We start from the raw sequence: 115109 nt of genomic DNA, 5'->3' as shown, positions 1-115109 counted from the left end.
CCCCTGCCGGTGGCAGAGGTACAGGAGCACCGCGGAGGACTGCGCCAGGTTCATGGACGGCTGCACCTCCGACGTGGGGATGACGAGCAGGTCCTGGCAGTGGGTGAGGTCCTCGTCGGACAGCCCGCGCTGCTCTCCACCGAACAGGAGCGCCACCCGCCCCCGCGTGCTCTCCTCCGCCAGCCGGCGCGCCGCGTCCTCCGGCGTCAGCGGCGTGCGCTTCTCCACCTGGGTGCGCGACGTGGTGCCCACGACATACACACAGTCCTCCAGGGCCGCCTGGAGGTCCGGCGCGACGCGCATGCCGGCGAGGATGTGGCCCCCCTTCACGGCCATCTTCTGCGCGGCGCTGAAGTCCTGGACCACCGGCTCCGAGAGGACGAGACGTTCAAAACCGAAGTTCGCCATGACCCGGCAGACAGCCCCCAGGTTGTCGGGTGAACGGGTCTGATGAAGGACGACGGTCAGCTCCGCACCTGGACGCATGCACCCGAGTTTAGCTGGTGGTGCGTCCGCGTGATCGGTATATTCCCGCCGATGCGTCGCTGGGTCCCTGGCCTGCTCCTGTCGCTGTCACTGCTCACCACCGCGTGTGACGGCACGGGTGCGCCCGTGCGCTCCTCGCTCACGGCGCGGCAGGCGCTCAGCAGCACGCCGGAGGTGGTGGAGTTCGAGGCCCCGTCCGTCCGCCTGGAGCTCTTCCGGGACATCGCGCGCCAGTCGGAGCTACAGGCCGGCCAGTCCGCGCAGGGCGTGGCGCTCTTCCCCATCATCCAGGGCAACGAGTTCGTCGCGGCGCCGGGCTTCGACGCGCGCGCGGACCTGCTCCAGCCGCCGGACGCGGGCAGCGGCCTGCAGTTCGTCTTCGACGCGCGGACGGGCGACCGTTGGCCGGAGGACCGGCGGGAGAGCCTGCAGGGCCTGTCGGAGCGCGAGGCCGCGGAGCTGGTGGCGCGCACGCTGCTGGCGCTGTGGGACATCCAGCCGGAGGGCGCGGTGCGGGTGGACCGGGCCGCGGGCGCGCCGTACGCGGTCGCCTACGTGGACGGTATCCTGCGGATCAACCCGGCGTTCCTCTATCTGGCCACGGCCTACGGTCCTGCTTCCATGGCGGCGGGCCTCCAGTAGAGTCGCGCGCCTCATGAGCTGGCCCCGCTCCCGCCGCCTTCCGGCGGTCAGTGGCCGGGGCCGCGAGGCGCCTCCGACGTGAACACCTCCGCCCTCCACGCGCAACTCACCCACACCCTTCGTCAGACGGACCTGCCGTCGCTCGGCACGCCCTACAAGGGCAAGGTTCGCGACACGTACCGCAAGGGCGACACGCTCATCCTGGTGACGAGCGACCGCCTCTCCGCGTTCGACCACGTGCTCACCACCATCCCCTTCAAGGGCGAGGTGCTGAACCGCCTGGCGGCCTTCTGGTTCGACCGCACGAAGCACATCGTCCCCAACCACGTGCTGGACGTGCCGGACCCGAACGTCACCGTGGCCCGCGCCTGCCAGCCCTTCTCCGTGGAGGTGGTGGTGCGCGGCTACCTCACGGGCAGCCTGTGGCGCGACTACGAGAAGGGCACGCACACCGCCTACGGCGTCCCCTTCGCCGAAGGGCTGCGCAAGGACAGCGCGTTCGAGACCCCCATCCTCACGCCGTCCACCAAGGCCGAGTACGGCCAGCACGACGAGCCCATCTCCGAGGCGGAGCTCCTGTCGCGAGGGCTGGCCACGCCGCGCGACTGGGCCCGCATCACGGAGGCCGCCCGGGGCCTGTTCCTCGAGGGCCAGAAGTGGGCGCGCACGCGCGGCCTCATCCTGGTGGATACGAAGTACGAGTTCGGGAAGGTCGGCGACGAGCTCTACGTCATCGACGAGATGCACACCCCGGACTCCAGCCGCTACTGGGTGGCGGACGAGTACGCGTCACGCTTCGCCAAGGGCGAGGACCAGAAGATGTTGGACAAGGAGAACATCCGCCAGTGGCTCATCCGCGAGCGGAACTTCTCCGGCCACGGCGCGGTGCCCGCCATCCCGGACGACGTGCGCGTGGACCTGGCCACCAAGTACGTGGCCGCCTACGAGCGCATCACCGGCACGTCCCTCGCGCTGACGCCCGGGGACGTGCACTCCCGCATCGAGGGGCACCTGCGGGCGAAGGGCTACCTCTAGCCCCCTCGCCCCTGGGGCCGCGCTAGCTGGCGCGGCCGAAGACGCGCTGGAACACCGCGTCCATCTGGCGCGTGTGGTAGCCCGGGGAGAAGCAGTCGGAGACCTCCTCGGGCGTCATCATCTTGAGCAGGTCCGCGTCGTTGAGCAGGGCCTGCCGGAAGTCCACGCCCTCCTCGAACATCTTCATCGCGTTGCGCTGGACGACGACGTACGCGGCCTGCCGGTCCATGCCCTTGCGCGCGAGCTCCAGGAGCAGGCGCTGCGAGTTCACCACGCCGCCCAGCAGGTCCAGGTTCTTCCGCATCTGCTCCGGGTAGACGCGCATGTTCTCCACCAGGCCCGCGAAGCGGTGGAGCATGAAGTCCAGCAGGATGGTGGCGTCCGGCCCGATCACGCGCTCCACGGACGAGTGCGAGATGTCCCGCTCGTGCCACAGCGCCACGTCCTCCATGGCGCTCACCGCGTAGCCGCGAAGCAGGCGCGCGAGGCCCGTGAGGTTCTCCGACAGGATGGGGTTGCGCTTGTGCGGCATGGCGCTGCTGCCCTTCTGTCCCGGCGTGAAGGGCTCCTCCGCCTCGCGCACCTCCGTGCGCTGGAGGTGGCGGATCTCCACGGCGAACTTCTCCAGGCTCGCGCCCACCAGGGCGATGGCGGTGAAGAACTCCGCGTGCCGGTCGCGCTGCACCACCTGGCTGGAGGCGGGCGCGGGCTGGAGGCCCAGCTTCTGGCAGACGTGCTCCTCCACCGACGGCGGCAGGTGCGCGAACGTGCCCACCGCGCCGGAGATCTTGCCCACGGCGATGGTGTCGCGCGCGTGCAGCAGGCGCGCGCGGCCCCGGCGCAGCTCGTCGTACCAGATGGCCAGCTTGTGCCCGAAGGTGATGGGCTCCGCGTGGATGCCGTGGCTGCGGCCCATCTGCAGCGTGTGCTTGTGCTCGAAGGCGCGCTTCTCCACCGCGGCCATCACGCGGTCCAGGCCCTTGAGCAGCAGGTCCAGGGCGTCGCGCAGGGTGAGCCCCAGCGACGTGTCCAGCACGTCCGACGACGTCATGCCCAGGTGCAGCCAGCGGGCGCTGGGCCCCACGCGCTCCTCCACGAAGGTGAGGAAGGCGATGACGTCGTGCTTGGTGGTGCGTTCGATCTCCTCGATGCGCGCGGCGTCCGCCTCGGTGAAGTCACCGGCGCGGGCGAGGCAGTCCTCCAGCGCGTCCTTGGGGGCGAGGCCTTGCGCGACCATGCCCTCCAGCGCGGCGAGCTCCACGTCGCGCCAGCGGCGGTAGCGGGCGACGTCGGACCAGAGGGCGGCCATTTCGGGACGGCTGTAGCGTGGAATCACTCGTAGACCTTCACGGCAAAGTCCCGGCGCGCCGCGAACCGGAGCACTTCCAGCGCGACGTCACAGGACGGACCTGACTTCTTCGCGGCGGTGAGGTTGAACGAGAGGTCCAGGCCTTCGGGCCGCGCCACCGCCAGCGCGCCGGGGTCGACCTTCTCGAGGAGGATCCTGTTCGCCAGCCGCCCTGCCTGCTGACCGAGCGCCACCGGGGCCGGCGTGAGGGCCAGCGTCGCCCCCTCCTTCACCTGGCTGGCCGTGAGCGCCACCAGCGGCACCTTGCGGGAGGTGCTGAAGGCGATGAGCGCCTGGACGACGGAGGCGTTGCCCACGGTCTTGTCCGCAACCATCAAGAGGCCGTCGACCTTCCCCGCCGCGCCCTCCAGCACCTCGCCCACCCGCTCCTGCGCCTCCACGGCCAGCGGGACGATGGTGAGCCCCTGGGCCGAGCCAGCGGAGCGGGCCTGCGCCACCGCGCCCGCCGAGGAGCGCGGGTCGTGCAGGATGCCCACCCGCTTCGCGCCCGGAGCCACGGCCTTGAGCGCGGCCAGCTCCGGCCCGAAGTCGCTGGTGAGCGCGATGCCGGTGACGTTGGACGCCTCCAGGCCGTACTTCTCGTGGTACGGCACCATGGCGAAGAGCACGGGAATGCCCTCGCCCAGCGAGCGGCGCGCGGCGTTGGCCGCCAGCGGGCCCAGCGCGAGCACCAGCGCGGGCTTCTGCGCCGCCAGCGACTTGAAGACGCGCGCGGCCTCCGTGGGGCTCTCCTCCAGGGTCAGCTCGGTGACGTCCGCGCGGACCTCGGACATGAAGCCGGCGAGGAAGGAGGCGTACGGCGCCAGGCTCGAGGACTTCACGGCCACGACGCGCGGCCGGGCAGGACTGCGCTGCGAGGCCTGCGCGAGGGCGACAGCGGGCAGGAGGAGCGTGAGGAGCGCGAGCCTCCGGAGGGTCGTCATTGCGGCACGTTCTGGCAGCAGCGGAAGCCCACGTTCGCGAACTTCGACGTGGGGCCGCTCCGGCGGCGCGCGGAGCACCGGCCAGTGTCGCCGGGGGTGTCGAAGGCGCCACCCTTGATGAGCCGCTCGTCGGTATTGGAGAAGTTGGAGGCGGTCCACTCGGCGGCGTTGCCGGACAGGTCCGCCACGCCGTAGGCGGAGCGGCAGGACGGGAAGGCCCCGGCGGGCGCCAGGGTGGGCGCGGCGGCCGCGCCCGTCGCGCCGGTGTTGCAGGCCGCCTGGGCCTGCTCTTCACCGGAGGAGAAGCGCGCGTTGCCGGGGCCCTTGCAGGCCTTCTCCCACTCCTCCTCCGAGCACAGCCGCTTGCCGAGGTCGTCGCAGGCGGTCTTCGCCGCGAGCCACGTCACGTTGACGCGAGGCTTCTTGCCGGCCTGGTTGGGGAACTCGAACTCGTCGATGCAGAACGAGTCCACCATGACGCTGTCCATGGGCACCTCATCGGCGGCGCCGGCCCCCTCCAGCTCCTCCGGGGACGTGCCCTTCTTGAAGCTGCCGCCGCTCACCGGCCGCATGCCGTCCGGACAGCGGATCGTGTCGAGGAGCCCGCCCGTCGCGGCGGACGGCGCGGGCGTCACGGGGGCGGGGCCGTTCTTCGCGGCCTGGGCCTGGCGCAGGCGCAGGTAGAGGTAGCCCCCCCCCGCGCCCAGCACGACGCCGGCCACCGCGAGGATGACCATCCACACCATCGAGCTGGGGCCGGAGCGGGCCGGCTTCGCCTGCGTGGCGCGAGTCGTGGGGAGCGTGTGCAGGCCGGAGGTCTCGGGCGGCAGACGGCGCACTCCGGAGCGGACCCCCGACACGTCGGGAGGGGGCTCGCCCCTGCGGGAGCGTCCGCCCGTGGACGTGGAGCTCTCACCGTGAGCGCTGGAGGCGCGGCCCGCGCCCTGAGCCGCCGAGGCCCGTGAGGCCCGAGGACCGGACGGCTCCGCCCCGCGAGAGCCCCCGGACGGCGCCGCGCCCGAGGCCCGCGAGCCGCGGCCACCGCGGCTGGTGGAACGAGACGCCGAAGACTCGTCGTCGTCGGAGCCCCGGCTGGCGGCCTCCGCGTTGCGATGGCTGGGGCGGCTGTCGGAGGCCTCACCGCCACGACCGGAGCGCCCTTCGCTCACCGAGGCTTCACCGCGACCGTTGGAGCGAGCATCGCCCGAGGACGCCTCGCCGCGCCCCGAGCGCCCCTCGCCGGAAGCGGCTTCACCGCGCCCGTTGGAGCGGAGGTCGCCCGAGGACGCCTCACCGCGACTGGAGCGCGCATCGCCGGACGCGGCCTCGCCACGGCCATTGGAGCGGAGGTCGCCAGACGCGGTCTCGCCACGGCCATTGGAGCGGAGGTCGCCAGACGAGGTCTCGCCGCGACCGCTGGAGCGGACCTCCGCATCCGCGCCGCCGCGGCCCTGGGACCGCGCCTCGGACGCGCCGTCCGCGGAGCGGGCGCCACGGGGCTCCGCCGGGAACGAAGGCTCCTCCGCCTTCGCGAAGATGCGCATCACCGGCTCGGCGGCCCTGGCCGGGGCGGCGCGCGGCTCATCCGGCGCGCGCGAGGCCGCGCGGACCTCCTGCTGCGTCGCCGCGTCGGCCCCCTGCCCCGGGAGCCGCGGCGTCGAGGCCGCTTCCGCGCCCTTGCGGCTTGGCGACGCCACCGCGCGCATCTCCTGCTGCGTCGCCGCGTCGGACACGGAGCGCGCCTCCGGCCCCGTGATGTAGTCCAGCGCCTTCGCGTTCGACCCCAGGATGGCCGCCAGCGTCGCCGCGTCCAGCGGCTGCGTCGCATCCGGAGGCGGCTCGTCCTCCACCGCGGGGACGGGCGCGGCCGGCGTGGGCGCGCTCGCCACCGGCAACATGCCCGTGGGCACCGGCGGCAGCGGCTTGCTCGCGGCGCGCGCGGCCACCGCCGCCTGCGACAGCGCGCCCGCCGCGGGCACCGCGCGCTGCCTCGACGCCGCGGCCGGGTGCCGCTGCACCAGCGCCGCGAACTCCGCGTGCAGCTCACCGCCCGACTTCGGACGGGCCAGCGGGTTCACGTTGAGCGCGCGCCGGTAGAGGGACTCGAACGCGGGCGGCAGGTCCGGATGCCGCACCGACACCTCGGGCACCCCGCCGTCCTCCGGCAGGAGGCCCGTCACCAGCTCTCCCATCAGCACGCCCAGCGAGTACACATCCATGCGCGTGTCCAGCTCCGCGCCATTCACGTACTCGGGGGCGATGTACGCCGCCGCCCGGTGCCCCTTCTGCGCCTGCGCGAAGGGCAGGTGCGGCACCGCGAGCCCCAGCCCATAGTCCGACACCTTCAGCATGTCCGGCAGGACGAAGACGTTCTCCGGCTTCAGGTTCGAGTGCGGCCCGAAGCGGTGCGCCCCGTCCAGCGCCGCCGCCATCTGCGCCAGCAGCGGCTCCACTTCCTTCAGCGAGAACAGCTGCCCCTTCGCCGCGCGCTGCTCCATCATCCGGCGCAGGGTGATGCCCTCCAGCAGCTGCATCGTGAAGAAGGGCCGGTCCCCGTCCACGCCCTCCTCGTACACGCGCACCAGGTTGGGCTGGTTGAGCTTCTTGCCCACCCGCATGGACAGCGCGAACTGCGTGCGCTCCTCGGGCTGCTGCACCAGCCGGGGCTGGATGACCTTCAGCGCCACCTCCACGTCGATGGCCTGGTCCTGCGCGCGGAAGACGAAGCCCAGCGGCCCGGCCCCCACCACCTCCTGGATGGCGTAGCGGTCCGCGACGACGTCGCCGGGCTTGTACGGCGCGCCCTCCGTGCCCTTGCGGCGCGCAGCCCCCGCCGCCTGACGCGCGGCCGCGTCGAACTTCTGGCCACACGTGGCGCAGGTTTCACTCGTATCGGGGACATGGCTGCCGCAGCGGTAGCAGAGCAAAGCAGTGAAACTCCAGAACGGGGCCGCGGGGGGCGACCTCCCCGGCGGACGACCGGGGCCCCCATTCTGCCCGCTCCCAGGCCATTGAGGAACGACGTTGCGCGCCGGGCCCTAGCGGCCCGTGGACCCGAAACCTCCGTCACCCCGGGAAGTCGCCTCCAGCACCTCCACCTCCCACAGCGCCGTGGCCGTCACCGGGGCCACCACCAGCTGGGCCACCCGGTCCCCCCGACGCAGGGTGAAGGGGGTGTTGGACAGGTTGATGAGAATCACCTGCACCTCCCCCCGGTAGTCCGCGTCCACCGTCCCGGGGGAGTTGAGGCACGTCACCCCATGTCGCAGCGCCAGCCCCGAGCGCGGCCGCACCTGGCCCTCGAAGCCCGGCGGGAGCGCGAAGGCCAGCCCCGTGGGCACCGCCATCCGCTCCAGGGGTTGGAGCACCCGCTCGCCGTCGATGTCCGCCCGCAGGTCCAGCCCGGCGGCCAGCTCCGTTTCGTGGCGAGGCAGGGGCAGCGGGTCCGGATGCGAGCGCACCCGGCGCACGGGGACAGTCAGCCTGGCGTCCATGCCTCCCGCCGTAGCACGCACCCGGGTCCCCCTCTACTTCCTGGCGCCGACCTCCAGGGTCGTCACAGCTCGGTCGCGCCGTCCGCCATGCGCAGGGCGGTGCGGAACCCGAACGGGTCCACGGGCCGCGCGGCCAGCTCCAGCTGGTAGTGCAGGTGCGGTCCGGTGGACCGGCCGGTGCTGCCCGACAGCGCGATGGCCTGGCCCTTCTCCACCCGCGTGCCCGCCTTCACCAGCAGCTCGGAGTTGTGGCAGTACGCCGTCGTCACCCCCCGCCCGTGGTCCAGCACCAGCACGCGGCCGTTGACGGAGTCCTCGCTCGCGCGGCGCACCACGCCCGCGGCCACGGCCGTCACCGTCGTGCCCGAGCGCACCGCCAGGTCCACCCCCGTGTGCATCCGGCGCGTGCGCAGCGTGGGGTGGACGCGGTAGCCGAAGGGGCTCGTCACCGGAGCGCGCTCCGACACGGGCCACCCGAGCCTCAGCGCCGTGGACAGCGCCAGCGCCTGCGCCGCGCCCACGGAGGAGCCCTCGAAGCCCGGGGGCAGCTGCTTCGCGAGGCGCTCCAGGTCGAGCGCCCCCCCCTCCGCGCCCACCCGCTCCAGCGCGAAGCGCGCGGGCACCCGCCCGGCGAACACCGCCGTCACCCGCGCCTCCTCCGAAGGGAAGTCCGCCGCGAGCGCGTCCAGGAGCCGCCGCGTCGCCGCCGGCCCTTGCGCCGGGTCCACCAACGTCTCCGGGGCGATGCCCACCTCTCGGGCCAGCGCGAGCGCGGGCTCGCGGGCCTTCGGGTCCAGGGCCCTCAGCGCGGAGTGCGTCCCCCACGCCAGCGCCTCCACGCCGGTGGGCACGCGCGTGGCCAGCGCGGCGGGCAGCGCATCCGGCACGGGCACCGCCGTGCCGCTCACCCCGTCGTAGTACGCGAGCAGCGGCCGGGCGCTGGTGCGCGTGTGGAAGGCCCAGACCCCCGCGCGCCGCAGGAGCGCGCCCGCGGGCGTGTGGTGGTACGCGCACCACACGCACAGGAGCGCGAAGGTGAAGTCCAGGAGCCCGCGGGCGCGTCGAGCGAACATGCGTCGGGGCCTCAGCGAAGGAAGGACAGCACCGGGGCCGCGTCCCACGCCGCCGCCAGTCCCAGGGGCGCCACCACGAGGCACCCCACGAGCCCGCGAGTCCAGGCCCGCCGGGAGCCCACCGCTTCACACGCCGCGTCCGCGTGCTGGAGGTTGCGCAGCACCGCGCGCCACCCGAGCGACACGGCCACACCGCCCAGCGCCGCCACCGCCAGGCCCCGGGCCGCCCAGTCCGCGGCGACGTCGCCGAACAGCGGCCGCCACGACAGGTACACCGTCCCCTGGACGAGCCGCGCCACCGTGCACGCCCCCGCGAGCACCACGCCCGCGGTGGCCAGGGGCCGCACCCACCGCATGGGCGTGGGCCGCCGCAGACAGCGCCGCAGCAGCGCCTTCCACGACGAGGACGAGGACGAGGACGAGGACGAGGAAGCCGTCACGGGACGCCAGGGCTCCACGGGCCGGGCCGCGTCGGTCTCGCGATAGCCCAGCGCGGGCAGCGCCAGGAGCAGGTCCGCCGCCAGCTCCCAGCACAGGGCCAGGGCCCGCGCCAGCCGGGTGCGCGTCTCCAGCGACACCCAGTCCACCAGGGACGCGAGCGAGGGGAACTGGCCCACCCACGCATCGAACGCGGAGTCCAGCCGGTCCACCGCCGTGAGCAGCCGGTCATCCAGCGTATCGGCCGCCGCGTGCACGCCCACCGCGACCAGCGCGAGCAGCCCCAGCGGCATGAACGCCCAGCGGAACGCCCCCAGGAACCGGGAGACATCCGTGAGGAAGCTGCTCGAGGGCTCCGAGGAGCTGGATGGGTGGACCGGCATGGAGCCTCCGGGGCGGTCCCCCATCAACGCGGGAGCCCCTCTCCGGGTTTTAAGCCGCCAGCCCCCGGGGACGAAAACGACGACGCCCCGCCCCTGCGCGCCCGGAGGCGGAGGAGACGGGGCGTCTTTTTCCGGAAGCGGCCTTCCTCACGGAGGGCCGCTAGGCGGGGGCCGGGCTCAGGCCTTCGCGTCCGGCGTGGCCGCCGCCGGAGTGGCGACCGCGGGAGGCGCGCCCTGCGCGGTGGCGCGCTCGGCCATGGCCTCCTTGCGCGACAGGCGGATCTTGCCCGTCTTGTCGATGCTGACGACCTTCACCAGCACCTCGTCGCCCTCGCTCAGCACGTCCGACACGCTCTTCACGCGCTTGTCGGACAGCTCGGAGATGTGGATGAGGCCGTCGGTGCCCGGGAACAGCTCCACGAAGGCGCCGAACTCGGCGATCTTCCGCACCGTGCCCGTGTAGATCTTCCCGATCTCCGCCTCGCGCGTGAGCGCCTGGATCATCGCGATGGCCGCCTTCACCGCCTCGCTGTTCGCGCTGGCGATGTCCACGCGGCCGGAGTCCTCGATGTTGATGGCGGCACCCGTGCGGGCGATGATGTCCTTGATCACCTTGCCGCCCGGCCCGATGACGTTCTTGATGAACTCCGGGCGGATCTGGATGGTGGTGATGCGCGGCGCGAACTGGCTGATCTCCTTGCGCGGCGCGCTCAGCGTCTTCGCCATCTCCGCCAGGATGTGCTCGCGGCCCTGACGCGCCTGCTCCAGCGCGCGGCTCATGATCTCCGTGGTGAGGCCGGTGATCTTGATGTCCATCTGGATGGACGTGATGCCCTTGGACGTGCCGCAGACCTTGAAGTCCATGTCGCCCAGGTGGTCCTCGTCACCGAGGATGTCGGACAGGATGGCGATCTTGTCGCCCTCCTTCACCAGGCCCATGGCGATGCCCGCCACCGGCGCCTTGATGGGCACGCCCGCGTCCATCAGCGCCAGCGTGCCACCGCACACGGACGCCATGGAGGACGAGCCGTTCGACTCCAGGATCTCGGACACCAGGCGCACCGTGTACGGGAACGAGTCGCTGCCCGGAATCATGTTGCGCAGCGCGCGCTCCGCCAGGGCGCCGTGGCCCACCTCGCGACGGCCGGGGCCGCGCAGGGGCTTGGTCTCGTTCACGCTGAACGGCGGGAAGTTGTAGTGCAGCATGAAGCGCTTGAAGGCCTGGCCGCTGAGCAGCTCCAGCCGCTGCTCGTCCTCGCTGGTGCCCAGCGTGACGACCACGAGCGCCTGCGTCTCGCCGCGGGTGAACACCGCGCTGCCGTGCGTGCGGGGCAGCACGCCCACCTCGTTGGTGATGGGGCGCACCACGTTGTGCGGACGGTCACCGATGCGGCCGCCGTTCACCGTGATCTCACGCATGTGCTCGTACTTCAGGTCCTCGATGACCTGCTTGGCGTGCTTCTCCACCTGCGGGGTGAAGGCCTCGCCCAGCTTCTCCTTCAGCGCCGCGACGGCCGCCTTCTTCGCCTTGGAGAGCGCCTCGTAGCGGGCCGCCTTCTCCTTGATGGCGTAGCCGGCCTTCACGCCCTCCAGCGCCAGCTCGCGGACCTGGTTGCGCAGGCCCTCGTCGATGGTGGCGAGCTTCTCGTAGGCGCGGACCTGCTTCTTCAGCTCCGTGCGCAGCTGGTCCTGGAGGTCCAGCGCGGGCTGGGCCTGCTGACGGCCGAACTCCAGCGCCGCCACCATGTCCGCCTCGCTGACCTCCTCCGCGCCGCCCTCCACCATCACGATGGCCTCGCGGCTCACCGCCATGACGAGGTCCAGGTCGCTCTGCTCGCGCTGCTTCGCGGTGGGGTTGGCCACGAACTGGCCGCCCACGCGGCCCACGCGGATGCCCGCGATGGGGCCGTTGAACGGGATGTCCGACACCCACAGCGCCGCAGAGGCGCCGGTGATGCCGTGGATGTCACCCTCGTTCTCCGGGTCCGCGGAGATGACGGACGCGATGACCTGCGTCTCGTAGGCGTAGCCTTCCGGGAACAGCGGGCGGCAGGAGCGGTCCACCAGACGGGAGGCCAGCGTCTCCTTCTCCGTCAGGCGGCCCTCGCGCTTGAAGTAGCTGCCCGGGATGCGGCCCGCCGAGTACAGCTTCTCCTGGTACTCCACCGTGAGGGGCAGGAAGTCGACGTCCTTCTTCTCCCGCGCGCTCACCGCGGTCACGAGCAGCATGGTGTCGCCGTAGCGGACCACCACCGCGCCGTCGGCCTGCTTGGCCAGGCGGCCCGTCTCGATGCTCAGCTCGTTCTCACCAATCTTGACGCTCTTCTTCAACATGTCGTGTGGCCTTCCGTGCCTGCTTCGCGTGCGAGGACCCTCGCCGGCCGCGACCTGCCCACGTGCGTGGGGCCTCAAGTCGCCCGGAAGGGGCCCTCTGGGAATGAGCGGTCGCCAGGGCCTGAAGCAGGCACATGCCAGACGAACGCTGTCTGTCCTGCGGAAACGGGCTCCGTTGCGGAGCGCCGAAGGGATGGACCGGACCTCTTGATCCCTGATCACACCCGCCCACCCATGACCTCAGGTCGGCCGGTCTGAACGGAAACCAAAAGAGCCCGCCTCCACCACTCCCTCGCCCGACTCCTTCGCCTGCGTCCGCGCTTCTGTTGAACCAACTGCCGCGTGAAACCATGCTGCCCAAATGCGCGGGGCGCTGGTGATGTGCCAGCGCCCCGGGTGCTGCTCGAGGACTACTTGCGGATGCCGAGGCCCTCGATGAGCTTCTTGTAGCGGGCCACGTCCTTGGACTTGAGGTAGTCCAGCATGCGGCGGCGCTGACCGACCAGCTTCAGCAGACCGCGGCGGGAGTGGTGGTCCTTCTTGTGGGTCTTGAAGTGCTCGGTGAGCATGTTGATGCGCTCGGACAGCAGCGCCACCTGCACCTCGGGCGAGCCGGTGTCGGACTCGTGGGTGCGGAACTTCGTGACCAGCTCGCTCTTGCGCTCCTGATGCAACGACATGGGCTTCTTCCTGAATCCCGCTCCGGGGTGACTGCTCGTGCCGCCTGGGTCCGCGGAGGGGTACAGACCCGGCCACAGATGGTCCTTCTAACGAGCGGGCCGCTTATAAGCTTCACCCCCTGGGGGGTCAACCTTCGCCGCCCGTCCGTCCGCCCCGCGGGGGGCGGGACAGTGCGAAGACGTACAACCGGCAGCCCCCGGCCATTCCGCCCCCGCCCGGGGAGAGCTCCCGGGCCGAGGCTTCATCCATGGCCAGGTGCAGGTACGGGCCCCCCGCCTCGCCGCCGTCGCCCGCCAGGAGCTTCTGGGTGCGCGGGTACAGCCGCAGGAGCGCCTCCACCACGTCGCCGACGTCCGCCGTCGCGGGCACGCCCAGGGACAGCTCGCGCCGCCCGTCGAAGGCGCCGCGAAGGCCCGGGGCCACGCTCACGGAGATGTCATGGGTCCGGGAGGCCACTCAGGCGAACACCCGCAGGTAGCGAAGCCGCCCGCCCACCACCTCCGCCATGGCGAGCAGCGCGTCATCCGGGCCCAGCACCCGCACCCGGCCCGGCACGGGGGCGACCTCCACGGGGACGCCGTGCGACACCCGCCGCGCCTCCTCCGCGTTCACCCGCACCGCGGGCAGGTCCGTCAGCGCCTCCGCCAGCGACACCAGCCGCGCGGCCACGGCCTCGCGGGACAGCGTGGCCAGCTCCCCCAGGGGCAGCGCGCGCGCCAGGGTGAAGGGGCCGCTCATCGTGCGCCGCAGCGCCTCCAGGTGCGCCCCGCAGCCCAGCGCGCGGCCCAGGTCGTACGCCAGCGTGCGCACGTAGAAGCCCTTGGTGCAGCGCACGGACAGGGTCAGCCGGTCCGCGGAGAAGTCGCGCAGCACCAGCTCGTGCACGGTGACGGTGCGGCTCGCCCGCTCCACCTCTTCCCCGGCGCGCGCCAGCTCGTACAGCCGCTTCCCGGCCACCTTCACCGCCGAGTACATGGGCGGCACCTGCTCGAAGGTGCCCCGGAACCGGGCGAGCACCGCCTCCAACAGCGGGGCCGTGAGCGGGGGCACCGGGGCCTGCGCCGTGGGCCTGCCCTGGGCGTCCTGGGTGTCCGTCTCCACGCCCAGCCGCACCACGGCGTCATACGCCTTGTCGCCCTCGGTGATGACGCCGGCGACCTTGGTGGCCTCGCCCAGGCACACCGGCAGCACGCCGGTGGCCATGGGGTCCAGCGTGCCCGTGTGGCCCGCCTTCTTCACCTTCAGCAGGCCGCGCACCTGGCGGACCACGTCGAAGGACGTGGGGCCCAGGGGCTTGTCGATGACGAGAACGCCGTCCATGAAGCGGGGCCTACCAGCCTTCCTTGCCGCGCACCTCGCGCAGGAGCCGGTCGATCTTATCGCCCTCGCCCACGGACGCGTCGAAGGCGAAGAAGATTTCCGGCGACACGCGCAGGTTGACCGCGGACGTCACCTCGCGGCGCACGAAGCCCTTGGCCGCGTCCAGGCCCTTCTGCGTCTCCGCCTTCTCCTGGTCCGTGCCCAGCATCGAATAGAAGACCTTCGCCACCCGCAGGTCCGGCGACACCTTCACGCCGGTGATGGTGATGAAGCCGATGCGCGGGTCGCGCAATTCCCCCCGCGTCAGCAGGGCGCCGATGGCCGCCTGGATCTCCTGCCCCACGCGCTCGGGTCGTGCATGCGTCGTCATTTCTTCTCCCAATCTCGCGGGTTGCGCAGCGCCCGGGCCTTGGCCCGGGCGTCTTCCAACGTCAGCGTTCCACCCTCACCCGTGGGGCGGGGAGCCCCGGGCCCGGGGCCCGCGCCCTCGTGCCGCTGCTCCCACGCGCCCAGCCCCTCCGCCTCCGCCAGAGAGCGGTCGCTGCGCAGGAAGCGCGCGATGGCCGCCTCCGTGTGCGCGTGCGCGTCCTCGGGGGACAGGTGGGCGTCCTCGTCCGCCGGCTCGGGGACCCGCACGGGCGCGCGGAAGGTGCCCCCGGGGACCTTGTCCGGATAGAGCTGGTCCCCGAAGGTGAGGACCTCCGTCTCCCGGGCCATCAGCGGCGCGACGTACATCTCCTCCACGAAGTGGATGATCTTCTCCAGCTGCTCATCCACGTGCCGGCGGTCGTTGCCCACCACGGCCAGGGCCACCGACGCCTTCTGCCAGAGGTCCTGGTCGTCCACCTCCGCGACGGCCACGTTGAAGCGGGCCTTCACCCGGTCCGTCACCCGGCGGAGCACCTGCCGCTTGGACTTCAGCGAGGCGCTCTCCGGAATCTGGAGGGTGAGGCGTGCGACTCCCACGAACATAGAGGTCCCCCAGGCCGACGGCCGCCCGGGCGCAGCACCTGCGCCCAGGCTCCGTCGCGTCGTCCTTCACCCGGGAAAGGTGGGGCCTTCCCCGGGGTCCGTCGAGTACGCCCCTCGGGGTTACGAGAGGCTCTGCCGGGTCTCCTCGATCTCGTAGGCCTCGATGATGTCGCCGGCCTTGAGGTCGTTGAAGTTCTCGATGCCGATACCGCACTCGAAGCCCTGGGCGACTTCCTTCACGTCGTCCTTGAAGCGGCGCAGCGACGCCATCTTCCCGGAGAAGAGCTGCTTGTTCTCGCGCATGAGGCGCACGAACGAGCCGCGCTTCATCACGCCGTCCAGGACGGCCGCGCCGGCGATGGTGCCCAGCTTCGGCACGTTGAAGGTGTTGCGCACCTCCGCACGGCCCAGCTTGCGCTCGGTGCGGATGGGCTCCAGGAGGCCCTCCATCTCCGTGCGAACCCCGTCGATGAGCTCGTAGATGATGGAGTAGCTCTGCAGCGTCACCTGCTGCGCCTTGGCCGCGGCCTCCGCGCCCGACTCCGGCTTCACGTTGAAGCCCAGCACGACGCCCTTGGAGGCGGCCGCGCGCATGACGTCGGTCTCCGTGATGGCGCCCACGCCCGCGTCGATGATGACCACCCGCACCTTGTGCGTGGTGAGCTTGTCCACCGCCTGGCGCACGGCCTCCGCGGAGCCCTGCACGTCCGCCTTGATGATGACGCGCAGCTCCTTGGGCCCGCCGCCCGCCTTCGTCTTGGCGAAGAGCTGGTCCAGGGACTCGCGGCTGACCTTGCTGAGCTCCGTCTGCCGCTCCTTCATGGCGCGGTGGTCGGCGATCTGCTTGGCCGCCTTCTCGTCGGAGACGACGTTGATGGCGTCACCCGCGGTGGGCACGCCGGAGAGGCCCACGACCTCCGCGCAGTAGCCCGGCTTCACTTCCTTCACCTGCTCGCCGCGGCTGTTGTTCATGGCGCGGACGCGGCCGTAGTGCGTGCCGGTGACGATGGCGTCGCCCAGCTTGAGCGTGCCCTCCTGCACCAGCACCGTGGCCACGGGGCCGCGGCCACGCTCCAGCTTCGCCTCCACGATGGCGCCCACGGACGGGCGCGCCGGGTTGGCGGTCAGCTCGAGGACCTCCGCCTGCAGGGCCAGGTTCTCCAGGAGGAGATCCAGGTTCATCTTCGTCTTCGCGGAGACGGGCACCATGATGGTGTCGCCGCCCCACTCTTCCGGCACCAGCTCGTGGCCCGCGAGGTCCTTCTTCACGCGGTCGGGGTTGGCGCCCGGGACGTCCATCTTGTTGATGGCGACGACGATGGGCACCTCCGCCTGCTTGGCGTGCTTGATGGCCTCCACGGTCTGGGGCATCACGCCGTCGTCCGCGGCCACCACCAGCACCACGATGTCCGTCACGTTGGCGCCACGGGCGCGCATGGACGTGAAGGCCTCGTGGCCCGGGGTGTCCAGGAACGTGACGTCGCCGCGCGCGGTGGACACGCTGTACGCGCCGATGTGCTGGGTGATGCCGCCCGCCTCGCCCGAGGCCACGCTGGCCTGGCGGATGGCGTCCAGGAGGCTCGTCTTGCCGTGGTCGACGTGGCCCATGATGGTGACCACCGGCGGACGGGGACGCTCGTCCTCGGCCTTCGCCGTGACCTCCGGCAGGTAGTCCTCCACCTCGAAGCCGACGCGCTCGACCTTCCAGTGGTAGTCGCTGGCGAGCAGCTCCGCGGTGTCGGCGTCCAGGATCTGGTTCGCCGTGGCCATCTTCTGCATGCCCATCAGCTTCTTGATGAGCTCCGCGGTGCGGATGCCCATGCGCTGGCCCAGGTCGGAGACGCTGATGCCCTCCTGGAGCTTGATGACCTTCTTCTCCTCGGCCATCTGGGTGATCTGCGTCTTGGCGCCCTTCTTCGTGGGCTTGCGCTTCTTGCCGCGGACGGGGATCTGGATGCGGCCCCAGACCATGTCCGACAGCTCCTGCTTGGACACGCTGGTGGTCTCAGGGCCCGTGCGCTTGCGCTGGCCGCGCTCCTTGTTCTTGGAGACGTCCACGAGCTCGCGGCCGCGGCCCAGGTGGTCCTGGACGACCTTGTACTCGCGCTTCTCCGTGGGGATGCCGGCGCGGCCCGGGGCCATGGGGTACTGCTTGGCCTGGGTCGTGGTGGGCGTGACGCGGCGGACCTGGATGAGCGGCCGGGAGATCACCACGGCCTGGGTGGCCGTGGGGCGCGCCTGGGCGCCCTGCGTGGGCGCGACCTGGGCGTGCGGCACGCCGCCGACCATGATGGTCGGGCCGGTGGGCTGCACCGGAGCGCCACCCGCGGCGCCAGCCGAGGGAGGCGTGGACGGACGCACCGGCCCCGCCTGCCCGGGGCGCGCCTGGACGGGCGCTCCCGGACGGTTCTGGAGGGGCCCCGAGCCCGGACGGCCCTGCATGGGCGCGCCAGGACGGCTGCCCGGCCCCGTGGGCCCACCTGGACGACCGCCCGGAGCACCCGGACCGCCCGGACGGCTGCCCGGCGGCCCACCCGGACGCCCGCCCGTGGCGCCCGGGCGCTGCACGTAGCCGGGGCCTCGGGAGATGACCGTCGCGGACGTCGACGTGGAGGAAGGCGTCCGTGCGGTGGGCGGGACCGGCGAGCGCTGAGGGGGGTTGGGCAAGCGGGGACTCTCCTGCGTAGGACTGCGCGGTGTCGCCGTGGCCGGGGTCGGCTCGGCGGCCCGGGGCGTCTCCGCCACCGCCGCGGAAGGCGGGGTGGACGGCGGTGTCACGGGCGGGGTGGCGGATGCGTCAACAGACGGGCTGGCCGGAGCCTCGGGCGCCGGGACCGACTCCGGCGCGGCGGCGATGGCGGCGACGGTCGCCTCGGGCGACGTGGCCGTCACGGCCGGGGGCTCCGGGGCGTGGGCCACGGGCGCGGCCTCCACGGAGGCGGGCGGCAGCTCCTGGTCGGCGGGCGCCTGCGGCGGCTCCGGCGCCATGGAGGCGGCCTGCGGCTCCGACATGGGCTCCGGCTGCTCGTAGGCCGGCTCGGCGGCCTGCGCGTGGGCGTCGTGGCTCTCCGGGGCGGACGTGCCCGCGGGGACGCCGACCTTGCGGCGCACCACGAAGCCCTTGGCGGCGACGGGCGCGGCGGCCTGCTTCGGCTTGCGCTTGTCCAGGATCTTCTGGACCGCGGCCGTGGCCTGGTCATCGTCCAGGGAGGACGAGTGGCTCTTGACGTCGTAACCCAGCCCAGCGAGCTCGGTCACGACCTCCTTGTTGTCGAGCTCAATCCCGTGGCTCTTGAGCTCCTTGGCGATTTCGTGAACGCGCTTCTTCGACATACCTTGATTGGCCTTCTGCTCCGCCGACGACGAGGCCGAGCACCCTAGTCCAAAGCCGAAATTGTGTGCGAGTGGTGCTTAACAACCACCTCCCCCCGCAACCTCTCCACCCTCCCGCCCTCACTCCCATGCCTGCCCGAGCACCGACGGGTCGACCTGCCCCGCCTTGCCTCGGAAGGCCCTGCCCAGCGCCTTACGCTTGAGCGCTGCCGTCAGACAACCGGCACCGCACAGGTACGCCCCCCGCCCCGGCAGCCTCCGCCGCCTGTCCGCCACCACGCCGCCCTGGGGACCTACCACGAACCGGGTGAGTTCCGCCTGTGCCTTGCGCGAACCGCACCCGACGCAGGTCCTGACCGGACCTGACGCCGTGATTTCCATGGGATGTGTCCCCGGCCGTTTGGTTGCGCGGCGCATCCACCCTCCCCCCTGACTTTACGGTGCCTTGGCCGCTTCCGCGCCCTCCGAGCCGCCGGCCGACGCCAGCGCGCCCCGTTCTGCGTTCAACTCCGCGCGCAGCTTGGCCTCCTCCACCAGGTAGTTCTCCGCCGCGCTCTTCAGCTGGCGGGCCTTCTTGATGCCCACGCCCGGCACGTCGCCCAGGCGGGTGAGGTCCTTCTCGTTCGCGATGTCCTCCACCGTGCGGTAGCCGGCGAGGATGAGCTGCTCGATGGTCTTCTCGCCGACGCCGCGCACGCGCGCCATGCGCTCCGGCTGGGACAGCTCGTCCGGGTGGCGGCGGGCCTCGGCCAGCCGGGCCTGCTCGCGCTCGTAGTCCATGCGCGACAGCTCCTGCTGGTCCTCCACCATGCGCTTCCGGGCCTCCTCCTGCATGGAGGGGATGCGCGTGGGGTCGATGCCGGGGATCTGCGCCAGCACCTCCGGGTTCGCGTCCGCCACGTCGCGCGCCTGACGGAAGCCGTGCGCGTAGAGCGTCTCCACCAGCATCTCGTTGACGCCCGGCAGGGCGCCCAGCGAGCGGCTGGCGAACTCGCGCATCTCCCGCACGCGGCTCTCGCTGTTGATGTCCAGCTTCCAGCCGGTCAGCTGCGCCGCCAGGCGCACGTTCTGCCCGCGCCGGCCGATGGCCAGCGACAGCTGGTCGTCCGGGACGATGAGCTCCATGGCGTGGTTGGCCTCGTCGATGATGACGCGGCTGACCTCCGCGGGGGCCAGGGCCGAGCACACGAAGCGCGCCGGGTCCTCGTCGTAGGGGACGATGTCGATCTTCTCCCCGCGCAGCTCCTGCACCACCGCCTGCACGCGGCTGCCCTTCATGCCCACGCACGCGCCCACCGGATCCACGTCCGAGTCGCGGCTGGACACGGCGATCTTCGCGCGGCCGCCCGGCTCGCGCGCCGCCGCCTCGATGACGACGATGCCCTCGGCGATCTCCGGCACCTCCATCTCGAAGAGCTTGGTGAGCAGGTTCACGGACGCGCGCGACAGGACGATCTGCGGGCCCTTGGACTCGCGCAGCACGTCCAGCACGTAGGCCTGGACGCGGTCGCCCGGGCGGTAGGTCTCTCGCGGGACCTGCTCGCGCACGGGGAGCACGGCCTCCGCGCGGCCCAGGTCCACCACGATGTTGCCGCGCTCGAACCGGCGGGCGATGCCGGTGACGATCTCGTTCTTGCGGTCCTTGTACTCGTTGAAGACGTTCTCGCGCTCGGCGTCGCGGGTGCGCTGCAGGATGACCTGCTTGGCCGTCTGCGCGGCGATGCGGCCGAAGCCGCGGCGGAAGGTCTTCAGCCGGAGGATGTCCCCGTACTGGTCGTCCTGGGCCTTGGCCTCGGCGGCGTCCTCGTCCCGGTAGAAGATCTGGAAGACGAGCTCGTCGCCGGGCTCCACCTCCATGCCCTTCTTGTGGGCCTCGTCCATGGTGATCTGGTTCACGGCCTGGACGGGGTCGGTGATCTCCGCGACCACGGTGATGGCCTGGAAGAGCTCCACGACGCCCTTCTCTGGGTCGTACTTGGCCTCCAGGTTGCGGTCCTGGCCAAAGTGCTTCTTGGCCGCGGTGTTCATCGCGTCCTCGAGGGTGGCAATGAGCACGGCCCGTTCGATGCCCTTGTCCTTGGCGACCTGATCCAGGACGAGGTTGAGGTTGACGGCCGGGTTGGCGGGCGTGGGCATGGCTTTGTCTTCTCCGGAAATGGGTCCACGGGCGGCCCTGGCGCGAACAGGGTCCCCTGTATGTCGGCTTCTAGAACTCGAACTCCAGGTGGGCCTTGGCGATGTCCTTGAAGGGGATGACGAACAGGCCGCCCCCCTCCACGTCCACGGAGATGGCGTCGGCCGCCACTTCGGTGAGCGTGCCGCTGAAGTTCTTCCGCGGAGGGTCGCCCAGCGGGCCGAAGGTCTTCACCTTGACCTTCTGCCCCTTCACCCGCTCGAAGTGCGCCGGCTTCTTCAAGGGCCGGTTCACCCCGGGGCTGGACACCTCCAGGTTGTACTCCTGGGGGATGAAGTCCTCCACGTCGAGCACCGGATCCACGGCGCGCGACACCTGGGAGCACTCGTCCAGACCCACCCGGCCACCGGGCTTGTCGATGAACAGCCGCAACACCCAGCCCTCACGCTCACGGACGTACTCCAGGTCCACGAGTTCCAGGCCTTCGTTCGCCACGATGGGGTCCAGCAGCGCGGCCGCCTTCTCCTCCACCGTCTGTTTGATGTTCTTCGACTCCATGGCCAGGAAGCAGGTCTCCAAAAACACAAAAAGCGGGCACGGCGGCCCACTTTTCGATGTGATGCGTCGAAAAATGTCGGGGCGTCCGTAACACACGCCCCCTCGGGGTGTAAAGGAAGGACACACCCCTGAGCGCCGGGTCAAACGCCCCCCGGGACTGAAGGATTCCCAGGGGTTCCGAGTGACGCCGGTGGCGTTATAACGCCCCCATGCACCTCATCGCCGCCGCACAGATGGTGTCCACCGCGGACAAGGCCCACAACCTGGACGTGGCGACGCGCCTCGTGCGCCAGGCCGCCTCCCTGGGCGCCCACCTGGTGGGCCTCCCGGAGAACTTCTCCTGGATGGGCCCGGAGCCCGAGCGCCCCTCCGCCGCGGAGGGCCTGGACGGCCCCACCCTGAGCCGGATGGCGGAGCTGGCCCGGGGGACGAAGACGACGCTGCTGGCCGGCTCCATCCTGGAGGAGGGAGCGCCCGGCGGGCGGCTCTACAACACCAGCGTCCTGTTCGGCCCGGACGGCGCCCGCCTGGCCGTCTACCGGAAGATGCACCTGTTCGACGTGGACGTGGGGGACGGGGCGACCTACCAGGAGTCCGCCGCGGTGGCGCCGGGGACGGAGGTGGTGGCGGCGGACACGGCGGTGGGCCGGCTGGGCATGAGCGTCTGCTACGACCTGCGCTTCCCGGAGCTGTACCGGCGGCTGTCCAGGGACGGGGCGACGCTGCTCGCGGTCCCGGCGGCCTTCACGATGATGACGGGCAAGGACCACTGGGAGGTGCTCCTGCGCGCCCGGGCCATCGAGAACCAGGCCTACGTGCTGGCGCCGGCCCAGGGCGGGCGGCACTCCGCGGAGCGGCTGACCTACGGCCACGCGATGGTGGTGGACCCCTGGGGGCTGGTGACGGCGCGGGCCTCCGAGGGCGAGGGCCTGGCGGTGGCGCCGGTGGATCCCGAGCTCCAGGCACGCATCCGGCGGAATTTGCCGTGCCTGGCGCACAGGCGGCTGGACTGAGCGAGCGCGCGTGAAGAAGCGCGGGGTGGGGGGCCCTTCCCTCGCGGCTTTTCCGGTTAGAGTGGTCCGCAGGAAGACCCCTCTGGTGAATGGACGACGCTGGCCTCCCCTGTTTTTCGCGGTCGCACTCATGGCCCTTCCTCCCGGCTGCACCGCCGATGAGAAGCCCCGTGGGCCCGCCGAGGCGCCCCTGCCTCCGCCCGTCCCGCGCGCGCACCTGCGGGGGCTGACGGGGGACGTGCAGATCAAGCGCGCGGTGGCGGACGAGTGGAGCCCCGCGCGCGACGAGCTGCCCCTCTACGAGAACGACAAGGTCCGCACCGAGGCCGGGGCCAGCGCCCAGGTGGTGTTCGCCAACGGCAGCACGCTGCACCTGGGGGGCGATTCCCTGGTGGGCATCGCGGAAAGCAAGCTTCGAACGGACGTCACCGTCCTCAGGGGACGGGTGGACGCCACCTTGGAGAAACCGGCCACCCAGTCGCTGTCCGTCACCACTCCATCCGCCACGGTTCGGGCGGGCAGGAAGATTGAATTCCAATGAAGGCCGCCCTCTGGCTCAGCGCGTGGATGGGGCTGTCCGTGGTGCCCTCGACCGTCCCGACCGTGGCGGGGCGCGACGCCCCGGACAGCGCGGCGCTCCCCGGCGGCGCCCCGGCGGCCCCGCGCAAGGCGCCCGGCACGGAGTCGCAGACGGCGCTCAAGGCGCTGGAGATGTCGCGCGCGGCGGTGAAGGCCGCGCCGGATGACGCGCGCCGCCGCGAGGCCGAATCCCGCCTGAAGGACGCGGAGGCGCACTTCCAGGCCGCCCGGTACGCGGAGGCGCTGCACAAGGCGGACGAGGCGTGGGCGCTGCTCAACCCGCCCCAGCCGTCCAACTTCACGGTGGAGGTGGGCCACGACGGCGGCACCACCACCGTCACCCACCGCCAGGGGCCTCCCGTCACCGTGGAGGCGCAGCACGCCACCCGCGTGCTGGCCAGGGGCGAGTCCGTGCGCGTGCAGCAGGGCACCGTGCTGCCGGAGCCGCCCGGCGCGCCGCAGCTGGCGCAGCCCGCGGACAAGGCCCGCCTCACGCTGAAGCCCGCGCCCGGCGGGCTGCTGGGGCCGGTGACGCTGTCCTGGTCCTCCGTGGCGGGCGCCACGCGCTACGAGGTGGAGGTCGTCACGGAGGGCGTGGAGGGGGGCGCGGCGCCGGCGCCGGTGCGCTCGGTGGTGGCCGCGCGGCAATGGACGTTGCCGACGCTGCCGGCGGGCCGTTATCGCTGGACGGTGACGGCGGTGAGTCCGGAGCAGGGGCGGTCCCTGCCTTCGCAGACCCGGCGCTTCGAGCTGGCCGCGGAATCACTCGAACTCAACGTCAAGGTGAAGGACGGGTGGCAGAAGTAGCCGCCTCCCGGCGCGAGGAGCCACCACCGTGCGACTGTTCAAGGTCATCCTCCTGCTGATGCTGGTGGTCAGCATCATCCCCACGGTGATGGTGGGCTGGGTGTCGGTGTCCCATACGCGCGAGCTGCTCATCCGCGACGCGCAGGAGCTGGCGCAGGAGCGCGTGAAGCAGCTGCGCCTCAAGGCGGAGAGCTTCCTGGAGGACCCCACCGAGCGGGTGGTGGGGCTGTCCAGCGTGCCGGGCGGCTTCTTCACCCTGCCGCGCGACACGCAGCGGCTGCACATCGCGGCGGTGCTCAACCAGCGCCCGGAGGTGCTGGCGCTCACCGTGTTCGGCGCGGACCGGCAGCGGCTTCCGGGGCTCCAGGCCTTCGCGGTGCACGACATGACGCCCAGCGCGGTGGCGGAGCACGAGGAGCGCGCGCGGGCCCTGCTGGACGAGGGGCTCACCGGGGTGCGCTACTCGGACGTGGTGGCGTCCCACGGCGGAGGCGGTGGGCCGGTGGTGACGCTGGCCTTCCCGGTGGGCGACCCGGTGCAGGGCTACATGGCCGCGGACCTCACGCTCGCGGGCCTGCGGCAGATGGTGGCCCAGGAGCGCGTGGGCAGCACGGGCTTCGCGTACCTGGCGGACCGGCACGGCCGGCTGATTGCCGGCGGCGGAGACCTGGGCGCGGTGGGCGACGACGTGTCCAGGCGGCTGCCCCTGGCGCACCTGCTCAAGCAGCGCCAGGGCACGCCCGACACGGAGCTCTTCCACGTGGGCAACTTCGGCGAGGGGCGCGACGCGGTGGTGTCCGCGTACTCGGTGCTGCCGGAGGCGGGCTGGGCCATCGTCTCCGAGCAGCCGGTGGAGCACGCGTACCGCCAGGTGGAGACCATGGAGCGGCGCATCCTCCTGGGCCTGGGCGGCGCCATCCTGGTGGCGCTGGTGCTGGCGGCCATCTTCTCCCGCAACCTCACGCAGCCCCTGAAGACGTTCATCGCGACGTCGCTGGAGTTGGCGCGCGGCAAGTTCGGCGTGGAGGTGCACCTCAAGCAGAAGAACGAGCTGGGGGAGCTGGCCCAGACGTTCAACTACATGAGCAAGCAGCTCATGGCGTACGACATGGAGACGCGCGGCCTCTACGAGAGCCTGGAGAAGGGCTACCTGGAGACCATCGTCGCGCTGGCCAACTCCATCGACTCCAAGGACGCGTACACGCGCGGCCACAGCCAGCGGGTGGGCGACGTGGCGGTGGAGATTGGCCGGGAGCTGAAGCTCACCGAGCGCGAGCTGCGGCAGCTCCAGTATGGCGGCATCCTCCACGACATCGGGAAGATTGGCATCGCGGAGAACATCCTCTGCAAGCAGTCCCGGCTCACCGACCAGGAGATGGCGACGATGCGCGAGCACCCCGCCATTGGCGACGCCATCATCGGCCCCGTCAGCTTCCTGGGCCCGGTGCGCGCGTGCGTGCGCCACCACCACGAGCGCTGGGACGGCACGGGCTACCCGGACAGGCTCAAGGGCGAGGCCATCCCGCTGCTCGCGCGCATCGTGGCGTGCGCGGACACCTTCGATGCGTGCACCTCCACGCGCCCGTACCAGAAGGCCATGCCGCTGGAGAAGGCGATGGAGATCCTGGACAACCTGAGCGGCGCGCAGCTGGACCCCAAGGTGGTGCAGGCCCTGCGCGCGGTGCTGGCCCAGCGGGGCGTGCGGCTGGAAGGCCACCGGCTGCCCGTCAAGCTGGCTTCCTGAAGCCCCGCTTCCCGGCCCTCCCGCTTTCGCGGCGCGTCCCCCACCCCGCCGGAAGGATGGTAGGGAGGGGGCTGCTGTCCCCAAGCCTTGGAAGGTGGACCGGTGAGCAATTTCTGGGATCGCATCAAGCCCGCGCCCAAGCCCGTCAGCGCGACGGATGCGAAGCTGTCCGCGGACGGCGAAGCGCTGACGCTGACGTGGGACGACGGCGTGACGACGACCGCCACCGCGCAGGTGCTGCGCCAGCAGTGCCCGTGCGCCGCGTGCGTGGACGAGTGGACGGCGAAGCGCACGCTGGACCCCTCGCAGGTGCCCGCGGACCTGCGCGTGCTGCAGGTGCAGCCGGTGGGCAACTACGCGCTCGCGTTCGTCTTCAGCGACCAGCACAGCACGGGCATCTACCCGTGGAAGCACCTGCGCGAGATCACCCAGTCGCAGGGGTGAGCGTCCCCACCGCGTCCTTCCGGAGGTCCCTGTGACGTCGCGCTATCGGCTGCTGCAACCGCTGGCCACGGGTGGCATGGCGGAGTTGTTCCTGGGGGTGTCCAAGGGCGCGGAGGGCTTCGAGCGCACCGTGGCCATCAAGCGCGTGCTGCCGCACCTGGCGCGCGAGCCGGACATCTCCCGGATGTTCGTCGCCGAGGCGCGGCTGGCCATGCTGCTGCAACACCAGAACATCGTCACCGTGCACGACGTGGGGGAGAGCCCGGAGGGGCTCTTCCTGGTGATGGAGCTGGTGGACGGCTGGGACCTGGGCGCGCTGATGCGCGCGGTGACGCGTCAGGGGCTGCGGATTCCGCCGCACCTGGCGGTGTTCATCGTGTGCCAGGCCCAGGCGGGTTTGCAGCACGCGTACCGCCGCCAGCACGACGGCCACCCGGTGGTGACGGCGCACCGGGACGTGTCCCCGTCCAACCTGCTGGTGTCGCGCGAGGGCGAGGTGAAGGTCACGGACTTCGGCATCGCGCGGCTCTCCGGCCTGTCGCGCACGGAGCCCGGCGCCTTCAAGGGCAAGGTGCCCTACGCCGCGCCGGAGGTGATTCGCGGCGAGCCGGCCACGGCGCTGAGCGACCAGTTCTCGCTGGGCATCATCCTGGCCGAGCTGCTCGCGGGGCAGCACCCGTTCGGGGCGGCGGAGGAGGCGGAGCCGATGGCGGTGGCGTACTCCATCCTCAACCGCGCGCCCGCGTCGCTGCCGGACGTGCCGGCGTCGCTGGCCACGCTGGTGCTGCGCATGCTGTCGCGGGACCCGGCCGGCCGCTTCCCGGAGCCGGAGGACGTGTCGGAGGCGCTCGCGCGGTGGCTCGCGCAGACGGGAGAGCCCGCGTCGTCGCATGCGCTGGCGACCTTCCTGCGCGGCATCCGGCTGCCGCTGTCCGTGGGCGAGGTGGCCCGGACTGCGCTCGCGGAGGCCCCGGCTTCGACGTCCGCGTCGTTCGTGATGTCCGTCGCGCCGCGCGAGGGGAGGGACGCGGGGCGGCTTCCGTCGGCGTCCGGCGCCGCCTCGGCCACGGTGTCCTATGGCGCTGGAGCCCTCGCGGCTGCGGGGCCGGTGGCGTCCGCGCGTGGCGAGGCCGCTTCGTGGAAGCCCCCTCCGGCGGCCGTCCCCGTGGGGGCGGAGGAAGAGGAGCCGTGGAGCCCTCCGACGGGAGGCGTCTCGTTGTCCGCCTCCGGCGCCGTGGTCCACACCTGCGCCCTGTGCGGCTCGGCGCTGGAGTCCCCGGACTCGCCCTGTGAGGCCTGCACGCGCGGGCCCTCCGCGACCGCGACCGGGGCGAGCGCGGCCCCGGCGATGACCTCCGCGGCTTCGGAACCGTGGGCGGCGGCACGCGACGCTGGCGCTCCCCATGGCCCCCGCCCTGGCGCCGAGCCCCTGGCCTCCCGAGGCACGGGCCCCGCGTCTCCGCCGCCCCAGGCGGGCGCGATGGCGAGGTCCTCGCCCGCGCCCTCCGCGTCCCGGCCGCCGTCGACTGCGGCGGCGTCCGCGCCCGCGCGGGCCCGGCCGAACGCGCCCGCCCCCGCCACGGCGGAGGCCTCCGCTCCCGCGCTCGCCACGCAGTCCCTTGCGGACGTGGACGAAGCGGAGCGGGTGAACCGGCCCAGCATCCGTCAGGCGGCCCAGGGAGACCTGGAGCTGGAGGAGCGCGCGCCCAAGGCCGCGAGCACGCCGCATTGGGAGTTCGAGCCGGCGACGACGCCCCGCCCCCGCAGGCGCTGGGGACTGGCGGTGGCGCTGTTCGGCATCGCGGCGGTGCTCGCGGCGGGCGTGCTGTTCCTGTGGCCCCGCTATGGGACCCAGGTGATGCATGCGCTCGGGGCTCCGACGGAGGTCCTGTCCATCCGCAGCGAGCCCTCTGGCGCCACCGTCCTGGTGGACGGCGTGGAGATCGGTGTGACGCCCATGGCGATCGACAACACCTACCCCCCGCGCTCCGTCTCCGTGCAGCTGAAGCTCAAGGGCTACCGCCCCTGGGCGGGCTCGTTCATGGGCGGCCGGAAGGCGGACGTGGACGCGGAGCTCAAGCGCTGACGCGCCGCCCGCCTCTCACGGGCGGCCCGTCCTACTTCACCAGGCGCAGGTGGCCCCGGCGCGGCGGCTGCGGCTCGTCCGGAGGCCCGCCCTCGGGCGGCGGCGCGGCCGCCACCTCCGGACGCGACTCCGGCTCGTCGGTGTGCTCGGACTGCACCTCGCGGAGGAAGGCGCGGGGCCTCTCTGCGGCGGCGGGCACCGGCGTGGGCTGCGGCGGGCGCGCGACGGAGGCCGACGCCACCGGGGGCTGCTGGAGCAGCTCCGGCGGCATCTCCTCCGGGTACATCCAGAACTCCTTCGTCACGTGGCTGGCGATGGCGAACAGCGCCGACCAGGGCACCGCCACCGTGAAGCGCGCACCGGAGAAGCTCAGCGTGGAGCGCACGCCCCACTCGCCCACCGTGAGGTCGGGCGGGTCGAAGCGGTAGGAGAGGTTGAGGCGCAGGTGTGCTTCGCCTCGGAGGCTGGCGGGGACGAGCACGCCGGGGCGGCGCGCGTCCAGGTGGATCATCACCATCCCCTGGTCGAGCGCGGCCAGCAGCCGCTCCTTCTTGTCGGAAACCTTCTTGTCCATTCCAGCGTGTCCGGCGGGGGAGTTGCGGGAGCGCCCTCAACGACGGCGCACTTCCCGGTCCATCTCCCGCTTCGTCTCCCGTTCCTTGATGTCGTGGCGGCGGTCTTCGTGCGTCTTGCCGCGGCACAGGCCCAGCTCCACCTTGGCCCGCCCCTTCCTGAAGTACAGCACGAGCGGGATGATGGAGTAACCGCGCTCGCGCACCTTCGCCGTCCACCGGTCGATCTCCGACCGGTGCATGAGCAGCTTCCGGCCCCGGGTGGGCAGGTGGTCGAAGACGCTGGCCGCCTTGTAGGAGCCGATGTGAGCGTTGAGCAGGAACAGCTCCGTGCCCTTCTGGAGCGCGTAGGCGTCCGACAGGTTGGCCGTACCTTCACGCAACGACTTCACCTCACTCCCCGTGAGCTCCAGCCCGGCTTCTATCTTCTCATCCACCGTGTAGTCGAAGCGCGCACGCCGGTTCTCGGCAATGAGCTTCACCCCCGGCTCCGCACCCACTCCCTTCGACTTTCCAGCGGCCATAACGTGTCCCGAGTCTCCTAACCGGCCAGGGGCATGTTGTCGATGAGCCGCGTGGTGCCCGAGAAGGCCGCCACCAGCATGCGCGCCGTCTGTCCGGGTGCCACCGTCTCCAGGGGTGAGAGCGTCGCGGCGTCCCGAACCTCCACGTAGTCCTCCCGGAGGCCCGCCGCCTGCAATTCACGGCGGGCGGCCTCCACGAGCGCCCGCGTGTCCCGGGTGCCGGACGCGAGCAGGGCCTGGGCCGCCCGGAGGCCCCTCGACAGGGAGAGCGCCCGCTGGCGTTCATCCGCGGACAGATAGGCGTTGCGGCTGCTCATGGCCAGCCCGTCCGCCTCCCGGAGGGTGGGCATGCCCACGATGTCCGCCCCCAGGTGCAGGTCTCGGTTGAGCGCCCGGATGACCTGGAGCTGCTGGTAGTCCTTCTCCCCGAACAGCGCCACGGCCGGCCGGAACAGCGCCAGGAGCTGGGTGACGATGGTGGCGACGCCCCGGAAGTGGCCGGGACGCCGCTCGCCGCACAGCCCCTGGCTGACCTCCGTGACGTCCACGTAGGTCTGATAGCCCGGGGGGTACATCGCCGCGGGCTCGGGCGCGAACACGGCCGTGACGCCCGCGCTCGCGCACTTGCCCAGGTCCCCCTCGAGGTCGCGCGGGTAGCGCGCGAGGTCCTCGCGGGGGCCGAACTGCGTGGGGTTCACGAAGATGGAGGCCGCCACCACGTCCGCGCGCCGGCCGCCCTCCCTCATGAGCGAGACGTGGCCCTCATGAAGGAAGCCCATGGTGGGCACGAGCGCCAGGGACCGTCCCTCCTTCTGGAGGGACGCGACCCAGGCCTTCACTTCCGCAACGGTGCGCAGGACGTGGGGAGCCATGGCTAGACGGGGGCCCCGTAGATGCCGCCGACCTTCTCCGCGGGCTCGCCGGCGCCTTCCGCGTCGGAGACCACCGGCGTGGGCGTCACCAGCCGGATGCCCTTGGTGGCCTTGAAGCTGTGCTCCTCATCCGGGAACGCGCCCGAGCGCACCTCGGAGAAGTACGTGCTCGCGGCGTCGGTGATGTTCCCGTGCAGGTTGGCGAAGCGCTTGACGAACTTCGGCTTGAAGTCCGGGTTCATGCCCAGGAGGTCGTAGCAGACCAGCACCTGGCCATCGCAGTGCTTGCCCGCGCCGATGCCGATGGTGGGGATCTTCAGGCTCTGGGTGATGGTGCGCGCCAGCTCCAGCGGCACCCCCTCCAGGACCAGCGCGTAGGCGCCGGCGGCCTCCAGCGCGAGCGCGTCATCCAGCATGCGGCGCGCGGCGTCCTCGTCGCGGCCCTGCACGACGTAGCCGCCCATCTTGTGCACCGACTGCGGGGTGAGGCCCAGGTGGCCCATGACGGGGATGCTGGCGCGGACGATGGCGCGCACGGTGTCGGCGAACTCGGCGCCGCCCTCCAGCTTCACGCTGCCCACGTTGCCTTCGGCGACGAGCCGCCCGGCGTTGCGCACGGCCTCCTGCGGCGACACCTGGTAGCTCAGGAACGGCAGGTCGCCCACCACGTGCGCCCGCTTCGCGCCGCGGCTCACCGCCGCGCAGTGATAGACCATCTGCTCCATGGTGACGGGCAGCGTGGACTCCTGCCCCTGGATGACCATGCCCAGCGAGTCACCGACCAGGAGCACGTCCGCGCCTCCCTCGTCGAGGATGCGCGCGAACGTCGCGTCGTACGCGGTGACCATGCAGATCTTCTGACCGGACTGCTTCAGGCGCTTCAGCGTGTGGATGGTGACCTTGTCCTTCACGGTTCACCTCCTGGGTGTGAGACGGGTGGGACAGCCTCGTGGAGCGTCAGGCCCCTCGCCGTCCCCAGGGGGATCGCCGGGGGCCGGGGCTCCACGGGGATGCACTCTAACGCCCTCGGGGCCGCGTGGGGGCGCAACCCGCGCCAGGCAGCCAACCGGGCGGCGGCCGTCAGCCCCGGCGGGACTTGGGGGTGTAGTGCTGGACGCCGGACTTCGCGCTCGCGATGGCGTTCATCAGGTCCTCGCGATCCGCCTCGTTGTGGACGAAGTCGATGTCCGACGTGTTCACCACCAGCAGCGGCGTATCCGTGTAATGCGCGAAGAAGTCGTTGTACGCGTGCGCGAGCGACTCCAGGTAGCCCGCGTCGAACTTGCGCTCGAACTCGCGGCCGCGCTTCTTGATGCGATGCAGCAGCACGTCCAGCTGGGCCTGGAGGTAGATGACCAGGTCGGGCTGCGGGACGCGGGGCCCCAGGGCCTCGAAGACGCGGTCGTAGAGGGCCAGCTCGTCCGAGGCCAGCGTGAGGTTGGCGAAGATGCGGTCCTTCGCGAACAGGTAGTCGCTCACGGTGACGGAGCGGAACAGGTCCTGCTGGAAGAGCTCCTGCTGCTGGCGGAAGCGCGACAGCAGGAAGAACACCTGCGTCTGGAACGCGAACTTCTGCCGGTCCGCGTAGAAGCTGGAGAGGAAGGGGTTCTCCTCCACGACCTCCAGGATGCGGCGGCTGCCCAGTCGCTCCGTGAGGAGGTGGGTGAGGCTCGTCTTGCCCACGCCGATGGGGCCTTCGACGACGATGTAGCGGTGGTCCATCGGCCCGAGGCCTCCGCCCCCGGAATCCACGCATGAGACACATGCGCGCGCGGGGGGCGGATAACACAACCATGCCCCCGTGCATCCGGCAATTTTCGCCGGGCCCACCCCACCCTTGCGCCCCAAGGGGTCATCCCCTACGGTGCCCGCGGACACGGACAGCGGGAGCGGCGGGCCACAGATGCGCGGCAGGCAGCGGGTGAAGACGGTGGTGGACCTGGTGGAGGCCCCGGAAGCGGCGCCCGCCGCCCGTCCGGCCACGGCCCCTCCCGCACCTCCGGTGGACGTGGATCCACTCTATGGCGTGGCCCTGCTGAAGACGGCCTTCGAGCTGAAGCGCCGGCCGGAGGGCTCCGTGGACGAGGTCCTCCGCGGCGTGCTCGCGCGCATGCGCATCGACGAGGACGCGTTCCGCTCGTTCCTCGCCCGGCAGGGCGGGCTCCTGGCCGCGCTGGGCCAGAAGCGCTGAGCCTCCCCTACTCCTCCGCGGCGTCCGCTTCCGGCGCGTCCGGGGGCGGCGGCGCCAGGGCGGTGACGGGGCCCAGGGCGCGCTCGATGGCGGCGAACTCCTCCGGGGAGAGCGTCTCCGCGCGGCGGCCCGGGTCGATGCCCGCCGTCTGGAGCGCGGCGAGCAGCACCTCCGGCGGCGCCAGGCCCTTGTCGGACTTGAGCGAGTTGATCAGCGTCTTGCGGCGCTGCGCGAAGCCGGCCTTCACCAGCCGGGTGAAGCGGGCCTCGTCCACCAGCGGCGCGCGGGGCGTCTTCCGCCGCGTGAGGCGCAGCACGGCGGAGTCCACCTTCGGGGGCGGGTGGAAGCGCCACGCCTCCAGGGTGAGCACGTGCTCCACGTCGAAGTGCAGGCCGAGCAGCACCGTGAGCAGCCCGTAGTCGCGGTTGCCGGGCTCCGCGGCGAGGCGCACGACCACCTCCTTCTGGAGGGTGAAGACGGCGCGCGAGACGTGGGCGCGCTGCGCGAGCACCTGGAAGAGGATGGGGCTGGTGAGGTGGTACGGCAGGTTGCCCACGAGCGCGATGTCGTCCGCGCCGGCCACCTGGGCGAAGTCCACCGTGGCGGCGTTGCCGGGCACCACGCGCACGCCGGGGATGGCCTCCTTCTCCAGCACGGCCACCATGTCGCGGTCGCGCTCCACGGCGGTGACGCGCGCGCCGGTGGCGGCGAGGAAGCGCGTGAGGTGGCCCAGGCCGGGGCCCAGCTCCACCACGGGTTCGCCCTCGCGCGGGGCGAGCGCGTCCGCGATGGCCTGGAGCGCGTCCGGGTCTCCGAGGAAGTTCTGTCCCCAGCTGTGCTTGGCGCGCAGGCCGTGGCGCTTGAGGATGTCGCGCGGAGAATCCACTGTCAGGTCCCTACTCCATGCGCCAGGCGGGGTCGGCCGCGAGGCGGAAGTCACCGCGCAAGCCGCGGCGCCACGCTTCATACCCCGCGACGGCGATCATCGCGCCATTGTCCGTGCACAGCCGCACCGGCGGCAGGAACATGCGCAGGCCCCGCTCCTCCGCGCGCTGCTTGCACAGCGCCCGCAGCCGCGAGTTCGCCGCCACGCCGCCGCACAGGACGAGCTGGTGGTGGCCCAGCCTCCGGGCCGCGGCGACGAGCTTCTTCGACAGCACGTCCGCCACCGCCTCCTGGAACGACGCGCACAGGTCGTGGAGCGCCTGGCCCTCCGGCACGCCGTGCTTCTGGACGTGGTGCAGCACCGACGTCTTCAGGCCGGAGAACGACACGTCGAAGTTGTCGCCCGGGAGCGCGCGCGGGAAGCGGATGGCCTCCGGGTCGCCCTGCTGCGCCAGCTGATCAATGGGCTGCCCGCCCGGGTACGGCAGGCCGAGGATGCGCGCCGTCTTGTCGTAGGCCTCGCCCGCGGCGTCGTCGCGCGTGCGGCCCACGAGGCGGTAGTTCCCGTAGTCGCGCACCTCGTAGAGGCTGGTGTGGCCACCGGAGACGACGAGCCCCAGGAACGGCGGCGCGGGCGCGTCCTCCAGCAGGCGGATGGCGAGCAGGTGCCCTTCGAGGTGGTTGGCGCCCACGAAGGGCTTGCCGGTGGCGAGGCTCAGCCCCTTGGCCACCTGGAGCCCCACGAGCAGCGCGCCGATGAGGCCCGGGCCGGACGTGACGGCGAGCAGGTCGATGTCGTCCAGCGTCCTGCTCGCGCGCGTGAGGGCCTCGTGGATGACGGGCATCACCTGGACGATGTGGTTGCGGCTGGCCAGCTCCGGCACGACGCCGCCCCAGCGGCGGTGGATGTCCACCTGCGTGGAGACGACGTCCGACAGGACGCGCCGCCCGTCCTCCACGACGGCGGCGGCGGTTTCATCGCACGAGGTTTCAAGTCCCAGGACGAGCACGACGACTCCGACGACGAGGGCGGGCAGGAGGCGGGCAGGCCGCCTCCCTGCTCATTTCATCCCATTGAGCAGGGCACGCACCTCGTCCGCCGAGCTTCCCGTCGGTTCGAGGAACAGATACCGCTTGTAGGCATCGGCTGCTCGGGTTTGATCACCGGAGAACTGGAGCGAGCTGCCCAGCCAGAACCAGGCCTTCGCGTTCTTGGGCTCCGCCTTGACGACGTCCTGGAGCAGCCTGGCCGCTTCGCGGTAGCCGGCCTCGCTGGTGCTGCTGTTGTTGGCCAGCGAGATGGCCAGGCCCGTCTTCGCCTCGACGGAGTCACCGTCGAGCGCCAGCGCCTTGCGGTACGCGACCAGGGCCGACTTGAAGCTCTTGCGGGCCATCGCCGCGCGGCCGTCCTTGATGTAGTCCGCGTAGGTGGCGGCCTTCTGCACCACGGGAGGGGTCGCCTCCGGCGTGGGCGCCACCGCGATGCCCGCGTCGGGGACGGCGGCGGGCTCGGGCGTGGCCGTCTCCACCGGCGCCGCGCCCGCGTCCTCCGGGGCGGTGACGGTCTTCGTCGGCGGGACGCCCGCGTCGGCCTGCGCGTCCGCGGTCTTCGCGGGCGGGGGCGTGACCTCCGGCGGCTTCGACGCCTCCGGGGGCTTCGTGGGCTGCGTCACCTTGGGGTCGGTGGGCGGAGGCGTCTCGGTGGCGCCCGAGCCCTTGGAGAGGACCACCGCGGCCACGGCCGCGACGAGCAGCAGGCCGCCCGCGACGAAGAGGCCCGTGCGCCTGGGCTTCATCGCGGCGATGAGCTCCGCGTCATCCGCGTCGTGCGCGGGGCTGGCGCTCGCGGCCTTCGCGGGGGCCGTGCTGGCGGGAGCGGCCGCGCTGTTCGTGGACGCGGGGCCCGCCGGGGCCGTCTCTGAGCCCGCGCTCGCGCTGCTCGTGCCGGAGACGGCGGTCGCGGTGGGAGCCTCGGGGCTCGGGCTGGCGGCGGCAGCGGACGGATCCACAGGGGCGGGGGCCTCGGGCTCCGTGAAGTAGGCCTCGGACGCGGGCACCTCCTGCGTGGCGGCGGGGTCCACCGGCGCCAGGGGGTCCGGCTGCGCGGCGGAGGGGGCCGTCGCGGGGAACTCGACGTTGAGCGCCACCGGGGCCACCTGCGGCGGCACGATGCCGTGGCCCGGATACGGCGGCAGCGCGAGCTGCGGCGGCGCGGCCTCCTCCACCGGCAGCTCCTCCTGGAGGTGCTCCGTGCCGCTGACCAGCGTCACCTCGGACGAAGGCGGGGCCGGCGTGGGAGGCGGCACGGGCGCGAGCGGGCTGGGCGCGATGGCCGCGCCCCCGAAGATGGGCGGACGCGAGGACAGCGGCTCCGCGGACGCCTGCGCGGGCGCGGCGGCGAAGGGGCTGGGCGCGGCCGGAGCGCGAGACGCGGACGCCCACGGCGACCCCGGGCCCCAGGTGCTGGAGGCGCTCAGGCCCTCCGTGTCCACGCGGCTCCAGTCGAGCAGCAGGCTGCGCCGCGCATGCTCCACCGCGCGGTGCGCCGGCGGCGGCTCCACGAGGAACGACGACCCCTCCTGCGACAGCGGGGGCACCACGGACTCCGGCTCCTGCCCGAACGGAGGCGGCGCCCCGTCACCCGGGCGGACGCGCGGCGGGAAGATGATCACCTGCGCGGGCCGCGAGGAGACCGGCGCGGGCGCCACCTCCGCCACGGGCGTGACCTCCTCCGGGGGCTCGGGCTGCGCGGGCGCGGGCTCCTCGGCGTGCGGGGCTTCCGCCGCGGGCGCCGCTTCCACCGGAGGCGGCTCCACCGGGGCCTGCGCGGACGCGGGCTCCTGCGCGGGCGCGACGTCCACGGGGATGGGCGGCGCGGCGTTCAGCCACTGCTCGATGCCCGGCTTGCGGCTCTGCACGGGCTCCGGCGGCGCGTTGCCCAGCTCGCGGATCAGCCCTTCGAAGTACAGCTTGCTGATGATGCCCAGCGCGGCCAGGTCCTCGAAGTCCGAGTCCTCCACCACGCGCGACAGCGCGCGCTTGCCGTCGAACAGGCGCAAGAGGCCGTTCACCTCGTCGGGGATCTCCGACAGGCGGTCCGCCAGCTGGTGGTAGTCGATCTCGAAGACCGTCTCCAGGGGCGGGAGCTGCTCCAGCATCCGGCCCCACTCGTCCAGCCGGCGCATGCCCTCCATGAGGAGGCCCTGCGTGGAGACCTCGATGCGCTCGGGGCGGTCCAACGTGGTGAACTGCACGTCGAACTGGCCTTCGAACGTGTTGAGCAGGCGGTAGAAGGCGTTCTCGCCCTTGAGCCGGCCCAGCTCCGCGTCGATGACGCGGCCTTCCTTGAAGTAGACGACGCCGGTGCGCTCGCCCTGGATGGAGATGACGCCCGTCTTGCGGCCGATCTCAAAGGTCTGGACCAGGTCCACGACGCCCATGTCGGCGAGGCTTCCCGCGAAGCCGCCCTTGGTCGTCTCGCGCTTCTCGATGCGTTCCTTCTCGGCCTTCTGAAGGATCATCTTCACGCGGGTGACGATCTCTTTGATGTAGATGGGCTTCGTCAGGTAGTCGTCGCCCCCGAGCTCCAGGCCGCGCACCTTGAACTCGACCGACTTCTGGTTCGTCAGGAAGACGAAGGGGATGAACTTGAAGCGCTCGTCGGACTTGAGCGCCTTGCAGAGCTCGAAGCCGTCCATCTCCGGCATCTTGGTGTCCGCGAGCACGAGGTCCGGCGGGCTGATCTGGACCTTCTCCAGCGCATCCTTGCCGTGGATCGCCGTCGTGACGGAGAAGCCGGCCTTCTTCAGGCTGACCTCCATCACGCGCAGACTCTTCGCGTCACCATCGACGAGGAGCAGGTGCTGCTTGGCCACGTGGCATGCCTTTCAAGACGGGCGGGGCGGCGGATCCGACGGACGCGCCCCGTGGGGGGCAAGCATCGGGTCCGGTTTCCAGGTGTGTCAATGGGCGGGACTGTCCGGAAAACCGGCCGGTCCCCTCCCCGGGGAACAGGCAGGTCAGCGGAAGAGACCCTTCTTGGGCGGGTTCTTCTTGCGCATGTCGATGAGCCGCAGCTCCTGGTTCGCCTCCAGGTGCTTGGGGTTCGCGCGGACGGCTTCCCGGAAGTGCCGCTCGGCGCGGTCCATGTCCCCCTCCACGCGCGCGATGACGCCCAGCTGGTAGTGGGCGCGATCACAGTTCGGGTCGGTGCGCACCGCATCCGCCATCCACTGTTTGGCGCGGGGCATGTCGGCCTTGCGGTTGGGGTCCATGTAGACGGCCCAGGCGCGCGCCGCCAGGTACAGCGGCTTGGGGTCCAGGGCGTGGGCGCGCTCGTAGTGCTCGCTGGCGGCGACGAAGTCGCGCTTGCGGAAGAACACCTCGCCCATGCGGAAGAGGTCGTCCGCGTTGGTGTCCGCGCGGGCCGCGCCGGGGCTGCCGGGCCGGGCACCCGCGGGCGCTGGAGGCTTGGGGGCGGCCTGCGCGCCCTGCTGGGCCTGCTGGTAGTTCTTGCGGCGGGTGTCGTCGTGGAGGACTTCGTAGGCCTCGCGGATGGATTCGAAGACGGCGGTGATCTTCGGCGCCAGGTGAGGCAGGGACGGCGGCAGCCGGTCCGGGTGGAACACCTTGGCGAGGCTCAGGAAGGCGGCCTTCACCTGGTCTCGCGTGGCGTCCTGCGGGACACCCAGGGTGACGAAGTGGTCCTTCCGGGTCTGGATGTCGGCGTAGCGCTGCTCGATCTGCTGCGCGAGCCGGCCCTCGTCGGGCCTGGGGGGCTCCGAGGGCGCGGCGACGCTGGCGGCTGGCGGCGCGACGGATTCGGACGCGGCCGGGGTGCTCGCGGCGGGGGGAACGGGGCGGGCGCCGAGCGTGCCCATGTTCTCCATGGCGCGGCGCAGGAGGCGCTGGCGCCGGAGCTTGGAGGCTTCGTCGGGGTTGGAGGGGTCTTCGGCCGCCACGTCGTCCTCGTCAAAATCCCAGTCGTCCAGATCACCGGACAGCTCATCCCCAGTCTGGCCAGAAGCCCCCGCGTTGTCACCGGGGAAGGCGGAGGCAGGGGGAGAAGGCAGCGGCTCGAATGTCGCCTCGACGATGGCCTCGACGAGGAATTCATTGGCGTCGCCCGCCGAGCGGACATCCGAGCGGATGAGCGCCTCCAGGTGGGCGTCCACCTGCTGGAGGGCGGCCTCGAAGGAGGCGGTGAGGTTCTGGGCGGGGTCGTTGGACTCGTCGAAGGAGACGATGCGCCACAGGTCGTCCTCGCTGGCGCGGGCGGGGCGCACGGGCGGGCTGGAGGATGCGGGGAACTTGGGGGGCTGGACGGCCCAGAGGTCCGGCTGGGGAGGCGCCTCGGCGGGGACGACGGGGGCGGCGGGCTCGGAGGCGCGGGTGTCGGGGAGGGGTGCGGCGGCGGGCACGATGTCGCCCCAGCTCTCCGGCTCGACCTCGAGGAGGGGGAGGTCGGGTTCCGGGGGGGGCGCGACGGGGAAGCGCGAGGGCTCCTCGGTGAGCCAGGGGTCCATGGGCGTGGAGGCCGAGCGGCGCAGGGCCTCGGCCATGTCCTGGAGCAGGGCGTCCTGGGCGCGCTTGCGGGCCTCCGTGAGGGCGGCGGTGTTGTCGGTGGCGGGAAGTTCCAGCGCGTCGCGGGGGGACGCGGGGATGGAGTCCGCCCAGTTCGCTGGGGCGGCGGGTTCCGGGTCCGCGGTGAGGATGATGTCCTCGACCGCGAGCGTGAGGGGTTCGGGTTCCGCGGGCGCGGCGGCGACGGGGACGAGGACCGGGGGCGGCGTGGAGGGCGCGGCCGGGCGGGGGCGCCGGGGGAGTGAGGGGGGGTGGACGGGTTTGCCCTGGTCAGACAGGCGTTGGGCCTCGGCGGCCCGGGCCTCTTCGGCGAGGCGTTCGACTTCGGCGGCGCGGGCCGCTTCGGCGAGGCGGTCGGCTTCGGCCTGGCGCGCCTCTTCGGCAAGGCGCGCCTCTTCGGCAAGGCGCTGTGCTTCGGCTTGGGCGCGAGCGCGAGATTCCTCGGCGAGCCGGGCGGCTTCGACGCGCGCGGCCTCTTCCGCGAGGCGCGCCTCTTCGGCCCGGAGGGCTTCTTCTTCGGCACGGAGTCGAGCTTCTTCGGCGAGACGTGCCGCTTCGGCTACCCGCGCCTCCTCTTCGGCACGAAGACGGGCCTCCTCGGCGAGTCGGGCTTCCTCTTCAGCGCGAAGCCGGGCCTCCTCGGCGAGTCGGGCCTCTTCCGCCAGACGCGCTTCTTCCTCCGCGCGAAGACGCGCCTCTTCGGCCAAGCGAGCCTCTTCGGCGAGACGCGCCTCTTCCTCTGCGCGAAGACGCGCCTCTTCGGCCAAGCGAGCCTCTTCGGCGAGACGCGCCTCTTCCTCCGCGCGCAGGCGCGCTTCTTCGGCCAGGCGCGCTTCCTCGGCGAGACGCGCCTCTTCCTCCGCGCGCAGGCGCGCTTCTTCGGCCAGGCGCGCTTCCTCGGCGAGACGCGCCTCCTCGATCGCACGGAGACGAGCTTCCTCCGCGATGCGCGCCTCTTCCGCCAGACGGGCCTCTTCGGCAGCGCGCAGCCGCTCTTCTTCCGCCAGTCGCGCCTCTTCCTCGGCACGAAGACGGGCCTCCTCGGCGAGACGCGCCTCCTCCGCAAGAAGCCGCGCCTCTTCGGCCAAGCGAGCCTCTTCGGCGAGACGCGCCTCTTCCGCCAACCGTGCCGCTTCGGCTACTCGCGCCTCCTCTTCGGCACGAAGACGGGCTTCCTCCGCGAGGCGTGCCTCCTCTGCAAGCCGAGCCTCTTCTTCCGCACGAAGTCGAGCCTCTTCCGCGAGACGTGCCTCTTCCTCCGCACGAAGTCGAGCCTCTTCGGCCAGTCGAGCCTCTTCGGCCAGACGTGCTTCTTCCTCAGCACGAAGCCGAGCTTCCTCAGCCAGGCGGGCCTCTTCAACGAGACGTGCTTCTTCCTCAGCACGAAGCCGAGCCTCTTCGGCCAGACGTGCTTCTTCAGCGAGGCGTGCTTCCTCTTCCGCTAGCCGAGCCTCCTCTTCCGCACGAAGCCGAGCCTCTTCGGCCAAGCGTGCTTCTTCCGCCAGTCGCGCCTCCTCTTCGGCACGAAGACGGGCTTCCTCGGCGAGACGCGCCTCCTCTACCGCGCGAAGCCGAGCTTCTTCCGCGAGTCGGGCCTCTTCAGCGAGCCGCGCTTCCTCCTCCGCGCGAAGCCGCGCTTCTTCCGCGAGTCGGGCCTCTTCAGCGAGTCGAGCCTCTTCCTCCGCCCGCAGTCGAGCCTCTTCAGCGAGCCGCGCTTCTTCTTCCGCACGGAGGCGGGCTTCCTCGGCCAGTCGAGCCTCTTCCGCCAGGCGCGCCTCTTCCTCCGCCCGCAGTCGAGCCTCTTCGGCCAGTCGAGCCTCTTCCGCGAGACGTGTCTCTTCGGCCAGTCGAGCCTCTTCCGCGAGACGAGCTTCCTCCTCCGCACGCTGCCGAGCTTCCTCAGCGAGGCGGGCCTCCTCCGCGAGACGTGCTTCTTCCGCCGCACGCTGCCGCGCCTCTTCCGCGAGTCGAGCCTCCTCGGCGAGTCGGGCCTCCTCAACGAGCCGTGCTTCTTCTTCCGCACGCTGCCGCGCCTCTTCGGCCAGTCGCGCCTCTTCCTCGGCACGAAGACGGGCCTCCTCGGCGAGACGCGCCTCCTCCGCGAGACGTGCTTCCTCGGCCAGGCGAGCCTCTTCTTCCTCACGAAGGCGAGCCTCTTCCGCAAGGCGGGCCTCCTCGGCGAGCCGCGCTTCCTCTTCAGCGCGAAGGCGAGCCTCTTCCGCAAGGCGGGCCTCCTCGGCGAGCCGCGCTTCCTCCTCTGCGCGAAGGCGAGCCTCTTCGGCCAGCCGCGCCTCTTCCGCTAGACGCTCGGCTTCAATGCGCGCCAGTTCGGCGAGACGAGCCTCTTCCGCAAGCCGAGCCTCTTCCGCCAAACGCTCCGCCTCAATGCGAGCCAACTCCGCCAGTCGAGCCTCTTCAGCCAGACGCTCGGCTTCGATTCGAGCAGCTTCCTCGGCAAGGCGGGCCTCTTCAGCGAGACGCGCTTCCTCCTCTGCTCGAAGGCGAGCCTCTTCCTCCGCACGAAGCCGTGCCTCTTCGGCCAGACGCGCCTCTTCTTCTGCACGAAGGCGGGCCTCTTCAGCGAGGCGAGCCTCCTCAATCGCGCGGAGACGAGCCTCTTCCGCGAGACGAGCCTCCTCCGCAAGGCGAGCTTCCTCGATCGCCCAGAGACGAGCCTCCTCCGCGAGACGGGCCTCCTCCGCAAGGCGAGCTTCCTCGATCGCCCGGAGACGAGCCTCTTCCGCGAGACGGGCCTCCTCCGCAAGGCGAGCTTCCTCCTCGGCACGAAGACGGGCCTCCTCGGCCAGCCGCGCCTCTTCCGCGAGTCGCGCTTCCTCCTCCGCGCGCAGCCGCGCCTCTTCCGCGAGACGGGCCTCCTCCGCAAGGCGAGCTTCCTCCTCGGCACGAAGACGGGCCTCCTCGGCCAGCCGCGCCTCTTCCGCGAGTCGCTCCGCTTCAAGCCGCGCAAGCTCCGCCAGCCGCGCCTCTTCCGCGAGTCGCTCCGCTTCAAGCCGCGCAAGCTCCGCCAGTCGAGCCTCTTCCGCGAGTCGCTCGGCCTCGATGCGCGCCAGCTCCGCCAGTCGCGCCTCTTCGGCGATCCGCTCCGCCTCCAGCCGCGCCTCTTCCTCTGCCCGAAGCCGCGCCTCCTCCGCCAGCCGCTCGGCCTCGATGCGCGCCTCCTCCGCCAGCCGCGCCTCCTCCGCCAGTCGAGCCTCTTCGGCGATCCGCTCCGCCTCCAGCCGCGCCAGCTCCGCCAGCCGCGCCTCTTCCGCGCGCCGTTCCGCCTCCTCGCGCCGGCGCGCCTCCTCGATGGCCCAGGCCTCCTCCTCCGCCTGCCGCAGCTCCTCCTCGCGCCGCAGCCGCTCGCGCTCCTCCCACTCCTCCACCGACAGGGCCTCGATGCGGCCCTCGCGCTCCAGTACTCGCAGCAGCGCCTGCTGCGCCCCCGTCAGCGACTCCGGCTGGCGGAACGCCCCCAGCGTCTCCAACAGGCCCCGCTCCGACGCATCCGTCAGCCACGGCTCACACGCCGCCACGTCCGGACAGCGGTACACCCTCGCGGACACGGGCTCGCTCGGCGCTGGCTCCAGCGCCGCGCGCACCACGCGCACGCCCGCGATGGGCGCGAAATCCCCCGCCGCCTCCACCGCCTCCGCCTCGAAGTCCGCGCGCTCCGCCAGCTCGCTCAGCCGGCGCACCTGCGCCAGCACCTGCTGCTCGTGCACCACCGCCGGCCGCAGCCCGCCGTCCTCCAGCAGCTCCTCGTCCGGCGCCGCCGCCCCGCCCCGCGCCCAGAGCGCGTCCAGGGCGTCCACGTTCAACAACCCGCTCTGGAGCAGCGCCTGCGCGGGCGTCTGGTACCCGAACCCCAGCTTCGCGCCCACGAGGTCGCCCTCGCGCAGCCACAGCGCGGACTCGCGTCCGCCGGCGTGCAGCGTCAGCCGGCCGGTGGCTCGGGACTTGTGGGCGACGTACAGCGCTTCGGCGACCTGCGAGGCGGACATTCGGCCACGGAGTGTAGCCCGTCCCGCTCGCCCCTCAATTCGACGGCGGCGCCTGCCTGCCCGCTGTCCCCAACTGCACCTGACGCAGCGCCTCGTAGGCGCCAATCCCCACCGATGTCGAAAGATTCAAGCTCCGGCGCTCCGGCAGCATCGGGATGGTCACCGGCGTCCCCGTCCCCCCCTCCATCACCTCCGACAGCAGCCCCGTCACCTCCGAGCCGAACACCAGGTGGTCCCCCGGCTCGAACCGCGCCGCGTACAGCGACGTCTCCGCCCGGGCGGAGAACAGCCACCGCCGGGCCTGGGGGTGCTCCGCCACGTAGGCGCCATAGGTCGGGTACAGCTTCAGGAACACCTTGTCCCAGTAGTCCAGCCCGGCCCGCTTCAGGTGCCGGTCGTCGATGGAGAACCCCAAGGGCTCCACCAGGATGAGCCGGCACCCCGTCACCGCGCACAGCCGGGCCACGTTGCCGGTGTTGGGCGGAATCTGGGGCGACACGAGGACCAGGTGCAGGGGGGACGCCAGCGGCTCAAGCATGGGATAGAACACCGGACATGCACTGGAGGGTGACCAACGAAACGCGGCAGCGGCTGCTCGCGGACCGCGCCGAACGCGCCGAGTCCTTCGTCCAGCGCTTCCAGGGGCTCATGGGCCGCGCCTCGCTGCCCATGGGGGGTGGGATGCACATCGACCCCTGCAACTCCATCCACACCTTCTTCATGCGCATCCCCATCGACGTCGCCTTCCTGGACGCGGAAGGGCGCATCGTCAAGCAACTGTCCGCCATGCCGCCCTGGCGCGCCTCGGCCATCTACTTCAAGGCCCGCTCCGTCCTGGAGCTGCCCGCCGGCGTCCTCCTGGCCAGCGGCACCCAGGAGGGCGACCGCCTGGTCTTCACCCCCGAGGAAGCCCCGGCCGCCTAGGAGGCCCGGAGGCGGGGGCCCGTCCCCCGACCCGCACCCGGAGGGTGGACCGCTGGGACAGGCGCGAGCTTTTTGACCCCTTTTGGAGCGCTTTGTTAACGTCGCGCCCCGATTTTCACGCCTCTCCCCGGAAGAGTCCCTTCGCATGCGCATCGAGGTCGCCGGCAGCACCCACGTCGGGATGAAGCGGAACCACAACGAGGACAACTACCTCGTGCTCACCGAGGAGAACCTCGTGTGCGTGGCGGACGGCATGGGCGGCCACTCGTCCGGGGAGATCGCCAGCCGCATCGCCGTGGACGAGCTGGGTGAGTTCTTCCGCCTCACGTCCAAGGACCAGGACGCCACCTGGCCCTTCAAGATGGACAAGCAGCGCAACTACGACGAGAACCGCCTGGCCACCGGCATCAAGCTGGCGAACGCGCGCATCTTCGAGCGCGCCACGGCGGACTCCAAGTACAAGGGCATGGGCACCACCATCGTGTCCGTGCACTTCGCGGAGAACGCGGCCTACGTGGGCCACGTGGGCGACAGCCGCGTGTACTTCTTCCGCGGCGGCATCCTCCAGCAGGTGACCGAGGACCACTCGCTGCTCAACGACTACCTCAAGGCGAAGAAGCTCACGCAGGAGGAGATCGAGAACTTCCCCCACAAGAACGTCATCGTCCGCGCGCTGGGCATGAAGGAGCAGGTCCAGGTGGACGTCTCGCGCGTGGATCCGCTGGAGAACGACGTCTTCCTGCTGTGCTCGGACGGCCTGAGCGGCATGATCACCGACGCGCAGATGCAGGACATCCTGTCGCGCACGCCAGAGCTGGAGAAGGCGTGCGGCCAGCTCATCGACCTGGCCAACGCGGCGGGCGGCAACGACAACGTCACCTGCGTGCTCGCGCGCTACCACGCCGCCTGAGGCGCCCGTCCCCTCCGGACGCGTAAGGGCCCGTGCTCCCCTGGGGAGCGCGGGCCTTCGTCTTGAGGAGGCCCCCGCGTCGGTCGCGACGCGCGGCTCGGCCCCGCGTGGAGGTGGACCCGGTCAGCCCCGAGCCCCGGGTGGGCTCAGCGTCCGCCCAGCGGCGCGGGCACCCGGTGCGAGCCCCACGCGAGCACCTCGGTGAGCGCTTCACCGGGGGACACCCGCGTCTCCTCGAACACGGCGCAGCGCTCCAGCTTCGCGCCCTGCCCCACCGTCGCGCCCGGGCCCACCGACACGCCCGGGCCCACGGTGGCGCCCGCGTCCACGACGCTCCCCGCGCCCACGTACGCGGGGCCTCGCACGGTCCCCGCGACGCGGGCCTCCGGGTGCACCCAGGCGCCGTCCGCCCCGGCCCTCAGCCCGTGGAGCGGCGAGGCCGTCCCCAGCGCCTGGAGCGGCACGCGCCCTTCGAGCGCGTCCCGCACCGTGGCCAGGTAGCGCGACGGCATGCCCAGGTCGGACCAGTACGCGTCCACCGCGTGGCCCCGCACCTGGAGCCCCGCCTGCATCACCCGCACGTAGACCTCGCGGTTGATGTCCTCGGGGCCCTCGGCCGTCATGAAGTCGAACACGCTGGGCGACATCACGTGCACGCCCGTGAAGTGCCACGGCGTCAGCCCCGCACCGCCCGGCCCGTGGCCCGCGATGCGGCGCACCTGCCCGCCCGCGTCCGCCTCCACCGCCGCGTATGTCTCCCCTTCCGGCATGGGCAGGAGCACCATCGTCGCCACCGCGCCGGAGGCCCGGTGCGCCGCGACCACCGGCCTCAAGTCCACCGGGAAGAGGATGTCCCCGTTGAACACGAGGAAGTCCTCGCCGGAGAGGAAGTCGCGCAGGCCGCGGATGCCGCCGCCCGTGCCCTGGATGACGGGCTCGTGCACCACGCGCAGCGGCAGCCCCGCGCGCTCGCACTCCGCGCGAGCCACCGCCGCCATCGTGTCCGGCAGGTGGTGCGTGTTGATGCCCAGCTCCGTCACCCCCGCGGCCTTCAGCACCGCCAGGTGGTAGCGCAGCAGCGGCTGCCCGAGGAACGGCATGGCCGGCTTGGGCCAGCGCTCCGTGAGCGGGCGCAGGCGCGTGCCCAGGCCCGCGCAGAGGACCATCGCCTTCATGGGCTCAGGCCGCCAGCTCGGGCACGTACTTCGCCACCAGCGCCTGCAGCGGCGCCAGCTCCGGCCGGCGCGCGAACGCGGCCTTCACGTAGCGCAGCGACGCGGGGATGGACACCAGGAAGCCCGGGTTGCCCTTCACGCGGTGGATGTACTCGAAGCGGCCCGCGTCCTTCAGCTTGCGCTGGATGGTGAGCAGGTCGAAGAACGCCTTGAACTCCTTCGCGTCGATCTTCTCCCCGCTCTCCTTCTCGAACGTGGCGATGTAGCGGTCCAGCATCGCGTCCACGAAGTCGCGGTCCAGCTCCACGTAGCTGTCGCGCAGGAGCGCCACCAGGTCGTACTGGCGCGGGCCCTGGAGCGCGTCCTGGAAGTCGATGACCACCAGCTCGCCCTCCTTCACCATGATGTTGCGGCTCTGGTAGTCGCGGTGCGTGAAGCCTCGCGGCGCGGCGGCGAGCTGCTTCGCGATGCTCCGGAACGTGGCGTCCAGCTCCGCGCGCTCCGCGTCCGTGGGCGTCCTGCCGCTCCAGGCCTCCAGGCCCCACTCGCGGAAGTGGTGCAGCTCCCAGTCGTACAGGTCCTCGTCGAAGGCGCGCGTGAAGGCCAGGCACTCCGGGTCGCGCTGCTTCTCCGCCTGCACGCGCAGCTTCGCCAGGAGGTCCACCGCGCGCGTGTAGAGCGCCTGGTTGTGGCGGCCGCCCTCCAGCGCGGACTCGAAGGTGATGTCGCTCAGGTCCTCCAGCACCATGATGCCGGCGGGCTCGTCGTAGCGGAGGATGCGCGGCACCCGCACGCCCAGCTTCTCCAGGTAGCGGTGCACGTTGATGAAGGGCAGCTCCTTCGGGGGCTCGCCCTTGGTGGCCTCCTCGCTCTTCTTCGTCGCGTCCGGCGGCATCACCATCAGCACCCAGCTCTCCGGGGGCGTGCCCACGCGGTAGTAGGAGCGGTTGCTCGCGTCGCCCTTCAGCTTCTGGATGGGGGCATCGGGGACGGGACGGCCAATGGCCTGTCCCACCTGGTCGCGAAGGGCGGCCTCAAGTTCCATGGGGGGCGGGTGCTCCAGCGGGGGGAGGGAGACGACGCCCGCGAGTATCGGAGGCACGGCGCGGCGGGTCAAAGCCCGCGTGGCCCCCACGCCCCCCCGGGCGCCTGCCCTGTCGCCTACGCGACGAGGCGCCTTCATGCCCCCACGTCCCCGGCGGACGTCCCCTGGAGAGGCCCGGGAAACGCCCCGCCGCTCGCGGCATCCTGCGTCAGGAAGGGCCCTGCCTCCGGGCATGTTCCCCCTGACAGGGCGGAGCACATATAAGGCCCCGACCCCTCCTTTTTTCGGGAAGCCACGCACGATGGACATCCAACAGAACATCCTCACCGCCATCGGTCACACGCCGCTGGTGAAGCTCAACAAGCTCGTCGGTCCGAACGACGCCACCGTGCTCGTGAAGTGCGAGTTCATGAACCCCGGCGCGTCCATCAAGGACCGCATGGCGCTCTACATCATCGAAAAGGCCGAGCGGGAGGGGAAGCTCAAGCCCGGCGGCACCATCGTGGAGAACACGTCCGGAAACACCGGCATGGGCGTGGCGCTGGCCGCGGCGGTGAAGGGCTACAAGTGCATCTTCACCATGCCGGACAAGATGTCCCTGGAGAAGATCAACCGCCTGAAGGCCATGGGCGCCCAGGTCGTCGTCACGCCGACGAACGTCCCGGCGGAGGACCCGCGCAGCTACTACGAGACGTCCAAGCGCCTGGCCAAGGAGACGCCCGGCGCGTTCATGCTGAACCAGTACCACAACCCGGACAACATCGAGGCGCACTACCACACGACGGGGCCGGAGATCTTCCAGCAGACCGAGGGGAAGATTGACTACTTCGTGTCCGGCCTGGGCACCGGCGGCACCATGAGCGGCGCCGGCAAGTTCCTCAAGGAGAAGATCCCCGGCCTGAAGAACATCGGCGTGGATCCGGAGGGCTCCGTCTACGAGGGCTACTTCAAGACGGGCAAGCTCCCCGAGCCGCACGTCTACAAGGTCGAGGGCATTGGCGAGGACATGCTGTGCGGCGCCATGGACTTCAAGGTCGTGGACGACGTGCGCCAGGTCGATGACCGCATGTGCTTCAACGCCGCCCGCCGCCTCGCGCGCGAGGAGGGCATCTTCGCGGGCGGCTCGTCCGGCGCCGCCGTGCACGTGGCGGTGCAGCTGGCGAAGGAGGTCGGCAAGGGGAAGACCATCGTGGTCGTCCTCCCGGACTCCGGCAGCAGCTACATCAGCAAGTTCCACTCCGACGAGTGGATGCGCGACAACGGCTTCATGCAGGAGAAGGGCGCGGGCACCGTGCGCGACATCATCGGCGCGAAGCCCCGCGACCTGAAGACGGCGAAGCGCGGTGACCGCGTGGACCACGTGGTGGAGACCCTGCGCAGCCACGGCATCAGCCAGATGCCGGTGGTGTCCGACGACGGCCGCGCCGTGGGCATGGTGCACGAGTACGACCTGCTCAACGCCCTGGTGGCCAACAAGGTGAAGTTCCAGGACGCCATCGACCCCATCGTCGCCCCGCTCCAGGGCGCCGTGTCCGCCGACGCCAGCATCGACCGGCTGCGTGAGATCTTCGCGCGCGACAACGTGGCCGTGGTGAAGGACGGCGAGACGGTGGTCGCCATCGTCACGAAGATCGACCTCATCGACCACCTGCACCGCACCGCCGCCTGAGCCCGGCGGGCGGAGGCCTGAAGCACCGCGGGCCCGGAAGGAGGAGGACTTCCTCCCTTCGGGCCCGTCGTGTTCCTGGAGCGGGGAGGCGGGGCCTTCAGAGTCCCGGCGGGTCCTGCTTCGTCAGGTCCAGGGCCACCATGTGGTAGCCCGGGCCCACGTGCATGAAGCCGAAGCGCTCCGCGCGGTTCTTGATGGCGTCCAGCTGCGAGTAGCCCAGGAGCAGCTTGAAGCCCTGCCTCCGGGCCTCGTCGCGGATCGCGGCGACGATGGCGTCGACGGCCTGGCCGCGGTCCTCCTTGGTCAGCCCGGGCGCGGCGATGATGCCTTCAATCAACGCCACCGAGCTGTCCGTGCGGTACAGGAAGCCCGCCGCCTTGCCCGGCACCACGTACCCGTACTCCGGCAGGGCCTCCGGGGTCATCGTCTCATCCCACGGCTTGCGCCACAGGTTGAGCAGGTCGTGGTGGAGCTTGGGGTCGAAGCGGACGGGCTTCATGGACTAGGAGAGGAAGGTGGACATCTTCTGGGCCGCGAGCTCCGTCGCGTTGTTCATGCCCAGGTTGGTGAGCGGGTTGCTCTTGGTGGCCTTGAACAGGTCGCCGACGATGTCGGTGACCTTGCTCTTGCCCTTCGCCAGGTTCAGCGCGCCGGACAGCAGGCTGTTGCCGCCCGCGCCGTCCATCAGGCCGGAGTTGGCGAAGGTCCCCAGCGCGTTCTTGAGCACGCCGCCGCCCGGGATGAGGTCGGTGGCCGCGCCCAGCAGCGACTGGAGCGGGTTCTTGCCCTGCATCAAGCCGCTGGCGAAGCCCATCGCCGCGCCGAGCAGCGGGTTCACCGCCGACACGAACGGCTTGACGATGTCCATCACCTTGCCGAGAGCCTTGCCGATGCCACCCATGGTCTGATCCTTTTCGTGGAGGGCCGCGCGGGCCCTCGAAGTGAGACTGACAGTGGGATTCTCGGAGGGGCTCCGGAGAAGTTTCCGGTTCCTGGATTATCCGAGTCTCCCGTGAAAAACCCCTGGGATTCCAGGGTCTTGGGAGAACGGCTCAGCCCCGGATGGGGCCCTTCTTGGCCTCCGCCGGATCCACGGCGGTTCCCTCCTTGGGGGCCACTGTCTGGCCGGGCTTGCTGGCGGAGCCCAGCGCGGCGCTGTAGCGCTGCTCGTGGCTCTTGTCGCTGCTGAAGCCGTCGCGCTGCTGGGCGGGGCTGATGGCGATCTCCCCGTCGATGATCTTCTGCAGGTGGGTGCCGATCTCCTCCACCGTGGCGATCTTCGGGTCGCGCGCCTTCAGCTCCTCGTCGGGGATGATCTCCAGTTGGGGCGGCTTGTCCGGGTGGATGGCGTAGTCGAGGATCTTCTCCACGTACTGCGCGACGGGGATCTTGAACAGCTCCGCCTGCTGCTTCACGTCCTCATCCGCCAGCAGCTCCGCGCGCACCACTTCCACGGGGCGCTTCAGCCGGCTGGGGGCCGGAGGAGGAACGACCTCATTGGTGTTGGACATGGGCTTCTCCTTTGGGCGTATTGGTAACCCAGGTCAGCCCTGGAACTCAAAGTGTGGGTCCCCCGAACGGAAAAAGGCACGTGCCATGGCCGCCACGATCCTCGAAGCCCGCGCTGGGGGACGGGACGGTCCTCTCCAGCGTGCTGCTCGGCGGCAGGCGCGAGGTCTGGACGCCGGGGCTCACCGTGGGGAGCGCGCCCGACAACACCGTCGTCGTGGACCGGCCCGGCGTGGCGCCCCATCACGCGCGGGTGACCGTGGGCGGCGGCCCCCCTGCTACTTCGTGGAGGTGGTGGAGGGGGACCACGGCCGCCGGGGGCACGACGTCTTCAACGCCCGGCGAGCAGTGGCGCGTCCCCGCGCGGCAGCCGCTGCGGCTGGAGCTCGGGGACTGCGCCGTGGTGGTTGACTGAGCGTCAGGGGGCCGGCGGGCGGCGGGCGAAGAGGGCGTTGGCCACCTCCGTCATCACCACCTCGCCGTGCTGGTTCACGACCTCCAGGCGCAGCTTGAGCGCGCCGCGGTCCGGCTTGCTCACGGAGGGCCTCGCCTCCAGCGTCTCGATGCGCACCTTGAGCGAGTCCCCCGGGCGCACCGGCTTCTTCCAGCGCAGCTCGTCCAGGCCGGGCGAGCCCATGCCGGCGGCCTGCCCCAGCAGGCCCTCCACCATGAGCTTGTGGCAGATGGCGGCGGTGTGCCAGCCGCTGGCGATGATGCCGCCGTAGATGCTCCTGCCGGCGGCGTCCTCGTCGATGTGGAAGGGCTGGGGGTCGAACTGGCGCGCGAACGCGAGGATCTCCTCGCGCGTCACCACGTACGGCCCCCGCTCCATGATCTCCCCCACGGGGAAGTCCTCGAAGTAGCGCATGGTGTCCCTTCCGTTGGTGCCGGGTCCGCCGGCGGTTCAAGCAGCGTGGAGCGCTGGGTCCCGCCCTTCCCTACCCTCCGGCGGGCCCGCGGGCTACTGCGGAAGCGGCTCCTCCGGGTCGGCCACGGACTCGGGCGTGTCGGCGGGCGGCACGGGGCCGCGGAGCTTCGGCTCGCCGCGGTCGTCCGTGGGGCCCGGCGGCGTGTCCTGGGCCTCCTCCGCGTCGGCCTCGTCCGACTCCAGGGCGCTGGCCCGGACGCCCGGGGCCGAGGCCTTGGCCAGCGTCTTCTTGATGACGAGCGTGTCGCGCACGGTGTTGCTGGAGGTGATCAGCCGCGCGGTGAGAGTGCCGCCGTCCACCGTGACGTCCAGGAAGCCGTAGGCCTGGTTGTCGCGCAGCGCGCTCCACGCGGGCTGGCTGGTGGAGAAGGGGCGCAGCGTGGCGCCGCCGCTGCCCACCACCAGGTACGGGATGCCGCGCTGGGAGCCGGAGGCCACGTTGTCGCCGGACATGGGCTTGCTGCGCTCGTAGTCGTGGTCATGGCCCGTGAGGACCAGGTCCACGCCGTACTTCTCGAACAGCGGGCCGAACTGGCGGCGCATGGTGAGCTGCGAGCCGTGCTCGCCGCTGGACCAGGACGGGTGGTGGAAGAAGGCCACCACCCACGGGCGCGTGTTCGCGGCCAGGTCGGCCTCCGCCCACGCCCTCTGCGCCGCGAGCGTGCACCGGTCCGCGGACGCGAGGCCCACCGCGCAGTTGGAGTCCAGGGAGACGAAGTGCACCGGCCCCCAGTCGAACGAGTAGTAGCGCTCGCTGCCCTGCGGGTTGTTGGCGGGCAGGTACATGTTGTCCAGGTAGGGCTGCGCCTGGTTCGTCACGTACTCGTGGTTGCCCGGCGTGGCGAACATGGGCACCTCGCGCAGGAGGCCGGCCATGGGCGTGAAGAGGTGCGCCTGGAACTCCGCGTCCGTGCCGTCCGGGTAGGCGTTGTCGCCCAGGGCCAGGAGCAGCTCCGAGCGCCACCGCGGCGTGTTCATCACCGCCATCACCTTCGCCTGCATGCTGCCGCCAGTGCCGAAGTCCCCCATCGCGGTGAAGTGCGCCGTGGTGGCCCTGGACGTGGTGGACGTCTGGAAGCCGCGCAGGCCCGTCTTGCTGCCGCAAGCCTCCACCACGTAGCCGTAGGCGCGGCCCGCGGACAGGCCGGACAGCTTCACCGCGTGGCGCGTGCCGGACACGCCCGCGCTGACGGAGGACGTGAGGCTGGTGCCCTCGCCGTAGCGCACGGTGGGGGTGCAGGTGCTGGCGGTGCGGAAGGCGATGATGGCGGACGTCTGCTTCACGCTCTGCAGGTACGGCAGGCGCGGCAGCGCGGGGCCGGAGTCGCTGGAGGACGGCGGCGCGCTGGCCGCGCACGCGCGGGCCTCCGCGATGGAGTTCCAGTCGTTCACCGTGTTGCCGTTGACGGTGATGCGCACGTAGCGCGCGCTGCGCGAGGAGAACGACACCGTCTGCGCGGACGTGTCGAGCGCGCTGTCCCCCGCGTACGCCTGGGTGAAGGTGCCGCCGTCGGTGGACGTGGAGACGACGAAGTGGTTCTGGCGCTCGTTGCCCCGGTGCCACGCGAGGGTGGCGCCGGTGAGCGTCTGCGCCGAGCCCAGGTCCAGTTGCAGCCACACGCCCGTGCCCTGCGCGCTCCAGCGCGTGCCCAGGTCGTCATCCTGCGTGTTGGCCGGGACGTTGCCGTCGTCCCCGCTGGCCGTCACCGCCCGGGTGACGAGCGGGTTGCAGTTGGACGCGGCGAGCGGCTCCGGCAGCGCGGCCGGAGGGAAGTCGGAGTCGGTGGGAGCGGGCGGTGACTCGCAGCCAGTCGCGAGCCACGCGCCCAGGAGGCAGGTGGAGACGAGCAGTCGGTTACGCATCGCGCCGGGAACGGCGTCTTCAAGCCAACATTCCCCCTGCGCCGGAGGGCAGGCCGTCCCCCTGGAGCGCGAGCGAGCGCCGGACTACTTCACGCGGTCGAGCGCCTGCGCCAGGTCGTCGATGAGGTCCTGCGCGTCCTCGATGCCGACGGACAGGCGGATGAAGCCGTCCGCGATGCCCAGCTTCTCGCGCGTCTCCCTGGGCACGGAGGCGTGGGTCATGATGGCGGGGTGCTCGATGAGGGACTCGACGCCGCCCAGGGACTCGGCGCAGGCGAAGACCTTCACCGTCTTGAGGAAGGTGCGCGCCGCCTCCAGGCCGCCGTGGATGTCGAACGTCAGCATGCCGCCGAAGCCGGTCATCTGCTGGCGCGCGAGCGCGTGCTGCGGGTGCGTCTCCAGGCCCGGGTAGGTGACCTTCTTCACCTGCTTGTGCGTGGACAGGTACTGGGCCACCTTCATCGCGTTCTGCGCGTGGCGGTCCATGCGCACGTGCAGCGTCTTCACGCCGCGCAGCACGAGGAAGCTGTCGAAGGCGCCGGACACGCCGCCCACCGCGTTCTGCAGGAAGTACATCCGCTCCGCGATGTCGTCGCGGCTGGTGCAGACGAAGCCGCCCACCACGTCGCTGTGGCCGTTGAGGTACTTCGTCGTGGAGTGCGCCACGACGTCGAAGCCCAGCGACAGCGGCTTCTGGAAGTACGGCGTCATGAACGTGTTGTCCGCGACGGAGATGATGCCGCGCTTCCTGGCGACCTCGGCGATGCGCGCCAGGTCGATGAGCTTGAGCATCGGGTTCGTGGGCGTCTCCACCCAGACCATCTTCGTCTTGGGGGTGATGGCCGCCTCGAAGTTCTCCGGCTTGGAGAGGTCCACGAAGGAGTAGCTCAGGCCCGAGCGCTTCCACACCTTGTCGAAGATGCGGAAGGTGCCGCCGTACACGTCGTCGGAGACGATGACGTGGTCACCGGCCTCCAGCATGTGCATCAGCATGTCCGTGCCGGCGAGGCCGGACGCGAACGCGGCGCCGTACTTCGCGCCCTCCAGCGCGGCCAGGCAGTCCTGCAGCGCCTTGCGCGTGGGGTTCTGCGTGCGGCTGTACTCGTAGCCCTTGTGCTCCCCCGGCCCGTCCTGGACGTAGGTGGAGGTCAGGTAGACGGGCGTCATGATGGCGCCCGTGGTGGGGTCCGGCTCCTGGCCGGCGTGGATGGCGAGCGTGTCGAAGCGCATGGCTTCGCGAACTAACACAGTCCCACCGGCCGCGCAGCGTCCCCGCCCCGTGTGCCCCGGGGTCCTACTCGAAGCGGCCGTGCCGGCCCGCCCCCTTCGCGAAGCGCGTGGCCCCGGGGATGGACTCCGTCTGGAGCACCTTCACCCCGCCCTCGAACTCCTGGCGCATCGCGTCTTCGAAGGCCAGGTCGGCCTGGGCGTAGGCGGAGGCCCGGTCCGCGTTCATGCACGCCTGGGGGAAGGCGGCGATTTGAGCGGCCAGGGCCTCCGCGGCGCTCCGGGCCTCGCCCCTCGGCACCACGCGGTTGATCAGGCCCATGCCCAGCGCCTCCGCCGCGGGCACGGGGCGGCCGGTGAGGATGAGGTCCAGGGCGCGCGACAGGCCAATCAGCCGGGGCAGGCGCACGGTGCCCCCGTCGATGAGCGGCACGCCCCAGCGTCGGCAGAAGACGCCCAGCACCGCGTCCTCCTCCGCCACGCGCAGGTCGCACCACAGCGCCAGCTCCAGGCCGCCCGCCACCGCGTGACCGCTGATGGCCGCCACCACGGGCTTGGACAGGCGCATGCGCGAGGGCCCCATGGGCCCGTCCCCGTCCGGCTCCAGGCGCAAGAGGCGCCCTTCGGACACGGCCTTCAGGTCCGCGCCCGCGCAGAAGGTGCCTGCGTCGCCGTAGAGCACGCCCACGCGCGCGTCGGGGTCCGCGTCGAAGGCGCGGAAGGCGTCCGCCAGCGCCCAGGCCGCGTCCGCGTCCACGGCGTTGCGGACCTCCGGCCGGTGGAGGATGACGGTGGTGACGGGGCCGCTCTTCTCGACGCGCACGCTCATTATTTAATCTATCGTAGCTGCATCTCGCCAACAAACACTATCGGGGCAACCTAGCCATGCCAGCCACCTTCGAAGAGTGCGCTATCATCAAGTTCCTTTCGCGAGACAACGACTACCACACCAGAATCGTTCGAATTCGCGAAGAGATGGGGAAGTGGCTCCAACACACCACAGCGCTATTCCCCCACTATCCCGACCACACAAGAGCGCACAGCGAACAAATAATCATACAACTCTCGAAATTACTATTTCGAAACAAAAAGCCAGTCTTGCCGAAATTCTCAAGAGCAGAAGCATACATCTTAGTTTGCGCAGCATTACTTCATGACTCGGGCATGGTTGCGACTCACGCGCAAATCGAAGAGATCGTTCAATCAAAGGACTGGACCAGCTTCACTTCAGACAGCGGAAAGGGCGCAGCCCAATGGCTCGCCATCCAAGAACTCAAGGCCAGCAACAAGCCAGCAGCCTTGAAGGATTATCTAGTCGGAACCCAGCTGCGCATACTCATAGCGGACTTCGTTCGCCGTCAGCACCATCAAAGGGCGCCACTAACGCTTGAGCTACATCCCTCCATCAAAGAACTCGTCGACTTCAACGACAGAAGATATTTCGAAGCTATCTCCATGATTGCAGTTGGCCATGGGCTTGACAGGTCCGAAATTGGCGACACGAAACGATACAAGGAGGTTGCCGATCTAGGAGGAGAAGAGGTCAATATCCAATTTATGGCTCGCCTCCTTCGTATTGGCGATCTACTCGATATGCGTTCTGCGCGAGCGAGCCACTATGCTTGTGCAGCTGCGGCGCCGCTACCCGCAGACTCGCAGCCCCATTGGAAGCAATACTCCACAATCACACACGAGAGAGTATCTCCAGAACGAATTGAATATGAATGCGAATGCCAGGATCAAGACACTCACGCAATCTTAAGGGACTGGTTTGGATGGCTAAGCGAGGAGGTACGTGAGGCCGGCATTGCAATGCAGCATACCGAACGCCATAAGGAATGGGTCCCGCCTAAATGCACTGTCAACAACGAATGGCCCTCACCAGCAACTGCTCACAACGCCCCTCACACAATAACTATCAAACCATCAAGCACAGCCACCTACACGTTCCATCGATGGAAACTCGAACTCGATCAAGAGCAGATCCTAGACCGGCTCATCTACGACATCTACGATCAACCAGAGACATTTATCCGCGAGCTAATCCAAAACTCACTCGACGCCACAAGATGCCGTCTATATGAGGATTTCGCAGTAAGATACCCGACTCTCTCCCCGCCGGAGAATCCCTCCAAGTTCCCAAGCGACTTCCGCAAAGATTATCCCCTTACGATATCAAACATTGTCGATATTTCCCCTCGCGACAAAGGGGAAGATTCCGCACAACAAGCAATCCTCATTGAGGATAGCGGCGTCGGAATGGACAGCACTATCGTAAAACGCTATCTACTCCAAGTTGGCAAATCCTACTACCAAAGCGAAGAGTTTCGAAAAAATTACAAGTTTGCTCCAACAAGCAGGTTCGGCGTCGGATTTCTAAGCGTCTTCGCCGTGAGTGACCTAGTCGTTGTGGAATCTTGCAAGTATCCGCTCCCAGCAAGCGAACCACATGGACTCCGACTAACTTTGCGCGGCCCCAAAAGCTTCCTGCTCACCGAAAGACATCAGCCATTTGAGAACCGTCCAGCGCCCAAGCGCCACGGCACCCGCATCAAAGTCGTACTGAGAAATGCTCTCCCGCGAGGGCGCCTAACAGAACTGGCAAAACTGTGGTGCCGTCGCGTGGAAGTCCCAGTCGTAATTAACGACCTCGGCACCACAACGGAAATCACTCCACAAATCACTCAAGACAGATCTACAAACACACCTAGCACGCTAGAGCCCGATGCAAATTTCGTGATTCGCTCATTTCCATTCGAATCCGGCGGGCTTGAGGGCGAAGTCATCAAACTCGCATACATCAATCAAAAAGGAGAGAGCTGGTTAGACGAATGGCCCAAGGAGACGGACATTACTGGTAAACCCCTGGAGACAACACCAAAGCTACCAGACAACTACTATTCACTCCATGGCATATACCAGGGCACCACCCATAGTCGGCAATCCAAGTGGCATTACGCCGTCGACGATCGCCGCCACTCAGCCAAGACCACCATGTCCCGTTCAGGCGTGCCTCCCCAGTCAAACCGACAACGGCCACCTGTACATGTTGCACCCGAGCAATCACTCCTTGAGGTCACGGTCCGCAACGAAATAGGTAAAGCACTCACCAAACATCTACAAGAGGAGCCACGAGCACGCCTCGAAGACGGCTGGATCTATGCAGGCAGACTCCTAGCAGATCCAATGGTCGATCCCGATCTTGCATGGTCTTGGCCAGCAACAACTCGAGTCTACCATCAAGGCAGAACGCAACTCATTTCTGCCCGCGAGGCGGCAAATCTCCCCGGACTAATAGTTGCCTTTCAACAGTCCGACTTTCTCTTCAAGGCACTGCAATTCGCCGCCCCAATCGCCCACATCAAGGAACCATTCATTTGCAACTGGGAAACACCCGCCCCCCTCAAAAGGTGGATCGCGGGTCGCATAACCGCAGGCGCGCTCAGTAAAACATCATGCATCACAGAAAATAACATCCAGACCAAGACAAGGCGACGCTGGCTCTTTGTCACTCTTTCGCCGGAACCTAGCGCCCTTGCCATAGACAAGATAATCTTGACGCCAATCGATGGCACTAGCATTCGCATTGCATCGGTCGCGGACGCCAGCATCACAAACACCCTTCAGCCACTCGGCGCGTGGTTATCCATGCTTCACGCGGCGGCGCACCTGCCTCCACAAGCACTACCGCACTCCGTGGTAGAGGCAGTCTTCCGCGCCATGTCCAATCCTTTCGGAGATGACTTCAAGAGGCTGATCTCGAAATGGCGTAACTCCTATCCCATCGGAAATCCAAACGCCCTACCAACGGATGTCACTGACGAAGAAATCAGCTCACTTGGGATGACCCATGGGCGATTTTACTGACCTGTATGGACTTGATTGCTGGACTCTTTGGAGCCACAAACCAATGATACAGGCACGCTGAAGAGGAAGGACCGAAGGAGCATGTCGGACGAAGGCAAGCAGCAGACACCGGGCGCGGGCATGTTCGAGAACCGCCTGCGCAAGAACGCGAAGCACCTGCGCAAGTGGGCCCGCGCGCAGGGGCTCACCGCCTTCCGCGTCTATGACCGGGACATCCCCGAGTACCCCTACGCCGTGGACCTCTACGGCGACCACGCCCACGTCGTGGAGTTCCCCCGCCGCAAGGCCCACGCGAAGGGCGCCACCGAGAGCGCCGAGCGCGACGAGGTGCTCGCCGCCGTCACCGCCGTGCTGGGCGTGCCTCCCGAGCGCATCTGCGTGAAGACGCACACGCCCCAGCCCTGGGGCCGCTCGCAGTACCAGCGCGTGGGCCAGGGCAGCGAGCGGCTGGTGGTGGAGGAGCAGGGCCTCAAGTTCTGGGTGAACCTGGGCGACTACCTGGACACCGGCCTCTTCATGGACCACCGCAACACCCGCGCGCGCGTGCGCGGCGAGGCGAAGGGGAAGCGCTTCCTCAACCTCTTCGCGTACACCGGCGCGTTCACCGTGTACGCGGCGGCGGGCGGCGCGGCGAGCAGCGTGAGCGTGGACCTGTCCAACACGTACCTGGACTGGGCCGAGGACAACCTGGTCCTCAACGGCCTGGCGGACCCGCGCCACGTGCTCGTCCGCGCGGACGCGAAGGCGTGGCTGGAGGACCAGGCGAAGCACGGGGACGAGCGCTACGACCTCATCGTCTGCGACCCGCCGTCGTTCTCCACGTCGAAGAAGATGTCGGGGACCTTCGACGTGCAGCGCGACCACGTGCGGATGCTGGAGCACCTCCGGGCGCTCATGGCCCCCGGAGGCGTCCTCTACTTCTCCACCAACTTCCTGGGCTTCGAGCTGAAGGACTCCGCCACCCGGGGCATGGAACGGGTGGAGGAGCTCACCCCCCGCTCCATCCCCGAGGACTTCCACCGCAAGGAGATCCACCGCTGCTGGCGCATGGTGGCCCCCTCGCGGTGAGCCTCACCCGCTGACGGCTACAGCCAGCAGACGTTCTCCTGGCAGCGCTCGCCGGAGGGGCACTCGCAGTTGGCCTGGCAGGGCTTGCCGGAGCCCTGGTTCACCGGCTTGCACTGGCCGCTCGCGCACATCTGGCCGGCCGGGCACTCGCAGTTGGCGCGGCACACCGCGCCGGACGTCCCCGCGTCGGACGACGGCTGCGTCGGGGGCAGCTTGCAGTGGCCGCTGGTGCAGACCTCACCGGACGGGCACTCGCAGTTCACCGTGCAGTCCCAGTTGCTGCCCGAGCCCGCGTCCGGCACCGGCGACTTGCAATAGCCGCTCGTGCACACCTGACCCGAGGGGCAGTCGCAGTTGGCGAGGCACGCCTGGCCCGGGTCCGGCTGCGGCGACTTGCACTGGCCGCTGGTGCAGACCTGGCCGGCCGGGCACTCGCAGTTGGCCTGGCACTCGCCGCCGGACGGGATGGGGAGGCAGTAGCCCACCTCGCACTTCGTGTCCGCCGAGCACTCCGTCGTGGAGTTGCAGGGCGCGCGGCACTGGCCGTCCACGCAGTCGCGGCCCGTGGGGCACTGGGCCTCCGTGGTGCACGCGTTCGGGTCCGTCTGCGGCTTCTGGCACAGCCCCTGGATGCACACGCCGCCCGGACCGCACTTGTCGTCCCCGTCGCACTGCTGACGGCACTGGCCGTTGATGCAGTAGTGGTCCGTGCCGCAGTCAGCATTGACCCGGCAGACCGGGGTGCCGGCGTCCGCGCCCGCGTCGGGCTTCGTGCCGCCGTCCGTGCCCGCGTCGGGCTTCGTGCCACCATCCGTCTTGGTGCCGCCGTCCGTCTTGGTGCCGCCGTCCGTGGTGCCGGTGCCCGTGGAGGTGCAGAAGTTGTCCTTGCAGCGGCCGCTCGCGCCGCATTCCGAGTCGCGGTAGCAGGACTGGGCGCAGTAGCCGTTGATACACATCTGCGTGCCGGGACACTCGCTGGAATACACACAGCCCTGGGTGTTGGAATCCAGGTCCCAGCAGCTACCGGAGCGACAGTACTGGTTCGAGCCGCAGTCGGACGTGGTGGAGCACCCGTAGCTGGTGTCGTAGTCGTCGTCGGGCCAGTAACCGCCGCCATTCGTCTCGAGGATGCAACCCGACAGCAGGCTTAACAGCGTCAGGAACGGCACGACCAACGTGCCGCGAAGCGTGAGGTTCCTCATGAGTGGGGGCTCCAAAGGAATGGGATGGGTCCGGACCGGCCACCGGGGGGGTCATCCAATTTCGAGAGCCTTCGACGCAAGAGGTGGCCAGATTGATCAAATCTTTTTGATCTTTTTTTGTTGGTCCGGAGACCTAGGGGCACGGAGGCAGTGTGCTCGTCTGGACCCGCGATACAGACTGGAGGGCGGCCCTGGAGGACGGGGACGTCCTGCGTCGCCCTGAAGGAGAGGTCCGGGTGTTCAGCCGAGGAGCGCGCACGTGGGCGTCCACGACCCCGCCGGAGTCCGGCGCGGAGGTGGCGGGCGCGCGTGGGCCGGCTTCCGCGGAGGAGACCCAGCTGCGGCTCCTGGTCCAGCGCGTCCAGGGCGGGGACCTGGCCGCGTTCGAGCAGATCTACGAGGCCACGAAGCTGGACGCGGCGCGCACGCTGCGCCACCTGGTGGGGAACCGCGTGGAGGTGGACGACCTGGTCCAGGAGGCGTACCTGCGGCTGCTCACGGCGGTGAAGGGCTTCCGGGGCGAGTCCCGCTTCAAGACGTTCCTCTATCGGGTGTGCGCCAACGTGGCGCTCAGCCATCTGCGGTGGAAGCGGCGCCGACCGGAGGACCCCTTCGCGGAGCCGCCGGAGGTGGTGGCCACCGGCGAGGACCCGGAGCGCGCCGCGGAGCGCCGTCAGGCCGCCCGGCTGGTGGAGGCGGCGCTGGAGCGGCTCAAGCCCAAGAAGCGCATCGTCTTCGTCTACCACGAACTGTGCGGCATGAGCCCGGACGAGATTGCCCTCGCCGTGGGAAGCTCGCCCAACACCGTGCGCAGCCGCCTGCACCACGCGAGACTGGAGTTCACCGAGGCCATGCAGCGTCTGGTCGCCGCCCGGCCGGTGGGAGGTTCCCATGGCCGGCCATGAGACCGGGGCCCTGTGGGCGCTCGCCGCGGGGGAGCTGGATGCCGCCGCCAGGGCCCGGGTGGAGGCGCACGTGGCCGCGTGCGCCGCGTGCGCGGCGGAGTGGAGGCGCGTGGTGGAGGCCCGGGCGCTGCTGCACACGGCGCGCACGGTGGAGCCCGCCGTCCGGTGGGAGGAGACGGGGGCGAAGCTGAAGGCGGCCGCGGCGAAGCGGATGGCGGTGCCCCAGCGGCGCTTCCTGTCGCCCTGGGCGCTGACGCTCGCGGGGGCCTGCGCCGTCGCGCTGCTGGTGTGGCTGGTGTGGCTGGGCGGGTCGAGGTGGAGGAGCGGCGCCACGCGGGGGCCGGAGTCCACGGTCGCGACCGGCCCGAGCGCCGGTGCTCCCGACGAGCGCCCCCCGGAGAGCGCCTCGGGGATGGACACGCTCCAGCAGGCTCCGGAGAGCACCTCGGGGACGGACACGCTCCAGCAGGCCCCGGAGCCCGGGAAGCAGGAAGCGGTCGCGGTCGCCACGACGGAGGCGGAGCGCGTCACCGGCGCGGTGCTGCGGGAGGCCACCGGTCAGGAACGTGCGCTCGCGGCCGGGATGCGGCTGCGCTCGGGCATGGCGGTGCGCACGCCCCCGAAGGCGTCGGCGGTGCTGCGGCTTCCAGATGAGAGCCGGGTGCGGCTGTCGGCGGACTCGGACGTGGTGTTCGCGCGCGCGGAGTCGAACGCCGTGCACCTGACCGTCCAGCAGGGCCGGCTCTCCGTCAATGCCTCGCATGTGAAGCGCGACGCGTTCCTCGTGGAGTCCGCGGGCCTGCGGGTCTCCGTCGTGGGGACGGTCTTCTCGGTGGAGCGCACGGCGGCCGGCGCCGCGGTGGCCGTGCTCGAAGGGCGCGTGCGCGTGGACGCGGACGGTCAGCCTCCGCGCTTCGTGGACGCGGGCGAGCGCGTGGAGCTCGCGGGCAGGGGCAAGGCGATGAAGCCCCGCACGCTCTCGGCTGGAGACCGGCAGGCGTTCCAGGACCTGCGGGCCGCCGAGCCCGGCGCCGCGGTCGCGAGCCTCGAGCCCATGAAGAAGAGCCCCTCATGGCCGGAGGTCACCCCCTCCCCGCGCCAGCCCGTCGCCCCCACCGCCAGGTCCCCGGACGCCCCCGCGCCTGGGGAGCCCCCTCCCGCGCCGGCGCAGGCCATGGCCCAGGCGACGCCCGGCGCTCCTGCTCCGGAAGCGGCTCGCCAGGAGATTGCCACGGCTGCCAATCCCTTGGAGTCGCCCAACACGGAGATTCCCAAGCCCGTGGACGTGTCGCCGCGCGAGTCCACCCCATCCGACGACTTCGTGCCCTACCCCGGCTCACCGGCGGGCTCGCTCGCGTCCTCCGCGCCCATGCCGGCCGTGCAGGCCCCGTCCATGGCCCCGGCCACGCCCGCGGAGCCGCCGAAGCGCAAGACGCTGGGCACGCTCGTTCCGGGCGGGCTCCTGTCGGAGGACTCGGATGAGCGCTTCCTCGGCTACGCCAAGGTGCAGACGTCGGCCGCCACCTGCGGACGGTTCCTCGTGGGACTCGGGGAGATCGCCGCCGCCAGCCCACGCACGAGCCACCGGGAGCAGGCCCGCATCCTGCGCGGCCGCTGCTTCAACAAGCAGCGCCTGCCCGCGGACGCGGAGGACGAGTTCCGTCAGTACCTCCGCGAGTTCCCCAACGGCCGCTACGCCACCGAGGCCCGCACCGCCCTGCGCATGTCCGCCGAGCCCGGGCCCGGCGCGCCCCCCCAGCCCCCCGAGCCCCTGCCCGCGCCGGCGCCCGTGACACCGCGGTGGAACGGCTCGCCGCAGGGCGTGCCCGTCAGCCCCGGGGCTCCTCGTCGCTGGTGAACTCCGCGTCCACCTCGCCCCCTTCGCTTCGGGGGCGGCGGAAGTTCGCGTCGCCCTCCGACGGCTCCACCGTCGCGTTCGCCTCCTGCCCGTCGAAGCGCCGGGCGTCCTGGAATGGATCCGCGCCCGGCATGGGCCCGACCTGCGTGAAGCGCACGGAGCCCGACAGCAGCGTCTGCTCCAGCGAGCGCCGCACCCGCGCCGTCACCCAGCGGCGCACCGGCGGCACCATCAGCGAGAGCCCCATCACGTCCGAGATGAACCCCGGCGCGATGAGCAGCGCGCCGCCCACCAGCACCAGCACGCCGTTGAGCAGGCCCTCCTCGGGCACGCCGCCGCCGCCCATGGCCTCGCGCCAGTTCCGGAACACCTTCTCCCCCTGCTTCCGGGCGATGAGGCTCCCCAGCACGGCGGACACGGCCAGCAGCGCGAGCGTGGCCCCCAGCCCGAGGTGGTGCCCCAGCGTGATGAGCAGGTACAGCTCCGCCAGGGGCAACAGGATGCAGACGATGACGAGGACCTTGAGCACGCTGGCACGTTAACGCCAGATTCACCCTCGCGCCCATGGGGAGCCGGGCACCCGGCGCTGCCGCCCGGCAGGGTCTCCGCCGCCCCGTGGGGCAGGTCCCTCCCGGCTCACTCCCCGCGCAGCTGCGCCATCAGGAAGCGCATCACGAAGAAGAGGATGGCGAAGCCGCCCGCCGCGAAGAGCACCAGCCGCGAGCTCAGCGACATGCGCTCGTTCGGCATGCCCATGTCCACCCGCGCCGCCCGGTCCATCGCCTCCTCCAGGCCGGGGGTGATCTCCATCGGCTTCGCCGTGCGCCGGTAGTGCTCCGTGCGCAGGTACTGCTCCACCACGCGCTCCGTGGCGGCCCCGGTGAGGACCTCGCCCAGCTGCGGGTCGAACAGCTGGAGCTGCGCCTTGTGCGCCAGGCCGGCCGCCTCCGTGAGGGCCTCGCGGATGAGCTCCTCGCGGTCCTCCAGCGGCACGCGCAGCTCCGCGCCCACCACCTGCTTGCCGTCGCGCAGGGGCAGGACCTCGATGTGGCCCACCCCCAGGTCCCACTCCCGCACGCCGTCCGGGCGGGTGGTCCCCGGGCACGCCGCCAGGAGGGCGTCCACCCGTGCCATGTCGAAGGAGGCGCCTCGGGTCCGCGCCTGAAGGACCAACTCGTAACTCACGCGGGTTGCGAGTATACGCCGCGCCGACGTTCCCGCCTCTTTCCCTCCGAGACGCCTCCGATGAAGCCCTCCTCTCCTCCCCGCTCCGGCCGGCCCGGCCTCCCTCCCCCCGGACGTGGCGGCAAGCCCGGCCCGCGTCCGGAGAAGCACGGCCCACGCCCCGAGAAGCCCCGCCCGGACCGCACGACGCCGGAGCTGGGCCCGGACGGCACGCCCCAGGTGGTGCTCCTGCGCCGCGGCTCCGACCGCTGGCTCGCGGGCCCGCCGTGGATCTACCGCGCGGACCTCAACGGCGACCCCGGCCTCCAGGGCGGCGAGGTCGTGCGCGTGGTGGACGGCCGCGGCTGGTTCCTCGGCAAGGCCTTCTATTCGAAGCAGTCGAAGATCTCCCTGCGCTGGCTCACCCACGACGACGTCCCGGTGGACGCGGACTTCTTCCGCCAGCGCCTCCAGTCCGCGGAGGCCCTGCGCAAGCTCGCACTCCCCGGCGAGACGACGTACCGGCTGGTGCACGGCGAGGCGGACGGCCTGCCCGGGCTGGTGGTGGACCGCTACGGCGACTACTTGAGCGTGCAGTTCCTGGTCCCCGCCATGGAGCAGCGCAAGGCGCTCATCGCGGACCTGCTGGAGGAGCAGCTCCACCCCAAGGGCATCGTCAACCGCTCCGACGTGAGCGTGCGCCACCTGGAGGGCCTCACGCCGGAGAAGGGCCTCCTGCGCGGCGCGCTGCCGCCGGGCCCGGTGGCCTTCGACGAGGGGCTGGTGCGCGTGCGCGCGGACCTGCTGGAGGGCCAGAAGACGGGCGCGTTCCTGGACCAGCGCGAGAACCACGTCATGGCGGCGCAGTACGCCTTCGGCGAGGCGCTGGACTGCTTCAGCTACGTGGGCGGGTTCGCGCTCCAGCTGGCCACGCGCGCGAAGCACGTCACGGCGGTGGAGATTTCAGACGCGGCCTCCGCGCAGCTGCGCGACAACGCCCAGGCCAACAAGCTCACCAACCTGGACGTGGTGACGGCCAACGCGTTCGACTTCCTGCGCGACGCGGTGGACGAGGGCAAGCGCTACGACACCATCGTCTTGGATCCGCCCTCCTTCGCGAAGAACAAGGACGCCATCCCGGCGGCGGTGCGCGGCTACAAGGAGCTCAACCTGCGCGCCTTCCAGCTCCTGCGGCCCGGCGGCATCCTGGTGACCGCGAGCTGCACGTACCACGTGGACGAACAGGCCTTCGAGGACATGCTGGCCTCCGCCGCGGCGGACGCGAAGCGCCGGGTGCAGATCATCGAGCGCCGGGGCGCCGGCCGCGACCACCCCGTCCTCCTCAACCTGCGCGAGACGCGCTACCTCAAATGTTTCGTCCTGCGCATGCTGTGAGATAGGGTGGGACCCATCCATGGGGTCCATCCACTGGACCCCGACGTGGGGGAACGGCTCAGGCATGGCACGCCGGGACTGGGACGACGGAGACGACGAGACGCCAGCGCCGGGGACGCGGGCATTGGAGCGCGCCCTCCAGGAGACGCGCGCCGTCTACCGCCAGGCGGACGCGGCGTATGCCCCGTACTCGTGCCCGGCGAGCGGAGAGTGCTGCCAGTTGGCCGTCACCCGGCGCCAGCCCTGGCTGTGGCTCCCGGAGTGGGAGCTGCTCAAGCGCAGCGGGCCCCTCCCATCGCCCCGCGCCGACGGCGGCTGTCCCTACCTGGACGCGAGCGGCCTGCGCTGCACCGTGTACGCGGACCGGCCGTTCGGGTGCCGCACGTTCTTCTGCCAGCGCATCCAGGGCCCCGCCCGACAGCCGGCAGAAGCGGTGTCCCGGCTCCTCCTGCGGTTGGAGCGGATTTCACAGCGCGTGATGCCCTCGCTGCGGGGGCCACGTCCCCTCCTGGAATGGTATGCGGGGGTCGGTACCGCCCCGGCCCGGGAGGAACGATGACGTCCATGCTGCAAAGGCGGTGGCGGAGCGCCCACCGGAACCCCTCCGCGTCCGTGCGGACCAAGCCCGAGGGCGCTCACGCATGATCCCCCCCCGTTGGTTGCTCGCGCCCCAGGAGTTCAAGGGCACCCTGACCGCGGCCGAGGCCGCGGACGCCATGGCGGAGGGGCTGCGGGAGGCCTCGCTGGACGTGGTGCTGGACGTGGCGCCGCTCGCGGACGGCGGGCCGGGCACGCTGGACGCGTTGCTCGCGGGCTCGCGGGGCGAGCGTCGGCGGCTCACGGTGCGCGGGCCCATGGGCACGCCGGTGGAGGCCTGCTGGGCGCGGCTGGATGACGGGCGCACGGCGGTGGTGGAGATGGCGCAGGCCTCGGGCATCGCGCTGGTGCCTCCGGCGCAGCGGGACGCGCGCGCCGCGTGCACCCACGGCACCGGAGAGCTGATGCGCGCGGCGCTGGACTCGGGGTGCGAGCGGCTCATCGTCGGCCTGGGCGGCAGCGCCACCACGGACGGCGGCAAGGGCGCGCTGGAGGCGCTGGGCTTCCGCTTCCTGGACGCGGACGGCGCGCCGCTGCCGCCGGGCGGGGCGAGCCTCGCCAGGCTCTCGCGCGTGGACGCGAGCGGCAAGCATCCGCGCCTGGAGCAGGTGGAGCTGCTCATCGCCACGGACGTGACGACGCCGCTGCTGGGGAGCGACGGCGCCGCGCGCCTCTTCGGTCCGCAGAAGGGCGCGGACGCGGCGGCGGTGGAGGAGCTGGAGGCGGCGCTGGCCACGTTCTGCCGCATCGTGGACGAGGGCACCGCGAACCTCCCGGGCGCGGGCGCGGCCGGGGGCCTGGGCTACGGGCTCGCGGCGCTCGGGGGCGGGAAGCTCACCTCCGGGTACGTCCTGGTGGCGCGGGCCCTGGGGTTGGATCGGCGGGTGCTGCTCGCGGACCTGGTGCTCACGGGCGAGGGCCGCTTCGACCGGCAGACGTCCATGGGCAAGGGCCCCGTGGCGCTCGCGAGGCTGGCGCGCGCGCAGGGCACGCACGTGGTGCTCTTCGCGGGCGTCGTGCAGCGGGACACCAGCCCGGAGCTGTCCCTCTTCCGGGAGGTGGTGGAGCTGAACGCGCAGGCCCGCCCCGGTGCCACCGCCCGGGAGACGCTGCGCGAGGCCACCGCGAAGTGGGCGCTCGCGCACCTGGGCCGGTAGCGGCGGCGCCCTACGGCTCCAGCGGCTCCGTCGTCCGCACCACGCGCATCCCGGCGGCCCGGAAGCCCTCCAGCGCCTCCCTCGCCACGCGCGGGAAGTCCAGCGCCGCGGGCAGCGGCTGCAACGGCGGCGCGGGCACGGGGCTCATCGCGTCCTCCAGGATGTGGAAGCGCTGGAGCTTCGACGGGTCCGTGCGCTCCAGGGACTGCTGCAAGTCCCGCAGCGTGGACAGCACGCAGTGCGAGCTGGCCTGCCCGAAGACGTACACGCGGTCGAACGACAGCAGGTGCTCCATCAGCCGCGTGTTGAACCCGCCCACGCGCTGGCCCTTCACCTCCGTCACCTCCGGCGCCATCACGGAGTAGTTCTCCGTGAGCGGGTGCTCGCCCTTCAGCTCGAAGTGCGTGGGCGTGTCCCGCACCAGCGCGTGGAAGAGGCTCGCCTCGTACAGCGCGGGCACCAGCGCGTGGCTCTGGCCCCCCAGCAGCGCGTGGTAGGGCCAGATGGTCAGCACGTACCGGCCGCTCGCCTCCAGGCCCTCGCAGTACGCCAGGCTCTCCTCCGGATGGCGCGTCGCCCGCCAGCGGCCCTCGCGCACGTCCTTCGCGGTGATGACCGTCATGGGCGCGGGCGGACGCCCCTCCGCGTCCTTCCACCACGCCGGATGGAAGATCTGGAAGGCCCGGTGCGTGTCCAGCGAGAACACCAGCCCCGTCAGCCGGTCCAGGTGCGCGTACAGCCAGCGCAGCGTGCGCTGCGTGTCCTCCACCGCGCCCGGGACGAAGAGGCTCGCGCCCGGCGTGCAGAAGGCCACCTGCGCGTCGATGCCGAACGCCGCGATGCGGAGGCGGTCCTCGCGGGCCGGGCGCACGCGGTGCTCGGCGGCGTAGCGGGAGGCCTCGGCGGAGACCTCCGCCACGCGCTCCAGGTAGAGCTGACCGACGCGGGCTTCGTCGTGGAACCGGGGAAGGGGCAGCGGCATGACGTCCTCGTGGAGGCCCGTGAAGCCGCCGCGCCCGGGTGGGGTCAGCGGCCCTGCGGGAAGTGGCGCCGGGTGATGGACTCCACCAGCGCCTGCGTGGTGGCAGTGTATCCGATGCGCTGCTCCTCCGCCGTCAGGCCCTCGGTCCCCACCAGCGACGGCGCGGACGGGGCCGAGTCCATCAGCGGGAAGTAGCCCTGGGGCGTCGGCTCCCCCGCCTGCCCCACCAGGCCGAGCGGCCCGCTGCCCGTGCGGCGGCGGAAGACGACGGGCGTCCCGGGGATGCTCTGCTTGCCCTCGGCCAGCTCGTTGCCGAACTTCATCACCGGCGTCGCGCCCGAGCACGACAGCTTGTAGATGGCCGCCACCCGGTCCCGCGTCAGCGCGTGGGACATGGTGCGCGCCACGATGTGGCCGCCGTAGCCGTAGAACTGCATCGTCGGCTCCCAGCCCACCTGCTCGCGCAGCTCCTCGAACTCGCGCGTCATCCGCGCGTCCAGGCCGTCCTCCAGGATGATGACCGGCTTGATGCCCAGGTCGCGCGCGCGCGTCACCGCGTAGAGGTACTGGAGCTTCTTGTTCCCGGAGTCGAACCGGATGGAGTCCCCACCCTGCGGGTCCTCCGAGATGAGCTTGAACGCCGCCGGGATGCCCGACGTCAGCGTGTCGAAGGTGTCCAGCAGGTAGCTGGAGCGCTGCGGCCGGCGCTCGTGCATCGCGCGGTAGGCCGCGTCGTCGGAGCCGTAGCGCTGCACGTGCTCGTGGCCCATCGTGCCCACGGGAATCATGCCCAGCGCCCGCGCGCCCTCCACGTTGCTCGTGCGCTGCACGCCCGCCTCCTGGCACGCGCGCAGGGCCAGCGCGTGCTGCTCCAGACAGGTCGCCGCGCGCAGGCCCACCTCGAAGATGCGCGCGGGGTCCCCGACGACGTCCACCAGCTCCTGCACCTGCGCCCGCACGCGCCGCGAGTAGCCCTCCGGGTCCACCTGGATGGCCACGGCCTTCACGCCCACCTGGTCCAGCGTCTCCAGGGCGATGCGCTTCTCCTCCTCGCACGCCACCGTGGCCAGCGTGCGGGCCAGGGCCTCGCGGTCCTGCAGCGCCTGCGTGGCCACCTGGACGCGGTAGTTGAGCTGGAGCAGCAGCGGCTCCAGCCAGGACACCAGGGCGGACGGGCCGGTGAGCGTGAGGACGGGCTCGCGCGGCAGGAACACCGCGCCCCGGGGGACCGCGCGCACGGACAGCTGCGCCTGGCGCAGGATGGCCGCCTTGAAGCCCACGCCCATCTCGTAGTCGTGCCGGGCGAGGAACGCGTAGTCATCCGCCTTCGGCTCCGGCAGCAGGCGCTTCACCCACGCCTCCAGGTCCAGCGGCATCACCTGGGGCCCGCCCTTGCGGTGCGAGTAGTAGAACGTCTCCTTCCGCAGGGGCCAGCCGGCCTCCGCCATGCTGAACTTGTAGCCATCCGTGGCGAGCAGCGACTGGGGCATCGGGCGACGACTCCTTATCGTTGACCCCGAGACTATGCGCGCCCCCCATCCCGTACCTAGGGCCAAGGGGACCGACGCCTGCGGGAAACCACGGGTGGCCCGTCACCCTGCTTTCCTCCAGCACCTGACACACTGGGGAATACGCTGGATGCGACAGGTGCGGTTAAGCTGTCACGACACACAACGAAGCCAGGTGCCCATGCCCGCAGAGAACGAGACGCAGAAGGTCGAAGCGGTACTGCGCGAACATGCGATGAGCTACCCCGGCGCCCACGAGGACTTCCCCTGGGGCCACCGCGCGATGAAGGTCAACGACAAGACCTTCCTCTTCATGACCGTCGACGGCGAGAAGCTGAACCTCTCCGCCAAGCTGCCGGACTCCAAGGACGCCGCCCTCACGCTGCCCTTCACCGAGCCCACCGAGTACGGCCTGGGAAAGAGCGGCTGGGTGACCGCCCACTTCGAGGACGCCTCGCAGGTGCCGGTGCCCGTCATCAAGGCGTGGATCGACGAGAGCTACCGCGCCATCGCGCCGCGGAAGCTGGTGGATCAGCTCCCCGCCCGGGGCACCGCCGTCCCCGGCCCCGCCGCGAAGCCGTCCAAGGCCGCCGCGCGCAAGAAGGCCCCCGCGCGCCGGGCCGCGGCCCCTGCGAAGAAGGCCGCGAAGAAGGTGAGGACCGTGGCCAAGAAGGCCGCCGCCCGCGTGAAGACCGCGGCGAAGAAGGCCCCCCGGAAGGCCGCGAAGACGGCGTCCGCCGCGAAGGCCCAGACGGCGCGCAAGGCCGCCGCGCCGGCCCGGGGCAAGCACGCCTCCGGCTCGGCGCCCAAGCGCGCCCGCCGCTCATAGCGGGCTCGCGCTGCACCGCGTGGACGAGGGGCCCTCCGGGGCCCTGCCCGCTCCGCGCGCGACGGACTTCGGGGAGCGGCTACTTCCCGCCCCGGTTGCCACGCCCCTTGGCCGCGGCCCTGGCCTCGGGGGCCTTGCGGCGGGAGGCCGGCGCGGCCTTCCGGGCCGGCTTCGCGCCCGGCTCCACGAACAGCTTGTCGTAGTCGCGCATGCTGCGGCGGATGACCTCCAGCGCCTCCGGCCGGTCGTAGACCTCGGCGATCTCCACGCTGCGCTTTCCCTCGCCCGGGATCTGCTTGTAGGTGAGGAAGTAGTGCTTCAGGCGGTCCAGCAGCGGGCGCGGCAGCTGCGCGATGTACTGGAGCTCGCCGTACACGAGGTCCGACTCCAGCACCGCGATGATCTTGTCGTCGGCCTCGTTGCCGTCGACCATCCGGAAGCCGCCCACGGGGACCGCGTGCACCAGCAGGTTGCCGGTGGAGACGACCTTCTCCGTCAGCACGCAGATGTCCATGGGGTCGCCGTCGCCGTGGATGTCCTTGAGGCCGGTGCGCTCGGCGCAGCGCTTCGCCACCTGCTCACCGCAGTACGTGCGCGGGATGAAGCCGTAGAGCGACGGGCACTGGCTGCTGAAGCGCTGGGGGCGGTCCAGCATCAGGATGCCGGACTCCTTGTCCAGCTCGTACTTCACCGCGTCCGTGGGGACGATCTCGATGTACGCGGTGACGACTTCAGGCGCCTCCGGCCCGGGCGTGATGCCGTGCCAGGGGTGGGCCTGCGACGTGGTCTGGTTGCTCTTCTTCATGGCATGTCTCCCGAGCGCTGGCGCGCCTCGGCGTACAGCGCGGCCACCGCGTCTTCCAGGCGGCGGGTGAGGGAATCCCGGTCGTCCAGGGTCAGCCCTTCGGTGGGCACCGGCCTGCCCACCACCAGCGCGACCCGCTGTCCCCACTGGATGGCCCGGCCCCCCTTGGGGAGGATGAGCCGCGTGCCGGAGACGGCCATGGGCACCACGGGGACCTGCGCCTGGATGGCCAGCGTGGCGGCGCCCTTCTTGAAGGGCCGCAGCTCCCCATCCGGGCTGCGGGTGCCCTCCGCGTAGAACAGCACGCTGACGCGCTCGCGCAGCGCCGTCACGGCCTCCTGGAGCCGGGCCCGGTCGTCCGCGCCGCCCGTGCGCTGCACGGGGATGTTGCCCGCCACGCGCATGGCCCGGCCGAACACGGGCACCTTGAAGAGCTCCGCCTTCGCGACGTAGCGCGTGTGCTTGTCGATGTGCGCGAAGTTCACCAGGGCGTCGAAGTGCGACTGGTGGTTGCTCACGAAGACGACGTTGCCTTCACGCGGAACGTTCTCCACGCCGAAGGCCTCGTGCCGCACGCCCGCGGCCGCCAGCGACGAGCGGGCCCAGGCCCCCAGCACCCTGTCCGCCGCCGGGTGCTGGTCCAGTTCCGACAGCACCGTCACCGTCGCGGCCGCGATGCCCGTGAGGCCCACCGTGGTCGTGCCGGAGAACACCGTCTGGAGCACCTTGAGCATCAGACGAACCCGTGCGCGGGGAACAGGAGGACGTCCTCGATGCGCTGGACCCCGAGCAGCAGCATCAGGATTCGGTCGAGCCCCACGGCGATGCCCGCGGACGGCGGCATGCGGCCCACCGCCTCCAGGAAGCGCTCGTCCAGGGGATACACGGCGCGGCCCAGCTTGCGGCGCAGCTCCTGCTCCTCCACCAGCCGCGCGCGCTGCTCCACCGCGTCCGTCAATTCAGAGAAGCCGTTCGCCAGCTCCAGCCCCTTCGCGTACAGCTCCACCCGCTCCGCCACGCGGGCGTCGCCCGGCTTCAGCCGGGACAGGGCCGCCATGGACGCGGGGTACTCGATGAGGAAGGTGGGCCGCTCATGGCCCAGCCCGCGCTCCACCTTCTCCAGGAAGAGGTGGAAGAAGACGTCGTCGAAGGACGTCGAGCTGCCGGTGTGCACGCCCACGGCGTCCGCCGCCCGCTTGAGCGACGCGCCGTCCGCGTGCACGTGGAGGTCCACGCCCGTGGCCCGCAGCACCGCGTCCCGCACCGTCACCCGCTCGTAGGGGGTGCGCGTGAAGAACGCGGGGTCCGCGCCCGGCGCGCCCTCCTTCGCGTCCGCCGCCGCGCGGCCCGCCGCCGCCAGCGCGCCCTCCAGGTCGTCCATGATGGCGTGGTAGTCCGCGTGCGGCCGGTAGAACTCCAGCAGCGTGAACTCCGGGTTGTGCGTCTGGGAGACCTCGCCGTTGCGGAAGACCTTGCAGATCTGGAACAGCGGCCCGGCCCCCTGCGCGAGCAGGCGCTTCATCGCGTACTCGGGGCTGGTGTGCAGGTAGAGCGTGCGGGCCCTCCCCACGTCCGTCTCCGGGACGAAGGGCGTCTCGAAGGCGGAGATGTACGGCTCCATGCCGGGGGTGGGCACGAGCAGCGGCGTCTCCACTTCCAGGTAGCCCTGGCCGGCGAAGAACTGACGCAGGGCGGAGTAGAGGCCCTGGCGTCCTCGGGCCGCCCGCCATGGGTTTACGTTGGGCATCGGCGGGTCGGAAGTAACATGGGCGGCCCATGTCCCCAAGGATTCCGTCCCTCCTCGCCGCCACCATGTGTTTGCTGAGCGCCTGTCACAAGGCGCCGCCCCCGGTGGTGGCCCCCCCTCCCAGCGAGGAAGAACTGTTGACCGGAGAGGTGAAGGCCCTGTCCGCGGAGGCCGCCCTCCTCCTGGAGGAGCAGCACCGGCTCGTGTGGGACTACTGGACGGAAGGCAAGGCGGTGGACATCGCCGCGACCTACAGCGGCAAGCAGGCGCTCTTCAGCCTGGAGAACCTGCGCCGCATCGACCGGCTCCGGCACCTGACGAAGGACCCGCGCGAGCTGCGCGCCCTCACCGCGCTCCACGGCCACTTCGCCGGCGAGCTCCTGGCGCGCGAGCTGGCCGAGCACAACGACGCCTCCGCCAACCTGGAGGCGTCACTCAAGCTGAACGTGGACGGGCGCGAGGTGCGCTACCACGACCTGGAGCGGCTGCTCGCCAACGAGAAGAGCGCCCTCAAGCGCAAGGCGCTCTACGCGGCGGCCACGCCCGCGCTCGCCCGCCTCAACCAGACGCTGCTGCGCCGCGAGGCGCGCACCAACGAGCTGGTGGAGCAGATGGGCTTCGAGTCCTACGAGGCCTTCGGCAGCGAGCTCCGGCAGGCGGACCTGGAGCGGCTGGCGCAGCTGGCGGAGGAGGTCCTCCAGGCCACCCAGGAGCCGTACCGGCTGGTGATGGAGCGGCTCGCCCAGCGCGAGCTGGGGCTGCCCTTCGCGCAGCTCACGCGCGCGGACATCCCGCGCCTGTTCCGCTCGCGCGAGGTGGAGGACGCGTTCCCCAAGGGCGAGTCGCTGGCGAAGGCGCAGGCCACGGTGGCGGGGCTGGGCATCGACCTGAGCGCGCTGCCCAACGTGAAGGTGGACGCGCGCGACCTGCCGCAGAAGAACCCGCGCCCGCTGGCCCTGGCGGTGAAGGTGCCGTCCGACGTGCGGCTGTCCTTCAAGCCGGGCACGGGCGTGCTGCACCAGGGCCGCGTGCTGCATGAGGTGGGGCACCTCCTGCACGCGGCCTTCACCCAGGAGCCCCGCTTCGAGCTGGCGCGGCTGGGCAACCCCACCGTGGGCGAGGCGTACTCGGCGCTCTTCGAGGACCTGCTGGAGGACCCGGTGTGGCTGGAGGAGAACGCGGGCGTGCTGGGGGACGCGGACAAGCGCGCCCAGTACCTGGCGACCTCCAGCGCGCACAAGCTGTACCTCATCCGCCACGCGGCGGGCCGGCTGCTGTACCAGCTGGAGCTGCACCGCCGCACGGACGTGGATCCGCGCGAGCTGTACCGCGCGCTGATGGCGCGCACCGGCGCCATGCCCATGACCGCGGACGACGTGGAGCGCTACCTCGTGGACCAGGAGGACTTCTACCAGTCCGCCGACAGCTTCCGGGCGTGGTTCCTGGCGGGCCAGCTCCAGGGGCAGCTGAAGGCGCGCTTCGGCCCGGCGTGGTGGCACGCGCCGGAGGCGGGCGCGTTCCTCAAGGAGCTCTGGGCCCGCGGCACCGCGGCCTCCGCGCGCGAGGTGACGCAGGCCCTTGGCGAGAACGGCCTCGCGCCGGACGTGCTGCTCCTGCGGCTGGGCACCACGCTGCAGGTGCCCATGAAGCTGGACCTGCGCAGGCTGGACGACACGCCCGCCCCTCCGCCCACGTCCCCGGGTCCGGCGCCGACCTCCGTGCCCCAGATGCCCCGCGCCCAGGCCGCGCCACTCGCCTCCTAGGCCCCTTTCCGTTCCCACCCGTTGCACGTAGGGTCCAGCGCCATGGTGTCCGTGAAACAGCTCCGCCCCTTCGCGAGCGCCTCGCTGGAGTCCTTCCGGGCCGCGTCCGGCGCCGTCGCCCTCATCCAGCAGCCCGTGGAGGCCGCCTTCCGCGCCGTCGTCGCCCCGGCCATGGTGGGCATGCGCACGGTGGGGATGGCGCACCGCTCGCGCATGGAGGAGCGGCTGCTCGCCATGCTGCGCGACTTCGACAACCTGGAGGTCCACTTCCTCCAGCCGAACCAGGACGGCGAGGAGTTCACCGTGGGCCGCACCGACGCGTGCGACCTCATGGTGCCGGAGCCCTCCGTCTCCCAGCACCACGCCACCCTGCGCTGGAACGCGGACGCCGGGGACTTCTCCGTGCGCGACGCCCAGTCCATGAACGGCACCTTCATCAACGGCGCGCCCCTGGCCTTCAAGGCCCAGGTGATGCTCCACGACGGCGCCACGCTGGCCTTCGGCGACGTGCAGTTCCTCTACCTGCGCGCGGAGACGCTGCACGAGCAGCTGCGCCTCGCCGTGCCGGGCACGTCCGCCCCCTGAAACGCGCGAAGGCCCCGCCTCCCACGGCCGGGAGACAGGGCCCTCATGCTTCAGCGCGCCAGCGGCGGGGCTACAGCAGCTTCATCAGCTCCGCGCGCTTGGCGTTGTACTCCTCGTCGGAGAGCACGCCCGCGTCCTTGAGCTCCTTGAGCTCCTTGAGCCGCTGCGCCGGGCTGCGCGTGTCCGCGGCGGGGGCCGCCTGCGCGGGCTCCGCGGGGCGCTGCTGCTGATTCTGCTGGTTGGCGAACATCTGCGCCATGCCGAACCCCATGCCCATGCCCATGCCCTGCATGGCGCCGTCGGAGCCGCCACCGCCCTTGGCCATGCCCTCGGACGCGCCGAGCATCGCCTGGCCCTGCGCGTACTGCTGGAAGCCGCCCGCCAGCCGCGAGTACGCCACGTCCTTGGACAGCTTCTTCAGCGTGACCTCGTCCTCGGGCTTGATGCTGACGACGAAGTTGCCCATGCGGACGATGGTGAGGCCGTAGGAGTCCACGTGCGGCTTCAGGCCGGCGAGGATCTCCTGCTCCATCTCCTCCACGTAGGCGCCGCTCGTGACGTCCAGCAGCGGCCACTTCTTCTTCACCAGCAGCTCTGCGGTGCGGTCGCGCGTCACCTTGAGCACCTGGCCCTTGAACCAGCCCAGGAACTCCTCGTTGGAGGCGCGGCCCATGCCCACGAGGCCCACGACCAGCTTCTCCGGCTCCGTCACGCGGATGGAGAAGTCGCCGTACACCATGGTGCCGATGCCCAGGCCCGTCTCCGGGTCGCGCACGTCACCGATGGGGCCGCCGAACTTCACGCCCGTGTGCTCGCGGTTGGAGACGAAGAAGATCTCCGCCATGAACATGTTGCCGCCGGTGAAGCCCTCCAGCAGGCGCGACAGGAACGGGATGTTGTTGGTGTCCAGCGTGTGGCGGCCGGGCCCCAGCTTCCCCTCCACCTTGCCGTCCTTGACGAACAGGGCCACCTCATCCGCGTCCACGGTGAGCTGCGTCTTCATCCGGACGTTCTTCTCCGGATACTTGTAGACGATCTCGCCCTTCGCGCTGTCCGCGCGGGCGATGAAGTTCCGCTGCGCCTCGCCCTTGATGCTGTCGAAGATCCCCATGTCTGTTTCAGCGCCTCCGTGGCCGCGTGGGCGGCAGGTCTTCAAAGCTCCGTGAATCCAACCCCTAAATGCGGGGCCGCCGGCGCGAAAGCGCCACCGCGCCTTCCCCGGCCTTCCGTCGGGAACATACCAGCTTCACGGCCGCCTGCCCGTCCGGCCGTCCCCCTGGCAGTCCAGTCTCCAACCCGCCAGTGACTCAACCCCAGCGGCTGACCAGACGTTCCCGATCCAGGAGGCGGATGCTGGCGGCCAGGAGGATGAAGTCCAGCACCAGCACCACGGCGCCCTGGATGGCGTAGTACCCCAGGCCCGCCTTGAGCACGCCGGCCACCTGGCCGCCCACCAGCCCGACGAGCGGCAGCACCACCAGCGCGGACAGCTGCTGCGCCATGCGGGCCTCGCTCACCCGGGCTGAGATCAGCACCGCCACGCCGTTGCCGAAGAAGGCGAACAGCGGCGCGAGCACGAACACGCCGAAGCCCCACAGCGCGTCCGGCATCAGCGGCGCGCCCACGAGCGGCCAGGCCACCCAGTCCACGCCGACGCAGAACAGCACGAAGGCGCCCCAGGTGAGCACCACCGCGGGCACCAGCGCGGCCAGGCACTTGCCCGCCACCAGCTCCGCCGCGGACACGGGCGAGGCCAGCAGCGGCTCCAGCGTCCGGCGCTCCTTCTCCCCCGCCACGCTCTGCGACGCGACGAGGATGGGGATGAAGACGGGCATCACCAGGAACATGCCGAACCAGTCGGTGAGCGACTTGTCGATGAGGAAGCGCGCCGCGCTCGCGCCCAGCGGCAGCGTGGGGTCGTAGAAGAGCGCCACCGTGCGCAGGTCCGCGTGGTCCGGCTGCCGGACGTAGGTCCACACCACGCCGATGGGCACCGTCACCATCACCAGCGGCAGCACCGCCATGGACACGAGCAGGCCCACGTTCTTGCGCAGGTCCAGCAGGTCCTTCCAGAACACCGCCAACGCGCGTCGCGGCCGGAAGGCCATTGCTCACGTCCCCTCTTCCCGCAGCAGGTCCAGGTACACCTCTTCCAGCGGCCGCTGCGCGGGCACCACGCCGTGCACGCGCGCGCCCGCGCCCACCAGGCACGCCACCACGTCCGGCGCCTGCGCCTCGTCCGCGAGCATCACGCGCAGGCGCCCGCCCTCCGCCAGCACGTTGGGCGCGAAGGGCAGCGCCGCCAGCGCGGGGAGGAAGCCCTGCGCGTCGCCCTCCACGCGCACGTCCAGCGCCTGTCCCGCGCGGCGCAGCTCGCGCACCGGGCCCAGCGCCAGCAGGCGGCGGCGCACCACGGCCACGCGCTCGCACAGCCGCTCCACCTCCGCCAGGTTGTGCGAGCACAGGACGATGGTGCGCCCCTCGGAGGCCAGCTCCGCCACCGCGTCGCGCACGGTGCGCGCGGACTCCGGGTCCAGGCCGCTGGTGGGCTCGTCCAGGAAGATGACGCGCGGGTCGTGCACCAGCGTGCGCACGATGGCCAGCTTCTGGCGCATGCCCTTGCTGAAGCCGCCGCACGGGTCGTCCTCGCGGCCGCCCAGCCCGAAGCGGTCGAGGTAGTGCTTCGCGCGGGGCCACGCGGTGGACTCGTCCAGTTCGTGCAGCTTGATGAAGAAGCGCAGGTTCTCCCGCGCGGTGAGCCGGTCGTAGAGCCCGGGCTGCTCGGTGAGCAGGCCCACCACCTTGCGCAGCGACTCGCCGTCGTGGGTGACGGAGTGGCCCCACACCTCCGCGTCGCCCGCGGAGGGCCTGAGCAGCCCCGTCAGCATGCGCACCGTCGTCGTCTTGCCCGCGCCGTTGGGGCCCAGGAGGCCGAACACCTCGCCGGGCCGCACGTCGAAGGTGAGGTCCTCCACGGCGGTGCGCTCGCCAAAGCGCTTCGCCAGCCCGCGCACGCGCAGGCCCCCCTCCACGGGGGCCTCCACGCGGGGGGGAGGGACGAAGATGCTCACTCGATGGTCACCAGGACGAACTTGTTGTTGATGTCCCGGTCGATGAGGGTGACGGTCTTGTCGGCCCCCACCGCGTTGCGCAGCAGGTTCACGCGGTTGTGCTCCACCAGGGCCCACTCACGGCCGGGCCGCGACACGTAGTTGCGCATGCGCGTGTTGGCGTCGTTGGCGCGGAACTGCTCCACCGTGTTGCGCGAGTAGAACGTCTCCCCGCGCCAGTTCATCATGTACGCGGCGATGGGCTCGCCCGGCTTGCGCTGGGCGTAGTAGCGCCAGAACAGGTCGCGCTGCGTCCAGTGGTGGGACAGGTCCACCCAGTGGCCCCAGTTGAACCAGAGCGCGAACGCCGCGGCCAGCCCCCAGAAGGTGCTGAACAGCAGCACGCGCGAGCGCTGTAGCGCGGCCACCGCCGCCAGCACGCCGGCCACGCCGAACGCGAAGCCCAGGGCCACCTTCACGTTGATGGTGCCGGACAGGGCCTTGAACAGCGCGTCCGACGCGGGCGGCCCCCTGAAGCCGCGCACCGCCAGCGCCACGCCCACCAGCGCCAGGCCGAAGCCCACCGCCTGGAGCACCGTGCGCCCCGGCGCCTCCTCCGGCCGCGACGCCTGCCAGAGGAGGAAGGCCGCCACGGTCAGCAGCGCCACGCCCCACAGCCCCATCGCGGACACCTGCCCCTGCGACGTCACCGCGGCCAGCGTGGCCCCGCCGGTGAGCAGGAGGCCCAGCGCGAAGGCGCGTCCGGCGGCCGGGCGCTCCCCCTTCGCCTTGGAGGAGAACGCGTCGAAGGCCAGGTACACGCCGAAGGCCAGCAGCACCAGCGTCACCAGGTCGCCCATCCACAGCGGGCGCGAGGAGAAGAACGCGATGGGCTTGGTGACCAGCTCCTGCGGATAGGGCCGGTCGTAGTTGTAGACGAACAGGTCGGTGAAGTCCTTGGGGTTCTCCGCCAGGTCCTTGCCCACCAGGATGAAGAGCACCAGGCCGAAGATGAGGCTCACGGCGTGCTCGGAGACGCCGTCCTTCCACAGCCGGTCCACGAACAGCGCGATGAGGATGGCCAGGCCCGGCAGGATGGGGAACACGTAGTGGTGGAACTTCGTGGCGCTGGAGGCCAGCAGGTAGAACGCGAACGCCACCCACAGCACCGCGATGAGCGCCAGGTGGTCCGCCTTGTCCCGCGAGCGCAGCTTGAGGCGCGACACGACCGCGAACGCGCCGGGCAGCAGCGCCACCCAGGGGAAGATGGCGAAGCCGCCCTGCTCGATGAAGTAGGTGAACGACCCGCCCGGCGTGGTGGTGTGCACGCCCGAGGTGAGGCGGTTCAGGTGGTCGTGGATGAAGAAGCGGTACCAGAACAGCTTGCCCTCGTCGTCCACGCCGTCGAAGAGCACCAGCGTCAGGTACCAGGGCACCGCCACCGCCGCGAACACGAGGATGCCCGTGCCCAGCTTCATCCGGTACATCTGCGCCCACAGCACCGGCATGGCCCGCGTGCCCGCGCGCACCTGGGCGCGGACCTCGCCGCTGGCCAGCCAGCGCAGGTGGGCCTCCAGGCTCTCGCGGCTCCACGGGATGACGGCGGCGACCGCGTACAGCACCAGGATGACCGCGGGCAGGCCCACGCCCAGCAGGCCCTTGGCCAGCGTGGCCAGGCCCGCGAAGACGTAGAACGCGTACCACCAGCCGGCGCGGTGCTTCGTGGTGTCATCCAGCTGCGCGATGAGCGCGCACGCCATGGCGCACACGAACGTGGTGACGAAGGGCGTGTCGGTGACGGTCTGCCGGGTGAGCAGGAAGTACAGCGGCATGGTGGCCAGCACGAAGCCGGTGGCCAGGCCCGCGCGCATGTTCACCACCCGCGCCACCGCCAGCGACAGCAGCGCCACGGCGGTGATGCTCAGGAGGGCGAAGGGCATGCGCATGCCCCACTCCGTGTAGAGCCCCATGGCGCCGTCGCCCCTGAGCGCGCCGACGAGGTTCATCCCCAGCGCCTGCATCCACATGGTGAGCGGCGGCTTGGAGAAGAACCACGCGTTCTCCCAGAAGGGATAGACGTAGTCGCCGCGCTGGATCATCTGCCGGCCCACCTCGCCGTAGTGGGTCTCCCAGGGGTCCCACAGGCCGACCGCGCCCAGGTAGGGCACGAAGAGCAGCGCCGCGAAGCCCGCGGTCGCCAGGACCACGCGCGCGCTGAAGGACAGGGCCAGCCACCGCTTCGCCCAGGAAGACGTCAGGGTGTCCTCACCGAGGATGGCCCGGGTGAAGGTGGATTCCCCCTGCGGGTTCTTTTCGCCGTCGCTTGCCACGCGCGCGTGCTCCTTCGTCGTCTGGGACGGGCCACCGTGCACCCCATGGGGCCGGGGGGCTTATACCCCCGCGACTCCCGCCGGTCGACCGACCTGGAAGGGGGTGCGTCGTTCTCGCGCCACCCGCGTGCACAGGGGCTGTGCAGGCGCCTGCACAGCCGCACGGGCAAGTCCGCGAAAGCCCGTCCTCCGGCCAGGGGCACGGGCCTTGTAATGGCCCCCCGTCACCAGGCCTGAGCGCGTGGCCGGAACGCGCGAGGCCGCTCGACGAGGAGCAGTGATGCTGGTTTCAGCGGTGACCCTGGGCTGTGCCCTCCTGCTGGGGCAGGTGGAGGCGCCGGAGGCGACGGCGCCGCGGGCTCCGGACGAGGCGCCGGTGGCGACGGCGCCGCGGGCTCCGGACGAGGCGCCGGTGGCGACGGCGCCGCGGGCTCCGGACGAGGCGCCGGTGGAGACAACACCGGCCGCCACGCCCGAGCCGCCTCCGGAGCCGGAGCCGTGGGACTTCCAGATGCCCGTCCCGGACGCGTCGTCTCCCCAGCAGCCGCATGACGGGCGGGTGCGGTGCCTCGCCCTGCCGCCCACGCCCGCCGTGCCTTCGGGAGCGTGGCGCGCCAGCTGCGACGACGCGAGGAAGGAGTGCTGGGTGTCGCCCGCGTATGAGCTGGACGCGGAGGGCCACGAGAGCGACCAGCCCCTGCAACGGGTGAACGCGTGCGTGCCGCTGCGGATGCCCCCGGAGCTGGCGCGCGAGTACCGCCTGGTGCCCGCCATCGCGGAGGCGCCGCCGGGCTGGTACCGCGACGCGCGCGGGCGGGTGCTCCAGTACAACTTCGACCTGCACCGGCGCGTCTACGCGGGCGGGGCCTGGGCGCCGCGCTGGCTGCGCGCGCCGGACCGCCTGGACGAGCGCGTGCGGGTGGACTTCGGCGTGGACCTGGAGTGGCCAGGGGACTCGGACCGGCTGCACCGGATGACGCTGCTGGACACGGAGCTGTACCTGGGCGACGCGGCCTCCTACGAGGCCACGCTCCTGCGCTACGACTTCCGCAGCCAGAATGCCGCGCCGCTCTTCCGGGTGACGACGTTCTACGGCCGCCCTCGCCGCCTGGACATCCACGCCAACCTGGGCTTCTGGATGGAGGTGCTCCACGGCGAGCAGGTGCGCCGCGAGGACGCGCACGCGGACTTCCTCTCCGTGGCCGCGACGCACGCGACGCTGGACCTGTGGCACTCGAGCGACCTCGTGTCCTACGTGCGCCTGCGCGCCGGCCCCGCCGTGGAGCGCGACCGGACGAACGGCTTCTTCACGCTCGTCCCGGCGGCGGCGCTGGAGGGAGACCTCACGCTGGACCGGGACGGCTTCCACCACGTGCGCTTCGGCGCGGAGGCCCAGAAGGTGCTGCTCGCGGAGGCTGTGGAGGGCCGGCCCCTGCGCCCGGAGCGGCTGCGGCTGCGCGCGGGCTACGAGGTCATCGTCCTGGCCATCAACGACCAGCCCGTGAGCCTGACGCTGGATGGACGCGGGACGTGGCGCGACGACGTGGCGAGCGTGCCCGCCGGCTGGGAGTGGTCCGCGCAGGCGGGCCTGCGCTTCTCGATGTGGGCCCCCGCGAGGAGGTCCGCGCCGGTGTCCTCGCCGGAGAAGGGCTAGGTCCGGGATGGTGGCGCTCGCGCTGGCCTTGCTCCTGGGCACCGGGCCCGGCCTGTCCTGCCAGGGCCGGACGGACGCCGGGGAGCCGTTCCCCACCTGCTTCGACCCCGGCACCGGCTGGGTGCTGGGCACCCAGTTGCGCGTGCAGGACGGCGACGAGGCCCTCGTCGTTCGCACGGGGCTCCTCGTCCGCGCGGCGCGCTCGAGCGGCAGCAAGGCGGACTCGCGGTGGTTCGACTCGCACCGGCTGCTCGTGACGGAGGCGTGGGGTGGCGCGCGGAAGGGGCTGACCTTCACCGCGTATGACGGCCTGTTGCGCAGGCACGTGGAGGAAGGAGCGATCCTCGTGTCCATCGGCCGGCCCCGGCGCATCCCCTTCCCGTTCGACGTGGCCCTCGCCGCGCGCGCGGCGCACCTGGAGCGGCGCGGCTGGGAGGGCCGGGGCTGGACGCTGGAGACGGGCCGCGTGGGGCTGCTGCTGGATCCGCTCCGCACGAACACCGAGTGGGGCTGGCTGGCCGTGGGCCCCGCCGCGAGCCATGCGCTGCGACACACCCCGGACGGCACGCGGAACGAGGTGTCTCCCTTCACGTCCCTGCTGCTCGACGCGGGCTGGGAGACGCGCGATGGACGGTGGGCGCTGCGCGCGACGGGGCTCGCGGGCTGGAGCTTCGGCTTCGACGGCGGCGCCTGGTTCCGGGCCCGGGGCGAGGTCGCGCTGGAGCACGTGGTCCTCGCCGTCAACGACGCGCCGGTGTTCGTGCGGCTCACGGCCACGGGCGCGCGGAGCGACGCGGGCCTCTTCCGGCGAGACGAGGGGATGCTGGGCGTGGGGCTCGCGGTGCGCCCGTTCGGCGAGCGCTGAACGCCGCGCCCGTCCGGCTACGGCCCTGGCGCCTCGACCGCCGCCTTCAGGGCCCCCTCGGCCGCGCGCAGCCGCGCGTCCCGAGGATCCACGCGGCGGGCCTCCTCCAGGCGCAGCAGGGCCTCCGAGGCGTCCCCCCGCGCCAGCGCGCAGCGCACGCCGGCCTCCAGCGCGCCCACGTCGGACGGCCCGTACACCCGGGCCTCCGCCGCCGCGTGACAGCCCGCCTCCACCTGCCCGGACTCGAAGTACGCGCGAGCCAGCTCCACGCGCGTGTCCACCTGCGTCGGCCCCAGCCGCACCGCCGACGCCAGGGGCTCCACCGCGTCCGCCGGCAGCCCCCAGCGACGCAGGGCATGGCCCAGGTCCCGCAGCGGTCCCGCCACGCCCGGCACCAGCAGCGCCCGGGCCCGGGCGACCCGCAGGCTCCCGGGCTCGTCGAAGCGCACGTCCGCCGTCATCCGCTCCACCACCCGCGCGTAGGCCGGATAGGCCCTGGGCCAGGTGAAGACGAGCCGGTACACCCACTCGCCGCGCGGCACGAACCACGCCACCAGGTGCGTCTGCCCGCTCGCCCCGTCCAGCTCCGCGCGGATCCGCTGGGCGGGCCGCCCTCCCAGCGACGCGGGCTCCACGGCCCCCACGGACACCGTGCGCCCCTCCGGCCCCGCCCGGCCCGGCACCAGCGACTCGGCCAGGAAGTGCCGTGCCTGCGCGGAGCCGTCCCCGGGCTCACCCGCCTCGATGGCCTCCGCCGTGAGCGTGGCCCGCCCCAGCCCCCTCAGCCCGTTGGAGAAGGCCCGCCGGCCCTGGCCGTCCTCCTCCCGGTGCCACCCGTCCGGCAGCGACACCGAGACGCCGAAGCCGTCGTCGCGCTCCACCCGCCACTGCGAGCGCTCCGCCACCACCACCGCCGCCCCCAGCACCGCCAGCCCCACCAGCGCCGCCGCCCGCGCCAGCCCCGCCCCCCACGCCCGCGACCACAAGAGGACGCCCACGAGCAGCCCCGCCAGCAGCCCTCCCAGGTGCCCCGCGTTGTCCACGCCCACGCTCGTCCAGCCGAGCCACAGGAAGACGAGCACCGTGGGCAGGGCGTTCTCCCCGGAAAACCAGCGGAAGCGCTCCCCCGGCCCGCTCCGGGCGCGCCGCCCCAGCACCAGCAGCGCCCCCACGCATCCAAACACCCACCCCGAGGCACCCACGCTCACCGTCGGCGACCACCAGAGCGAGCCCGTCATCGTCGCCAGGCCCGACACGGCGAGCAGCGCCACGTAGTCCCACCACCGACACGCCCGCTCCACGGCGGAGCCCACCCCCGCGAACACCAGCAGGTTGAGGCCCAGGTGCAGGGCGTCCCGGTGCAGGAGGTTGGCCGTGAGCAGCCGCCAGCCCTGCCCCGCGTCCGTCACCAAGGGGCCCGACTTGGCGCCCCAGTGGATCAGCGCGTCCACGCCGGGCGGCCCTCCAGACGCCACGAACGTGTACAGAATGGCCTGCGCCGCGATCAGCGCTATCGTGAGCCCCGGTATCCTGCGCTCCCTCCCCTTTCCGGCCAATCGACCGATGGACAACAGTGCCTCCCTGACCCTGGGATGGGCGAAAAACCCTGTTGTTCTCGGGGGATACATGGCTTGTCTCGGCAAAGGGCATTCTGCTATAGCTGTACTCGGACCGGACCCGTGCTGAAGCTCATCATCGAAGACGACGAGGGGCGCAAGACCGTTGTTCCCTTCGTGCGCGACGAAATCACCATTGGCCGTCAGGAGGGGAACACCATCCGCCTGACCGAGCGGAACGTGTCACGTCGACACGCCCGGCTGGTGCGCCTCAATGGGCACGTCGTGCTCGAAGACCTGGGGAGCTACAACGGCACCCGGATCAACGGCGAACGCGTCGCAGGCCAGCTCCCTCTGAAGGAGGGCGACCTCATCCAGATCGGCGACTACGATCTGGCGTTGCAGGTCGAGGGCGGGGCCAACGCCGCCCCCACTGGCGCCATCACCGCCAAGGTGCCCGCCTCCCGCCGGCCGGAGCCGGAGCCGGAGGAGGATGACGACGTCGAGAGCGGCCCGCCGCCTCGCGACACCAGGGTGGACGGCGAGGACGACGCGGAGGACGAGGACTCCGGCGACGAGCACGACCACACGCCCGTGTCCGCGGACGCCCGCCGCAACGCCACGTCCATCATCCGCATGGACCAGATGGAGGCGGAGCGCCCCCGGCGCGTGGAGCGCGTGCCAGAGGACGAGCAGCCCCGGCTGGTGGTGCTCGCCCCCAACGAGTTCAAGGGCCTGGAGTTCGACTGCAACCGCACGGAGCTGCGGATCGGCCGCACGTCGGAGAACGACGTGGCCCTGGATCACCGCTCGCTGTCCCGCACGCACGCGAAGGTCGTGCGCGAGGAGACGGGCGAGTGGCGCGTCATCGACATGCAGTCGGCGAACGGGATGACGGTCAACGGTGAGAGCTACGCCCAGGCGACGCTCGCGCACGGCGACATCATCGAGATGGGCCACGTGAAGCTGCGCTTCGTGGGGCCGGGCTCGCTGGAAGAGGACATCGCGGCGCAGGAGCGCTCCGGGTCCAAGAAGATGTGGGTGGCCGCGGTGATCGCGTTCGTGTCCATTGGCGCGGGCGCGGCGCTCTTCGTGGTGAAGGGCCAGGACCTGCTGCCCAAGCCCCCGGACACCTCGCCTCCCGTGGTCGCCGCGGATCCGCCGCAGTCGCCCCCGGAGGCACCGCCCGAGGCGAAACCTCCGGAGACGAAGCCCCCGGAGACCGTGGCCGCGAACCTGCCCGCAACGCCTGAGAAGCCCCCGGAGCCTCCGGCGGATCAGGCCTTCCTGGATGCGCTGCAGGGGGGCAAGTTGAACATCGCCGCCAGCGCGCTCGACGCGCTCCGCAAGTCCAAGGCACTGCCGGCACCGAAGCTCGAAGAGCTCCAGGCGCGGCTGGACAAGGAGAAGAAGGCGGAGAAGGACCTCAACGCGACCCGCAAGGCCCTCCTCAAGCCCAATGGAGCTGGTGTCGATGAGGCGACCAAGGTCTTCAGCGCCATCCCCGCGGACACGGTCTTCGCGAAGGAGCGCACGGAGCTGAGCGACCAGTTGGAAGCCGCGCAGGCGCAGGCCGCGCAGAACGCCCAGCTGCCGGAGCCGCCGCAGGAGATCGAAGCCGTCAGCGCTTCATCCAAGAAGCCTCCGCAATTGACCTCCGCCTACATGCAGAAGCAGAACGTGAAGCCGGCGGACATTCGTGGCGAGAAGCTCAGCGAAATCCAGGACGCTGTCCGCATCATGACCAGGGAGAACCCCAACGAAGCCCTGGCAATTGCCCAGGACTGCGCGTCGCTCGCTCCCAAGGTTCCCGAGTGCCACCTCATGCTGGGCGTGGTGCAAGCCACGCTCAAGGACTACAAAGCGAGTGAGCAGGCCTACAAGGAGTTCCTCTTGCTCACGTCCGAGGGCTATCCCAAGCGCGACCTGGTGATCAAAGCCTTGAGCAAGGTCCAAGCCGCGTCCCAGGCTCAATAATCCCCCGCCGCCAACAATGGCGAGTAGATCCCCGCAGCACTTCCCTCAACCCTGCAGCGAGGAGACGCTGTGCAGATTCGCATCCTGGTAGTTGATGACGAGCAGGACAACTGCGACTACCTCAAGCTGGTGCTGACCCGTGAAGGCTACGAGGTCATCACCACGACGGACCCCACGCAGACGGTGGACATCCTCCGTGGCTCCGACTTCCACCTCGTCATCCTCGACATGATGATGCCGCAGATGTCCGGCACTGAAGTCCTGGAGCAGATCCGCAAGTACGACACGGACATCGCGGTCATCGTCGCCACGGCCTATCCGACCGTGGACACGGCCGTCGCGTCGCTCAAGGCGCAGGCGTCCGACTATGTGAAGAAGCCCATGGAGCCGGAGCAGTTCACGGCCGCCGTGCGCAACGCGCTGCAGAAGAAGGGCCTGTCCCAGGACCCGGAGGCGGACCTGCACCGCGCCATCGGCCGCACCATCCGCGACGCGCGCAAGACGCAGGAGCTCACGCTCAAGCAGCTGGCCCGCCGCACCGGCCTGTCCGTGTCGCTGCTGTCCCAGATTGAGCGCGCGGAGTCCTCCGCGTCCATCTCGTCGCTCTACAAGATCGCCTCCGCGCTCCAGCTGCGCATGGGCGAGCTGTTCGGCGACACCTAGCGGCCAGTGAACCGGGGCGCGCGCTTCTCCAGGAAGGCCGCGCGCCCCTCCTTCGCGTCCTCGCTGCCAAAGGCGTCGCCGCGCACCTGACGCAGGTGCGCGACGTCCTCCGGGGACAGCCCGGAGCGCGCCAGCAGCCCGAACGCCTCCTTCATCCCCGACACCGCCTTGGGCGCCCCCGCGGCCAGCGTCGCGCACAGCGCCAGCGCGCGTCCCTCCGCGTCCTCGGGGCACTCCTCCAGCAGGCCCCACGCGAGCGCCTCCGCCGCCGGCAGCCGGCGCGCGGTGAGGAACAGCTGCTTGGCGCGCGCCAGCCCCACCAGCCGCACCGCCCGCGCCAGCCCCTCCGGCGAGTACACGATGCCCAGCCGGGCCGGAGGCATGAGGAAGAACGCGTCCGCGGCGCCCACGCGGAAGTCGCAGGCGGCCGCCAGGTCGAAGCCCGCGCCCACCGCGCCGCCCTGCACCAGCGCCACCGATGGCGCCGGGTGCCGCTCCAGCTTCAACAGGCACGCCACCAGCGGATCATCCGGCAGCCGCCCATCCGCGCCCGGCGGCCCCAGGTGCGTCAGGTCGTAACCGGCGCAGAAGTGCCCGCCCTGGCCACGCACCAGGAGCGCGCGCACATGGGCGGCCGGCTCCAGCGCCGCGTCCAGCCGGGCCAGCAACGCGTCGTTGAGCGCGTTGCGCCGCGACGGGTTGGAGACGGTGAGCACCCGGACTCCGCCCTCGCGATCCTCCACCTCCAGCGTGGGCTCCATCCCTGGCGTCGCTCCCCGTCCCGAGGGTGAAACCCGTGCCTACTCGAGCACCACGAGGACGTCGCCCTCGTTGACCGACTGCGCCTCCTTGCAGCGGATCTCCTTCACCGTGCCGCCTGACTCGGCCTCCACGGGCATCTCCATCTTCATGGACTCGAGGATGACGAGCGTCTGGCCGGCATCCACCTTGTCGCCGACCTTCACCTCGATCTTCCACACCGTGCCCGTGATGTGCGCCGCAACGTCCGCCATGAACCGTCCCTCCTCGGGTGGGAAACGAGCGCGGGGCCTCCCCCGCCGCCCTCTAAGGCTTCGCGTGATGATCCAGGAAGTGCGTGTCCAGCTCACCGGCGCTGAAGGCAGGGTCCTTCAGGATGCGCAGGTGGAGCGGGATGTTCGTCTTGATGCCTTCGATGCGGAAGGACTCCAGCGCCTTCACCGCGCGGGCAATGGCCTCGTCGCGCGTGGGGCCGGTGATGATGAGCTTGGCGATCATCGGGTCGTAGTTGGGCGTCACCACGTCCCCTTCCGCGTAGCCGGAGTCCAGGCGCACGCCCTCGCCCGTGGGCGGCTGGAACACCTTCAGCGGGCCGGGGGACGGGAAGTACTTCACCGGGTCCTCCGCGTAGATGCGGAACTCCAGCGCCGCGCCCTTCCGCTTCACGTCCTCCTGCTTCACCGTCAGCTTCTCGCCCGCGGCGATGCGCAGCTGCCAGCCGATGAGGTCCAGCCCCGTGGTCAGCTCCGTCACCGGGTGCTCCACCTGGAGCCGGGCGTTCATCTCGATGAAGTACACCTGCCCGTCGGAGTACAGGAACTCGACCGTGCCCGCGTTGGCGTAGCCGAACGCCTTGGCCGCCTCGACGGCCGCCGTGAAGAGCGTGTCCGCCAGCGCTGCGTTCCGCCCGTCGGCGAACAGCACCGACGGGGCCTCCTCCACCACCTTCTGGTGCCGGCGCTGGATGGAGCACTCGCGCTCCAGGCCGTGGATGAGGTGGCCGTGGGTGTCGCCGAGGATCTGGACCTCGATGTGGCGGGGCGCCGGGAAGTAGCGCTCCAGGTACACGCCCTCGCGGCCGAAGGCGGCCTTCGCCCGGTCCGTGCACTGGCGGTACACCTTCTCCAGCTCCGCGGGGTTGTTCGCCGCCGCCATGCCGATGCCGCCACCGCCGCTGGCGGCCTTGCACAGCACCGGGTAGCCGATGCGCTCCGCGGCCGCCAGGGCGCTCTGCACGTCCGGCAGCACGCCGTCGCTGCCCGGCACCACCGGCACGCCCGCGGCGGACACCCGCTTGCGCGCCTGGCTCTTGTCCTTCATCCGGGCCATGGCCTCCGGCGGCGGGCCCACGAAGGTGAGGCCCGCGTCCGCGCACGCCTGCGCGAACTCGCCGTTCTCCGACAGGAAGCCGTAGCCCGGGTGCACCGCCTGCGCGCCCGTCTTCTTCGCTGCCTCCAGGATGGCGGGGATGCTCAGGTAGCTGTCCTTCGCGGGCGCGGGGCCGATGCGCACGGCCTCGTCCGCCTCCTTCACGAAGGGGAGGCTCGCGTCCGCGTCCGAGTACACCGCCACCGTCTTCACGCCCATGCCCCGGGCCACCGCCCCGATGCGACGCGCGATTTCACCCCGGTTGGCGATGAGCAGCTTCTGGAACATGGCGGGCACCCTGGCGTGGCGAAGGGCGGCCAACCTAACCCCCACCCCCTTGACTGACAAGCGCTCGGGCGGGTGCGCAACAGGTCCGTACAGTCCCGTAAATTTGCGGCCTTGCGAGGCCCTGGCGTACCTTGCCCGACGTGAATCCTCCCTCGACAGGAACGCACAGCGTCGTGGACCTGCATGGTGCCCGTCGCGCCCGCCGTCTGGACTTGTACCGGAACCGGCTCCACCAGCGGCAGCAGGACACCCGCGCCAACCTGGTGACACTCTACGAGGGCGGCACCCTCTTCACGCCCGACGGCACGAAGGAGGGCCGCTCCCTGCTCAAGGCCCTGCAGCTGCTGCAGCGCGCCGGCACCCGCCTGGAGGAGCTGTCCGGCGACGGGCTGCTCCCGGCCCCCAGCGCGACGGAGCGCATCGACGCGCTCTACGACGAGGTGGACGGCCTGCTCACCCGGTGTGATCGCCTCACCGGCAAGGGCACGGCGAGCGTCGCCCGCCTCCCCCGCGGCTAGCGTCCCCGACGCTGTTTACGGCAGCTCCGTCTGGCCCTGGCGGCGCAGGAACGTGGGGATGTCGAACTGATCCTCGTCCAGGGGCAGCGCCGCGTCCTTCACCACCGACGTGCGCGCGCTCTGCATGCCGGCCTTGGGCGCCTCCACGGTGGACATCGTCGGACGGGGCGTGCCCTTCGCGGGCACCAGGCTGGCCACCTCCTCGCGCGGCGAGGTCAGCACGGACGGCGGCGGCGCCGCCGGCGGGCGGCCCACCACGGACACCGGCACCACCTGCGAGATGGAGCGCGCCTTGGGCGCGTCCCGGTGCACGAAGCCCGTGGCGATGATGGTGATCTTCACCTCGTCCTGGATCTGCTCGTCGATGAGCGACCCGAAGATGATCTCCGCCTCGCCGTCCGCCGCGTCGTGCACCAGCGTCAGCGCCTCGTTGACCTCCTGCAGGGTCATGTCGCGGCCGCCGGTGATGTTGATGAGCAGGCCCGTGGCCCCGTCGATGGAGACGTCCTCCAGCAGCGGGCTGGAGATGGCCTGCTGCATGGCGGTGATGGCGCGGCGGTCGCCACAGGCGTGGCCCGTGCCCATGAGCGCCAGGCCCTTGTCGCTCATGATGGTCTTCACATCCGCGAAGTCCACGTTGATGTAGCCGTGGTACTGGATGAGGTCGCTGATGCCCTGCACGGCGTTGAGCAGGACCTCGTCGGCGCGCTTGAAGGTCTCCAGCAGCGGCATGGGCTCATTGGAGAGCGACAGCAGGCGCTGGTTGGGGATGGTGATGAGCGTGTCCACCGCGGCCTTGAGCTCCACGATGCCCTGCTCGGCCTGCTTGCGGCGCTTGTTGCCCTCGAAGAGGAAGGGCTTGGTGACGACGCCCACCGTGAGGCAGCCCAGGCTCTTGGCGATGTCCGCGATGATGGGCGCGGCGCCCGTGCCGGTGCCACCGCCCATGCCCGCGGTCACGAAGACCATGTCCGCGCCTTCCAGCACGGCGGCGATCTGATCGCGCGACTCCAGGGCGGCCTCGCGGCCCATCTCCGGGTTGGCGCCAGCGCCCAGGCCCTTGGTGAGCGCCTGGCCCAGCTGGAGCCGGGTGGGCGCCTTGCTCGCGGCGAGCGCCTGGACATCGGTGTTGGCGGCGATGAAGTCGACGCGGTCCAGCTTCGACAGAATCATCGTGTTGACCGCGTTGCAGCCCGCCCCGCCCGCGCCCACGACACGAATCTTCGCGGCCTGCTTGTTCTGCTCGAACTGGTCCATGTCGTCCTCGTGGCGGAAGCACCGCGGCGCCGTCCGCGGAAACACCCACCCTCGACAATCATCAGGAAGTCGGGCGCTTTGGCAAGTATTCCGCTACCAGCCTGTAGCGCCCTGCTGCGCGCCCGAGTCCTGACGCCCACTTACGCGAATGGCATCAGCGGCCATGCGGACCTCCGCCGGATGTAAACACCCTCTTGACTCGCGTCCGGTGACTCGCCGTGACCGGTCACGCGCGCCTCCCGCGCGCGCGTGACGTGACAGGACGGGGCGCGGGTGACGAAAAGGCCCGGCTCCCTCGGGGGGAACCGGGCCTTGCGGGTCTCATGCCCTGGAGCGGCCGCTACGGGGCGGGCTGCTCCACCTCCACCTTGCCCATCCGCGTGATGTTGAACTCCACGCGGCGGTTGTTTTCACGGCCCGCGGCCGTCTTGTTGGTGTCCACGGGCTTCGTCTCGCCGAAGCCCTCGGACTCCAGGCGCTCGCCCGCGATGCCCTCGTTGATGAGGAACGTGCGGACGCTGGCGGCGCGGCGCTTGGACAGGTCCAGGTTGGCGCCGTCGCTGCCCTGGCTGTCCGTGTGGCCCTCGATGCGCAGCAGCTCCACCTGCGGGTTGGCGCGCAGCACGGCGGCCACCTGCTTCAGGATGGGGAACGAGCGCGGCAGGATGACGTCCTTGCTCGTGGCGAAGTAGACCTTCTCCAGGATGAGGATGCGCTCGCCCTCGACGAGCACCTTGACCTTGCCCTTGTCCGGGCAGCCGTCCTCGTCCTCCACGCCGTTGATGGTCTCCGGCTCCAGCGGGCACTTGTCCGCCGTGTCGGGGATGCCGTCCTTGTCGTTGTCCGGATCCGGGCAGCCGTCCTCGTCCTGGAAGCCGTCGAAGTCCTCGGGCGCGTTGGGGCACTTGTCGTCCGGGTCCAGGATGCCGTCGCCGTCCGAGTCCACCGGCGGCGGAGGCGGCGCGGGCTTCGTGTCCGGGCAGCCGTCCTCGTCCTCGAAGCCGTTCACCGTCTCCGGCTCGTTGGGGCACTTGTCGGCCGTGTCCAGGATGCCGTCGCCGTCGTTGTCCGGGTCCGCGCAGCCGTCCTCGTCCTGGAAGCCGTCGAAGTCCTCGGGGCCCTCCGGGCACACGGGCTTCGGAGGCGCCGGGGCGCGCTCCGGGGTGCTGTAGGCCACGGACGCGAGCACGCGGAAGGTCGGCGTGCCGTAGCCGTGGGTGAGGCCCGGGCCCGCGCCCACCTGCGCGGACAGGCCGGTGGGCGCGCGGTACTTCAGGGCCGCGAGCAGCTCCAGCGGACGCTCCTCCGCGTCCTGCTGCTTGAAGCCCAGCGCGCCCGCCAGCGAGGCCTGCACGGCCAGCGGGATGTCGCCCAGCGGAGCCTCCGCGGCCACCCCGTACGCCAGCGCGCTGCCGACGTTCAGGTTGCGCAGCTGCTCCGACTTGCGGATGTCCACGCCCACGTTGGCGAGCACGCGGAAGCGCTTGCCGTACTCCGCCACCACGCGCGGGTTGACGGACACGCCGGAGCCGCCGAGGAAGTCCGACGCGCCGCCCGTGGGCAGCGAGATGGGCAGCACCACGGACACGCCGTAGTCGTCACCGTCCAGGAGCCGCGCCTTCGGGATGAGGCGCAGGTCGCCGATGCCGCCCCCGCTCACGCCGTTGGCGAAGGAGGAGTCCACGGCCGGCGAGTTCTCCGAACCCTGGACGGTGATGGGCAGCACGACGCCGATCTCGAAGCGGTCGAAGAGGCCGACGGCGCCCATCAGGTCGAAGCCCACCTGGCTCTTCACCAGGGAGGTGACGTACGTGTCCGAGCGGGGGTCGAAGAAGTTGAGCGGCTTGTCGGCGTAGTTGACCGACAGCCCCACGTTCCACCCCAGGTGCCGCTGCACCTTCGCGCCGTGCACCGCGAGCACGTCCGCGACGCCCGGGCCCGGCTTGTACTGCTGCACGTCGATGGCCTGCGACACCGCGGAGGCCTGCGCGTGGGCGGTGGAGCCCGCGAACAGCGCGGTGACGAACACGGCCAGCGCCCCACCCGCGCGCGCCAGGAGGCCCCCGGCGCGGCGGAAGCGGCGGCCCACCAGGGGCAGCGCCAGCAGCATCAGCGCGAAGGGCGCCAGCGAACCGGAGCCGCCCGTGCTGCAACCGTGGCCGACGACCAGGTAGTCGTCGTTGGCGTCGAGCGGGTTGGAGCCGCCCTTCACCTCGGTGCCGTCGTCGATGCCGCCCTGGTCGGTGTCCTTCATGTTCGGATCCGTCTCCGAGGCGTCACGGCGGCCGTCGTGGTTGGCGTCCTCCTCGCCGTCCTTCAGGCCGTCGCCGTCCGTGTCCGGGTTCTTCGGGTCCGTCTTCGTCGTCGGATCCGCGTCCGGCTTGAAGTGGGGGGACGTCTTGTCGGTGCCCGCCGGGGCGGTCTCCGCGGTGACGCCCAGCTCCGTGCCGTCGAGGATGCCGTCGTTGTCGCTGTCCGGGTCGAGCGCGTCGATGATGCCGTCGCCGTCCGAGTCGGCCAGGCCGTCGATGCCGTCCGGCACGCCGTCGTCGTCGGAGTCGGAGTCGAACGGATCCGTCCCGTGCTCCAGCTCGGTGGCGTTGTCGATGCCGTCGCCGTCCGCGTCCTTGTCGTCCGCCGGGTTGTTCGGGTCGGACTCCAGCACGTCCACGCGGCCGTTGTGGTTCGCGTCCTCGATGCCGTCGAACACGCCGCCGTGGTCGGTGTCCTGGTCGAGCGGGTTCGTCTTGGTGTTGGGGTCCTGATCCACGACGAACTTGGACGGGTCGGTGTCGTCGCCCTGGGGGTCGGTGAGGCCCAGCTCCAGGCCGTCCGTCAGGCCGTCGCCATCCGTGTCGATGTCGTTCGGGTCCGTCTCCGTCGGATCCACCTTGCCGTCGTGGTTGGCGTCCTCGTTGCCGTCGGTGAGGCCGTCGTCATCCGAGTCGTCGTCCAGCGGGTTCGTCTTGGTCGAGGGGTCCTGGTCCGCCACGAACTTGGACGGGTCGGTGTCGTCGCCCTGGGGCTCGGTGAGGCCCAGCTCCACGCCGTCGGTCAGGCCGTCGCCGTCGGTGTCCGGGTTGTTCGGGTCCGTCTCGTCGGCGTCGACGAGGCCGTCGTGGTTCTTGTCCTCGTTGCCGTCGAGGATGCCGTCATCGTCCGAGTCGCTGTCGAGCGGGTTGGTGTGGCCCACATTGACCTCGACGCCGTCGGGGATGCCGTCGCCGTCGGTGTCCGGGTTGTTCGGGTCGGTGCCCTGGGCGATCTCCTCCTCGTCCGTCAGGCCGTCGTTGTCCGAGTCCACCGGGCCCGCCGCGTTGACGGTGAAGGTGGTGGTCGCGGTCGCGCTGTGGGTGGTGCCATCCGAGGACACCGCCGTGACGGTGTACGTGCCGTCCGCCAGCGGGCCGGGCAGCGCCACGGTCCAGTTGCCGCCGTTGAGGGTGGCGGGGTAGCTCGTGCCCTCGAAGGTGACCGTGACGCTGGTCGCGTTCGCGGCGGTGCCCGTCACCGTCACGGTGGGGTTCGTCACCGTGGAGCCATTGGCCGGCGTGGTGATGGACACCGTCGGCGCGGCGGTGCTCACCGTGAAGGTGGAGGTCGCGGGCGTGCTGGCGTTGCCCGCCGCGTCCACGGCCACCGCCGTCACCGTGTAGTCGCCATTGGCCAGCGGGCCGGGCAGCGCCTGGCTCCAGTTGCCGGAGGCGTCCACCGCGATGGGGCCGTAGTCCGTGCCCTGGAAGGACACGGTCACGCTCGTCGCGCCGGTGGTCGTACCGGTGACCGTCACGTTGGCGCCCACCGTGGAGCCGTTGGCCGGCGTGGTGATGGCCACCGTCGGCGCGGTCTGGTCCACCGTGAAGGAGATGCTGTCAGGCGTGCTCTCGTTGCCCGCGGCGTCCGTGGCCGTCGCGGTCACGGTGTACGTGCCGTCCGCCAGCGGGCCGGGCAGCGGGAAGCTCCAGTTGCCGGAGGGGTCCACGCTGATGGGGCCGTAGTCGTTGCCCTCGAAGGTGAGCGTGACGGAGGTGGCGCCCACGGAGGTGCCGGTGACGGTCACCGTGCTGGAGGCCACCGTCTCACCGTCCAGCGGCGAGGTGATGTCGACCTCCGGCGCCGTCAGGTCCACCGTGAAGGAGGTGTCGTCCGGCGTGCTCGTGTTGCCCGCGGCGTCCGTGGCCGTGGCGGTCACGGTGACGGCGCCTTCCGGCAGGGACACGGGGAGCGTGTAGCTCCAGTTGCCCGAGCCGTCCACGGGGACGGGGCCGTAGTTCGTGCCGTTGTAGGTCAGCGTCACGGACGTCGCGCCCGTGGACGTCCCCGTCACCGTCACGTTGGGGGTGTTGGTCGTCGAGCCGTCCACCGGGGTGCTGATGGCGACGGTCGGCGGGGTCAGGTCCACCGTGAAGGTGGAGGTCGCGGGCGCGCTGTTCGTGCCCGCGCCGTTCACGGACACCGCGGTCACGGTGTACGTGGCCTCGGCCAGGGGGCCGGGCAGCGGGAAGCTCCAGTTGCCGGAAGCATCCACGCTGATGGGGCCGTAGCTGGCGCCATCGAAGGTGAGCGTCACGGAGGTCGCGTTCGTCGTCGTGCCGGTGACCGTCACCGTGTCGGTGTTCACCGAGGTGCCAGTGACCGGCGTGCTGATGGCGACCGTGGGGACGCTCAGGTCCACCGTGAAGGTGGAGGTCGCGGGCGTGCTGGTGTTGCCCGCCGCGTCCGTGGCCGTCGCAGTCACGGTGTTCGGGCCCTCGGGCAGGGTCACGGGCAGCGGGAAGCTCCAGTTGCCGGAAGCGTCCACGCTGATGGGGCCGTAGTTCGTGCCTCCGTAGGTCAGCGTCACGGACGTCGCGCCGGAGGACGTCCCGGTGACGGTCACCGTGCTGGTCCCGATGATGTCGCCGTTGGCCGGGGTGCTGATGGCCACCGTCGGCGCAGTGAGGTCCACGGTGAAGGTGGTTTCATCCGGCGTGCTGGTGTTGCCCGCCGCGTCCGTGGCCGTCGCCGTCACGGTGTACGTGGCCTCGGCCAGGGGACCCGGCAGCGCGTAGCTCCAGTTGCCGGAAGCATCCACGCTGATGGGGCCGTAGCTCGCGCCGTCAAACTCGATCGTCACGAACGACGCGCCCACGGACGTGCCCGTCACCGTCACGTTGGGGGTGTTGAGGGTCGCGCCGTCGTCCGGGCTCTCGATGACCACCGTCGGAGGTATCTGGTCTACCGTGAAGGTGGTGGTCGCGGGCGGGCTGTTCGTGCCCGCGCTGTTCGTGGAAACGGCGGTCACGGTGTGCTCGCCGTCCGGCAGCGGGCCGGGGAGCGCCAAGGTCCAGGTACCGCCGGTCACCGGGATGGGACCGTAGTCGGTGCCCTGGAAGGTCACGGTCACCGTGGTCGCGTTCGTGGCCGTACCGGTCACCGTCACGTTGGGGTTCGTCACCGTGGCGCCGCTGACCGGCGTGGTGATGGTCACCGTCGGCTCCGGAGCAGCGGCCGTCACCTCGAAGGTGTTGGTGTTGCTCTGGGGACTGCTGATGACGTTATCGACCTCGATCACCGCGTACACGGTATGGGAGGCCACGCTCAGCGCGGTCGACGGCGTGAGGGTGAAGTGGCCCGTCGCGTCCGAGGTCGTCGTGCCGATGGACTGGCCATCCACGTAGATCCGAACCGTCTGGTTGGGGCCCGGCGTCGTGCCCGTGATGGCGGGCGTGGTGTTCGTCGTCTCGGAGCCATTGGCCGGAGCGTCGATGGTGGGCGGCAGATTGACGGCGCCCGGGCTGCCAGGGGCGGCACCGTAGGTCTCGCCATCCGGAGCGCTCTCCGTGGGCTGGGTGCCCGCCGCGCCGCCCTCGACCGACGTGAGGCACGACAGCTGACCGCCCAGCAGGAAGATGTTGCCGCCGCCGCCGCCACCGCCCGTACCGTGCGGCGACTCCACGAAGGTGCTGCTACCGCCGCTGCCGCCCTTCGCGGACAGCGTGCCGACGCCGCCACAGGACAGCGCACCCGTGAAGTTCAGGGAGATGGTTCCACCCGCGCCGCCACCACCCGCCGCATCGTTGTCGGACTCGCCCCCGATCGCGCCGTCCGCGGTGATGCTCCCCGTGCCCGCGAGCGCGGCTCCGCGCACGAACACAATCCCGCCCGCATTGCCGCCACCACCGCCCGCGAAGTCGTTGCCGTGGCCAGAGCCACCACCACCGCCAAAGAAGAGGCGCGTCGCGGGGCTGAAGAGCATCGCTCCGCCTCCGAGCCCACCCACCTCACGGCTGCCCGCGGCATCTCCCGTCCACGTCCGCCCGCCAATGCCGCCCGCACCACCGTTACCGCCACCGCCACCGCCAGAGTTGTGGCAGACACCACCGCCACCTGCATTGAGGATGTTGCCTCGCCCCGCGAGGTTCGCGGATTCGCTGTACGCCCCAGGCAGTTTGTAACGGCTCGGAACAAGCCCCTCCCCCTTCATCGCACCCCGAGGGGTTCCCAGATCCAGCTGAGAACAATTGTCGCCGCTGCCGTTGAAGTACTCACCGCCGCGGAAGCCCGCGCCATCCGCGGAGATGGTGCCGTTGTTCGTCACCGTCCCCGTGGCGAGGAAGACCACGATGCCGCCCACGTTGTCGTTGCTGTCCTCGTTGCTCGACCAGGGCCTGGCGATGACCCTGCCGGTCGCCGCGATGTCGACCGTGGTGTATTCGGGCACGCGGATGACCTGGGCGGCCGTCCGGAGGTTGTTCCCCGTAAAGGCAAGCGTGAGGGCGGGAGAGATTTGAAGACGCGTATCGTCCGTGACCTGGGTGACTCGTGCGAACTGCCAGCGCCCGACCGACGTTGACGCCGAGAAGTCGAAGGGTCCCTGAGCCCCCGAGGTCACCGTGCCGGTGAAGTTGGTGGACTGAAACACCATCACCAGGTCGTCCACCTGGAAGTCCGCTGTGTCCTCCACCGTCAAGGTGGTGGCGCTCACGTTCGCATTCGCCGTCAGGCGCGTGTAGCGGTTGACGATCGCAGTCTCACCAGCAGCGACCGTCAGCGGGCCATCCGTGCCGTTGCCCAAACCAAACGTGTCCGGTTCCGCGAAGGCGGGTGGCGCCAACAGCACGGCGCACAGCAGGGCCAACAGGCCCGCGGCCGAGCGGCGAAGTCCCGTGAGGGGCGTCAGCAACCGCGAAGTCTTTTGTGGAGTCATAGGCTCAGAGGCTCACCAGGAACGGCGGAGTCCGTTCCGGGAGACGTGGGCTCCCGTAGCAAGCCGGAAGCCATCCTCTGTCGATTTTACAATCCGTCCAAATCCTGGAACTTGCACCACCGGCTGCCCGTGCGTAGGGCGGCCGTCCGGAAGCCGGATCCGGATTCTGGAATCTGGAACCCATTCCGCGTCCCGGAATGACGCGTCAGCGTCCTCTCTGACGCGTCATTCCCACTGCCGGCCCCAGCCCCTGAAACGCGAAAGGGCCCCCGAAGGGGCCCCTGGCTCAACGCGTCACGGCTCCGGGAGCCGACCTAGAAGATCTCTTCCAGCCACTCGCGCATCCGTCCCTTCACCTTCTTGTAGACGTTGCCGTCCTCGCGGATGCGGAACATGCGGCGGTCCATGTGCTTGGCGCCGTAGACGACCAGGCCCACGCCCGTGGCGTACATGGGGCTCTTCACCACGTCCACCAGGCCGCCGATGCCGCGCGGCATGCCCCGGCGCACCGGCAGGCCCAGCACCTCCTCCGCCAGCTCCGGCATGCCCGCCAGCAGCGTGCTGCCGCCCGTGATGACGATGCCGGACGCGAGCAGGTCCTCGTAGCCGCACTTCTGGATCTCCCGGTGCACCAGCTGGAAGATCTCCTCCACGCGCGGCTCGAGAATCTCGGAGAGGATCTGCCGGCCCAGGACGCGCGGCTGACGGCCGCCCACGCTGGGCACCTCAATCGTCTCGTCCTTGTTGATCATGGACGCGAGCGCGCAGCCGTACTTCTGCTTGATGCGCTCGGCCTCGTGCGCGGGCGTGCGCAGGCCGATGGCGATGTCGCTCGTCAGGTTGTTGCCGCCCAGCGCGATCACCGCCGTGTGGACGATGGAGCCGCCGGAGAAGATGGCGATGTCCGTGGTGCCGCCGCCGATGTCGACGAGGCACACGCCCAGCTCCTTCTCGTCCTCGCTCAGCACCGCCTCGGCGGAGGCCAGCGGCTGGAGCACGATGTCGGAGACGTTCAGGCCCGTGCGGTTGGCGCACTTCACGATGTTCTGCGCGCTGGAGACCGCGCCCGTGACGATGTGCACCTTGGCCTCCAGGCGCACGCCGGCCATGCCCAGGGGCTCCTTGATGCCGCCCTGGTCGTCGATGATGAACTCCTGCGGCAGGACGTGGATGACCTCCCGATCCAACGGGATGGCCACCGCCTTCGCCGCGTCGATGACGCGCGCGATGTCCGCGTCGCGGACCTCCTTGTCCTTCACCGCGACGATGCCCTGGGAGTTGAAGCCCTTGATGTGGCCGCCGGCGATCCCCGTGTACACGTGGGAGATCTCCGCCCCGGCCATCAGCTCGGCCTCCTCCACGGCGCGCCGGATGGACGACACCGTGGCCTCGATGTTGACCACGACGCCCTTGCGCAACCCCTTCGACGGATGCGTCCCGATACCGATGATGTCGATACCGCTATCGGTCAGCTCGCCGACGATGGCGCAGATCTTCGTCGTGCCGATGTCGAGGCCGACGATGATCTCCCCCGACTTCTGCTTCGCCATGACTCCTCCCAGGCTCCCTCACTTTCGTGAAGGAAGCATCCTCACTGCGTCGAGTCCCCGCTCCTCTCGGAGTCGGACCCACTCGAAAGCCTCACCGCCACCCAACCCGGTCGGGCACGGTTATCCAGGCGAATGATCGCCGCCGCAAGCCCCCTTGTGCTGAGCTCGCGTCGAACGCGCGCCAGCCGCTGGAGCTTGACTTCCGTATCGCCAGCACCGAGGCGCACCTCCTGCCCCGTCGCCGTCACCAGCGCAAGCCCGGTGTTCTCCAGGCGCACCTCGGACAGCCGGTCGGATCGCCCCGGCGACAGCCGCGCATAAGCACGGGTTACATCCAGCGCCTCGCGGAACCGCGAGCGCACCGCGTCCGGGTCCCCCACGTACGCGTCGCGCTCCACGCCCGTGACGAGCGGCAGGTCCAGCCCGTCCCCCGGGGTGACGCGCTTGAAGGGCTCACCCTCCTCGTCCAGCACGTAGAGGTCGCCCAGCACCGCCAGCGCCGCGGGCGCGTGCTCCGTCACCTCCACCGACACCCCGCGCGGAAACCGCCGCGTCACCTCCACCGTGCGCACCCACGGGTGCTGCCCCATGGCCCGCGCCAGCGCCGCCGTGTCCAGCGTCCACAGGTTCTGCCCCGCCGTGAGCCCGGACAGCTTCAGCAGCTCCGGCCGCGACGCCCGCTCCAGCCCGGTGAAGGTCACCGACTCCAGCGCGAAGCGCGGCGTCACCACCGCCCACGCGCGCAGCTCCATGGCGCCCCAGATGAGCCCCGCCGTCGCCACCGCCAGCCCCAGCGCCTTCGCCACCGACGGCCCGTGCGAACGGACCGCGCCCTTCACCGCGTCATTGCGCGGTGCGGCATCCAGGCGACGGCGATTCTTGGATTTTCCAAAAGCCATGGGGGTCGGGAGGCGCATGCTGCGGGCGGACTTCGAACCTCGCCAGTTTTTGGCTACAGACACGTCGCTGTAGCGGCATGAAGGGACACGCCGGCCTCATAAGAGACCGGAACTCCAGGAAAGAACGCAGAGCGGCTCAGGCCTTGAGTGAAGCGCCCTGAAGCAGCCGCTCACAGAGGGCCGGGAAGTCGATGCCTCGCCCCGCCGCGATTTTGGGCAGGAGGCTGGAGGCCGTCATTCCGGGCAGCGTGTTGATTTCCAGCAGGAACACGTCGCCGCCCTCCGTGACGATGACGTCCGAGCGCGAGCCGCCGGAGCACCCGAGCGCCTTGTGGGCGGCCAGGGAGACCTCGTTGACGCGGGCGTACAGGTCCGGGGGCAGCGGCGCGGGGAAGAGGTACTGGGTCCCGCTGCCGGCCTTGTACTTGGCGTCGTAGTCGTAGAACTCGCGGGCGGCCTTCACTTCAATGACGCCCAGGGCCTCGTCGTCCAGCACGCCGCCCTGCACCTCCCGGCCCCGGATGAACTGCTCCACCAGGAGCGTGCCCGCGTACTTCGCGGCGTCCTGGATGGCGGCGGTGTAGTCCTCGCGCGTCTTGCAGATGTGCACGCCCACGCTGCTGCCCTCGCGGCTGGGCTTCACCACCACCGGGAAGGGGAACGGCAGCCGGTCCGCCTCCGCGAGCGCCGCCTCCGCCGAGCCGAAGGCGCGGTAGGGCGGCGTGGGGATGCCGCGCGCGACGAAGATCTCCTTGGCGTACACCTTGTCCATGCCCACGGCGGACGCCAGCACGCCGCTGCCGGTGTAGGGGATGAACATGGCCTCCAGCAGGCCCTGGATGCAGCCGTCCTCGCCGAAGCGGCCGTGCAGCGCGAGCCACGCCACGTCCACCTTCTCCGCGATGAGGCGCGCGGGCAGGTCCTTGCCCACGTCGATCTCCACCACGTCGTAGCCCAGGCCCTTCAGCGCCCCCGCCACCGCGGCGCCCGTGCGCAGGGACACCTCGCGCTCGCTGGAGAGGCCGCCAGACAGCACGCCGACGCGCCTGGCCTTCAACTCGGCGGGGGTGAAGCCTCGGGGACCGATGGTCATGGCAGGAAGACTCCGACGGATTTGACTTCGGGGTGCATGACGACGCCGGTGGCCTCCCTCACCCGCTCTTGCATCAGGGTGATGAGGCCCCGCACGTCGCGAGCGGCCGCGCCGCCCAGGTTGACGATCCAGTTCGCGTGCAGGGTGGACACCTGCGCGCGCCCCAGGGTGTGCCCCTTCAGGCCCACGAGTTCAATGAGCCGCCCGGCGTGGTCGCCCGGCGGGTTGGTGAACACGCTGCCGAAGTTGGGCTGACTCAGGGGCTGCGTGCGCTTGCGGTAGCCCAGGTCCGCGTCCATGACCGCCTTGCTGGCCGCGATGTCGCCCTTGGGGAGGTGGAAGCGCACGCGGGTGACGATACCTCCCGCGGGCAGCGTGGCGTGGCGGTAGGTGTGCGGCACCTCCGCTTTCGTCAGCCACCCCACTCCGTCCGCGGTGGCGACCTCCACGGCCTCCACCACGCGGAAGCACTCGCCGTTCTTGGTGCCCGCGTTCATGGTGACGGCGCCGCCCAGGGTGCCGGGAATGCCGGCGAGGAACTCCGCGCCCACCAGGCCCTGCGCGCGCATCACGTTGATGAGCCGGGCGATGGCCGCGCCCGCCCCCAGCGTCACCCGGCCGTCGTCCGCGCCCACGTCCAGCGCCTCCGGGAACAGGTCCGAGGGCAGCTTCACGGTGAGCCCCGGCACGCCGCCGTCGCCCACCAGCGTGTTGGCCCCGCCGCCCAGCACCGTCACCGGCGCGCCCTCGTCGCGGGACAGGCGCAGCAGGGACACCAGCGCGTCCGGCGAGCGCGGCCGCACCAGGGCCTCCGCCGGGCCGCCCACGCGCACGCTGATGAGCGGCGCCAGGGGCTCGCCCGGCTTCACGTCCAGGCCCGGCAGCCGCGCCACGCGCGCCGCGAGCGGTGTCACCTCGCCCGCCACCATGCCCTACCCGCCCTTCGCCGCGCCCATCAGGTTCAGCAGGTCCGGGCCCACCTGGGTGATGTCGCCCGCGCCGAGCGTCAGCACCAGGTCGCCCTCGCGCACGCGCTCGTGGAGCGCCCTGGCCACGTCCGCGCGCTTCTCCACGAACGTCACGTCGCGGTGGCCGTGCGCGCGGATGGCCTCCGCCAGCGCGTCGCCGGTGGCGCCGGGGATCGGCTCCTCGCCCGCCGCGTAGACGCTGGTGACGAAGAGCACGTCCGCGTCGTTGAACGCGGTGGCGAACTCCTTCATCAGGTCGTGCGTGCGCGTGTAGCGGTGCGGCTGGAAGGCGGCCACCACCCGGCGGCCGAAGGCGCGGCGCGCGCCGGACAGCGTGGCCATGACCTCCGTGGGGTGGTGCCCGTAGTCGTCCACCACGGTGACGCCGCCCACCTCGCCGCGCACGGTGAAGCGGCGCTGCACGCCGCCGAACTCCGCCAGCGCGCCGCGCACCGTCTCCAGCGGGATGTCCATCTCCTCCGCGATGGCCACCACCGCCAGCGCGTTGAAGGCGTTGTGCGCGCCCACCATGCGCACGCGGAACTCGCCCAGGTCCTCGTCGCGGCGGAAGGCGCGGAAGGTGGTGGTGAAGCCGTCCAGCGAGATGCCCTCCAGCCGGTAGTCCGCCATGTGCGAGCTGCCGTAGGTGACGAAGCGCTTCTCGATGCGCGGCAGGAGCGCCTGGACGTTGGGGTTGTCCAGGCACAGCACGTTGAGGCCGTAGAACGGGACGCGGTTGCAGAACTCCACGAAGGCGGACTGGAGCGTCTCCAGGTCGCCGTAGTGGTCCATGTGCTCCGGGTCGATGTTCGTCACGACGGCGATGGACGGGTGCAGCTTGAGGAAGCTGCCGTCGGACTCGTCCGCCTCCACCACCATCAGCTCGCTCTTGCCGAGCTTGGCGTTGGAGTCGAGCACGTTCACCTTGCCGCCCACCACCGCCGTGGGGTCCAGGCCCGCCGCGGACAGCACCGTGGCCACCATGGACGTCGTGGTCGTCTTGCCGTGGCTGCCCGCGACGGCGACCGCGTACTTCAGGCGCATCAGCTCCGCGAGCATCTCCGCGCGCGGGATGACGGGGATCTTTCGCTGGCGCGCCGCCAGGACCTCCGGGTTGTCCTTGCGCACCGCGGAGGAGATGACGACCACGTCCGCGTGCACCAGGTTGGACGCGCGGTGACCCTCGTAGAGGGTGGCGCCCAGCTTCGCCAGGCGGCGGGTGATGTCGCTCTCCCGCAGGTCGGAGCCCGACACGCGGTAGCCCAGGTTGAGCAGCACCTCCGCGATGCCGCTCATGCCGATGCCGCCCACGCCCACGAAGTGCACGTGCGCCGCGTGGCGCGTCTTGAAGAGGCTGCCGGGCTTGTTGTTGACGGTCTTGCTGCTCATGCCTTGCTCCCCGGTGCCTTCTTCACGTCCTTCGGTCCTCGGTCCCGGCCGCCCGGGCCCCAGGCCTGGGTGGTGAGGTCCACGCACACGTCCGCCAGCTCCTTCGCCGCGGCGGGGCGGCCCAGGATGCCCGCCTTCTTCGCCATCTGCTTGAGCTTCGCCGGGTCCGTCATCAGGCCGCGCAGCGTCTCCGCCAGCTTCTGCCCGGTGAGCTCCGACTCGCGGAACATCACCGCCGCGCCCGCGTCCACCAGCGCGCGGGCGTTCACCTCCTGGTGGTTGTCCGTCGCGTGCGGGAAGGGCACCAGGATGCTGGGCTTCTTGCACACCGTCAGCTCCGCCAGCGACGTGGCGCCCGCGCGGCAGATGACCAGGTCCGCCTTCGCGTAGGCGGAGGACATGTCGTCGATGAACTCCACCACCTGGGCCACGTCCGAGAAGCCCTTGTCCGCGTAGCCCTTCTTCACATTCTCCAGGTCCAGCTTCCCCGTCTGGTGGACGATGGCGAGCTGGTCCTTCACGTCGCCCAGGGAGTCCAGCGCGTCCAGCACGCGGCTGTTGAGCCCCCGCGCGCCCAGGCTGCCGCCGAAGACGAGGACGGAGAACCGCTCGTGCGCGGCGCTGCTGCGCAGGTAGTTGTCCATCAGCTTCTTGCGGATGGGGTTGCCAATCATCTGCACCTTGGCTTCCGGGAAGTGGTTGCGCGCCTCCTCGAAGGAGGTGAAGACGACCTTCACGATGCGGCCCAGCACCTTGTTGGTGAGCCCGGGCAGCGCGTTCTGCTCCTGGATGGCGGTGGGGATGCCCATCAGCCACGCGGCCAGCACCACCGGGCCGCTCGCGTAGCCGCCCACGCCCACCACCACGTCCGGCTTCTGGCGCGACAGGATGCGGAACGACGCGAGGAAGGCCAGGGGCAGCGCGAGGAGGCCCTTGATGAGCCCCAGCAGCCCCTTGCCCTTGAGCCCCTGCACCTTCACCAGCTCCAGCGGGTAGCCCTCCCTGGGCACCACGCGCGCCTCCAGGCCCTTCTCCGTGCCCACGAACACCACCTCGTTGGCCGGATGGCGCGTGACGACCTCCTCCGCCAGCGCGATGCCCGGGAACAGGTGGCCGCCGGTGCCGCCGCCCGCGATGAGCACCTTCACGCCGTCACCTCCCGCAGGTCCGTGGTGCCGGCGCGCACCGGCCGCGACGCGCCCTGCGTGTTGGCGCTCAGCGACAGGAGCACGCCCGCGGAGCCCATCAGCACCACCAGCGACGTGCCGCCGTAGGACACGAACGGCAGCGTCAGGCCCTTCGTGGGGAGCAGCCCCATGGCCACGCACATGTTCACCGTGGCCTGGAACGCGATGATGGAGCTGATGCCCAGGCCCAGGTACGTGCCGAAGGTCTCCCCCGCCGCCAGGGCCGCGCGGATGCCGCGCCACAGGACGATGGCGTACAGCAACACGAGCAGCCCCACGCCGATGAGCCCCAGCTCCTCCCCGAGGATGGAGAAGATGAAGTCCGTGTGCGCCTCCGGCAGGAAGAACAGCTTCTGCCGGCCGTCCCCCAGCCCCAGGCCGGTGATGCCGCCCGAGCCGATGGACATCAGCGACTCCGCCACCTGGTAGCCCACGTCGTGCCGGTGGGCCCACGGGTCCAGGAACGCGAGGATGCGCTTCATGCGGTAGGGGCTGGTCGCGATGGCGACGAACGCCAGGGGCAGCGCGAGCAGCACCGAGCCCACCAGGTACGACAGCTTCGTCCCCGCCGCGAACAGCAGCACGAAGAGCATGAACACCAGCAGCACGCTGCTGCCGAAGTCCGGCTGGAGCATGCACAGCAGCACCAGGATGCCGCACAGGGCCAGGTGCGGCAGGAAGCCGATGGAGAACGTGGCCACCTTCTCCCGCTTCTTCGCCAGCGAGTAGGACAGGTAGACGAGCCACGCGAACTTGGCGATCTCCGCCGGCTGGAGGCTGAAGCCCGGCAGGCGGATCCACCGGCGCGCGCCGCCCGCCGTGGTGCCGATGCCGGGGATGGCCACCGCGATGAGCAGCACGATGGCGATGAGCAGCAGCGGGTACGCCAGGCGCGCCAGCTTCCGCCAGCCCAGCTTCATGGCCACCGCCATGGCGACGAGGCCCAGGCCCGCCGCGGACAGCTGGCGCTTGAGGAAGTAGAGGCTGTCGCCCAGCTTGTCCTGCGCGAGCACCGCGCTGGCCGAGTACGTCATCACCAGGCCCAGCGCCACCAGCGCCAGCACCGCGCACAGGAGGATGGGATCGAACCGCACGGGGGCGGCCGGAGGAGAGGTCTTCATCACGGTCAGAGCGCCCCGACGAGGCGCTTGAACGTGTCGCCCCGGTCCTCGAAGTTCTTGAACTGATCGTACGACGCGCACGCCGGGGACAGGAGCACCGTGTCCCCCGCCCTGGCGACCTCGCGGGCCTTCTTCACCGCGGCGTCCAGCGTGCCGCACGCGTGCACCGGCGCGTCGTTCGCGTACGCCCGCGCCAGCGCGTCCGCGTCCTGGCCAATGGTGAGCACGCCCTTCACCTTCCCCCGGCCCGCGTCCACCATGGGCGCGTACGGCGCGCCCTTGCCCTTGCCGCCCGCGATGAGCCACACGTCGCCGGCGAACGCCTTGAGCGCCACCAGCACGGAGTCCACGTTGGTGGCCTTGGAGTCGTTCACCCACTCCACGCCGTCCAGCACGCGCACGCTCTCCAGCCGGTGCGCCAGGCCCGGGTAGCCGTCCAGGCCCGCCTGCACCGCCTCCTTCGCCACGCCGCCCAGCCGGGCCAGCAGCGCCGCCGCCATCGCGTTCTGCGCGTTGTGCGCGCCCCGGAGCGAGCGGTTGGTGAGCGTGTAGGACTCGCCCGCGAACTCCAGCTCGAAGCCGCCGGGCCGCGCGAGGGCCAGCCCCGCCAGCCTCGGCGCGGCCACCGCCGGGCGGCCGGTGAGGCTGAACCCGTAGACGGGCACGCGCGCGGAGGCGGCCAGCCCCATCACCGCCGCGTCGTCCGCGTTCACCACGGCGAAGTCGCTGCCGCCGTGCTGGTTCATGAAGATGCGCGCCTTCGCCGCGCCGTACTCTGCGGGGTTGGCGTAGCGGTCCAGGTGGTCCGGCGTGAGGTTGAGGATGGCCGCGCCCGTGGGCTTGAGCTGGTGGATGCCCTCCAACTGGAAGCTGGACAGCTCCACCACCAGCGCGTCCCAGTCGCCGGGCGACAGGGCCGCCTCCGCCAGCGGGCGCCCCAGGTTGCCGCCCACGAAGGTGCGCAGGCCCGCCTTCGCGTACAGCTCCCCGGTGAGCGCCGTGGTGGTGCTCTTGCCGTTGGTGCCGGTGATGCCCAGGAAGCGGAGGCCCTCCAGGAAGCGGCCCGCCAGCTCGACCTCGCCCCACACCGGGACGCCGGACGTGCGCGCGGCCTCCAGCTCCGGCAGGGACAGCGGCACGCCCGGGCTCACCACCACCAGGTCCTGGCGGGTGAGCAGCCCCGGGGGCGTGGCGCCCGTGACGAGCGTCACGCCCTGCGCGCGCAGCGCCTTCGCGACGTCGCCGAGCGCGTCCTCGGAGCGCGCGTCCAGCGCCGTCACCTGCGCGCCGTGCTGGACCAGCAGCCGCAGCGCCGCGACGCCGCTCTTGGCCAGCCCGAACACCGCGACCTTCCGACCGGACAGCGAGGGATTCATGGGGGCGGGCCGACCTCGATGGGGCAATGCGACTAGCGCAGTTTCAGGGACAGCAGGGCCACGCCACCACAGAGGATGGCGACAATCCAGAAACGCACGATGATCTTCGGCTCGGCCAGTCCCTTGAGCTCGAAGTGGTGGTGCACGGGCGCCATCTTGAAGACGCGCTTGCCCGTCATCTTGAAGGACGCCACCTGGATCATCACGGACAGCGCCTCCGCGAAGAAGATGCCGTGGATGATGGCGGACACGACCTCGTTCTTGGAGAACACGGCCAGCCCGCCCAGCGCGCCGCCCAGGGCCAGCGAGCCGATGTCGCCCATGAACACGGACGCCGGGTAGGTGTTGAACCAGAGGAAGGAGATGCCCGCGCCGACGATGCTCGCGCAGAAGACGGCCAGCTCCGCGCCGCCCGGCACCTGGAGGATGCCCAGGTAGCGGTACAGCGGCGTGGCGGTCAGCCGCGTGACGCCGTTCACCGTCTCCGTGTCCGCGATGTGCAGCGTGGTGCCCGCCACGTAGCAGAGCACGCAGAAGGTCACCGCCGACACGATGGTGGGCACGATGGCCAGGCCGTCCAGGCCGTCCGTGAGGTTCACCGCGTTGGACGTGCCCACGATCACGACCCACGCGAACACCACGTAGAACCAGCCCAGGTCCGGGTTGAACCAATGGGACGGCACGAACGGCAGCGTGAGCCGCGTGTCGATGAGCAGCGTGGGCCCGAACGAGCCGTCCGGCTTCGTCCACGTGCACATCAGGCCGAAGATGGCGATGAGGAAGAAGAGCGTCTGGAGCGCCATCTTCTTGCGCCCGGCCAGGCCCTTGGAGTTGCGCTTGGACAGCTTGAGCCAGTCATCCAGGAAGCCGATGAAGCCGTAGCCGAAGGTGAGGAGGATCATCACCCAGACGCCGCGGGACTTCAGGTCCGCGAACAGGAGCGTGCCCGCCGCGATGCAGATGAGGATGAGCGCGCCCCCCATGGTGGGCGTGCCCTTCTTCTTCTGGTGGCTGTCCGGGGTGTCCTCGCGCACGTTGCTCTGCCCGTGCTGCTTCAGGCGCAGCCGCGCGATGAGGCGCGGGCCGATGAGCATCCCCAGGAGCAGGGCGAAGACGCCCGCGGCGATGATGCGGAAGGTCGGGTAGCGCAGGAAGTTGAGGACGCGCCCGGCCTCGGTGTTCTGGATGAGCTCGTACAGAAGGTACAGCACTAGTGACTCCCTCCGGGGGGGGCCGCGCCCGTGAGGGCCGCCACCACGCGCTCCAGTCGCATGCCGCGACTGGCCTTCACCAGCACCACGTCACCGGGCGAGAGCCGGGGCGTCAGCCACGCCACCAGGGGCTCCACCTCGGTGAAGTGGGCGGCGGAATCTCCCATGTCCGCGCTGCCCAGGCCGCCCGACGAGCGGGGGCCGAAGAACGCGACCAGCTTCGCGTGCCGCGCGGCGAGCTCCCCCAGCCGGGCGTGCTCCTCCGCCTCGCCCGCACCCAGCTCCAGCATGTCGCCCAGCACCGCCACCGCCCGGCCGCCCTCCGGCACCAGCGTGCCCAGCGTGATGAGCGCGGCCTCCATGGAGGCCGGGTTGGCGTTGTAGCAGTCGTCCACCACCGTGACGCCGCTCAGGCCATCCACGATGTTGAGCCTGCGCGCGTACGGCCGCGCGGACTCCAGGCCCTTCACGCACTCCTCGGGGGAGTAGCCCAGGGCCAGCGCCGTCGCGAACGCCGCCGTCGCGTTCTGCGCGTTGTGCGGCCCCACGAAGTGCAGGCGCACCGGCCAGTCCCGCCCCTGGTAGCGCACCGTGGCCACCATGCCGTCGCGCCCCAGCGTGTGGACGGCGGCGAGGCGCACGTCCGCCCCCTCCGCGCGCCCGAACGTCAGGTGCTTCGCGCCGCTGCGCGCGGCCTGGCGCACGATGAGCGCGTCGTCCACGTTCACCACCGCGGTGGCCTGGGGCAGCAGCTCGCGGAACATCTCGCCTTCCGCCTCCGCCACGCCCTCCAGGCTGCCCAGGCCCTCCAGGTGCTCCGGCTGGACCACGGTGATGACCCCCGCGTCCGGCTGCACCTTGCGGGTGAGCCTCTCGATTTCACCCGGCTGGTTCATCCCCACTTCGATGACGGCCGCCACGTGGGACGGCTCCAGCCGGAAGAGCGTGAGCGGGACGCCCACCTCGTTGTTGAAGTTGCCCTCCGTCTTCAGCGCGGGGCCGCGCGTGGCCAGGATGGCGCCCACCATCTCCTTGGTGGTCGTCTTCCCGTTGGAGCCCCCCACCGCCGCGACCGGGATCCGGAAGCGGCGGCGGTGCAGCGCCCCCAGGCCGCCCAGCGCGGCCAGGGTGTCGTCCACTTCATAGAGGGCGAAGCCCGGGGGCAGGGCCGGCAGCGCCCGCCCCCGCTTCACCACCGCCCCGGCCGCGCCCTGACGCTGGGCGCCGTCCACGAAGTCGTGGGCGTCGAAGCGCTCGCCCTGCAGCGCCACGAAGAGGCACCCGGGGGTGAGCGACCGCGTGTCGGTGCAGACCGCGGGGAAGCCCGCTTCCACGGGCTCCCCGCGCCGGGTCGCGCCCGTCGCCTGCACCACCTCGTCATCGGAGAATCGAGCGGCCATGAAGGGGGGAGGTGGCCTGCGGGGTTGTCAGCCCGGGATGCGGTTGGCCAGCGCGCGCGCGGCGACCTCGCGGTCGTCGAACTGGAGCTTCTCGGTGCCCACCGTCTGGTAGGTCTCGTGGCCCTTGCCGGCGATGAGGACGACGTCGTCGTCCTTGGCCAGGTTGATGACCTGCTCGATGGCGGCGCGGCGATCCGCGTCCACGAGGTAGCCCTTCTCCCCGTTCTTCGCCTTGCCCTCGGAGATGCGGCGCAGGCCGCCCTTCTCCAGGCCCGGCGTCACCTGGGAGATGATCTCCTCCGGATCCTCCGTGCGCGGATTGTCGCTGGTCACCATCACCAGGTCCGCGCCCTCGGCGGCCACGGTGCCCATCAGCGGGCGCTTGCCCTTGTCGCGGTCCCCGCCGCAGCCGAAGACGACGATGACGCGGCCCTTGGCCAGCGCGCGCGCCGCCTCGATGGAGCGCTTGAGCGCGTCATCCGTGTGCGCGTAGTCCACCAGCACCGCGGGCGCCGGGCCGCCGCGGTGGTTCTCCGCGCGGTCCATGCGGCCGGCCACGCCGGAGACCAGCTCGATGCCGCTCTTCACGTCCGAGCGGCTGATGCCCGCGCCCAGCGCGATGCCGGCGGCGAGCATGATGTTCTCCAGGTTGTGGGGCCCCAGCAGCTTGCTCTTCACCTTGATGTCGCCCGCGGGCGTCTTCAGGGTGGCCTCGATGCCCTTGAGCGAGTAGCTGGCATCCGCGGCGGAGATCTCCCCCGCGCCCGTGCGGCTGAACTTCCACGCCATCCGCTTCTGGCCGCGCAGCTCGTTGTAGATGCGGCTGGCGAAGGTGTCGTCGCCGTTGACGACGGCGGTGCCGGAGGCGGCCAGGTTCTCCACGAAGAGCTTGCGCTTCACCTGGAAGTACTCCTCCAGGTCCTTGTGGTAGTCCAGGTGGTCGCGCGACAGGTTGCTGAAGCCCGCGGCCTTGAAGGTGAGCCCGTGCACGCGCTCCTGCGCGAGCGCGTGGCTGGAGACCTCCATCACCACCGTCTCCACGCCCGCGTCCACCATCTCGCGGAAGATGCGGTGCAGCTCCAGCGGGTCCGGGGTGGTGTTGGCCAGCTCCGTCGTCTTGCCGCCGAACTTGTAGCCCAGCGTGCCGATGACACCCGGCGCGTTGGAGCCGGTGTACATGGCGGCCGTCGCGAGGATGGCCTCCAGGAGGTACGTGGTGGTCGTCTTCCCGTTGGTGCCGGTGACGCCCAGGAGCGTCAGCTTGTCCGCGGGGCGGCCATGGAAGTTGGCCGCGATGAGGGCCAGCGCCTTGCGCGCGCTGCTCACCTTGAAGAACGGCACCTGCGAGGACTGGCCCTGCTTCTCCGACACCACGGCCACGGCGCCGCGCGACACGGCCTCGCCGATGAACTGGGCCCCATCTTCCTTCAGGCCCGGCACGGCGATGAAGAGGTCCCCCGGCTTCACGCGCCGCGAATCCTGCGTCACACCCGTGACGTCGACCGCGGAACGGCCGCCCGAGGTCTGCTCGGCTCCACACCCTGCGAGGACATCCGTCAGCTTCATCTCTTCCCCTTCACACGCATTGCTTGCGGGGCCTGGAAAGGACACGGCCTCATTGCCGCGTCGCCAGTTCCAGCGTCACCCGGGCCCCCTTCTCCACCAGCGCGCCGGCGGGGGGGGTCTGAGATACGACTCGTCCACTTCCCTGCAGCTGTGGCTCCAACGCCGCGGCGAGCAGCTTCACCACGGCCTCACGTCCCGCCCGGCCCTGGACGTCCGGCACACGCACCGTGCCGGGCTCCGGGGTCTCGGTCACCGCATCCTCCAGGCCGGCCCGTGCGGGCACGACCTTCGCCAGCGCCTTCGATGCCGGAGGGGGCACCACGGGCGCGGCGGCCGCGACCACCTCGGCGGGTGCCACCGTCCGGGACGGGGGCACGGCCAGGTGGGCCATGGCGGCGGTAGCGATTTCCTTGAAGGCAGGGGCAGCCACGTTCCCCCCGTATACGTCTGTCTTGGGTTCGTCCACCACCACGAGAATCACGACGCGCGGGGCCTCGGCTGGCACCATGCCCGCGAACGACGCGATGCGTTTGTCGGAATACCCCCGCGCCACGGGGTCCGCCTTCTGCGCCGTGCCCGTCTTGCCGGCCACCCGGTAGTCGTCCATGGCGGCCTTGGGCGCGGTCCCTCCCTTGACCACCACGCTCTCGAGCATCCCCACCACCTGGCGCGCCACCTTCTGGGAGACCACCCGCCGCAGCTCCGTGGGCTGGTTCTCCAGCAGCACCACGCCGTCCGGGTCCACCACCTTGGAGACCAGGTACGGGCGCATCAGCACGCCATCGTTGGCCAGCGCGCCGTAGGCCGCCGTCAGCTGCACGGCGGTGGCGGTCATCCCCTGGCCGAAGGACTGGGTGGCCAGCGAGATGTCCGATTTCGGAAACGGGATGACGCCGCGGCTCTCGCCGGTGAGGGCCAGGCCCGTGCGCTCGGCGAAGCCGAAGGCGTGGTAGCCGGCCACCAGCTTCTCCCGCCCCAGGGCATCCGCGATCTTGGCGGCGCAGATGTTGGAGGACACCTGGAGCACGCCCTGCGCGTTGAGCCAGCCGTGCGGGTGGGTGTCGTTGATGGTGTGGCGGCCGATGCGGAAGGCGCCGTTCTCACAGAAGAACAGCGTGTCCGGGGTGATGGCCTTCTGCTCCAGCGCGGCGGCCACCACGAAGGCCTTCATCGTGGAGCCGGGCTCGAAGGAGTCCAGCGCGGCGCGGTTGCGGATGGCGCTCTTCACGCCGTCCTCCGGCGTGTTGGGGTTGAAGCGCGGGTTGTTGGCGATGGCCAGGATCTCCCCGGTGCGCGGGTCCAGCACCACCGCCATGCCCGCCACCGCCTTGGCGTCCTCCACGGCCTTGGCCAGCGCCTTCTCCGCCACGTACTGGAGGTGGCGGTCCAGCGTGAGCGTCACCGCGGCGCCCTGGCGCTCCAGCGGATCCATGGCGCCCTGGACCATCAGCTTGCGGCCCTTGGCGTCGCGGAAGCCGGAGGTGCGCGAGTTCTGCCCGGACAGCTCGTCCTCGAAGGCCAGCTCCAGGCCCTCCAGGCCGTGGCCGTCCGTGCCCACCATGCCCACCACGTGCGCGCCCAGCTCGCGCTGGGGGTAGAAGCGCTTGGGCTCCTTGGTGAAGCCCAGGCCGGGCAGGCCCAGCGCCTTCACCGCCTCCACCTCCTGGGGCTTCGCCTGGCGCTTCACCCACGCGAAGCGCTTGGCGCGCGACAGGCGCGCGGCCAGGTCGCCGCTGTCCAGGTGCACGGCGCGGGCGAGCTGCCGGGCCGCCTGCGGCACGTCGGGGAGCAGGGACGGATCCACCCAGATGGAGTCCACCTCCACGCTCTGCGCGAGCGGCGTGCCGCGCCGGTCGAAGATGTCGCCGCGCCGGGCGGGGATGTCGATCTGCCGGACGTACTGGTCCTGCGCCAGGCCCCGCAGCTTCTCCTGCTGGAAGACCTGGAGGTAGACCGCGCGGCCGAACGCCGTGCCCAGCAGCACCAGGAACAGCCCGAACAGGAGCTGGACCCGCAGCTTGAGCCACTTCGCGTTGGACTCAGGTGCCCGCGCGCTCTTGAAGTCCCTCACCGCGCGGTCCCCCGCTCCGCCACGCGGACGGCCGGCGCCGCCGAGCGGGCCTGCGCGGTGCTGGAGCCCTTCACGCGGTCATCCGCGAGGGACACCACGGCGCCGCCCTTGGGCATGGCCATGCCCAGCTGCTCGCGGGCCACGCGCTCCAGGCGGGCCGGGGCCTTGAGCGTGGCCAGCTCCAGCTTGAGCCGGTCGTTCTCCCGGGTGAGCGCGCGGCTCTCGCCCTCCGCGGTGGACAGGCGGTAGCCCATGTCCACCACCAGCACGCGGCTGGTCACGTGGAGGATGCCCACGCCGGCGAACAGGGTGAAGAGCATGACGGCGGGCAGCAGGTGCATCAGCACGCGGGCCACGGACACGGAGGGACGCGAGAGGGCCTTGCTCATCGGATTTTCTCCACCGCGCGCAGGTGCGCGCTGCGAGAGCGGGGGTTGGCCTCGACTTCCGCTTCGGAAGCCGCGACGGCCTTCTTGGACACGAGGGCGAAGTCCCCCTGGCTGTTGCACACGCACACCGGGAAGCCCGGCGGACACGTGCACCCGCCCACCAGGGCGCGGAAGGCGTCCTTCACCCTCCGGTCCTCCAGGGAGTGGAAGGAGATGACCGCGGCGCGCCCGCCCACCTTGAGCAGCGACGGCAG

At 71.0% G+C, this 115109-nt stretch carries 96 protein-coding genes (2 of these 96 running past the window's edge); 28 read left to right on the top strand and 68 right to left on the bottom strand.

What is annotated here, in order from left to right:
- Positions 1-486 carry the 5' portion of an RNA methyltransferase gene (locus U8525_RS13995; RefSeq protein WP_374265717.1) on the bottom strand. Its footprint begins 255 nt before the window's first position, so 486 of the gene's 741 nt are visible here — the first part of the coding sequence; it begins with the start codon at positions 484-486; its stop codon lies beyond the left edge, outside the window.
- A 51-nt stretch (positions 487-537) separates the two neighbouring features.
- Here U8525_RS13995 and U8525_RS13990 point away from each other — a divergent pair, with 51 nt between their 5' ends.
- Positions 538-1128: a hypothetical protein gene (locus U8525_RS13990; protein ID WP_374265715.1), complete on the top strand. Its 591-nt coding sequence runs from the start codon at positions 538-540 to the stop codon at positions 1126-1128.
- Between the two features lie 78 nt (positions 1129-1206).
- Entirely contained in the window at positions 1207-2163 is a 957-nt protein-coding gene (locus U8525_RS13985) for a phosphoribosylaminoimidazolesuccinocarboxamide synthase (protein WP_374265713.1), read from the top strand.
- Between the two features lie 22 nt (positions 2164-2185).
- Here the strand turns inward: U8525_RS13985 and purB are convergent, their stop codons facing one another.
- The 16 genes from purB to rimP form a co-directional block, all read right to left on the bottom strand.
- Positions 2186-3499, bottom strand: coding sequence for an adenylosuccinate lyase (purB, locus tag U8525_RS13980; protein WP_374265711.1), 1314 nt, complete (start codon positions 3497-3499; stop codon positions 2186-2188).
- Positions 3496-4455 carry an ABC transporter substrate-binding protein gene (locus U8525_RS13975; protein ID WP_374265709.1) on the bottom strand — a complete coding sequence of 320 codons (960 nt, stop codon included), beginning with the start codon at positions 4453-4455 and terminating at the stop codon, positions 3496-3498. Before U8525_RS13975 ends, purB begins: the two co-directional genes overlap by 4 nt.
- Complete coding sequence (locus U8525_RS13970) at positions 4452-7382, bottom strand: SUMF1/EgtB/PvdO family nonheme iron enzyme (protein ID WP_374265707.1); 2931 nt, start codon at positions 7380-7382, stop codon at positions 4452-4454. Before U8525_RS13970 ends, U8525_RS13975 begins: the two co-directional genes overlap by 4 nt.
- Before the next feature lie 111 nt (positions 7383-7493).
- Entirely contained in the window at positions 7494-7949 is a 456-nt protein-coding gene (dut, locus tag U8525_RS13965; protein ID WP_374265705.1) for a dUTP diphosphatase, read from the bottom strand.
- 62 nt (positions 7950-8011) lie between these two features.
- Positions 8012-9022 (bottom strand): M23 family metallopeptidase, encoded by a 1011-nt coding sequence (locus U8525_RS13960; protein WP_374265703.1) that lies wholly within the window; start codon positions 9020-9022, stop codon positions 8012-8014.
- An 11-nt stretch (positions 9023-9033) separates the two neighbouring features.
- Positions 9034-9843 carry a hypothetical protein gene (locus U8525_RS13955; RefSeq protein WP_374265701.1) on the bottom strand — a complete coding sequence of 270 codons (810 nt, stop codon included), beginning with the start codon at positions 9841-9843 and terminating at the stop codon, positions 9034-9036.
- A 177-nt stretch (positions 9844-10020) separates the two neighbouring features.
- A complete protein-coding gene (gene pnp, locus U8525_RS13950) occupies positions 10021-12177 on the bottom strand; it encodes a polyribonucleotide nucleotidyltransferase (protein WP_374265699.1) in 2157 nt (718 codons plus the stop codon).
- Positions 12178-12587: 410 nt separating this feature from the next.
- On the bottom strand, positions 12588-12857 hold the full coding sequence (gene rpsO, locus U8525_RS13945; protein ID WP_014398807.1) for a 30S ribosomal protein S15: 270 nt from the start codon (positions 12855-12857) through the stop codon (positions 12588-12590).
- A 127-nt stretch (positions 12858-12984) separates the two neighbouring features.
- Entirely contained in the window at positions 12985-13314 is a 330-nt protein-coding gene (locus U8525_RS13940; protein ID WP_374265696.1) for a hypothetical protein, read from the bottom strand.
- Complete coding sequence (gene truB, locus U8525_RS13935; protein ID WP_374265694.1) at positions 13315-14178, bottom strand: tRNA pseudouridine(55) synthase TruB; 864 nt, start codon at positions 14176-14178, stop codon at positions 13315-13317.
- Positions 14179-14188: 10 nt separating this feature from the next.
- Positions 14189-14548 (bottom strand): 30S ribosome-binding factor RbfA, encoded by a 360-nt coding sequence (gene rbfA, locus U8525_RS13930; RefSeq protein WP_374265692.1) that lies wholly within the window; start codon positions 14546-14548, stop codon positions 14189-14191.
- Positions 14545-15150 carry a DUF503 domain-containing protein gene (locus U8525_RS13925; RefSeq protein ID WP_374265690.1) on the bottom strand — a complete coding sequence of 202 codons (606 nt, stop codon included), beginning with the start codon at positions 15148-15150 and terminating at the stop codon, positions 14545-14547. The genes rbfA and U8525_RS13925 overlap by 4 nt, the downstream gene beginning before the upstream one ends.
- A 120-nt stretch (positions 15151-15270) precedes the next feature.
- Positions 15271-18483, bottom strand: a complete 3213-nt coding sequence (gene infB / locus U8525_RS13920) for a translation initiation factor IF-2 (protein WP_374265688.1) — start codon at positions 18481-18483, stop codon at positions 15271-15273.
- A gap of 120 nt (positions 18484-18603) precedes the next feature.
- Positions 18604-18864, bottom strand: coding sequence for a YlxR family protein (locus U8525_RS13915; protein ID WP_374265686.1), 261 nt, complete (start codon positions 18862-18864; stop codon positions 18604-18606).
- A 54-nt stretch (positions 18865-18918) separates the two neighbouring features.
- A complete protein-coding gene (gene nusA, locus U8525_RS13910) occupies positions 18919-20619 on the bottom strand; it encodes a transcription termination factor NusA (protein ID WP_374265684.1) in 1701 nt (566 codons plus the stop codon).
- 70 nt (positions 20620-20689) lie between these two features.
- A complete protein-coding gene (gene rimP / locus U8525_RS13905) occupies positions 20690-21175 on the bottom strand; it encodes a ribosome maturation factor RimP (protein ID WP_374265682.1) in 486 nt (161 codons plus the stop codon).
- A 209-nt stretch (positions 21176-21384) separates the two neighbouring features.
- Here rimP and U8525_RS13900 point away from each other — a divergent pair, with 209 nt between their 5' ends.
- The 6 genes from U8525_RS13900 to U8525_RS13875 all read left to right on the top strand — a co-directional run bounded on the left by U8525_RS13900 (position 21385) and on the right by U8525_RS13875 (position 27848).
- On the top strand, positions 21385-22188 hold the full coding sequence (locus tag U8525_RS13900; protein ID WP_374265680.1) for a carbon-nitrogen hydrolase family protein: 804 nt from the start codon (positions 21385-21387) through the stop codon (positions 22186-22188).
- 130 nt (positions 22189-22318) lie between these two features.
- Positions 22319-22729 (top strand): FecR domain-containing protein, encoded by a 411-nt coding sequence (locus U8525_RS13895; protein ID WP_374265678.1) that lies wholly within the window; start codon positions 22319-22321, stop codon positions 22727-22729.
- Positions 22726-23574: a peptidoglycan-binding protein LysM gene (locus tag U8525_RS13890; RefSeq protein ID WP_374265676.1), complete on the top strand. Its 849-nt coding sequence runs from the start codon at positions 22726-22728 to the stop codon at positions 23572-23574. Before U8525_RS13895 ends, U8525_RS13890 begins: the two co-directional genes overlap by 4 nt.
- Before the next feature lie 28 nt (positions 23575-23602).
- Positions 23603-25318: an HD domain-containing phosphohydrolase gene (locus U8525_RS13885; RefSeq protein WP_374265674.1), complete on the top strand. Its 1716-nt coding sequence runs from the start codon at positions 23603-23605 to the stop codon at positions 25316-25318.
- A 102-nt stretch (positions 25319-25420) separates the two neighbouring features.
- Positions 25421-25762, top strand: coding sequence for a DUF971 domain-containing protein (locus U8525_RS13880; protein ID WP_374265672.1), 342 nt, complete (start codon positions 25421-25423; stop codon positions 25760-25762).
- Between the two features lie 31 nt (positions 25763-25793).
- Entirely contained in the window at positions 25794-27848 is a 2055-nt protein-coding gene (locus tag U8525_RS13875; protein ID WP_374265670.1) for a protein kinase, read from the top strand.
- Positions 27849-27879: 31 nt separating this feature from the next.
- Here U8525_RS13875 and U8525_RS13870 read toward each other — a convergent pair whose 3' ends face one another.
- The 5 genes from U8525_RS13870 to U8525_RS13850 form a co-directional block, all read right to left on the bottom strand.
- A complete protein-coding gene (locus tag U8525_RS13870) occupies positions 27880-28422 on the bottom strand; it encodes a ClpXP protease specificity-enhancing factor SspB (protein WP_374265668.1) in 543 nt (180 codons plus the stop codon).
- Between the two features lie 36 nt (positions 28423-28458).
- Positions 28459-28944 (bottom strand): SsrA-binding protein SmpB, encoded by a 486-nt coding sequence (smpB, locus tag U8525_RS13865; RefSeq protein WP_223636257.1) that lies wholly within the window; start codon positions 28942-28944, stop codon positions 28459-28461.
- A gap of 17 nt (positions 28945-28961) precedes the next feature.
- Positions 28962-29816, bottom strand: a complete 855-nt coding sequence (panC, locus tag U8525_RS13860; RefSeq protein WP_374265665.1) for a pantoate--beta-alanine ligase — start codon at positions 29814-29816, stop codon at positions 28962-28964.
- A gap of 2 nt (positions 29817-29818) precedes the next feature.
- A complete protein-coding gene (panB, locus tag U8525_RS13855) occupies positions 29819-30727 on the bottom strand; it encodes a 3-methyl-2-oxobutanoate hydroxymethyltransferase (protein WP_374265663.1) in 909 nt (302 codons plus the stop codon).
- A 169-nt stretch (positions 30728-30896) separates the two neighbouring features.
- On the bottom strand, positions 30897-31538 hold the full coding sequence (locus U8525_RS13850) for a deoxynucleoside kinase (protein WP_374265661.1): 642 nt from the start codon (positions 31536-31538) through the stop codon (positions 30897-30899).
- Between the two features lie 181 nt (positions 31539-31719).
- Here U8525_RS13850 and U8525_RS13845 point away from each other — a divergent pair, with 181 nt between their 5' ends.
- Positions 31720-32007 carry a hypothetical protein gene (locus U8525_RS13845; RefSeq protein WP_374265659.1) on the top strand — a complete coding sequence of 96 codons (288 nt, stop codon included), beginning with the start codon at positions 31720-31722 and terminating at the stop codon, positions 32005-32007.
- Between the two features lie 7 nt (positions 32008-32014).
- Here U8525_RS13845 and rsmA read toward each other — a convergent pair whose 3' ends face one another.
- From rsmA to U8525_RS13820, 5 genes are all read right to left on the bottom strand, one after another.
- Positions 32015-32893, bottom strand: coding sequence for a 16S rRNA (adenine(1518)-N(6)/adenine(1519)-N(6))-dimethyltransferase RsmA (gene rsmA, locus U8525_RS13840; RefSeq protein WP_374265657.1), 879 nt, complete (start codon positions 32891-32893; stop codon positions 32015-32017).
- Positions 32894-32903: 10 nt separating this feature from the next.
- Positions 32904-33902: a tRNA (adenosine(37)-N6)-threonylcarbamoyltransferase complex transferase subunit TsaD gene (tsaD, locus tag U8525_RS13835; protein WP_374265654.1), complete on the bottom strand. Its 999-nt coding sequence runs from the start codon at positions 33900-33902 to the stop codon at positions 32904-32906.
- 51 nt (positions 33903-33953) lie between these two features.
- Positions 33954-36767, bottom strand: coding sequence for a response regulator (locus tag U8525_RS13830; RefSeq protein WP_374265652.1), 2814 nt, complete (start codon positions 36765-36767; stop codon positions 33954-33956).
- A gap of 144 nt (positions 36768-36911) precedes the next feature.
- Positions 36912-42479: a DnaJ domain-containing protein gene (locus tag U8525_RS13825; RefSeq protein WP_374265650.1), complete on the bottom strand. Its 5568-nt coding sequence runs from the start codon at positions 42477-42479 to the stop codon at positions 36912-36914.
- A gap of 34 nt (positions 42480-42513) precedes the next feature.
- Entirely contained in the window at positions 42514-43017 is a 504-nt protein-coding gene (locus U8525_RS13820; RefSeq protein WP_374265648.1) for a tRNA (cytidine(34)-2'-O)-methyltransferase, read from the bottom strand.
- A gap of 17 nt (positions 43018-43034) precedes the next feature.
- Between U8525_RS13820 and U8525_RS13815 the strand changes: the two genes are divergently transcribed.
- The gene (locus U8525_RS13815) at positions 43035-43403 is read left to right on the top strand and encodes a DUF192 domain-containing protein (RefSeq protein WP_374265646.1); all 369 of its coding nucleotides are present in this window, start codon (positions 43035-43037) and stop codon (positions 43401-43403) included.
- A 145-nt stretch (positions 43404-43548) separates the two neighbouring features.
- Entirely contained in the window at positions 43549-44313 is a 765-nt protein-coding gene (locus U8525_RS13810) for a Stp1/IreP family PP2C-type Ser/Thr phosphatase (RefSeq protein ID WP_374265644.1), read from the top strand.
- 146 nt (positions 44314-44459) lie between these two features.
- Here U8525_RS13810 and U8525_RS13805 read toward each other — a convergent pair whose 3' ends face one another.
- The gene (locus U8525_RS13805) at positions 44460-45488 is read right to left on the bottom strand and encodes a sugar phosphate nucleotidyltransferase (RefSeq protein ID WP_374265642.1); all 1029 of its coding nucleotides are present in this window, start codon (positions 45486-45488) and stop codon (positions 44460-44462) included.
- Positions 45489-45492: 4 nt separating this feature from the next.
- Positions 45493-46533 (bottom strand): aminoglycoside phosphotransferase family protein, encoded by a 1041-nt coding sequence (locus U8525_RS13800; protein ID WP_374265640.1) that lies wholly within the window; start codon positions 46531-46533, stop codon positions 45493-45495.
- 301 nt (positions 46534-46834) lie between these two features.
- Between U8525_RS13800 and U8525_RS13795 the strand changes: the two genes are divergently transcribed.
- On the top strand, positions 46835-48202 hold the full coding sequence (locus U8525_RS13795; protein ID WP_374265638.1) for a pyridoxal-phosphate dependent enzyme: 1368 nt from the start codon (positions 46835-46837) through the stop codon (positions 48200-48202).
- A gap of 97 nt (positions 48203-48299) precedes the next feature.
- On the opposite strand, the gene U8525_RS13790 is transcribed toward U8525_RS13795, so the two are convergent.
- From U8525_RS13790 to U8525_RS13780, 3 genes are all read right to left on the bottom strand, one after another.
- The gene (locus tag U8525_RS13790) at positions 48300-48701 is read right to left on the bottom strand and encodes a hypothetical protein (RefSeq protein ID WP_374265636.1); all 402 of its coding nucleotides are present in this window, start codon (positions 48699-48701) and stop codon (positions 48300-48302) included.
- Between the two features lie 3 nt (positions 48702-48704).
- On the bottom strand, positions 48705-49103 hold the full coding sequence (locus U8525_RS13785; protein ID WP_374265634.1) for a hypothetical protein: 399 nt from the start codon (positions 49101-49103) through the stop codon (positions 48705-48707).
- A gap of 151 nt (positions 49104-49254) precedes the next feature.
- Positions 49255-49713 (bottom strand): hypothetical protein, encoded by a 459-nt coding sequence (locus tag U8525_RS13780; RefSeq protein ID WP_374265632.1) that lies wholly within the window; start codon positions 49711-49713, stop codon positions 49255-49257.
- An 80-nt stretch (positions 49714-49793) separates the two neighbouring features.
- On the opposite strand from U8525_RS13780, the gene U8525_RS13775 reads away from it, so the two are divergent.
- Positions 49794-50126: an FHA domain-containing protein gene (locus U8525_RS13775; protein WP_374265630.1), complete on the top strand. Its 333-nt coding sequence runs from the start codon at positions 49794-49796 to the stop codon at positions 50124-50126.
- A 3-nt stretch (positions 50127-50129) separates the two neighbouring features.
- Here the strand turns inward: U8525_RS13775 and U8525_RS13770 are convergent, their stop codons facing one another.
- From U8525_RS13770 to U8525_RS13755, 4 genes are all read right to left on the bottom strand, one after another.
- Positions 50130-50579, bottom strand: a complete 450-nt coding sequence (locus tag U8525_RS13770) for a MaoC family dehydratase (protein ID WP_374265628.1) — start codon at positions 50577-50579, stop codon at positions 50130-50132.
- A 93-nt stretch (positions 50580-50672) separates the two neighbouring features.
- The gene (locus U8525_RS13765; protein ID WP_374265626.1) at positions 50673-52502 is read right to left on the bottom strand and encodes a discoidin domain-containing protein; all 1830 of its coding nucleotides are present in this window, start codon (positions 52500-52502) and stop codon (positions 50673-50675) included.
- 84 nt (positions 52503-52586) lie between these two features.
- Complete coding sequence (locus tag U8525_RS13760) at positions 52587-53732, bottom strand: cystathionine gamma-synthase (RefSeq protein WP_374265624.1); 1146 nt, start codon at positions 53730-53732, stop codon at positions 52587-52589.
- A gap of 64 nt (positions 53733-53796) precedes the next feature.
- Complete coding sequence (locus tag U8525_RS13755) at positions 53797-54558, bottom strand: crotonase/enoyl-CoA hydratase family protein (protein ID WP_374265622.1); 762 nt, start codon at positions 54556-54558, stop codon at positions 53797-53799.
- A 56-nt stretch (positions 54559-54614) separates the two neighbouring features.
- On the opposite strand from U8525_RS13755, the gene U8525_RS13750 reads away from it, so the two are divergent.
- Positions 54615-57596, top strand: a complete 2982-nt coding sequence (locus U8525_RS13750; protein ID WP_374265620.1) for an ATP-binding protein — start codon at positions 54615-54617, stop codon at positions 57594-57596.
- An 81-nt stretch (positions 57597-57677) separates the two neighbouring features.
- On the top strand, positions 57678-58664 hold the full coding sequence (locus tag U8525_RS13745) for a class I SAM-dependent methyltransferase (RefSeq protein ID WP_374265618.1): 987 nt from the start codon (positions 57678-57680) through the stop codon (positions 58662-58664).
- Positions 58665-58681: 17 nt separating this feature from the next.
- Here U8525_RS13745 and U8525_RS13740 read toward each other — a convergent pair whose 3' ends face one another.
- Positions 58682-59866, bottom strand: coding sequence for a hypothetical protein (locus U8525_RS13740; RefSeq protein ID WP_374265616.1), 1185 nt, complete (start codon positions 59864-59866; stop codon positions 58682-58684).
- A 236-nt stretch (positions 59867-60102) separates the two neighbouring features.
- On the opposite strand from U8525_RS13740, the gene U8525_RS13735 reads away from it, so the two are divergent.
- Positions 60103-60771, top strand: a complete 669-nt coding sequence (locus tag U8525_RS13735; protein ID WP_374265614.1) for an RNA polymerase sigma factor — start codon at positions 60103-60105, stop codon at positions 60769-60771.
- Positions 60758-62629, top strand: a complete 1872-nt coding sequence (locus U8525_RS13730) for a FecR domain-containing protein (protein ID WP_374265612.1) — start codon at positions 60758-60760, stop codon at positions 62627-62629. The genes U8525_RS13735 and U8525_RS13730 overlap by 14 nt, the downstream gene beginning before the upstream one ends.
- On the opposite strand, the gene U8525_RS13725 is transcribed toward U8525_RS13730, so the two are convergent.
- Together U8525_RS13725 and U8525_RS13720 are read right to left on the bottom strand one after the other, a co-directional pair.
- Complete coding sequence (locus U8525_RS13725; RefSeq protein WP_374265610.1) at positions 62601-63158, bottom strand: FxsA family protein; 558 nt, start codon at positions 63156-63158, stop codon at positions 62601-62603. The two genes, U8525_RS13730 and U8525_RS13725, sit on opposite strands and share 29 nt — an antisense overlap.
- Positions 63159-63265: 107 nt before the next feature.
- Entirely contained in the window at positions 63266-63763 is a 498-nt protein-coding gene (locus tag U8525_RS13720; protein ID WP_374265608.1) for a hypothetical protein, read from the bottom strand.
- 111 nt (positions 63764-63874) lie between these two features.
- Here U8525_RS13720 and U8525_RS13715 point away from each other — a divergent pair, with 111 nt between their 5' ends.
- From U8525_RS13715 to U8525_RS13705, 3 genes are all read left to right on the top strand, one after another.
- Positions 63875-65188 (top strand): class I SAM-dependent rRNA methyltransferase, encoded by a 1314-nt coding sequence (locus U8525_RS13715; RefSeq protein WP_374265606.1) that lies wholly within the window; start codon positions 63875-63877, stop codon positions 65186-65188.
- A gap of 64 nt (positions 65189-65252) precedes the next feature.
- Positions 65253-65747 carry a YkgJ family cysteine cluster protein gene (locus tag U8525_RS13710; RefSeq protein ID WP_374265604.1) on the top strand — a complete coding sequence of 165 codons (495 nt, stop codon included), beginning with the start codon at positions 65253-65255 and terminating at the stop codon, positions 65745-65747.
- Positions 65748-65829: 82 nt separating this feature from the next.
- The gene (locus tag U8525_RS13705) at positions 65830-66942 is read left to right on the top strand and encodes a glycerate kinase (RefSeq protein WP_374265602.1); all 1113 of its coding nucleotides are present in this window, start codon (positions 65830-65832) and stop codon (positions 66940-66942) included.
- A 10-nt stretch (positions 66943-66952) separates the two neighbouring features.
- Here U8525_RS13705 and U8525_RS13700 read toward each other — a convergent pair whose 3' ends face one another.
- Together U8525_RS13700 and U8525_RS13695 are read right to left on the bottom strand one after the other, a co-directional pair.
- Positions 66953-67924, bottom strand: a complete 972-nt coding sequence (locus U8525_RS13700; protein ID WP_374265600.1) for a nicotinamidase — start codon at positions 67922-67924, stop codon at positions 66953-66955.
- A gap of 44 nt (positions 67925-67968) precedes the next feature.
- Positions 67969-69414, bottom strand: coding sequence for a nicotinate phosphoribosyltransferase (locus tag U8525_RS13695; RefSeq protein ID WP_374265598.1), 1446 nt, complete (start codon positions 69412-69414; stop codon positions 67969-67971).
- Between the two features lie 199 nt (positions 69415-69613).
- Between U8525_RS13695 and U8525_RS13690 the strand changes: the two genes are divergently transcribed.
- Positions 69614-70261, top strand: coding sequence for an MmcQ/YjbR family DNA-binding protein (locus tag U8525_RS13690; RefSeq protein ID WP_374265596.1), 648 nt, complete (start codon positions 69614-69616; stop codon positions 70259-70261).
- Positions 70262-70340: 79 nt separating this feature from the next.
- Here U8525_RS13690 and U8525_RS13685 read toward each other — a convergent pair whose 3' ends face one another.
- Genes U8525_RS13685 through epmA form a run of 3 tightly spaced genes read right to left on the bottom strand, consistent with a single transcriptional unit; the run spans position 70341 to position 72813 of the window.
- Complete coding sequence (locus tag U8525_RS13685; protein ID WP_374265594.1) at positions 70341-71066, bottom strand: inorganic pyrophosphatase; 726 nt, start codon at positions 71064-71066, stop codon at positions 70341-70343.
- A complete protein-coding gene (locus U8525_RS13680) occupies positions 71063-71800 on the bottom strand; it encodes a lysophospholipid acyltransferase family protein (RefSeq protein ID WP_374265592.1) in 738 nt (245 codons plus the stop codon). Before U8525_RS13680 ends, U8525_RS13685 begins: the two co-directional genes overlap by 4 nt.
- Positions 71800-72813, bottom strand: coding sequence for an EF-P lysine aminoacylase EpmA (epmA, locus tag U8525_RS13675; RefSeq protein WP_374265590.1), 1014 nt, complete (start codon positions 72811-72813; stop codon positions 71800-71802). The genes U8525_RS13680 and epmA overlap by 1 nt, the downstream gene beginning before the upstream one ends.
- A 137-nt stretch (positions 72814-72950) precedes the next feature.
- Between epmA and U8525_RS13670 the strand changes: the two genes are divergently transcribed.
- Positions 72951-74576, top strand: coding sequence for a chromosome segregation protein SMC (locus tag U8525_RS13670; RefSeq protein ID WP_374265588.1), 1626 nt, complete (start codon positions 72951-72953; stop codon positions 74574-74576).
- A gap of 42 nt (positions 74577-74618) precedes the next feature.
- Positions 74619-75161: an FHA domain-containing protein gene (locus U8525_RS13665; protein WP_374265586.1), complete on the top strand. Its 543-nt coding sequence runs from the start codon at positions 74619-74621 to the stop codon at positions 75159-75161.
- Positions 75162-75231: 70 nt separating this feature from the next.
- Here U8525_RS13665 and U8525_RS13660 read toward each other — a convergent pair whose 3' ends face one another.
- The 4 genes from U8525_RS13660 to U8525_RS13645 form a co-directional block, all read right to left on the bottom strand.
- Complete coding sequence (locus tag U8525_RS13660; protein ID WP_374265584.1) at positions 75232-76272, bottom strand: SPFH domain-containing protein; 1041 nt, start codon at positions 76270-76272, stop codon at positions 75232-75234.
- Positions 76273-76468: 196 nt separating this feature from the next.
- Complete coding sequence (locus tag U8525_RS13655) at positions 76469-77269, bottom strand: ABC transporter permease subunit (protein WP_374265582.1); 801 nt, start codon at positions 77267-77269, stop codon at positions 76469-76471.
- A 3-nt stretch (positions 77270-77272) separates the two neighbouring features.
- Positions 77273-78232: an ABC transporter ATP-binding protein gene (locus U8525_RS13650; RefSeq protein WP_374265580.1), complete on the bottom strand. Its 960-nt coding sequence runs from the start codon at positions 78230-78232 to the stop codon at positions 77273-77275.
- Positions 78229-80541, bottom strand: a complete 2313-nt coding sequence (locus tag U8525_RS13645; RefSeq protein ID WP_374265578.1) for an ArnT family glycosyltransferase — start codon at positions 80539-80541, stop codon at positions 78229-78231. Before U8525_RS13645 ends, U8525_RS13650 begins: the two co-directional genes overlap by 4 nt.
- Positions 80542-80821: 280 nt before the next feature.
- Between U8525_RS13645 and U8525_RS13640 the strand changes: the two genes are divergently transcribed.
- Both U8525_RS13640 and U8525_RS13635 read left to right on the top strand, forming a co-directional pair.
- A complete protein-coding gene (locus U8525_RS13640; protein WP_374265576.1) occupies positions 80822-82195 on the top strand; it encodes a hypothetical protein in 1374 nt (457 codons plus the stop codon).
- 7 nt (positions 82196-82202) lie between these two features.
- Entirely contained in the window at positions 82203-83060 is an 858-nt protein-coding gene (locus tag U8525_RS13635; RefSeq protein ID WP_374265574.1) for a hypothetical protein, read from the top strand.
- Positions 83061-83077: 17 nt separating this feature from the next.
- Here U8525_RS13635 and U8525_RS13630 read toward each other — a convergent pair whose 3' ends face one another.
- The gene (locus tag U8525_RS13630) at positions 83078-84511 is read right to left on the bottom strand and encodes a rhomboid family intramembrane serine protease (RefSeq protein ID WP_374265572.1); all 1434 of its coding nucleotides are present in this window, start codon (positions 84509-84511) and stop codon (positions 83078-83080) included.
- A gap of 228 nt (positions 84512-84739) precedes the next feature.
- On the opposite strand from U8525_RS13630, the gene U8525_RS13625 reads away from it, so the two are divergent.
- Both U8525_RS13625 and U8525_RS13620 read left to right on the top strand, forming a co-directional pair.
- Entirely contained in the window at positions 84740-86593 is a 1854-nt protein-coding gene (locus tag U8525_RS13625; protein ID WP_374265570.1) for an FHA domain-containing protein, read from the top strand.
- A 69-nt stretch (positions 86594-86662) separates the two neighbouring features.
- Positions 86663-87256, top strand: a complete 594-nt coding sequence (locus tag U8525_RS13620) for a response regulator (protein WP_374265568.1) — start codon at positions 86663-86665, stop codon at positions 87254-87256.
- Here U8525_RS13620 and U8525_RS13615 read toward each other — a convergent pair.
- From U8525_RS13615 to U8525_RS13605, 3 genes are read right to left on the bottom strand one after another with little or no spacing between them, the layout of a single operon-like run.
- Entirely contained in the window at positions 87253-88017 is a 765-nt protein-coding gene (locus U8525_RS13615) for an enoyl-CoA hydratase/isomerase family protein (protein WP_374265566.1), read from the bottom strand. The genes U8525_RS13620 and U8525_RS13615 overlap by 4 nt on opposite strands.
- Before the next feature lie 39 nt (positions 88018-88056).
- Complete coding sequence (locus U8525_RS13610; RefSeq protein WP_374265564.1) at positions 88057-88269, bottom strand: acetyl-CoA carboxylase biotin carboxyl carrier protein subunit; 213 nt, start codon at positions 88267-88269, stop codon at positions 88057-88059.
- Positions 88270-88321: 52 nt separating this feature from the next.
- On the bottom strand, positions 88322-89671 hold the full coding sequence (locus U8525_RS13605; protein WP_374265562.1) for an acetyl/propionyl/methylcrotonyl-CoA carboxylase subunit alpha: 1350 nt from the start codon (positions 89669-89671) through the stop codon (positions 88322-88324).
- A gap of 173 nt (positions 89672-89844) precedes the next feature.
- Here U8525_RS13605 and U8525_RS13600 point away from each other — a divergent pair, with 173 nt between their 5' ends.
- On the top strand, positions 89845-90189 hold the full coding sequence (locus U8525_RS13600; protein WP_374265560.1) for a hypothetical protein: 345 nt from the start codon (positions 89845-89847) through the stop codon (positions 90187-90189).
- Positions 90190-90204: 15 nt separating this feature from the next.
- On the opposite strand, the gene ftsZ is transcribed toward U8525_RS13600, so the two are convergent.
- The 16 genes from ftsZ to rsmH form a co-directional block, all read right to left on the bottom strand.
- Complete coding sequence (gene ftsZ, locus U8525_RS13595; RefSeq protein WP_374265558.1) at positions 90205-91446, bottom strand: cell division protein FtsZ; 1242 nt, start codon at positions 91444-91446, stop codon at positions 90205-90207.
- 340 nt (positions 91447-91786) lie between these two features.
- Positions 91787-98611, bottom strand: coding sequence for an Ig-like domain-containing protein (locus tag U8525_RS13590; RefSeq protein ID WP_374265556.1), 6825 nt, complete (start codon positions 98609-98611; stop codon positions 91787-91789).
- A 338-nt stretch (positions 98612-98949) separates the two neighbouring features.
- Complete coding sequence (gene ftsA, locus U8525_RS13585) at positions 98950-100185, bottom strand: cell division protein FtsA (protein WP_014398878.1); 1236 nt, start codon at positions 100183-100185, stop codon at positions 98950-98952.
- A 41-nt stretch (positions 100186-100226) separates the two neighbouring features.
- Positions 100227-101084 (bottom strand): cell division protein FtsQ/DivIB, encoded by an 858-nt coding sequence (locus tag U8525_RS13580; RefSeq protein WP_374265553.1) that lies wholly within the window; start codon positions 101082-101084, stop codon positions 100227-100229.
- 136 nt (positions 101085-101220) lie between these two features.
- Complete coding sequence (locus U8525_RS13575) at positions 101221-102177, bottom strand: D-alanine--D-alanine ligase (RefSeq protein WP_374265551.1); 957 nt, start codon at positions 102175-102177, stop codon at positions 101221-101223.
- Positions 102174-103106 (bottom strand): UDP-N-acetylmuramate dehydrogenase, encoded by a 933-nt coding sequence (murB, locus tag U8525_RS13570; RefSeq protein ID WP_374265549.1) that lies wholly within the window; start codon positions 103104-103106, stop codon positions 102174-102176. Before murB ends, U8525_RS13575 begins: the two co-directional genes overlap by 4 nt.
- Positions 103107-103109: 3 nt before the next feature.
- Positions 103110-104534 (bottom strand): UDP-N-acetylmuramate--L-alanine ligase, encoded by a 1425-nt coding sequence (gene murC / locus U8525_RS13565; RefSeq protein WP_374265547.1) that lies wholly within the window; start codon positions 104532-104534, stop codon positions 103110-103112.
- The gene (gene murG / locus U8525_RS13560; RefSeq protein WP_374265545.1) at positions 104531-105682 is read right to left on the bottom strand and encodes an undecaprenyldiphospho-muramoylpentapeptide beta-N-acetylglucosaminyltransferase; all 1152 of its coding nucleotides are present in this window, start codon (positions 105680-105682) and stop codon (positions 104531-104533) included. The genes murC and murG overlap by 4 nt, the downstream gene beginning before the upstream one ends.
- Positions 105679-106842, bottom strand: coding sequence for a putative lipid II flippase FtsW (ftsW, locus tag U8525_RS13555; protein WP_374265543.1), 1164 nt, complete (start codon positions 106840-106842; stop codon positions 105679-105681). The genes murG and ftsW overlap by 4 nt, the downstream gene beginning before the upstream one ends.
- 5 nt (positions 106843-106847) lie before the next feature.
- Positions 106848-108218 carry a UDP-N-acetylmuramoyl-L-alanine--D-glutamate ligase gene (gene murD / locus U8525_RS13550; RefSeq protein WP_374265541.1) on the bottom strand — a complete coding sequence of 457 codons (1371 nt, stop codon included), beginning with the start codon at positions 108216-108218 and terminating at the stop codon, positions 106848-106850.
- A 32-nt stretch (positions 108219-108250) separates the two neighbouring features.
- Positions 108251-109429, bottom strand: coding sequence for a phospho-N-acetylmuramoyl-pentapeptide-transferase (mraY, locus tag U8525_RS13545; protein ID WP_374265539.1), 1179 nt, complete (start codon positions 109427-109429; stop codon positions 108251-108253).
- On the bottom strand, positions 109429-110829 hold the full coding sequence (gene murF, locus U8525_RS13540; protein ID WP_374265537.1) for a UDP-N-acetylmuramoyl-tripeptide--D-alanyl-D-alanine ligase: 1401 nt from the start codon (positions 110827-110829) through the stop codon (positions 109429-109431). Before murF ends, mraY begins: the two co-directional genes overlap by 1 nt.
- Positions 110830-110856: 27 nt before the next feature.
- Complete coding sequence (locus U8525_RS13535) at positions 110857-112395, bottom strand: UDP-N-acetylmuramoyl-L-alanyl-D-glutamate--2,6-diaminopimelate ligase (protein ID WP_374265535.1); 1539 nt, start codon at positions 112393-112395, stop codon at positions 110857-110859.
- 49 nt (positions 112396-112444) lie between these two features.
- A complete protein-coding gene (locus tag U8525_RS13530; RefSeq protein WP_374265533.1) occupies positions 112445-114466 on the bottom strand; it encodes a penicillin-binding protein in 2022 nt (673 codons plus the stop codon).
- Positions 114463-114855, bottom strand: coding sequence for a cell division protein FtsL (gene ftsL, locus U8525_RS13525; protein ID WP_374265531.1), 393 nt, complete (start codon positions 114853-114855; stop codon positions 114463-114465). Before ftsL ends, U8525_RS13530 begins: the two co-directional genes overlap by 4 nt.
- A protein-coding gene (gene rsmH / locus U8525_RS13520) for a 16S rRNA (cytosine(1402)-N(4))-methyltransferase RsmH (RefSeq protein ID WP_374265529.1) crosses the window boundary here: on the bottom strand, positions 114852-115109 show its 3' portion. The gene runs 711 nt beyond the window's last position; 258 of the gene's 969 nt are visible here — the last part of the coding sequence; the start codon falls outside the window, past its right edge — the gene reads right to left on this strand; the stop codon is at positions 114852-114854. Before rsmH ends, ftsL begins: the two co-directional genes overlap by 4 nt.

Origin of the sequence: Corallococcus sp. RDP092CA (genome assembly GCF_041903675.1) — a bacterium.
In the GTDB taxonomy this organism is placed as follows: domain Bacteria; phylum Myxococcota; class Myxococcia; order Myxococcales; family Myxococcaceae; genus Corallococcus.
Note: the sequence above shows the minus strand (reverse complement) of the source record. Positions and strands in the feature narration are given on the sequence as shown.

Excerpts from the sequence above, each read along its gene's own strand:
- U8525_RS13990 (WP_374265715.1), top strand. The coding sequence starts at position 538 with ATGCGTCGCTGGGTCCCTGGCCTGCTCCTGTCGCTGTCACTGCTCACC.
- U8525_RS13975 (WP_374265709.1), bottom strand. The coding sequence starts at position 4,455 with ATGACGACCCTCCGGAGGCTCGCGCTCCTCACGCTCCTCCTGCCCGCT.
- dut (WP_374265705.1), bottom strand. The coding sequence starts at position 7,949 with ATGGACGCCAGGCTGACTGTCCCCGTGCGCCGGGTGCGCTCGCATCCG.
- U8525_RS13960 (WP_374265703.1), bottom strand. The coding sequence starts at position 9,022 with ATGTTCGCTCGACGCGCCCGCGGGCTCCTGGACTTCACCTTCGCGCTC.
- U8525_RS13955 (WP_374265701.1), bottom strand. The coding sequence starts at position 9,843 with ATGCCGGTCCACCCATCCAGCTCCTCGGAGCCCTCGAGCAGCTTCCTC.
- pnp (WP_374265699.1), bottom strand. The coding sequence starts at position 12,177 with ATGTTGAAGAAGAGCGTCAAGATTGGTGAGAACGAGCTGAGCATCGAG.
- rpsO (WP_014398807.1), bottom strand. The coding sequence starts at position 12,857 with ATGTCGTTGCATCAGGAGCGCAAGAGCGAGCTGGTCACGAAGTTCCGC.
- truB (WP_374265694.1), bottom strand. The coding sequence starts at position 14,178 with ATGGACGGCGTTCTCGTCATCGACAAGCCCCTGGGCCCCACGTCCTTC.
- rbfA (WP_374265692.1), bottom strand. The coding sequence starts at position 14,548 with ATGACGACGCATGCACGACCCGAGCGCGTGGGGCAGGAGATCCAGGCG.
- U8525_RS13925 (WP_374265690.1), bottom strand. The coding sequence starts at position 15,150 with ATGTTCGTGGGAGTCGCACGCCTCACCCTCCAGATTCCGGAGAGCGCC.
- infB (WP_374265688.1), bottom strand. The coding sequence starts at position 18,483 with ATGTCGAAGAAGCGCGTTCACGAAATCGCCAAGGAGCTCAAGAGCCAC.
- U8525_RS13915 (WP_374265686.1), bottom strand. The coding sequence starts at position 18,864 with ATGGAAATCACGGCGTCAGGTCCGGTCAGGACCTGCGTCGGGTGCGGT.
- nusA (WP_374265684.1), bottom strand. The coding sequence starts at position 20,619 with ATGCCCACGCCCGCCAACCCGGCCGTCAACCTCAACCTCGTCCTGGAT.
- rimP (WP_374265682.1), bottom strand. The coding sequence starts at position 21,175 with ATGGAGTCGAAGAACATCAAACAGACGGTGGAGGAGAAGGCGGCCGCG.
- U8525_RS13900 (WP_374265680.1), top strand. The coding sequence starts at position 21,385 with ATGCACCTCATCGCCGCCGCACAGATGGTGTCCACCGCGGACAAGGCC.
- U8525_RS13895 (WP_374265678.1), top strand. The coding sequence starts at position 22,319 with ATGGCCCTTCCTCCCGGCTGCACCGCCGATGAGAAGCCCCGTGGGCCC.
- U8525_RS13890 (WP_374265676.1), top strand. The coding sequence starts at position 22,726 with ATGAAGGCCGCCCTCTGGCTCAGCGCGTGGATGGGGCTGTCCGTGGTG.
- U8525_RS13870 (WP_374265668.1), bottom strand. The coding sequence starts at position 28,422 with ATGGACAAGAAGGTTTCCGACAAGAAGGAGCGGCTGCTGGCCGCGCTC.
- smpB (WP_223636257.1), bottom strand. The coding sequence starts at position 28,944 with ATGGCCGCTGGAAAGTCGAAGGGAGTGGGTGCGGAGCCGGGGGTGAAG.
- panC (WP_374265665.1), bottom strand. The coding sequence starts at position 29,816 with ATGGCTCCCCACGTCCTGCGCACCGTTGCGGAAGTGAAGGCCTGGGTC.
- U8525_RS13850 (WP_374265661.1), bottom strand. The coding sequence starts at position 31,538 with ATGGACCACCGCTACATCGTCGTCGAAGGCCCCATCGGCGTGGGCAAG.
- U8525_RS13845 (WP_374265659.1), top strand. The coding sequence starts at position 31,720 with ATGCGCGGCAGGCAGCGGGTGAAGACGGTGGTGGACCTGGTGGAGGCC.
- U8525_RS13825 (WP_374265650.1), bottom strand. The coding sequence starts at position 42,479 with ATGTCCGCCTCGCAGGTCGCCGAAGCGCTGTACGTCGCCCACAAGTCC.
- U8525_RS13820 (WP_374265648.1), bottom strand. The coding sequence starts at position 43,017 with ATGCTTGAGCCGCTGGCGTCCCCCCTGCACCTGGTCCTCGTGTCGCCC.
- U8525_RS13815 (WP_374265646.1), top strand. The coding sequence starts at position 43,035 with ATGCACTGGAGGGTGACCAACGAAACGCGGCAGCGGCTGCTCGCGGAC.
- U8525_RS13810 (WP_374265644.1), top strand. The coding sequence starts at position 43,549 with ATGCGCATCGAGGTCGCCGGCAGCACCCACGTCGGGATGAAGCGGAAC.
- U8525_RS13805 (WP_374265642.1), bottom strand. The coding sequence starts at position 45,488 with ATGAAGGCGATGGTCCTCTGCGCGGGCCTGGGCACGCGCCTGCGCCCG.
- U8525_RS13800 (WP_374265640.1), bottom strand. The coding sequence starts at position 46,533 with ATGGAACTTGAGGCCGCCCTTCGCGACCAGGTGGGACAGGCCATTGGC.
- U8525_RS13795 (WP_374265638.1), top strand. The coding sequence starts at position 46,835 with ATGGACATCCAACAGAACATCCTCACCGCCATCGGTCACACGCCGCTG.
- U8525_RS13790 (WP_374265636.1), bottom strand. The coding sequence starts at position 48,701 with ATGAAGCCCGTCCGCTTCGACCCCAAGCTCCACCACGACCTGCTCAAC.
- U8525_RS13785 (WP_374265634.1), bottom strand. The coding sequence starts at position 49,103 with ATGGGTGGCATCGGCAAGGCTCTCGGCAAGGTGATGGACATCGTCAAG.
- U8525_RS13780 (WP_374265632.1), bottom strand. The coding sequence starts at position 49,713 with ATGTCCAACACCAATGAGGTCGTTCCTCCTCCGGCCCCCAGCCGGCTG.
- U8525_RS13770 (WP_374265628.1), bottom strand. The coding sequence starts at position 50,579 with ATGCGCTACTTCGAGGACTTCCCCGTGGGGGAGATCATGGAGCGGGGG.
- U8525_RS13765 (WP_374265626.1), bottom strand. The coding sequence starts at position 52,502 with ATGCGTAACCGACTGCTCGTCTCCACCTGCCTCCTGGGCGCGTGGCTC.
- U8525_RS13760 (WP_374265624.1), bottom strand. The coding sequence starts at position 53,732 with ATGCGCTTCGACACGCTCGCCATCCACGCCGGCCAGGAGCCGGACCCC.
- U8525_RS13755 (WP_374265622.1), bottom strand. The coding sequence starts at position 54,558 with ATGAGCGTGCGCGTCGAGAAGAGCGGCCCCGTCACCACCGTCATCCTC.
- U8525_RS13750 (WP_374265620.1), top strand. The coding sequence starts at position 54,615 with ATGCCAGCCACCTTCGAAGAGTGCGCTATCATCAAGTTCCTTTCGCGA.
- U8525_RS13745 (WP_374265618.1), top strand. The coding sequence starts at position 57,678 with ATGTCGGACGAAGGCAAGCAGCAGACACCGGGCGCGGGCATGTTCGAG.
- U8525_RS13740 (WP_374265616.1), bottom strand. The coding sequence starts at position 59,866 with ATGAGGAACCTCACGCTTCGCGGCACGTTGGTCGTGCCGTTCCTGACG.
- U8525_RS13730 (WP_374265612.1), top strand. The coding sequence starts at position 60,758 with ATGGCCGGCCATGAGACCGGGGCCCTGTGGGCGCTCGCCGCGGGGGAG.
- U8525_RS13720 (WP_374265608.1), bottom strand. The coding sequence starts at position 63,763 with ATGGCACGGGTGGACGCCCTCCTGGCGGCGTGCCCGGGGACCACCCGC.
- U8525_RS13715 (WP_374265606.1), top strand. The coding sequence starts at position 63,875 with ATGAAGCCCTCCTCTCCTCCCCGCTCCGGCCGGCCCGGCCTCCCTCCC.
- U8525_RS13710 (WP_374265604.1), top strand. The coding sequence starts at position 65,253 with ATGGCACGCCGGGACTGGGACGACGGAGACGACGAGACGCCAGCGCCG.
- U8525_RS13705 (WP_374265602.1), top strand. The coding sequence starts at position 65,830 with ATGATCCCCCCCCGTTGGTTGCTCGCGCCCCAGGAGTTCAAGGGCACC.
- U8525_RS13700 (WP_374265600.1), bottom strand. The coding sequence starts at position 67,924 with ATGCCGCTGCCCCTTCCCCGGTTCCACGACGAAGCCCGCGTCGGTCAG.
- U8525_RS13695 (WP_374265598.1), bottom strand. The coding sequence starts at position 69,414 with ATGCCCCAGTCGCTGCTCGCCACGGATGGCTACAAGTTCAGCATGGCG.
- U8525_RS13690 (WP_374265596.1), top strand. The coding sequence starts at position 69,614 with ATGCCCGCAGAGAACGAGACGCAGAAGGTCGAAGCGGTACTGCGCGAA.
- U8525_RS13685 (WP_374265594.1), bottom strand. The coding sequence starts at position 71,066 with ATGAAGAAGAGCAACCAGACCACGTCGCAGGCCCACCCCTGGCACGGC.
- U8525_RS13680 (WP_374265592.1), bottom strand. The coding sequence starts at position 71,800 with ATGCTCAAGGTGCTCCAGACGGTGTTCTCCGGCACGACCACGGTGGGC.
- epmA (WP_374265590.1), bottom strand. The coding sequence starts at position 72,813 with ATGCCCAACGTAAACCCATGGCGGGCGGCCCGAGGACGCCAGGGCCTC.
- U8525_RS13665 (WP_374265586.1), top strand. The coding sequence starts at position 74,619 with ATGGTGTCCGTGAAACAGCTCCGCCCCTTCGCGAGCGCCTCGCTGGAG.
- U8525_RS13660 (WP_374265584.1), bottom strand. The coding sequence starts at position 76,272 with ATGGGGATCTTCGACAGCATCAAGGGCGAGGCGCAGCGGAACTTCATC.
- U8525_RS13655 (WP_374265582.1), bottom strand. The coding sequence starts at position 77,269 with ATGGCCTTCCGGCCGCGACGCGCGTTGGCGGTGTTCTGGAAGGACCTG.
- U8525_RS13640 (WP_374265576.1), top strand. The coding sequence starts at position 80,822 with ATGCTGGTTTCAGCGGTGACCCTGGGCTGTGCCCTCCTGCTGGGGCAG.
- U8525_RS13635 (WP_374265574.1), top strand. The coding sequence starts at position 82,203 with ATGGTGGCGCTCGCGCTGGCCTTGCTCCTGGGCACCGGGCCCGGCCTG.
- U8525_RS13615 (WP_374265566.1), bottom strand. The coding sequence starts at position 88,017 with ATGGAGCCCACGCTGGAGGTGGAGGATCGCGAGGGCGGAGTCCGGGTG.
- U8525_RS13610 (WP_374265564.1), bottom strand. The coding sequence starts at position 88,269 with ATGGCGGACGTTGCGGCGCACATCACGGGCACGGTGTGGAAGATCGAG.
- U8525_RS13605 (WP_374265562.1), bottom strand. The coding sequence starts at position 89,671 with ATGTTCCAGAAGCTGCTCATCGCCAACCGGGGTGAAATCGCGCGTCGC.
- ftsZ (WP_374265558.1), bottom strand. The coding sequence starts at position 91,446 with ATGGACCAGTTCGAGCAGAACAAGCAGGCCGCGAAGATTCGTGTCGTG.
- ftsA (WP_014398878.1), bottom strand. The coding sequence starts at position 100,185 with ATGGCGAAGCAGAAGTCGGGGGAGATCATCGTCGGCCTCGACATCGGC.
- U8525_RS13580 (WP_374265553.1), bottom strand. The coding sequence starts at position 101,084 with ATGGCTTTTGGAAAATCCAAGAATCGCCGTCGCCTGGATGCCGCACCG.
- U8525_RS13575 (WP_374265551.1), bottom strand. The coding sequence starts at position 102,177 with ATGACCATCGGTCCCCGAGGCTTCACCCCCGCCGAGTTGAAGGCCAGG.
- murB (WP_374265549.1), bottom strand. The coding sequence starts at position 103,106 with ATGGTGGCGGGCGAGGTGACACCGCTCGCGGCGCGCGTGGCGCGGCTG.
- murC (WP_374265547.1), bottom strand. The coding sequence starts at position 104,534 with ATGAGCAGCAAGACCGTCAACAACAAGCCCGGCAGCCTCTTCAAGACG.
- ftsW (WP_374265543.1), bottom strand. The coding sequence starts at position 106,842 with ATGAAGACCTCTCCTCCGGCCGCCCCCGTGCGGTTCGATCCCATCCTC.
- murD (WP_374265541.1), bottom strand. The coding sequence starts at position 108,218 with ATGAATCCCTCGCTGTCCGGTCGGAAGGTCGCGGTGTTCGGGCTGGCC.
- murF (WP_374265537.1), bottom strand. The coding sequence starts at position 110,829 with ATGGCCGCTCGATTCTCCGATGACGAGGTGGTGCAGGCGACGGGCGCG.
- U8525_RS13535 (WP_374265535.1), bottom strand. The coding sequence starts at position 112,395 with ATGAAGCTGACGGATGTCCTCGCAGGGTGTGGAGCCGAGCAGACCTCG.
- ftsL (WP_374265531.1), bottom strand. The coding sequence starts at position 114,855 with ATGAGCAAGGCCCTCTCGCGTCCCTCCGTGTCCGTGGCCCGCGTGCTG.